The following is a 115,343-nucleotide window of genomic DNA, read 5'->3' on the forward strand; positions in this document are numbered from 1 at the left end:
TTGGCTTTTCTACAGTGTTATCGGCTGACTCACATAGAATAACTATGCCACGCAGCCTCTGCCTTGTATAAAACCCAATCAAACTGCTGCAAAAACGAACTTGAAAGGTCAACAGGCCCTAGTGATTACTTTTTATCAATAAATAAATGGCTAATTTCTTTTAAATCAGTTTTGCCATTTGCAATTTCATCTGGTGTTAAACCTGAAAGCTCATGTGGGAAAACTAACCACTCGTCTGAATCATGAATATAGTAATCAGGTTCAATCGGTGTTTTGTTATTTTTTGGCTTATAGTAAGGGCAAGCCACGCGAATATCTTGTGGCAAGTTTAAGCGCATTAATTCTTTTAATTTTTCTTTTAGTGCAAAAATACTGCGACCTGAATCAAATACATCATCAACAATTAATAAGCTGTCAGACGCGTTAGCGTTTTCGATGATGTAATGTAAGCCGTGTACTTTAATATCTTTTGATTGCTTACCAATACCGTAATAAGACGATGTACGTACCGCAATATGATCTGTGTCTACACCTTTAAAATCATAGTATTCTTGTACTGCAATACCGATTGGTGCACCACCACGCCAAATGCCCACAATATAGTCAGGGCGAAAACCATCATCAAAAACCTGTGCTGCGAGTTTAAATGAGTCTTGCAAAAGCTGCTCGGCGGTAATAAAAACCTTATCTGACATGATGTGCTCCTGAGATTATTGGGGTATAAAAAAGGTGTGCATAATAGCTTATATTTAACGAAATAGCTTGCTTTATATCAAAATAGCATGTCTTAAGCCTTTTAAAATACGTAACAAACTGTTAGGTTAAATATTGGGCTTTCGAAAAAGAGCTTTTGAAAATATACATAAAAAAAACGTATGGAAATACTTTTGGTAAATTTAACCAAAAGTCATACTTTAGGGGTGAAGCAAATAAACAGAGGTACCCAATATGTGGTGGATATTTGCTTTCATACTGCTTGGTCTTTACGTTGCATTAACCCTCGTTAGGTTTAATGATAAAACACCAAGTGACAAAGATTTAAAGCGTCTAAACTTTAACAAACGTTAATAAAAAGCCTGCAACTGCAGGCTTTTTTTATTGTATCACCAAAGCTGGTTATGCTTTTTCAAGTAATGTGCGAGCAACGGTACGCATACCCCAAGTAGTAGCACCTGCAGCCCACTGGCTACCCGCAGAGTTTTGGAAACTTGCAGCAAGGTCGATATGCACCCAGCCTTTACCGTCATTTGGCACAAAACGAGATAGGAAACCAGCGGCATTTGATGCACCGCCAAAACCACCGCCTTTCTGCGCACGGCTGTTTGCCGTATCTGCGTATGGTGATGGACAGTTAAACTGGTGGAACTTTTCAAGTGGTAATGCCCATGCAGCTTCAAACTCGTCGCTAGCAAAGTTTTCAACTTCACGTACTAGCTCTTTATCTAAACCAAATAACGCATTGTATTCTTGACCTACCGCCATCAGCGCTGCACCAGTCAAGGTTGCCGCATCAATAATTAGTGGCGCGCCTGTTTCGCCAGCTGCCATTAAGCCGTCAGCAAGTACTAAGCGACCTTCCGCGTCAGTATTTACGATTTCTACTGTAGTACCATTTTTGTACGTAAGAATATCACCTAACTTGTATGCATTACCTGAGATTAGGTTCTCTGCACAGCATAGGAACAACTTAACGCGCACATCTAAACCACGGCTAATTGCCAGAGCAAGACCAGAAGTAACCGTGGCCGCGCCACCCATATCACACTTCATGGTTAACATGCCTTCACTTGGCTTAATTGAGTAACCACCTGAATCGAATGTAATGCCTTTACCTACAAGCGCTGCTGCTACTGGTGCATTTTCATCACCTGTTGGATTGTAATCGAGTGTTAATAACACTGGCGGGCGCTCACTACCACGGCCAACAGAGTGAATACCAATCCACTGTTGCTCTAATAATGCATCGCCTTTAATAATGTCGTAGCTTACGTGCTCTGGTGCCATTGAACCGATAAATTCAGCCGCTTTTTCAGCAAGGCTTTCTGGATAAACATCTTCTGCAGTGCCGTTAATCATCTGACGTTGCCAAATTGCAGCACGCTTTAACGCCGCTAATTCATCAAGTGATGATTGGCTGTTTTCTGCAAATGTAACTGCATCAAGATTTTTAGCTGTCACAAAGCCTTGATAAAGCGCCCACTGACTTTCTGTGCACCAAGTGTCACCTTCTAAAACGATTGCTTTAATGCCTTGATTAGCAAGTGCACGACCTGCCTTTTGTACGTTTTTAAGGGTTTCTTCTTGCTGTAAATGAACGGTCGCACCGTCATTAGAAAAAGAGAGTAAGGCTTTTTCACCCCAATGCGCCGCTGCGGCATCTTGAGATAGCTGAACTTTGAACAGATCTGACATATTTTTTTCTCTCGTGTGTTCACATAATTGCGTGACCCCAGTGTACACTAGTCACATACATAGCCCAATAATTTGCGATTAAAGCCATGCAATTTCAATCAAAGCTGCAACAAGCCAAGCTTATAAAACGATACAAACGTTTTTTAGTCGATATCGAAACCAGCCAAGGTGAAATAACCATTCACTGCGCTAACACCGGGCGTATGACTGGCTGCGCCGATTTTGGCTTTACTGCGTATTATTCAACATCTAGTAATACCAAGCGTAAATACCCTCATTCGCTTGAACTGACACAAAATCTAGCGGGAGATTTAATCTGCGTTAATACCAGCATAGCCAACCATGTAGTTGCCGAGGCGATAACTCAGCAACAAATACCTGAATTATTAAATTACGATACCCTAAAACAAGAAGTAAAATATGGCGATGAAAACAGTCGCATTGATATTTTATTGAGTGATGCCGAAAAGCCAGCGTGTTATATCGAAGTAAAATCGGTCACCTTGTTAGAAGAAAACGGTAAAGGTTACTTTCCCGATGCGGTCACGGCCCGAGGCAGCAAACATTTGCGCGAATTAGTGACAATGAAGCAACAAGGCCATCGTGCGGTATTATTCTTTTTAATTCAACACACTGGCATTAAGTCTGTGGCACCCGCTGCTCATATTGACGCCAATTATGCAATAGAAATTAAAAAAGCATTGGCAGCAGGGGTTGAAATTTTATGTTATCGCACCAACATAAGCTCGGAACAAATTGTAATAGATAAAACCATTCCCTTTGTCGCACCGCAGTGAATAGTTAACGAGTTCAAACGTTTTACCGCATAAATTATTGTTAATTAGGCTTGTCTAAATTTTTTAATTGGTAAAAATTAATTGCACTTAATTTTTTATTCTGCTATTTATAGCCGCCGACTTTTATTGGGACTCTATTCATAGAAGAATTAGGAGACAGTTATGCCATCACAAAATAATTTGAGTTTACTGGCTCAAGCAGGCCTAGCGCCGTATACAGAAAAACCTGGCGAAGAATACATGAGTGACGCACAACTTGCGCACTTTAAAACAATTCTTGAGACATGGCGTAACAACTTACGTGAAGAAGTAGATCGCACAAAAAACCATATGCAGGATGAAGCAGCAAACTTCCCTGATCCAGTTGACCGTGCAGCACAAGAAGAAGAGTTTGCATTAGAATTACGTACGCGTGACCGCGAACGTAAACTAATTAAAAAGATTGAGAAAACATTACAACTAATCGAAGATGAAGATTTTGGCTATTGTGTTACTTGTGGCATCGAAATCGGTATTCGTCGTTTAGAGGCTCGCCCAACAGCTGATCAATGTATTGATTGTAAAACACTTTCTGAAATCAAAGAAAAACAATCAGGCCGTTAATTTGGCTTAAATGTTGGCAAACACATCAGATTTTGGGGCATACCGTGGCCGGTTTGCCCCCTCTCCTTCTGGGCCATTGCACTTTGGCTCGCTCGTAGCCGCGCTCGGCAGTTATCTTGACGCCAAAGCACATAAAGGTAGTTGGCTTGTTCGTATTGAAGACATCGATACGCCACGCGTTGTTTCGGGTAGCGACACTCTTATACTTAAAACGCTTGAAAACTACGGCCTATATTGGGACGAATCAATTCGCTATCAAAGCGCTTGTTTAGCGCATTATCAAACAGTGCTTGAACAGCTGATCAGCAAAGACTTAGTCTATGCTTGCCAATGCACACGTAAACAAATTAAGCAACATGGCGGGTTGTATAACGGCCATTGTCGTGACTTGCAGCTTACATTTGATAGCCAAGCGCTGAGACTAAAACAAACCATACCAACCTATCAATTTAGTGATCTTTTTAAAGGCGAAATCAACGTTGAATCTGTGTTTTCAGAAGAAGACTACATTATTAAACGCCGTGATGGCTTATTTGCCTATCAACTAGTAGTAGTGTTAGACGACATAGCACAAAAAATTTCTCATATTGTGCGCGGTGCTGATTTACTATTCCCTACCGTACGACAAATCAGTTTATTTAAGCAACTAGACTCACCTGTGCCACAATTTGGTCACCTTCCATTAGCTGTAGCAGAGCCTGGTTTTAAGTTATCAAAACAAAACTATGCAGCGGCGATTGATATGGATAAACCACAGCAAACACTTATTGCTGCGCTTAAATTTCTCGGCATCAACGCCAATAAAACTCTGTTAGATGCCAGTGTCGATGAAATTATTCTATGGGCAATAATGGCATGGCAACGAAAAAACGTACCTGCCAATGATGAAATTCAGCTTATTACCAACGAAACCAGCTTTACCTTCAAGCCGCTTTAAATTAGCGCAATCTTTACACTAAATTATGGCTAAATATCAGCCCACACAAGCGTGCTAGCCATGGCATTAACTGGGTGATTAGTATATTATTACGCGGTTAATTTTCCCTGTATGAATTCTGGAGCCGTCCCATTATTTCTAAGCTTGTAAAAATCTGTCGAGGTATTTTATCTGGATCAGAACAAGGTCAACAGCCGCAAAGCGTTGCGAGTTTTTCTAAACCGCTTGTCGTTACCCGAGAAAATCATGTGGTATCGCGTAAACAACTTAGCCCAAATGCCTTAAAAGTACTGTATCGTCTTAAAGATGCTGGCTACGACGCCTATTTAGTTGGCGGCTGTATTCGCGATATTTTACTTGGCCTAGAACCGAAAGACTTTGATGTAGTTACCAACGCTACACCCGAGCAGATTAAAAAGCAGTTTCGCAATTGTCGTTTAATCGGTCGCCGTTTTCGTTTAGCACACATTATGTTTGGCCGAGAGATCATTGAAGTGGCAACCATGCGAGGCCATCACAGCGATGAAGAACAGAGCGAAAAAAATAAAAGCCAAGCAAGCGAGCAAGGACAATTACTACGTGACAACGTTTACGGCACTATCGACGAAGATGCAGAGCGCCGTGACTTTTCAATAAATGCGCTGTACTACTCGATTAACGATTTCAGTATTCATGATTTTGCCGGTGGTATGGAAGCGATTAAAAATCGCCGTATCGAACTGATTGGCGATCCTGAAACGCGCTACCGTGAAGATCCGGTACGTATGCTGCGAGCGGTACGCTTTGCAACAAAACTGGATATGACCATTGCGCCAGCGACAGAAAAACCGATGTTTCAGTTGGCGTCTTTGCTTGGTAATATTCCAGCAGCCCGTTTATTTGAAGAGATGTTAAAGCTATTCTTAAACGGCAAAGCAGAAGCAAACTTCCACTTACTGCGTCAGTACGGATTATTTACTTATCTATTTCCTGCACTTGATAAATTACTGAACAAGCACCCAGACGGCACTGAGTATCAGCTTGTTACACAAGTATTGAAAAATACCGACAAACGTATTAATGCAGGCAAAAAAGTAACCCCTGCCTATTTAATCGCAGCATTTTTATGGTACCCATTACAAAGTTTAGCCAACCGTATTACAGCACAGGGCGAAACACCATTTAATGCATTTAATATGGCGATGAATCAAATTTTATCTGAAAGTGCAAAGTCGCTTGCAGTGCCAAAACGTTTCACCATTGGCGCCCGTGAGATTTGGCAATTACAACACCGCTTTGATAAACGTGGCGGACAACGCGCATTCCGTTTAACGCAGCAACCGCGTTTTCGTGCCGCAAAAGATTTCTTCTGTTTACGCGCGCAATTTGAGCCTGAACTGGCAGAGCTTGCAAAGTGGTGGGATAACTACACAGAGCAAGATGCTGGCAGCCAAAAACGTATGGTTAGCGATTTAAATAAAGGCGCTAAAAGTGGTGGCAATTACCGTCGCCGCAGACCACGCAAAGCAAAAAGTAATAACGCAAAACGCCATGACTAATCACGTAAATTCTTTGGTTTACTTAGGCTTAGGGGCAAATTTAAATGCCCCATTAGAGCAATTACGAAATGCCACACAGGCATTAGCCGCACACCCCAGTATTACCCTTGTTGCAAGCTCTTCACTTTATGGCAGTAAGCCTATGGGACCGCAAGATCAACCTGACTATGTCAATTCAGTTGTTGCCATTGATACAGCGTTATCGCCGCTTGAGCTCCTTGATATTACACAACAAATCGAGCTCGATTTTGGTCGCGTACGCAAAGCCGATCGCTGGGGACCACGCACGCTCGACATCGACATTATTTTATTCAAAAACCAACAACTTGATAATGAACGCCTAACTGTGCCACATTACGGCATGAAAGTGCGTGAGTTTGTTCTTTATCCAATGCATGAAATTGCACCAGACCTTGCGCTACCTTGTGGTACAAACCTAGCAGATTTAATAAAAACAATAGATAAAAATGGCTTGAGCATTATTGCAGCAAGTTAATAACGGCAAGTAATCGAGGGATTTATGGCTAAAATTACCGTTTCAAAACTTAAAAAAATGAAACAAGAAGGCGAGAAAATTGCCGCTTTAACCGCATATGATGCAAGCTTCTCAGGCCTCTTCGAAGAGCAAGGTGTTCACGTTTTATTAGTGGGCGATTCAATGGGTATGGTGCTGCAAGGTGGCAACGACACCTTGGCGGTAACTAATCAAGATATTGCCTACCACACGCGCTGTGTGCGCGCAGGCGCTAAAGATACCTTTGTCATCGCTGATTTACCTTTTATGACCTATTCGAACCCAGCTGATGCGTGTAACAACGCGGCTGATCTTATGCGTGCTGGGGCAAACATGGTTAAACTCGAAGGCGGTGAATGGCTTTACCCAGCAATTGAGTTGTTAACACAACAAGGCATTCCTGTATGCGGCCATTTAGGATTAACACCGCAATCAGTACATGTATTTGGTGGTTTTAAGATTCAAGGTCGCACTAACGAAGCCGCAGAAAAAATGATTAACGACGCCAAAGCGCTTGAAGCCGCAGGCGCCCAATTGTTAGTACTGGAATGTATTCCTTCAGAACTGGCTAAAGCCATTACCGACGCTATTTCAATTCCAACGATTGGTATTGGCGCAGGCAAAGAAACCGATGGTCAAATTCTAGTTATGCATGACCTTGTTGGTATTTCTGCAGGCTATATTCCTAAGTTTTCAAAGAACTTTTTACTGGAAACTGGCAACATGCCAGCAGCAGTTAAAAAGTACATCGATGATGTGCAAAGTGGTCAGTTCCCTGGCCCTGAGCATGAATTCAATTAATTTAAGTGTTAAGTAGTTACTTTTATGCAATCGGTTTCTAACGTTTCTCAATTACGCAGTAAAATCAAAAGCTGGAAACAGCAAGGCCTAACAGTGGCATTTGTGCCAACAATGGGCAACCTACATGCTGGTCATTTTTCACTGGTTGATAAAGCTAAACAAATCGCCGATAAAGTGGTTGTTAGTATTTTTGTTAACCCAATGCAATTTGGCAAAAATGAAGATCTCGACAAGTACCCGCGTACTTTACAAAACGATCAAAATGGCCTGATTGAGCACGGTGCTGATTTACTGTTTACACCAACCGTTGAAACCATCTACCCCAAAGGGCTAGACGCACAAAGTTATATTGATGTGCCAGGAGTCTCTGAAGGCCACTGTGGTGCCAGCCGCCCTGGTCACTTTCGTGGCGTAGCGACAATTGTTAATAAACTCTTTAACCTTGTTCAACCTGATATTGCCTGTTTTGGCGAAAAAGATTTTCAACAACTTGCGGTTATTAGAACCATGGTTGAAGACTTATCGATGCCGATTGAAATTATCGGCGTTGCGACCAAGCGTGAAGACTCTGGTCTCGCCATGAGCTCGCGTAATGGCTATTTATCGGATGATGAAAAGCAACAAGCAAGTGCGCTGTATCAGATTATGCGTGACGCTGAAACGGCGCTTAAAGCAAACGAGTTAAGTTTAGATGAGATTACAGAGCAAGCTAAGTTAGCGATTGATAAGCATGGCTTTACACTTGATTACTTTAATATTTGTAATGCGAAAACCTTACAATTAGCCACTAAGGAAGATACTAATTTAGTTATTCTTGTCGCTGCATTTTTGTCAAATGTGCGTTTAATTGATAACTTACAAGTAACGACAGCCTAGAACCAAGCAGTTCTATACTCAATTCAAAAATAATAAGGATTAAGGATAATGAAACAGTTAATCACTATCGCGCTAGTAGGTTTGTTGGCTGCATGTAGCTCTCAAAACTTAACACAAGAGCAAAAAGAAGGGCTTAATCGCTGTGCACAGCAAAACTTTCAGTGCGAGTCTTCTTGTAGTAATTCAAGCTTAAACGAAAGCATGACTAACGGCGTATGCATGCGTAAATGCGTTGACGAACACAATGCTTGTAAAGCACAAGTTGGCCCTGAATTTATTAACTAAAATATATAATTTAAAATACAAAAAAGCCGCTAATTAGCGGCTTTTTTTATGACTTAATCGATTAACTTATAGAAGGCCTAGCTTCTTAAGCTCTCTGTTAGCCATGTTTGAATCAAGTGGTACATAACCGTCTTTTTCAACAATCTTTTGACCATCTTTAGAAAGTACCATCTTAAGGAACTCAGCTTCAATTGGTGAAAGCGGCTTGTTAGGGTGCTTGTTCACGTAAACGTATAGGAAACGAGATAGCGGGTATTTACCTGTTGCTACGTTTTCTAACGTTGCATCAACGTAGTTAGTACCTTTCTTCGCTAGTGGAACAGTACGAACACCTGATGTTTTATAACCAATGCCTGAGTAACCAATCGCATTTAATGAAGATGAGATTGACTGTACTACTGATGCAGAACCTGGTTGCTCATTTACGTTGTTTTTAAAGTCACCTTTACACAGTGCTTTTTTCTTGAAGTAACCATAAGTACCAGACACTGAGTTACGGCCGTATAATTGGATGTCTTTACCAGCCCAAGAACCTTCTAAGCCTACATCGCTCCAACGTGTCGCTTCTTTATCTGCACCACACTTACGTGTTGATGAGAATACAGAATCCACTTCTTTAATTGTTAAGCCTTTAACTGGGTTATCTTTGTGGACAAATACAGCAAGTGCATCGATAGCAACACGTACTTCAGTTGGCTTATAACCGAATTTCTTTTCAAACGCTTCGATTTCTTTCGACTTCATCTTACGGCTCATTGGACCGAAGTTTGATGTACCTTCAGTTAGTGCCGGTGGCGCAGTTGATGAACCAGCAGCTTGAATTTGAATATTTACGTTAGGGTACTGACGCTTATATTCTTCTGCCCAAAAGGTCATCATGTTTGCTAATGTGTCTGAGCCTGTAGACGAGAAATTACCAGAAATACCTGTAGTTTTTTCATAATCTGTTAATTTGTTATCTACTGCAATCGCGTTACCAGCAAGCATTGCTGTAACAGTTAGGCCCATAGTAGCCACTAAGTTTTTAAGTTTCATTGGGTAACTCCAATTGATTATCCCGTTTTGATGATGCGACTATTTTTAGCCTTTTCCATGACATTAAAATGACTAAAATATGACAAATTTATTAACACACTGATTTATTCAGATTCAACTTCTAACACTTTGTTTTTTATACGATCGTTAGAAAAAGAAAAACTAAATATTGAACCTTCTCCCAATTTTGATGAAATATTTAAGTGAGAATCATGACGACTTAATACATGTTTAGTGATCGCCAAACCTAAACCCGAGCCACCAGTATCGCGAGAGCGTGCCTGATCAACACGGTAGAAGCGTTCAGTTAATCGATGAATATGCTCACCAGCAATGCCATCGCCGTTGTCTTCTACACGGAACTCTGCGCCCTTATCGGTTTTGTGCCAACTAATGTTTATTTCACCATGAGCTGGGGTATAGCGAACGGCATTAAATACTAAATTTGAAAAGGCGCTGCGCAACTCTTGCTCTTTGCCAATTAAATTTAATGACTCGTCCATATCCAGCACAATTGTGTGTTGTTTCTCTTGGTTTAATTGTTCGGCCTCGCGGTAAATCGCGGTGAGCATATCTGCTACATCTACTTCTTCCTCGAAGTCTGGCTTATCAGAATTTTCGATTCGTGCCAGCGCAAGTAACTGTTCTACTAAGCTTGCCATGCGCTTACATTGATCCAGCATAGTTTGTTGCGCTTTCCCCCACATTGAAGGTGGCGGCGCCATATCTGGATCAAACATTTCGAGATAGCCCGACATTACTGTTAACGGCGTGCGCAACTCATGCGACACATTAGCAATAAAGTCTCGGCGCATTTCTTCGAGTTGTTTGATTAACGTCACATCGCGCACCACCATCATTAACTGTGATGCGGCATAAGGCGTTACCCTCACTTCTAATACACTGTGTGGATCAATCGGTGACTGCAGCTCTAATGGCTCAAGGTATTCTTTTGCGCGCATGTATTTAATAAAATCTGGACGACGAATTAGGTTATCAAGTCGCTGACCATGATCGAGCGGCCACTGTAATCCTAATAAAGCGATCGATTCTTTGTTACACCAAACGATCGCCAGATCATCTTGCAATACTAATACGCCATCGGGAACGGCTTCTGCACCTTCACGAAAACGACGAATAACATCAGCAAGCTCGTTACGTTTTCTTCGATTGCGCTGTTGCAGGCGATAAATGCCTTCAAATACCTGCTCCCAAACACCTTCACCTTCTGGTGGGTAATATTTGCGTTGTTCTGTAAGCCAATCGCTTAATCTAAATAGCTGACGATAATTCCACACTAATAGTGAAAATGTACCTAGCCATAAAAGTAAAAAAGGAGCCCCTAACAGGACTCCTATTAACGTAAGCGGAATAAAGTAAACAAAAAGGCGTTTAACTAATTCCCGCTTACTCACAATTCGCAGCATAGACTTCTCTTAGAAATTAAATTTTGCTCGAAAAACGATAACCTGCACCACGTACGGTTTGTACTAATTTATCATGACCCATAGGTGCAATTGCTTTACGTAGACGACGAATATGTACATCAACCGTGCGATCTTCTACGTAAACATTTGTACCCCAAACATTATCAAGCAGTTGTTCACGGCTGTAAACACGTTCTGGGTGCGTCATAAAGAAATGAAGTAATTTAAATTCAGTTGGTCCCATATCTAATTCGTTACCCGCAGACGTTACACGATGCGAAATAGGATCTAGGCGTAACCCATGTACTTCAATTGCTTCTTCGAGCGATGTAGGTGATACACGACGGAATACCGCTTTAATGCGTGCCATTAACTCTTTTGGTGAAAACGGTTTAGTGACGTAGTCATCAGCACCCACTTCTAGGCCTTTGATCTTGTCTTCTTCTTCACCACGAGCTGTTAGCATAATAATTGGGATATGGCGGGTGTAATCACTATTTTTAATTTTTTTAGCGATTTGAACACCACTTGTGCCAGGCAGCATCCAGTCCAGTAGAATCATATCTGGATAAGGCTCAACTAGCGCATCCATTGCAGAATCATAATCTTGGGCTTCAATAGCCTGAAATCCATTTTGTTCAAGTACGAATACCAACATTTCACGAATTGGTGCTTCGTCATCAACCACTAGTATCTTACGCGACATGAATTAAATCTCTAAGTTATCAACTGACTTCATTATCAAAGTAAAGTGTGACACTTTTATGAATATAAACATAAAAAGATCATAAATAAACTGTTGTCTATTTGTAGTGTTACTTTAACCTAACTTACACAATCATATAAAACAATTTAAATTCAATAAGATAACGTTAAAACAAGGCTTTAAAATTAAACTAAAAAGCCCCTAAAAGGGGCTTATAAAATTAACTAAATTGTCACGTTTTTATATCATTTAAAAATCATAACGTAAGGTAACGGCCAAATGTCCTTCATCATCGCTATTATCCAAATCACGCTGGGTGTACCAAATATAAGCCTTTGCCTGCTTACCTAATTTTCGCTCAACACCTACTGAACTGGCCGAGCCACTGTCTTTTAATTTACCAAAGCCTGTTTCATCATCTTGGTACTGTACTAAAATTTTATAATTTTCAATTTTATAAGAAGCACTTACAACGAAAGTATCACCATCATCGCCCGATGACACTTTTTCACTATTTTGGTACATACCGTTAATTGTAAAATCACCGAGTTTACCTTGTGCTGATACGCGATCTATATTGTAGCCGGCAACATCTTCATCATGCGCATATGCAACATAAAACGGAGTTTTCTTAAGTGCTTTATCACCATAACCGATAGCAGCCGACACCCCTGCCCCATCACTTTGTTTGCTGTTTTCTTCCGCTATATAGGTTAGTTCAAACTGTAATTGACCAAACTTGGGTGATTGATAATTTACCATATCGCCCAAGCGATTTTCGCCGGTGGCAAGGTGTTTTATATCACCAACGAAGTCATTCATCATATCAAGCTTGTTTTGCGACTTTTTCAGCGCCGTGTCTTTTCGACCGATCAGGATCTGACCAAAGGTTTTACTTTTTAGACCTAAGTATTGATCCCGTGATTTAATATTATCATCACTGCCATTTGCGCCATCTTGCTCTGAAATATTAACTTCCCACTCAAGCTTAGTTAATACGCTAAGATCATCTGAAATACCATGCTTTGCTTTAATGCCAAAACGTGACGCATATGAGTCAACTTCGGTCTCGCTCTGTTGATTATCGATATCAACGTAGCGCAAGCCTAGGTGGGCACGTCCGTATACTTGGGCATCTGTTTCAGCAAATGCATCTAACGGAAGAAGCACTAAACCTATACCACTTGCCAGCAAGAGTTTTTTAATCATGGTAATTTCCTCAAAGCAGAGTTTAACTAAAGCATTACGCTATAATTATTATACACTTAAGATCAAACAGATTTTCTTATTTACTAATTACTTTAGTACATTTAACGGGTATGGCAATTATCGCAGATCAATATTTTACCAATAGGATCATCTTTATACTAAGATCTACCACGATATGACTATTTGAGATCAAAAACTTACTAAGATCACCTAAGAAATAGATCGAATTTCAATAAGTTAGCTGTAGTTTTTAATCTGATCAGCCCTAAATAAGCACTTTAGTTGGTAGGATCGTGATCCCAGCCAAACAAATTACGATCGTGTTAGTAAGAATTTGATCCCACAATCCTAAATGATCATAATCCCAGACATACTATTAATCTCATTTATTTTCGCCGAAATAAGCCAGCTCACAAACCGGTTATAAATAAAGTAAATGTTAGAAGACTGGCCTGTTAAAGCACTATTTTGATAGGTTGATTGAAGGTTATGGATTTAAATTATTGACGCTCAACACCTGGGCGTTCGACACAAAAAAAGCGTTTATATGAGCTATATAAACGCTTTGCTTGTTAAAGGAAGTTGTATAACTTGATGTTATTTAACTTGTTGGTTTAACTCACCAGCAAGGTATTTTTCATGCATCGCATCAAGTGAAATTGGTTTGATTTTAGCTGCTTGACCAGCTGTACCAAACGCTTCGTAACGTGCAACACAAATTTCAGTCATTGCTTTTGTCGCTTCCGCTAAGAACTTACGCGGGTCGAAGTTTGCAGGGTTATGTGCAAGGTGACGACGAATTGCACCGGTTGATGCTAAACGTAAGTCAGTATCGATATTTACTTTACGAACACCGTGCTTAATACCTTCAACGATCTGCTCAACTGGCACACCGTAAGTTTCAGGGATCTCACCGCCGAATTCATTGATCACAGCAAGCCACTCTTGTGGTACTGATGACGAACCATGCATTACTAAGTGAGTATTTGGAATACGCGCGTGAATTTCTTTGATACGGTTAATTGCAAGAATGTCACCCGTTGGTGGACGTGTAAACTTATAAGCACCGTGTGAAGTACCACATGCAATCGCAAGTGCATCAACACCTGTTTGCTTAACAAAGTCAGCTGCTTCTTCAGGATCAGTTAATAGTTGGTCTTCAGTTAGCTTACCTTCTGCACCAATACCGTCTTCTTCACCTGCTTCACCCGTTTCTAATGAACCAAGTACACCTAGCTCACCCTCAACTGAAACACCACACGCGTGTGCCATTTCAACGGTGCGACGTGTTACATCAACGTTGTACTCGTAGCTTGAAGGGGTTTTACCATCTTCAAGTAGTGAGCCGTCCATCATTACTGATGAAAAGCCTAATTGGATTGAGCGTTGGCAAACTGCTGGTGATGTACCGTGATCTTGGTGCATAACTACTGGAATGTGAGGCCATTCTTCAATTGCCGCTAAAATCATATGGCGGATAAACGGCGCGCCGGCGTATGCACGCGCACCTGCTGAACCTTGAACGATAACAGGACTATTAGTCTTGTCTGCTGCTTCCATAATTGCACGCATTTGCTCTTGGTTATTCACATTAAACGCTGGAACACCATAACCATTTTCTGCCGCATGGTCTAATAGCTGACGCATACTGATTAAAGCCATTTTGCTTTCTCCAATTTTTGATGGCACCTAACGCCATCGAGTTTGAACGGATAGATTTGTTTATTGCCAAGTAATCACTGATTTTGAGAGAGATATGATTACTTGGCTTTTTATTCAGTTACTTAGATTTAATTCAATTAACCTAAGTATAGCGTGCACAAATTATTTCGCGCGCGCTTCTAACATTGCTACAGCTGGTAACTGCTTGCCTTCTAAGAATTCTAAGAAAGCGCCACCACCTGTTGAAATGTATGAAATTTTGTCTGCTACTTCATATTTATCAATTGCTGCAAGGGTGTCACCGCCACCAGCAATTGAGAATGCATTTGACTCTGCAATCGCATGTGCAAGTGCTTTGGTACCTTCACCAAATTGGTCAAATTCAAATACACCTACCGGGCCGTTCCATACAACCGTACCGGCATTTTTGATAATCTCAGCAAGTGCCTTCGCTGAATCTGGGCCGATATCAAAAATCATGTCGTCTGAATCAACATCTGCAACTGACTTTAATGTTGCTACAGCTGTTTCTGAGAACTCTTTACCCACTACTACATCAGTTGGTACTGGAATATCGCCACCCGCTGCTTTTGCTGCGTTAGTTAACTTGTTTGCTTCATCAATTAAATCAGCTTCATAAAGTGATTTACCAACGTTATTACCCGCAGCTGCGATAAAGGTATTTGCAATACCACCACCACATACTAACTGATCAACAACACTTGAAAGCGACTCAAGTACAGTCAGTTTAGTTGAAACTTTTGAACCACCAACAATCGCTACAAGTGGGCGCGCTGGGTTATCAAGTGCTTTACCAAGTGCATCTAGCTCTGCCGCAAGTAATGGACCTGCACAGGCAACATCTGCGAATAAACCAACACCGTGAGTAGACGCTTGTGCGCGGTGCGCAGTGCCAAATGCATCCATTACATACACATCACACAGTGCAGCTAATTTTTTAGCTAAAGCTTCGTCGTCTTTTTTCTCGCCTTTGTTGAAACGTACGTTTTCAAATACAACTACTTCGTTGTCTGCAACCTCAACACCATTAAGGTAGTCTTTTTCTAGGCGAACAGTTTGCTCTAATACGTCATTTAAATAGTTAACAACCGGTAGCATTGAGAATGCTTCATCGTATTCGCCTTCTGTAGGGCGACCTAAATGCGACATAACCATTACTTTTGCGCCTTTTTCTAAGGCTAATTTAATGGTTGGTAACGACGCACGAATACGCGCATCACTGGTTACTTTACCGTCTTTTACTGGAACGTTTAGGTCTTCACGAATAAGCACGCGCTTACCTTGTAAATCTAAATCAGCCATTTTAATGACAGACATTTGAGCTCTCCTTTAACATAAAAAAACCGCAAATTTGTTGGCAAACTCACGGTTATCTAAATCTAACTTTTTAGTGCCATCGCCTCTGCGGTATCTAGCATACGGTTGGCAAAACCCCATTCGTTATCGCACCAAGCTAAGATTTTTACTAAGCGCTTGTGGCTTACACGAGTTTGCGTACCGTCGATAATCGATGAATGACTATCGTGATTAAAATCAACCGATACCAGTGGTTCTTCGGTATAACTGATAATACCGGCTAAGTGTTGATGCTCTGCATCTGAAAGTACTTTATTTACCGATTCGATTGTTACATCGGTATTAAGCGTGACGCTTAAGTCCATTGCAGTAACATTGATGGTAGGTACGCGCACGGCAATGGCTTCAAAGCGGCTTTTAAACTTAGGCAGAATGCGCTCGATACCACGTGCTAATTTAGTATCAACCGGAATAATAGATTGGCTTGCAGCACGGGTACGACGAAGATCACTGTGATAAGCATCGATAACCTGCTGATCATGCATTGACGCGTGAATCGGGTAATTGCACCTGACTCAATACCAAATGCATCATCAAGTACTTTAATCACTGGCACAATACAGTTAGTAGTGCATGAACCGTTAGAGACGATAGTGTGCTCAGCTTTTAATTCATTGTCATTAATACCAAAAACAATGGTGGCATCCATATCGGCATCGGCAGGTTGCGAGAACAACACCTTTTTAGCGCCCGCATTTAAATGCAATTCAGCATGTTCACGAGAGTGATAGACACCTGTACATTCAAGCACCACGTCGACATCTAATAAACCCCAAGGCAATTCGCTTGGATTTTCTTCGGCGAATAACTGAATTAAATCACCATTTACGGTGATGGCATCTTGCTGTAATTGCACAGGAAATTTAAAACGACCATGAGAAGTGTCGTATTTTAATAAATGCGCGATGCCTTTAGCGTCTGCTAATTCATTGATCGCGACAATTTGAATGTCGTGAGTACGACCAGCTTCATATAAAGCTCTTACGATATTTCGTCCGATTCGACCAAAACCATTAATTGCAATTTTGATTGCCATTAAGTTGTTTTTCCTAACAGTGCCGAGCACTTTCACAGTTGGTGAGAGGGTTGATGGCGGGTATTCTAAAGCAAAGAATTTGAATACGATAGTGAAAAAATTTTATTCTTTGATTAGTAAAGATAATGACACCGGTTACTTACTAGGTAAATCAAGGGATCCAGTAATTTCGCAAGTTTCATGAAGATTTTTAGAAAAGTGTGATTTTAATTTGTCTGTTAAAAATGACACCGGTTTCCCTAAATTTATTACGACAATTAATCGCTCAACACGCGCTATAAAAAACACAAAAAAAACTAATTTACGCTTTTAAAATGATCCTAAAAATAAGCTGTAGATTTAGTCTTTCAAGACTAACTCTTTTTCTTCTTGGCGTAATGTTAATACTTCAAAACCGTCTTTGGTGACTAAAATAGTGTGCTCCCATTGTGCTGATAGCTTTTTATCGCGGGTAACTACTGTCCAACCATCTCGTTTGGTTTTAGTTTTCGCGGTACCTTGGTTTATCATTGGCTCAATAGTAAATGTCATACCTTCTTGGAGCGTTACACCAGTATCCTTTTTGCCAAAATGCAATACTTCAGGCGCTTCATGCATTTGCCTACCAATACCATGGCCGCAAAACTCTCGCACTACAGAGTATCCGTGTTGCTCAGCATGATGTTGAATAACCGCGCCAATATCACCTAATTTAGCACCTGGTTTCACTTGTTTAATAGCCAGCCAAAGTGCTTCATAAGTCGTTTCAACTAAACGTTTCGCAAGCGGCGATACTTCACCGATACAATACATTTTACTGCTATCTGCGATAAAACCATTTTTCTCTAAAGTAATATCGATGTTGATAATATCGCCATTTTTTAGTTTTTGCGTGCTACTTGGCACACCGTGACAAACCACTTCATTAATTGACGGGTTAAGCACAAATGCAAAACCGTACTGACCTTTACTCGCAGGGCGCGCATTTAACGTATTGGTAATATAGTCTTCAACAAAATTATTAATTTCTAGCGTTGACTGGTCGACTGCGATAAACGTATCGAGTGCAGAAAATACGTCTGCCAGTAATTGGCCGGAAGTACGCATAAAATCAATTTCCGTTTGATTCTTAATAATGATTTCACTCATTGCATTCACCTTGCTGATCACATTGACGCAGTAACTCTTGCTCCATTATTTCAGCAAAGGTTAAATTAGGATTACGCTCTGCAAGGCGCCCTACTTTTATCCAAAATTCGGCTTGAGAGTTGATTGAACGCACCATCACGGTGCTAGCATGACGAATTTCATCATGTAATTGGTCAGAAATTTTAACGATACCCATAGCGACACACTGTTTGATTATATGTTTTATATATATTACGTATACATAATATATAAAATCAATAAAAAAATGGCGCCAAAGGCGCCATTGTGGGCTGGGTAACAAATAAAAAGTTTATCTTGGCAGATTTTTGCTTAACTTTTTGTTTTTATTCATTACATCACTGTAATAACCGTGAAGCGCTTCACTTAATTGGCCTTCTTGGCGTTTAATTCGTTCAGCTTGGGTAATGTTTTGCTGCTTTAACGTTACGTTTTCAGCACGTAATTGATTGATTACATCACCTTGCTGCTGCGCCTTAGTTTTAAGTTCATCAACGCTATGAATTGATTCTTTTAACAGGGCATTTAGCTCTTCATTACGCTCATTAAGTTCACGGCAGTGATGTTTCATTACCGATTTACTCATATTCGCTTCTTCAACTTGTTGCTGGAGATCTTGAAGCTTAGCGGTCACTTCTACGCTTGGTTTTTTCTTTGCGTCTGTTAACTGTTCCATCAGTGTTTCAAGCATAGCGTTTGAGTTTTCCCACTCACGCTCAATTAACTGCACATGCTTAATAATCATGGCATGATCATTTTGCAATTGCTCAAACTGCTGCTGTTTTTCTAAAAGCAGTTTCTTCTGTTCAATTAATTGTTCAGTAAGCGCTTTTTCATGTGCGCGCTGTGCAAAGGAGGTAATATTAGCTTGTACGGGATCTGAACCGCAAACAAGTTCAGGAGCATTTCGTTCAGAGGTAACCATTTCCCTTTCCTCGTTATTATACCTATCAAAAGTTGGTTAAATTTTAGCAAGACAAAGGCAGGGGGGAATTTGATCTAAATCAGTTTTTTTAATTAAGAATCGTTATCAAAGGTAAAACTATTGCGCTAGATCAAAAAAGCGATGCATTTGCATCGCTTTTGATTATTATAGCTTTTTTTGCAATTATGCGAGTTGATTCGCTTTTGCTACGATATTCTCTACCGTAAAGCCAAAGTGTTCAAATAGTTCATTTGCAGGCGCAGATTCACCAAATGTTGTCATACCTACAACCGCGCCATTTAAACCAACGTATTTGTACCAGTAATCTTCAATGCCCGCTTCTACCGCGATACGTTTAGTTACTGCACTTGGTAGTACTGATTCTTTATAAGCCGCATCTTGTGCGTCAAATAAATCAGTTGACGGCATAGAAACAACACGTACTTTTTTACCTTGAGCGCGAAGTTCAGCTGCTGCTTGCATAGAAAGCTCAACTTCAGAACCTGTTGCAATAAGAATAATCTCAGGCTCACCATCACAGCTTAATACGTAACCACCTTTACGTACATTCGCTAATTGCTCAGCTGTACGCGCTTGTTGTTGTAAGCCCTGACGAGTAAATACAAGTGATGTTGGGCCATCTTTACGCTCAATAGCATCTTGCCATGCAATTGCAGACTCAACTTGGTCACATGGGCGCCAGTTAACTAAGTTAGGCGTTAAACGCATGCTTGCTAGCTGTTCAACTGGTTGGTGCGTAGGACCATCTTCGCCTAAACCGATTGAATCGTGCGTATACACAAAGATTGAAGGCTGCTTCATAAGCGCCGCCATACGAACTGCGTTACGCGCGTATTCCATAAACATTAAGAACGTCGCACCGTAAGGAATAAAGCCTTTATGCAGCGCAATACCATTCATAATTGCCGACATACCAAATTCACGTACACCGTAGAAGATGTAGTTACCTGATGCGTCATTTGCTGTTAAGCCTTTTGAACCTTCCCAAAGTGTCAGGTTTGAACCTGCAAGGTCAGCAGACCCCCCCATAAACTCAGGTAACATAGGGCCAAACGCATTAAGAGTATTTTGTGATGCTTTACGTGTCGCTGGGTTTTCAGGGTTTGCCTGCAGGCTTTCAATATAGGCTTGTGACTTCTCAGCCCAATCTGCTGGTAATTCACCTTTTTGACGACGTTCAAACTCTGCCGCTAGTTCAGGGAAAGCTGCTTTATACGCATCAAATTTTTCAGCCCAAGACGCTTCTTTTGCGGTACCCGCCTCAACTGCATTCCAATCAGCATAAATATCAGCTGGAATATCGAATGCACCGTGCTCCCAGTTTAAAAATTCACGTGCAGCTGCAATTTCAGCATCACCTAATGGTGCACCGTGACAATCGTGGCTACCTGATTTATTCGGTGAACCATAACCAATCACTGTTTTACAACAAATTAATGTTGGCTTGCCCGTTTCAGCACGTGCTTCATCGATTGCTGCGCGAATAGCTTCGCTATCGTGGCCATCTACGTTACGTACAACATGCCAACCGTAAGATTCAAAACGTGCTGCTGTATCGTCAGTGAACCAACCTTCTACTTCACCGTCGATTGAAATACCGTTGTCATCCCAAAACGCAACTAGCTTACCTAGGCCTAATGTACCTGCTAGCGAACACGCTTCGTGTGAAATACCTTCCATAAGGCAACCATCGCCTAGGAAACAGTAAGTAAAGTGATCAACAATATCGTGACCTTCACGGTTAAACTGGTGCGCAAGTGCTTTTTCAGCAACTGCCATACCAACCGCGTTAGTGATACCTTGACCTAATGGGCCTGTCGTTGTTTCAACACCCGGTGCATAACCGTATTCAGGGTGACCCGGTGTTTTAGAGTGCATTTGACGGAAGTTTTTAATTTCCTCAATTGGAAGATCATAGCCAGATAAATGCAGTAAAGAATAAATTAGCATTGAGCCGTGACCGTTTGACAGAATAAATCGGTCGCGATCAGCCCAATCAGGGTTTGCTGGATTATGGTTTAAATAGTCGCGCCATAGCACTTCAGCAATGTCTGCCATACCCATAGGGGCACCTGGGTGGCCAGACTTGGCCTGTTGCACAGCGTCCATAGATAGAACGCGAATAGCATTTGCTAGTTCTTTACGTGACGGCATGGATTTTCCTACCTCATTATTTGTTTGCTGTCATAATTTGGGTACATTGCCTATTGGTATTGTGTATGCAAAAATCCAATACCAATAGGTCAATGTACCCACGCAGCTCTATTCTTACCTATAAGCACACGCGGAGCAATGGAAAACCGACTATAATCTAGCTTCTTTATGCACAAAACAGCCTAGTAACGGTGAAGAAATTTCACTTTTAATTTTTTTTAGACGTCTAGGCGTAAAGTTATTGTTTGCAGCGTCGTTATTCGGTAGAATACGCGACCATTTAATTGAACCTGCGCAAATCCTTGTGGCAACGCGCATTTTTTGTGAGTGAGTAGAAATACCATGGCAAGAACTTTATTTACTTCTGAGTCAGTATCTGAGGGTCATCCGGATAAAATCGCTGACCAAATTTCTGATGCGGTTTTAGACGCAATTATCACACAAGATAAGCATGCGCGTGTTGCCTGTGAAACAATGGTTAAAACAGGTGTTGCAATTATCTCTGGTGAAATTTCAACAGATGCGTGGGTAGACCTTGAGTCAATCACACGTAAAGTAATCACAGATATCGGTTACACATCATCTGACGTAGGTTTTGACGGTGACACATGTGGCATCATGAACCTTATTGGTCAACAATCACCTGAAATCGCACAAGGTGTTGACCGTACTAAGCCTGAAGAGCAAGGCGCTGGTGACCAAGGTTTAATGTTCGGTTACGCAACTAACGAAACACCAACGTTAATGCCAGCACCACTTTATTACTCGCACCTACTTGTAGAACGTCAAGCACAAGCACGTAAATCAGGTATTCTTCCTTGGTTACGTCCTGATGCAAAATCTCAGGTAACCTTCGTATATGAAGACGGTAAGCCTGTTGCAATTGATGCAGTTGTACTATCTACTCAGCACAACCCAGACATCGAGCAAGACGCACTAGTAGATGCTGTAATGGAAAACATTATTAAGCACACGCTACCTGCTGAGCTTTTAACTGAAGATACTAAATACTTCATTAACCCAACTGGCCGTTTCGTAATCGGTGGTCCTGTTGGTGACTGTGGTCTTACAGGTCGTAAAATCATTGTAGATACTTACGGTGGTATGGCACGTCACGGTGGTGGTGCGTTCTCTGGTAAAGATCCATCAAAAGTTGACCGCTCTGCGGCATACGCGGGTCGCTATGTTGCTAAGAACATTGTTGCAGCTGGCCTTGCTGATAAGTGTGAAATCCAAGTTTCTTACGCTATTGGTGTTGCTGAGCCAACGTCAATCACAGTTGATACATTCGGCACAGGCAAAATCTCTGAAGAGAAGTTAGTAGAGCTAGTACGTGAGCACTTCGACTTACGTCCTTACGGTATTACTAAGATGCTTGACCTACTTCACCCAATGTATCAAATGACTGCAGCATACGGTCACTTCGGTCGTGAACCGTTCGAAATGACGGTAGGCGAAGATACATTCACAGCATTTAGCTGGGAAAAAACAGACAAAGCAGACGCACTTCGCGCCGCTGCTGGTTTATAATAACCGTCTGATTGAGAAAAAGCGCCATTGGCGCTTTTTTTATGCCTGTAATTCAGTTACTTGGTAAGATAATCGCTCTAGCAAGAAAAAATAAAAATGGTGAAGTCATGTACCTTTCAATTAAGCATTACCCTGAAATAGCAAACAATACTAACCAACAAAGAATCGTACGCCTTGCTAAACCTTACCTTACAACTCCGGCAATCGTTTATGTTACGCATGTTTTAGTGTTGGTTTCCCTTGTGGTAATAAACCTGCCAAGTGTGCAACAACTATCGCCTTTGCTTTTAAAGGCCGGTTTATTTATTACTTATTTGATAGCAATGCATTTTGCGGGCATAAATACATGGCAGCGTAAGCAGTTTTTAACACACCTTGATGAAATCCAAACAAAATCAGAACAATCCGATATCGCCCTCGCCCAGTCATCTTTATTTAATTATTGGAAAGACGTTCAAGTAACTAAAACCTTTATCGTTACCGCCCCTACTTTCGCACGCATGAAAACCTTCGAATTTGGTTATTTGAGCCTCAGCGAAAATGGAGAAAAAGCGATGATCCGCGTATTAGAAGACGAAAACTTGGCATCAAGCCAACTTAAAATTGCCATTTTTAACGACCAAGTCATCCCTGCGGTCATCGAGGAAAATACACACGTTATCCTCACACTTGCAGAACATTCGATAAATGGCACAATTAGTAAAATTAACCATGTAGCAAAACGAAAAGTCACTACAAATCAATTAGCGATTAATTTTACCGAAAAACTATTGGTGGTCGAGTTTGAACACACGCCAAATGAGCTATCATTGGTATCCCATGTGACCAACCCACAAACCGAACTTACCTATACATTGAAACTGATAGCCATCGACTCACAAGATTATGTTGTTTTTAAAGTGCTGGAAGACCACCCGTCGCGTCCGCTAATGAGTGCAGATGTTATTATCTTTAATAGCGATAAAAAACAAACAGCCAATGTACTTGGTTTTTCAGAGCTCGCAACACATCACGTCGGACATTACCCGCTAGCCGGTGGTATGATTAGCTAAGCACCTCAGCAACGAAAAACGCTATTAGATAAAACATAGGATTTAATATGAACAAAGGACATGTAATTGCATTTGTGCTCGGCGCTCTTAGCGTCGCACTTATTTCGACATTAATGCCTTCAGATAGTCAATTAATTAGTAAAGAACAACCATCTAATAGCTCTGACCACAGATTATCTGAGCCGCTAGAATCAAGCTTTAATAACATCAAAGAACCCTTAACGGAAACCCTATCCACACAGCACAAATCAATACAACACTCACTGACAGCGCTGACTAAATCTGAGCTGGTTGCTGAAGTTGAAAGGTTAGAAAATGAATTAACACATGCTACACAAAAACATGAACAGCTGATTAAAGAGGTGAGCGAACATGCAGAAACCATGTTGCGCGACAAGGTCGCGGAGCTCGAGCAACAAATGCAGCAGCAACTTGAATTACTGCTCAGTGATGGCGTAGACACCCTTAATTTAGCAACTAAATTTGAGCAACAAACCCGTGACGATCATTGGGCCGAAACGACAGAAGCGGTGTTTCAAGATTTTTTTACCACACATGATTTTATTGAATTTGTGCAACTAAAAACGATTGATTGCCGAGAAAGTATTTGCCAAATTAACTATCAGTATGCCGATGATTTCGAATCAATACACCTGTTCCAACATAAATTATCAGAGTTTGTTACCAAACATAAATTCGCTACTAGCCAATCACAAGAGGCTAATGGTTCAGTCAATATGCATATCGCGAAATAACCTAGGGTCTGTTGACCTTTCAAGTTCGTTTTTGCAGCAGTTTGATTGGGGTTTATACAAGGCAGAGGATGCGTGGCATAGTTATTCTATGTGAGTCAGCCGATAACACAGTAGAAAACCCAATCAAGCGTTGCCGAACGGTTCTATTGAACGTACTTTTCTCATTGTTGCCTATATGGATGTAGGTAAGGGGCGTGAGCAGGACGCGGAAGCTTTGCTCGATATTCGCTTAGATTGCTAGGCCACACATCGAGCGCCGCGATAAAAGCACGCTCAAAGAGAACAAAAATAGAACAGTAAAGGTGGGCAGACCCTAGTCAAATGGCACTACAAGGGTAAAGCTTCAAGCGCGCTTTCATCTTTTTAAAGGTGCTAAATACGTTAGATTTTGCGACAGAATTACCTAACCAATGTGGAATTTTTCCTGCAGGATCTGCAATCGCTTGATACTCAACAGAAATCGTATCTGCGTCTCGCTGAGTAATTACCCAACTGGCAGCTACATGCTTAATGCGAATGAAGCCATCACGCTTTGCATATTCGTTGTTAGCCGCTTGAATGCCAATTTGCATTTGTGTATTTGACGTTCTAAAAATACGTGAGTAAGTCACCATATCACGATTTTTAATCGGCCATGGCGCATTAAATTGAGTGTAAACGATATGCTCGTTTTGTGATGGTGATTTTAGCACTTCGACACTGTCCACATTGCTTAACCACTTATCAGCATTGTCTGTATCAAGTAAAAGTGCTTCAAACGCTGCTAAGCATCCGCTAGTCTCTGTGTAGGCTTTTAACTTTAAAAGTCCATCAGGCAGTTTTTGCTGATAAACTTCAATTCCTTGTTTAATTTTTACTTGCTGCCACTGTAATGCACTCAGCGGAGTACAAAAAAGTAGCAGCAACAGCATAGTGCGCATATTATTGCCAGTAAGGCTCCAATTTTTGACTTGCCAAACGGCTATGTTCCATTGCTGCGAGCAAACCATCATTTTTTTGTTTTAACCAACCCAAAATACTGGTGAATTGTTCGGGTTCTTGTTGCGTTTCACATAACTGTTTTAAATAGTCGTATGTCGCCAATTCATCCATACCATGAATAATATCAAGCCAAGGGCCTCTAAATTCATCACGTAGCGGTCCTTCAAAAAGCTGCCCTAAACAACAACCGCTGAGTAAATTACGATGTAATTTTTGACGTTTTGCAATATAGCTTTCAGCGCTCACCACATCATGTGGCAATAAATGCTGCATTTCTTGCCAATCGTTTTCAAAAAGACGTGCCGCAATATCTTTTACAGGCGTACCAGCAGCAACAATTTGTTCTTGCCCCCAGTCATCACGCCAACGCTTTTCAATTAAAAAGCGCGTTAAATCTAGAATAAGTTGGTTGTAGCGCGGGCTATGGAAAATTGCCTTTAACGCCTTGCGCGACGGTTGCTCAGCTTTTAAGTTATCAATCACTTGTTCAAGCTCTGGCGCAGCCGAAATGCGTTTATAAAACGCATGTTTCTTTGACGTAAACGTTCGTAATTGAATCGCAGTTTCAACCCAAGAAAAGGTTTCTAATAGCCATTTAAGCTCTTTACGCAACGATTTAGTAACTTGTTTGTCGGCAACTTGTTCAAACAACCAAAAGCTATGACGAATAAGGCTAACCCCATCAACAATGCGTTTTAGTGTCTTTAATTTTGGCGAATCGATATAGCATTGCTCGTGTTTTTGCACAAACTCAATGCCATATTGAAGGCACTTCTCAAGCGCTTCTTCTTGTGTCGCGTTTTCATCTAACTGTACATAGCCTAAGAATGTATCAGCCATTAACGGCGCATCGTCCGCTAAACGGTAGCCACGTGCGGCTTTACTGTATAGACCTAAACGTACTTCACTACAGTTAATTAACTTATTTGCTAATTCAAATAACTCTTTGCGATCACCACTTACCAATTCCATTTCCACTTCACAAATCGGCACACTCTGGCCTGAAGCAGAAATATCACCTTTATCCAACACCAATTCAATTTCAGTACCTGAGTCGGTTTCTAATAACCAAGTACGACGAATAAAGTTAGTGTTAAAAATAGAGAAAAGGTTTTCACTAATAGTGCCTGGCTCCATGCCAGCAGGCCAAATTGAGGTATCAAATAACTCAATGTTTGGGCGCGAATTATTAATTGGCACATTGTATTCTGGACGTTGATGAAAGCCACCAACCACCTTGCCTGCCAACTTAATTGTTTGCTCACATTCGCCGTCAACACAACGCGTGCGTAAGCCGATATCTAGCGCTCTTAATTCTCTGCTTGGAGTATCAAAGTATGCGTTTTGTAAGTTGCGAGAAGCTTTATTACTGACTTTTTTTGAAAACTGGGTAATCAGTGCTGGCAGTTGAGAAATAACTTGTTCTGAAACTAAAAATTTCAGCTCAATTTCAGTATCCATTAGCTGGAGGGTTGACCTATTTTATTAGCAAAGCCTAAGTAAAACCAAATATCGGGCTAAATGCAACCTTTTGTGCATCGACTTACAAACAACGACTAAATTATGAAGTATTGTGTGAATGCGCTGCGCGACTTGCTATTGCGCGGTGAAATCCATACTATGAAGCCTCAAATACCAATTCACTTAAATAGCTAGTCATTTTAGCGGGCTAAATATCATGCTAACTGCGTTGGAATTTATCGATGTAAAAATAACTACATCAGACAAATCCCGCCTTGATAGTATCTCATTTATCCAGCGCTATAATTAGTTACATGTTTAAACGACTTGGTAAATTTATCGGACAACAACAATAAAACAGGATCCTCTCAATGTTTAAACCGATTGCTGCATTTCTTTTATTAGCGAGTTTAAGCACAGCTATCCACGCAGAAACGCAAACTAACGGCGAATCAGCGACTGAAGTACTGGAAGTACAAACAACTGAAAGCGCATCTTCTTCAACTGCTTATATTACCGACAACCTATTTGTTTATATGCACTCAGGTCCAGGCAAAAATTATCGCATTCTTGGTTCTGTGCAAGCAGGTACCGAATTACAGTTGCTCGATGAAAATAAAGAAACGGGCTATAGCCAAGTAAAAGATAGCCGCGGTCGTACAGGTTGGATTGATAAACGTAATATCAGTAAGCGCCCAGGTTTAGCACAACAAAACCTTAAGCTAAAAAATCAATTAGCTGATTTACAAGCAGAGCTAAATTCAAGCCAACGTGATATGCCGGTACTGCGTCAAACTGCCAATGATTTAGAAGTTAAAAACCGTGAACTTAATGCTGAAATTGAAAAGCTAAATGCCCAAATTTCAAGCTCACGTAATCAAAAGCAACAAGCCAGTGAAAAACAGCAAAAGCAGCTATTGATTTATGGCGGTGGTATTGCATTTATCGGTATTTTACTGGGGATTATCATCACAATCGTGTTATCGCGACGCAAACGTTACGACGGTTGGGCATAATATCTACGCAATACAAAAAAAGCGCTTAACTAGCGCTTTTTTTGTATCTGGTATCCCGTACTCAATAAGCGTGTGAATAAATGTTATACCTATTGCATAAATTTGTGAGTCATTTTCTACGAGAACAAAACCACTCAGCAATAAAACAGGTAATTTTTATAATTCCAGGATTACTCTTCAACCTGCACGGTTAACCCTACATCTTGCTTAACATGCTCAATTACCATGTAAGTACGGTTGGTGCCAACCCCTGGCGTATCTACAATTTTACCGAGGACTTCACGGTATTCAATCATATCGCCTACGCGTATTTTTAGTAGGTAATCGTAGCCACCCGCAACCATATCACACGACACCACTTGGCCAATGCGCATAATATGCTGTTTGAAAATATCAAATGCGGCTTCGGTTGATTCTTTTAATGTTACCTCAACGTGGGCAACCACATTTTGTTTCAGCTTAGTAGCATTTAAACGTGCACCATAACCTTCAATATAGCCATCGTCTTCAAGCTTTTTAACCCTTTCAAGGCACGGGCTTGGGCTTAAATTAACTTGTTTCGCTAAATTTACGTTAGAAATTCGGCCATTTCTTTGTAAAACATCTAAAATTGCTAAATCGATTCGATCGAGCACTCGTGTTTTGATAGAGGTGGTCATACAGAATATTATTTGGCATCTTTTGAACAATTCCCTGTAAATTACCGGATATAGCCAAAATACGCCAGCACATTCTGCTGAAAAGAAATTACACTACGCCCCTATTTTATAAATTTAACCTATTTTATTTTGAGGGTTTCTTTATGCTTTACAATGGTGATTTAACTACCAAATGTCCGATCCGCCAGCAGATCCGTGACTTTTACCGTATTGATGAAGACCAAGTTATTGACCATATTCTGCCACTTGCAGAAGTTGGTGTTAGCGCACGTAGCCGTGCATGGGAACGTGCACGCCAAATGGTATTAAATATTCGTAACGATCAAGAAGGTCAAGGTGGTGTTGACGCACTACTTAACGAATACTCACTGTCTTCTGAAGAAGGCGTGGTATTAATGTGCCTTGCTGAAGCATTGCTACGCGTACCAGATAAAGAAACTCAAGATAGTCTTATTCGCGATAAGCTAGCAAGCGGCGACTGGAGCTCTCACTTAGGTAACAGCGATTCTCTGTTTGTAAATGCATCAAGCTGGGGTCTGTTATTAACAGGTAAAATGGTTAACTATGCAGACAAAAACAAAGAAGACCAGTTTGGCTTATTAAAGCGCACTATGGGTCGTATTGGTGAACCTGCTATTCGTAAATCAGTACAATATGCCATGAAGATCATGGGCAAGCAGTTTGTTATGGGTACTACCATTGAAGAAGCTGTAGAGCGTGCGAAAGATAAAGAAGCAAAAGGCTACGCATACTCTTACGATATGCTAGGTGAAGGCGCCCGCACTATGGCGGATGCTGAACGTTATTTTAATAGCTATATGATGGCAATTCACGCTATCGGTAAAGCAGCCAATGGTCGCGGCCCTATAAAAAGCCCTGGTATTTCTGTAAAACTTTCAGCTATTCACCCTCGTTATGAGTTCACACACCGTGAGCGCGTAATGGAAGAACTTGTGCCTAAGCTGAAAGAACTTGCGCTTACAGCAAAACAGTATGACATTAACTTTACGGTTGATGCCGAAGAAGCTGACCGTTTAGATATCTCTTTAGATATTATTGAAGCGGTATTTTCTGACGATGCTCTTGGCAATTGGGCTGGTTTTGGTTTAGCGGTTCAGGCTTACCAAAAGCGTGCTATTTTTGTAATCGACTGGTTAGAAGCACTTTGTCGCCGTGTAAATCGTAAAATGATGGTTCGCCTTGTAAAAGGTGCTTACTGGGATACTGAAGTAAAGCTAACACAAGCAGATGGTCTTGAAGATTACCCAGTATTCACACGTAAAGCGACAACTGACGTGTCTTACAAAGCGTGTGCAATTAAGCTAATGAAAGCACGAGATGTGATTTTCCCGCAGTTTGCAACACACAATGCATACTCAGCAGCCACTATTTTAGAACTTGCTGATGGCAACTATTCAAACTTTGAATTCCAGCGCTTGCACGGTATGGGTGAATCATTATTCGACCAAGTTGTAACGCAAGATCGTGTTCAATGTCGTGTATACGCACCAGTAGGTCAACACGAAGACTTACTTGCATACTTAGTACGTCGTCTACTTGAAAACGGCGCTAACTCATCATTTGTAAATGCCATTGTTGATGAATCTCAGCCAGTAGAATCACTGCTTGAAGATCCCGTTGAAAAAATTCAACGTGTTCGCAATAAGCGCAACCCACAAATCGTTTTACCAAAAGACTTATTTGGTGAAGAGCGTCAAAACTCTAAAGGTTTAGATTTAACCAACATTAACCATATTACGCCATTCAAAGCGAATATTGACAAATGGGTTGCTGAAAACCTAATGACTCATGCCGATGTGCCTGAAGGTCACGAGGCGGTAATTAACCCAGCAAACCACGCTGAGGTGCTTGGTTCTATTCGTCACCAAGACGAAGCTGAAATGAAAGCCCTTGTTGATACAGCTGAATCAGCTTTCCAATCTTGGTCTCAAACGCCAGTTGCTGAGCGCGCTGAAATCTTACGTCGCACTGGTGACATTTTAGAGCGTCATCGCGATGAACTGATTGCATTGTGTATTAAAGAAGCTGGTAAAGTAGCGCAAGATGGTGTTGATGAAGTACGTGAAGCAGTTGATTTTTGTCGTTACTACGCAGCGCGCGCTGAAGAGCTTGCAGCTGATAGCCGCTTTTCACCACGTGGTGTAATTTTATGTATCAGCCCTTGGAACTTCCCACTTGCGATTTTCTTAGGCCAAGTAGCAGCGGCAATCGCAACAGGTAACTCAGTCATTGCAAAACCAGCAGAGCAAACATCACTTGTTGCACTTCGTGCAATTGAGTTAATGCGTGACGTTGGCTTACCTAAAGACGTAGTACAGCCTGTTATTGCTCGCGGTAGCAAAGTAGGTCAGGTAATTATTCCTGACGAGCGCGTACAAGCAGTTATGTTTACAGGTTCAACTGAAACAGGTACACGCATTGCGCAAACCCTAGCAGAACGCGGTGGCGACCAAGTACCTCTGATTGCCGAAACGGGTGGTCAAAACTGTATGATCGTTGATTCTACCGCACTACCAGAGCAAGTCGTTGACGATGTTATTTCTTCTGGCTTCCAATCAGCAGGTCAGCGCTGTTCTGCACTGCGCGTATTATTCGTACAAGACGAAATCGCAGACAAAGTAATCAAGATGATTAAAGGCGCGATGAAAGAGCTACACGTTGGCGACCCAGCTTATCTATCAACAGATGTTGGCCCGGTTATCGACCAAAAAGCACTTGATGCGCTAAATGAACACGTTGAATACTTAAAAGATAAAGCGACACTGCATTTTGAATGCCCTATTCCGGCTGAAGATGAAAACGGTCACTTCTTCTTTGCACCACGTTTATACGAGATCAGTGATTTATCGGTATTAACGAAAGAAGTATTTGGTCCATGTGTACACGTAATTCGTTTCAAAGGTACTGAAATTGATAACGTAATCAACCAAGTAAACAGCACTGGTTTTGGCTTAACTATGGGTATTCACACCCGTATCGAAGAACGTGCTGAATACTTAGCTAAACAATCACGTGCAGGTAACATTTACGTAAACCGCAATATGATTGGTGCCGTTGTTGGTGTGCAACCATTTGGTGGTCGCGGCCTATCAGGTACTGGCCCTAAAGCAGGTGGCCCAACTTATCTAACACGTTTAGTAAAAGAAAATGCTGCACCTGAAAACGTTCAAGCTACCAACATCAACCTTGATGGCGAAGCAATTGTTGATGACAACCATGCCGTTGAACGCGTTAATCAAATGATGGTTAACTCAATTCGCGATGAAAAAACTTGGCGCGCAACCAGCTTAAACGACCGCATTTCAGTATGTCGTCAGATGCTAGCTAAAATCGCACAAGTTGAAATCATGGATAAGCTTGCAGATGATTTAACACAAACAATTGCCGATGCACGTAGTCAGCTTGACCGTATTGAAAAGCGTTTAGCCAAAGGTACTGTGCTGCCAGGCCCAACTGGTGAATCAAACACAATTTACCTAGAGCCGCGCGGCTGTGTTGTTTGCTACGCAGATAAAGATACTTCATTTAACTTCTGGGTATTGTCTATCGTAACGGCGATTGCAGCGGGTAATACTGTAATTACCGTGGTGTCTGACCTATTCCACGAAGAAGCGTTAGCTTTCCGTGCTAAGTTATTAGCATGCGGTGTTGCTGAGGGCGTTTTACAAGTGGCTAAACTGTCTGAGTTTAATGCAACACTTGCTCACCCGCACGTTGCAGGCGCTGTAATCGGCAGTGGTTGTGAACGTAAAGCACATGTAAACGAAAAACTGGCTGCACGCTCTGGTGCTATTTTACCAGTAATCAGTGCACAGTATTACGACACACTAATCAATCGCTTAGTTACTGAAAAAACCATCAGTATTGATACCACAGCATCAGGTGGTAACACATCACTCATGACGCTAACTGACGAAGATTAATCTAAAGCTCGGGAAACCGGCTTGTTAAGCAAAATAAAAGGGCTAAGTGTAAACTTCAGCCCTTTTCTTTTATCTTCCGCTTAATTTTCAGCATAATGTTTGCTAATTTTAAAGATAATCAAAATTCAAAGATGTACTGCCAATGTTAAAAACCATTTTAATATCTGATCTTAAACCCGGCATGTATGTGCAAGGGGTTGTAAAGCAACAAGGTAGTGTAAAAGTTAAGTCAGAAGGCTGGGTAAGGACACAAGCCGCCATCAATAAATTAGCAAAGTCAGGTATTTTAGAAGTATCTGTCGACCCTGATAAATTTATTGATTTAAACGCAGAAAAAAATAACGATTCCAGCGAGAACGCAATCGAAACGCCTAAGTTTGATCCAACCAAAGCAACCGCGAGTTTCTCAAGCGAAGCAAACAAAGCTAAAAAACTTTATACCGAAGCGAAACAACTGCAATCAAAAGCATTTGACGATATTCGCGCCGGTCGCAAAATTGATGTTGCGCCATTTAAGCAGGTTGCTAGCGGCTTTATTGATTCGGTTTTTCGCAACCAAGATGCCCTCGCCTGTATGACCCGTATTCGTGAGAAAGATGCTTATTTGCTAGAGCACTCAATTAATGTATCGGTATTAATGAGTATTTTTGCCAAGCACATGGGGTTTGAGCGTGAGATTATTCATGAACTCGCTACCGGTGCGTTGTTACATGACATCGGCAAAATCAAAGTTCCAGACGCGATTTTAAATAAACCAGGCAAACTCACCGATGCTGAATTTGACGAAATTAAACGTCACGCGCTATACAGCAAAGAGATTTTAGAAGAGTCGGAACTCAGTGATATCGCCATTCAAGTTGCCGGATTTCACCATGAGCGCTTAGATGGCAAAGGCTACCCATTTGGCCTTAAAGACGACGAAATAAACCAGTATGTACGTATGATCTCAATTGTCGATGTATATGACGCTTTAACCGCTAAGCGCGTTTACAAAGATGATATGAACCCAATTCAAGCATTCAAAATTTTACGAGCGGGTTGTCCAAGCGCGTTCGACAGCGACTTAGTTGCACGTTTTATTCAATGCATTGGCATTCACCCTGTAGGCACATTAGTAAAACTAAAAAGCCAGAAACTGGGCATTGTGTCACAAAGCAACTTTGAACAGCCGTTAAAACCAACTGTTAAAGTATTCTACAGTGCGAAACATCAACATTACACTGAAGTACAAGACCTCAATTTAGCCAGCAACCGCATTGACGACGAGCTTGAGTCATCTATCAAACCAGAAGACTTTGGCATTGATTTAATTAAATTCTTCCGCAATGCTTTTTTTGATTAAGATACATGAGCATCACACCAGACGGTAAAATAAAATTGCCCATTACTAAATTAGAAGTGGGCGATTTTGTTGAAGAAGTAACTAAACAATTAGGCGCTGTTAAAGTAGTGCAAACAGGCTTAGTAAGAAATTACTTTGCACTGCAAGCGCTGAAGAAAAAAGGCGTAATAGAAGTACTTGTCGACCCTAGTCGTTCAAAAAAAAGCCCCCAACAACAAACAACAACGTTTACTAAAAAAGTCAAAATTGAGAGTCAATTAGAAGCGGCACTTGATTGGCAAGACCGAGCGCATGCAATCATTGACGATACATTAGCGCGCGCAAAATCCCACACCCCAATTGATATTTCGGGGTTACAAAGTTTAGCGCAGCAAGTATTAACACTGACGCGACAACATAAAGAAGCCGTTGCATTAGTGGTACGCTGTAAAATGTCTAACACTTTGCTCAACAGTCACTTACTGCGGGTGGCGGTAAGCTTGGCACAATTTTGCATTCATCAAAACTATCAAGCGTTAGCAAGTGAGCACATGGTGCTTGCAGGACTGCTTTCACGCGTTGGCTACCAAATGCTGCCTGACAATTTACGCCTTCCTGACGACAAACTCGTACCAATGTTGAGAGTTAAAAAGCAGCAACATATTTCACAATTACAAAAACTAATGCGCGTCAGTGGTCAGCCCGATGAACATGTTTCACGCTTAATTTCAGAGCAAAATGAGCTACTCGATGGCAGCGGTTATCCGAACCAATTAGATTTTGATAAACTCAATTCAGCGCAGCGCATTTTTAGCATCGCCATTATGTACGACAGTTTAGTTTATGGCTTTGACCATACTAAAGCCATTGGCAGCGCTGCTGCATATCGTGAATTAATGGAACATTCACCGAACCACTACGACCCAGATTTACTGCAAACTTTTATTCAAGCTATTGGGGTTTATCCTGCGGGAACATTAGTTAAGCTATGCTCAGGTCGCATTGCGCTCGTTGTTGAAAATCAACAGCAACTAACAAAACCTCGGGTGAAAGTATTTTACAACGCCGAGTTTAATCACCACTTGGCAGTGCGCATAATTGATTTAGCGGAATCTGATGACAGCATTGAAGGCACGGCAAGTGCCCAGCGTTATGATTTAGATATAGCTGATTTAATTTCAGAAGACGGGATTTAATGGCCATTTTAAAACTGCCAATCTTCCATCGCAGCTAAACTAAACTCCACACCGTCGAACTGCATTAAGGTTTGTTCTGCGGCAATATCAATAATGTAAACGCCATTAATATTATCACCTACTTTGAGTTCTCGGTCGTTAATCTTAATCCAACTGCGACTAGGTTCTGAAGCAAATACATGCGCTTGATAACGCATTTCAGGAATACGCGCTCTAAATGCCTCAGGCAATAATTGAATAGGTGACACTTGTGCCGAAGCAGATGAACCTGAAATCACTTGCTGTTCTAATGGTTCATTTTGCGCCTGCTCAAATGCTTCGCTAAACGCATCAATTAAGGCGTTGGTTTGCTCTCTCTGTTCTTTTGCTTGTTGATAGCCAACCACTTTATATTCGGATAAATCGGCTTCACCTTGCGCATTTTCATCTGCTTTAGGTTGTGATTTTTCACTTGGTGTCGGTTCTACAACAGGTTGCGCATTTGCAGCCACCGGCTGAGTGTAAACTGGCACAGGAACCAGTTGGTATTGAATTTGTTGCTGGGTACCTGACGTTGCTGGCACTTGCGGCTGAATCGGCATTATAGCTTGGTTATTTGGCGTTGCCTTGTTTTGTACAACCTCCGCTTCAATCGCAGGTTTCGTTTGCTGAGTCTGCAATCCTTTACCAATAAAGAACCCCAATGTAAGGGTCAATAAAAAGCCTAAAAATAACGCCAAATTACGGTAAAAACGTAATTTTTTACTTAACAGGTATTCCTGTTGATAATCACCTTGCATTGGCGCAGCACCTCGGCTCGAAGTTTCATTTTGCTTTAACGCATCAAGAATATAAGACATACATACTTCTTTTAAAAAATAAACGACAAACCAATGCCCGTTAATACTGCGACTATAGCAAAGCAGGCATACATCCACACCTGATAATTTGCACCTGATGAGGCCGTTATTGACGCTTCAAGCGGCAATATTTCAGTTGCCGCTGTTGCTATCATAGTTTTATTAACCTGTTTACGACTATTGGCAAACGCCCCCATTAGCGCTCGTTCGCACAATAAATTGATAAGCCGCGGGATCCCCCCAGTTAATTGATGAATACGTTTAATTGCTGAGTTTTCAAATAACATGGTATCGCAGCCAGCGATATGCAAACGATGTTTGATATACGCAAATACTTCAGACTCATTAAGAGGCATTAAATGGTAGCGAGCGGTAATACGCTGAGCTAATTGCCGTAACTCGTTACGTTTTAACAATGCTTGCAGCTCTGGCTGACCAACTAGAATAATTTGCAGTAATTTGCGCTGATTAGTTTCTAAATTAGTAAGTAAGCGCAACTGTTCAAGCACTGCACCACTTAAATGCTGGGCTTCATCAATGACGAGCATCGTGCGTTTGTCTTGGCTATGGTTTTTTAACAGTCGATTTTTGATTTTATCGGTCAAATTTTTAAGCGTCGCCTCTGACTTTTTATAACGAATACGCAACTCATCACAAATGCTCGCAAGTAACTCCAACTCAGACAACGATGGGTTTAACACAAACGCCACTTGAGTTTCATCACCTATGCTTTCGAGCATGCAGCGTGTTACCGTTGTTTTACCAGTTCCGACCTCGCCCGTAAGCAGCACAAAACCGCCGGCATCACCTAAACCATAAGTTAAATGAGCCAACGCTTCTTTATGACGTTCACTTAAAAAGAGGTAGTCAGGATTCGGTGCGATGGAAAATGGCTGATCCGTTAAGCCAAAATAATCTAAATACACTTACTTCAATACGCTTAATAAAAACTCAGCCTATCATACCAATTCACCAACGAATTCCAAATTATGATAGGATTTCAATCATTATCGTTATTTATTATGTGTAAACCTAACACAATGAAAATATACCTAGTTGGCGGCGCAGTAAGAGACAAGCTATTAAATCGCCCAATTAAAGAGTCAGATTATGTGGTAGTTGGTAGTACGCCAGATGAATTATTAGCGCTTGGCTACCAGCAAGTTGGCAGTGACTTTCCTGTATTTTTACACCCAGAAACAAAAGACGAATACGCGCTAGCAAGAACCGAACGAAAATCAGGGCAAGGTTACACTGGTTTTATTTGCGACTTTACGCCAAATGTCACTCTGGAAGAAGACTTAATTCGCCGTGACCTAACCGTAAACGCTATGGCTGAAGATGAAAACGGCAATATTATTGACCCTTTTAATGGACAAGCCGATTTAGAGCAAAAGCGTCTTCGCCATGTAAGCGACGCATTTTGTGAAGATCCACTGCGCATTTTGCGTGTTGCACGCTTTGCTGCTCGCTATCATTATTTGGGCTTTACTATCGCGCCTGAAACAGTATTACTAATGCAAGAAATGGTTGCCCAGGGTGAAATTAACACACTAACTAAAGAGCGAATTTGGCTGGAAATTGAAAAATCCCTTGCCGATGGTGCTATCAATGTATTTACCGATGTGCTTGCAGAAATAAACGCGCTACCGATTATTTTACCGCCACTGGCAAACCATTGGTTACCTGAATACAGCCAAGAGATCGCAACTCTTTTAACGAGAGTAGCTGGCAAAAACCAACTCATTATCGCTTTTTGTTTATGGCTAAAAGAGATTCAGCCAACTGAGGTAAAAACACTTTCCGAGCATTTGCGTTTACCCAATGCCTATGTTGATGCACTGAGTCTATTTACCACCTTTGCGCCTATCTTTAAGCACAATCAAGCATCTGTAGAACAGGTACTGACACTCTTTAATCAAGCTGATGTTTGGCGACGCCCTGAGCGGTTAAACTTATTTATTGAAACCTTTGCATTGCTAGGAGAAGAACACTCAGCCTTAGCTCGAAAACTACAAAGTGCGGCAACAAAAGCCACCGCTATCGATGTACAAGCTATTATTAAAAAAGGCTTTAAAGGCGCTGAAATCAAACAACAGCTGGCGCGTGCAAGAGAACAAGCTATCGCTGGGATATTCGAATAAAGCTTATATTAAGCGGAACGTCTAATGAATAGGTCAAGCTATCTAAAAAATACAAAAAAGGCTAAGAATCATTCTTAGCCTTTTACATTTTTTATCTTAAAAGTTTAACTCAAGCACTGATATAACCAAACCCAATGAGTGCAAACAAAGCAAACCCTAAAATTAGTCGGTAAATAACAAATGGCAACATGCCCATTCGCTCAATAAACTTTAAGAATAGGAAAATACAGGTATACGCTGAAACGAACGACAGCACAGTACCTAGTATCAAAGCATGCCAATCAACCGCTGTGTTATCTAAAATCAGCTTGATGATCATCACTAGCCCTAAACCACCAATAACAGGAATAGACATTAAAAACGAAAAACGCGCTGCGCTTTTTTTATCAAGCCCTAGCAACAAACCGGCGGTAATCGTAATACCCGAGCGTGAAGTACCAGGAATTAACGCAACCGCCTGCGCAATACCAATCAGCAAGGCAGCTTTCCATTTAATATCGAAAATGTTCTTGTTCTCTTTTGCTTTAATATCGGCATACCAAAGCGCTAAACCAAAAACGATGGTCGTCGTTGCAATTACCGCAGCACCACGCGTGTTAGCTTCTATAAAATCTTTTGCAAGACCTGCAACTAAACCGGCAGGAATGGTTGCCAGAATTATATACCAGCCAAGTTTACTTTCTACTGTGAGGCCCTTTCCGGCACAAGACTTAAACCATGCAGAAAGTATTTGAACTACATCTTTACGGAAATAAATAAGTACTGCGAATAATGTTCCAACGTGTACCGCGATATCAAACGCCTGACCTTGATCTTGCCAGCCAAGTAATTGACTCGGTAGAATAAGGTGGCCTGAACTTGAAATAGGCAAAAACTCTGTAAATCCTTGAATCAGTGCCAGCACAACAATTTCAATCAGTCCCATTTATTTTAAATCTCCACTTTCCACAATTTTTGCTTATTTTTATTATAATTTTGCCACAGCTCACCAATACTCAGGTTGACCGTAGGGTGGATAAAGTCACTGGCTATTTCAGCAAGAGGCCAAAGTACAAACGCATTTTTGGTAATTTCATCACGCGGCAATTGCGCTGGCGTGTCACAGATCACCTCATCAAAAAATAACAAATCCAGATCAAGTGTGCGTGGGCTAAACTTTTTATCGGCAGGGGTGCGACCATGGTCGCGCTCAATTTGTTTAAGGCGAGCACATACTTCTTCAAGCGGTAAATTGGTTGTAGCAGCGGCCACAAGGTTATAAAAGTTATTCCCTTCAAAACCAACCGACTCACTTTCAAAAACACTTGAGTAAATAACATTATCAAAATGTTCAGGTAAAATAGCTAAAGCAGCTTTAATATAATGCTCTTTATTGATATTAGAGCCAATACTGATAAAAATCTGTGCCATTAGCTTTGCTTTTTACGTGTGATTTCAATACCCACAGTTTGCGCTTCAATTACAGCTTGGGGCTTCGAGATTCGCAATGTCACTTGCGATACAGCAAACTCATTTAAGATGATAGTAGTTAGTTGCTCGGCTAACGTCTCTAATAATTCAACTTGCGTCGATTCACAGTGAGCAATAATACGTGCTGACACTTTGGCATAATCAACCACATCATCAACATTGTCAGACTTCGCAGCTTGGGCAAAATTTGTCAGCATTTCAACATCAAAAAACAAAGGTTGTTTCGCTTGTTTTTCAAAATCAAACACGCCAATAATGGTATTAACCTGTAATTGACTAATAAAAACCTTATCTTGCACCCGTATTCACCCCGATTATACTGTGGTCGGATACCAATTAGAGAAAAAAATAGGTACTCTTATGGGTAAATCCGCTAAAAAGAATCAGCGGCAGATAATAGCCTATATTTGCTAAAGAAAAAATAAGGAACGCTGTGTTAGCAAGCTTAATGATTGTCTTTGCCTATCTGTTTGGCTCAATTTCTTCAGCAGTGCTCATTTGTAAGCTGTTTCGCTTACCTGATCCCAGAACAACGGGTTCTAATAACCCAGGCGCAACCAATGTTTATCGTATTGGCGGCAAACTGCCTGCAATCTTAGTACTGATATTTGATGTGCTGAAAGGCACAATCCCAGTATATGGTGCTTACTTTCTTAAGATAGAGCCTCTTTATTTAGGTTTTATTGCAATTGCTGCATGTCTTGGCCACATCTACCCAATTTTTTTTGGTTTTAAAGGCGGTAAAGCGGTGGCAACCGCGTTTGGTAGCTTGCTGCCCATAGGTTTTACTTTGGCTGGCTTATTAATTTTAACCTGGCTTGGTTTAATTTGGTTGACTGGCTACTCTTCTTTGGCCGCCATCATTACCGTAAGTTTAGCGCCTTTATTTACGTGGTTTATAAAACCGCTTTATGTTTTGCCTGTAACCATGCTGGCAGCGCTGATTGTATTTCGCCATCGTGCTAACGTTATACGCTTGCTTAAAGGCACTGAGCCAAAAGTAAAATCAAAAAAAGCCGAGTAATCTCGGCTTTTTATTTGAAAAACGTTAACTGCAGCAGCGGTTAATTCGAAAAATTAAATTGATTCCAACTCATCAAGCGGCCAGCGAGGCTTTGCGCGCATATCAAGTGGCGCATACTGCTTTGCTTTCAAGCGTTGCATGCCCGCGTAAGCAATCATTGCACCATTATCTGTACAAAACTCAGTGCGCGGGTAATAAACACGGCCTTGCATACCTGTCATCACTTTCTCTAGTGTTTCACGTAAATAAACGTTAGCACTCACGCCGCCGGCAATCACTAAACGCTTAATGCCGTATTCTTTCAGAGCACGTTTACATTTAATTACTAAGGTATCAATGACTGCCGTTTGAAAAGCATGGGCGATATTGGCCTTCACTTGCTCAGAAATATTGCCATCTTCGTCTTTTTCTTTATTAATGGTATTTGCAGCGAAGGTTTTTAACCCGCTAAAACTCATATCAAGGCCTGGTCTATCGGTCATTGGACGGGGAAAACGATATACTTCTGGTTCACCTTTTTCTGCAAGCTTGGCAAGCAATGGGCCGCCAGGATAATCCAATCCTAATAATTTAGCCGTTTTATCAAACGCTTCACCTGCAGCATCATCAATTGACTCACCAAGAATCGTGTATTGACCGATACCGTCAACTTTTACAATCATGCTGTGGCCACCCGATACAAGTAGCGCAATAAATGGAAATTCTGGTACATCTTCATCAAGCATCGGCGCCAATAAGTGGCCTTCCATATGATGCACTGCTACAGCGGGCACATTCCACCCATAAGCAAGCGAGCGGCCAATTGATGAACCAACTAATAACGCACCTACCAAACCAGGTCCTGCAGTATACGCAACGCCATCTAAATCTTCGGGTCCACAACCAGCTTGTTTAAATGCAGCCTCAATTAAAGGAATAGTCTTACGTACGTGATCACGCGATGCCAGTTCTGGTACAACACCACCATAATCCGCATGCACTTTCACTTGAGAATACAACTGATGAGCCAGCAAGCCTTGTTCATCGTCATAAATCGCGATTCCCGTCTCATCACAAGACGATTCAATACCCAAAATACGCAAGTTTCTCTCCTAAAATAACAATAAAATACCCAATCAAAGCACGCTCAATTAAGTTAAGGCGGCGATTTTACAAGCTTTAAGATTTTTTGTCAGCTTTTTACCATCTTTGGTATAATTATTCTTTACATTGCGTGGTGCTTCAGATTACAATGCCGCACCATTTTTGAACTAGTCGGTTAAATCTTAACCGAGGTGAGTGGCACTAGCTAAAGTTTTAGCTAATAAAACTCATTTAAGTAGAAACATATTACTAAGTAGGTGATTTTTTAATGCCAGTTATTAAAGTTAGAGAAAACGAGCCGTTTGACGTTGCTCTTCGCCGTTTTAAGCGTTCATGTGAAAAAGCAGGTATCCTTTCAGAAGTTCGTCGTCGCGAGCACTATGAAAAGCCAACAGCTGAGCGTAAGCGCAAAAAAGCAGCTGCGGTAAAGCGTCACATGAAGAAGCTTTCTCGCGAAAACGCTCGTCGCGTAAAACTTTACTAATCTAGATTAGGTCTTGTAAATGAGCCTTTTAGCACAACTTAAAGATGCACAAAAAGATGCAATGCGCGCTAAAGACAAAATTCGTCTTGGTGCAATTCGCATGGTTTTAGCAGCTATTAAGCAAAAAGAAATCGACGAGCAAGTTACGCTAGGTGACGCTGAAATCACGTCTATTCTAGTAAAACTTGTAAAGCAGCGTAAAGATTCTGAATCTCAGTATCGCGACGCTGGCCGCGAGGACTTAGCTGAAGTTGAAGCTAATGAAATTAAAGTACTTGAAGCGTTTTTACCAAAACCGCTTACTGATGAAGAAATTCTTACTTTAATTGATGAATGTATCGCGTCAAGCGGTGCTTCTGGCATGCAAGATATGGGTAAAGTAATGGGCTTGCTTAAAGCTAAAGCTGAAGGTCGCGCAGATATGGGCAAACTTTCAGGTTTAATTAAGCAAAAGCTTAGCGCTTAACTCAGAGTTTTAAAGGCTGACTTTCTCAAGTCAATAACTGCTGGCCTTAACAGCTTTAGAAACCGAGCTTTTGCTCGGTTTCTTCATTTCTGAAAGATGATAACGTCTAGCGTCATTTTTCATTTTTGGGTATGCTAGCCCCCTACTCTCAATCAACATACGCGAATAACGATATACCATGGCCGGAAAAATTCCTCGTAGCTTTATTGATGACCTATTAGCCAGAACCGACATTGTCGATCTTATTGATGGCAAAGTAGGCCTTAAAAAAGCAGGTAAGGATTATCAGACATGTTGTCCGTTTCATAATGAAAAATCGCCGTCGTTTACGGTATCCCAAGATAAGCAGTTTTATCACTGCTTTGGTTGTGGCGCCCACGGCAATGCCATTTCATTTATGATGGAATATGAAAAGCTCGAGTTTGTTGATGCCATAGAAGAGCTCGCGGGTTTACTCAATTTAGATGTGCCTCGTGAGAATGCCACAAATCAAGGGCCACAAGTCAGTACTGAGCAAAAACGCTCTGATTACGAATTAATGATGCATGTTGCAAAGTTTTACCAACACCAATTAAAGCATCATGACAACTCCACTCAAGTAATCGAATATCTCAAAGGACGTGGGCTCAGTGGCGAAACTGCTAAACAATTTATGATTGGTTACGCCCCCAGTGAATGGGATAGCGTGTGTAAAACATTCGCGAAGAACCAAGATAGCAAAAAACAATTACTCGAACTAAAACTTGCCAGTGAAAAGTCAGCAGGACGCCAATTTGATTTCTTCCGCGACCGCTTGATGTTTCCAATTCGCGATAAACGCGGACGCGTTATCGCCTTTGGTGGACGCATCATGAATAGCGACGACAATGGCCCGAAATATTTAAACTCACCAGAAACCCGAATTTTTCATAAAGGCTTTGAACTTTACGGCTTGTATGAAGCCAAGCACGCTAACAAAAAGCTCGAACAAATACTGGTAGTTGAAGGGTATATGGACGTGGTTGCGCTTGCTGAAAAAGGCATTAACTACGCAGTTGCAGCACTTGGTACTGCAACCACACCTGAACATATTCATACCCTATTTAGAACGACTGACCGCATTATTTGTTGTTACGATGGTGACCGTGCAGGACGCGATGCTGCGTGGCGAGCACTGGAAAATGCGCTGCCCTATTTAAATCATGGTAAATCACTCGAGTTTGTATTTTTACCTGACGGTGAAGACCCAGACTCATTAGTACAAAAAGAAGGTCGTGAAGCCTTTGAATTACGTTACGACGATGCCACTGATTTCTCGGTATACTTGTTTGATAGACTTGCACAGGAAATTAATCTGACGACAGACGCAGGCAAATCAAAGCTATTACAGCAGGCGCTGCCACTGATTGAAAAGGTCCCAAGCGACTACTATCAGGATAATTTACTCGATAAATTAGCGCGCTTAATTGGCCGCACCCGTGCCCAGCTGCAAAAAAAGATCAATACACCAAAGCAACAACAAGGTCTTGCTAAGAAGTTTAAAATAACACCAATGCGACGCGCAATTGGTTTGCTATTACAGCATCCAGAACTTGCCAGTGAAGTGCCATTCCAGCCAGAATTAGCGCAGATGGATGTACCGGGTATCAAGCTCTTTATTCAATTGCAAAAACTCGCCTTAGATAAAACCAATACCACAGCGCAACTGCTTGAGCAATTTAGAGAAAGTCCTGAATATGCGCCATTAGCGAAACTCGCCGCGTGGCAGCATCAAGTAAATCAAGATTCGTTAACCAGTGAATTTCAAAGTACTTTTAATTTTATTGAAGATCAGTGTTTAAATTTGCGCCTAGAGTCCCTATTAATAAAAGAGAAAACGCAAGGTTTGAGTAAAGCTGAAAAGCAAGAATATTCAATGCTCACACTTGCATTAAAAGGCAGATAACAGCTAGCCAAATTCAACCTTTCGTGTTATACTGCCCTATTCACTGCGTCTTGTATCAAGTTGTTTAAGACGCCCGTTGTATCAACTTATCAGAGTGGAAGAGAATACCTCTATGGAGCAAACTCCTCAGTCACAGCTAAAACTCCTCATTCAAAAAGGTAAAGAGCAAGGTTACCTTACATTTGCCGAAGTTAACGACCACCTTCCACAAGACATCATAGATTCGGAACAAGTTGAAGACATCATCGGCATGATCAACGACATGGGTATCCAGGTAGTAGAAAATGCACCTGATGCCGATGAACTTATGATGCAAGAAACAACTACCGATGAAGATGCTGCAGAAGCGGCAGCGGCAGCGCTTGCTACGGTAGAAAAAGAAATCGGTCGTACGACAGATCCGGTACGCATGTACATGCGTGAAATGGGTACTGTAGAGCTTCTAACACGTGAAGGCGAAATCGACATCGCTAAGCGTATCGAAGACGGTATCAACCAAGTGCAGGTTTCTGTTGCAGAGTACCCTGAAGCAATTAATTACTTACTTGAGCAATGGGATAACTACCTTGCTGAAGACGTACGCTTAAGCGATATTATCAGCGGTTTCTACGATCCTGACGCAGACGAAACAATGATCTCTGCAACGCACATTGGTTCAGAACTTTCCGAAGAAGAATTGGATGATGAAGATTCAGATCTTGAAAGTGATGATGACGATGATGAGGAAGAAGCAGATACAGGCCCATGCCCTGAAGAAGCTGCAGAAAACTTTGAAAAGCTACGTAACCTTTATAATCAAGCACGTGGTATTTTTGAAGAGAAAGGTCGCTCTCACCCAGATGCAGTAGCTATTATCGCTGAAATCGGTGAGCATTTCCGTACCTTTAAACTAATGCCTAAGCAATTTGACCGTATGGTTAAAAACATGCGCGACATGATGGACCGTATTCGCGTTCAAGAACGCATCATCATGAAACAAGTTGTTCAAATTGCTAAAATGCCAAAGAAAACTTTCGTTAAAAACTTCGCAAATAACGAAACGGATTCGGCATGGTTAGACCGTGAAATCGTATCTGGTGAACTATACTCAAACAAACTTGCAGAAGTGAAGTTTGAAGTTGAGCGTTGTATTAACAAACTACGCCAAATGGAAGAAAGCACAGGCCTAAACCTAGAGCGTATCAAAGACATCAACCGTCGCATGTCAATCGGTGAAGCAAAAGCACGCCGCGCGAAGAAAGAAATGGTTGAAGCGAACTTACGTCTTGTAATTTCAATTGCGAAAAAATACACCAACCGTGGCTTACAATTCCTTGATCTAATCCAGGAAGGTAACATTGGTCTAATGAAAGCGGTTGATAAGTTTGAATACCGTCGTGGTTATAAGTTCTCAACTTATGCAACATGGTGGATCCGTCAGGCAATTACACGTTCAATTGCTGACCAAGCACGTACTATCCGTATTCCAGTACATATGATTGAAACGATTAACAAACTAAATCGTATTTCACGTCAAATGTTACAGGAAATGGGTCGCGAACCATCGCCAGAAGAGCTTGCTGAACGCATGGTAATGCCGGAAGACAAGATCCGTAAAGTACTAAAAATTGCAAAAGAGCCAATCTCAATGGAAACACCAATCGGTGATGATGAAGATTCGCACTTAGGTGATTTTATTGAGGATAGCACCATTGAATCACCGGTTGATTCAGCAACAATGGAAAGCCTCAAAAATGCAACACATGATGTACTAGCTGGCTTAACAGCGCGTGAAGCAAAAGTACTGCGTATGCGTTTCGGTATCGATATGAATACTGACCATACATTAGAAGAAGTAGGTAAGCAGTTTGACGTAACCCGTGAGCGTATTCGTCAAATCGAAGCGAAAGCACTTCGCAAGCTTCGCCACCCTTCTCGTTCAGACTTACTGAAAAGCTTCTTAGACTTTAAAGGCTAAGTAAACAGTTAAACTAAAAGGCCGCTCATTGCGGCCTTTTTTCTTACAGGATAAAAATTATGGCGTGGGTACAAATCCGTATTAATAGCACTAAAGAAAATGCCGAAATCATCAGCGATGAGCTAATGGAACTAGGCTGTCCTTCGGTGACCTTTGTCGACGCAAAAGACACTCCTATTTATGAGCCAAAACTTGGCGAAGTTACGCTTTGGGCTGACACAACAGTAATTGGTTTATTCGATGCCAGTGTTGATATGCAAGCAATTACCGAACACCTTGCACAAATGCCAATATTACAAGAAAACTTTGTTTGTAAAGTAGAGCAACTTGAAGACAAAGACTGGGAACGTGAATGGATGGATAATTTCCACCCAATTCAATTTGGCGAACGCCTTTGGATCTGTCCAAGCTGGCGCGATATTCCTGACCCAAGTGCAGTGAATGTATTACTTGACCCAGGCCTTGCTTTTGGTACTGGCACACATAACACTACAGCACTATGTTTACGCTGGCTAGACAGTTTAGATTTAAGCGGTAAAACTGTGGTCGATTTTGGCTGCGGCTCTGGCATTTTAGGTATTGCCGCACTTAAATTGGGTGCAAAACGTGTAATTGGTATCGATATTGACCCACAAGCATTAGAAGCGAGCCGCGATAACGCCGAGCGTAATGGCGTGGCCGACCAACTAGAAGTCTACCTTCCTGAAGATCAACCTGAATTTGAAGCCGATATTTTAGTTGCCAATATTCTTGCGCAACCTTTACGTGAATTACATCAAGTTATTTTAGGCTTACTTAAATCTGGTGGCGAGTTTGCATTGTCGGGTATTCTTGAAGAACAAGTGACGTCTGTTGAAGATATTTATCGTCAATATGCCGAGCTTGAAACAAGCCAACAAGATGGCGAGTGGATGCGTGTAGCAGGTAAAAAGCGCTAAGTAGTATCACGCTGCGCCCCTTTAAAATCCTTAGCTCAACACAATTTGAGTTAAGGATTTGTTACTTTTGCTAACAAAAATCTTCCTTTTTTTTCGCTCGATAGCCAGTTACAAAAAGTCAATATCAAAAGTTTAAAAAAAAACCACTTTTGTATAAATAATAGGCTTTGATTTTTGCAAAAAAAACCGTAAACTTAGCGCCCCTTGATTGGTGACCCAGATTTATTGTGCAGATAGGCCCTTATCAGTTAGAAAATAACCTAATGGTTGCTCCTATGGCAGGAGTAACAGATAGACCGTTTAGACAGCTTTGTCGTCGACTCGGAGCTGGCCTTGCTGTATCTGAAATGTTGTCATCCAATCCTAAGGTTTGGAAAACCGAAAAATCAATGTCTCGCATGGATCATTCCGGTGAGTCTGGTATTCGCAGTGTGCAAATTGCCGGCGCTGACCCACAACTGATGGCGGAAGCTGCTCAGTTTAATGTCAAAAACGGCGCACAAATTGTGGATATCAATATGGGTTGTCCAGCAAAAAAAGTGAATAAAAAGCTCGCAGGCTCTGCCCTTTTGCAGTACCCCGAACTGGTCACAGATATCGTTAAAGCTGTAGTTAATGCAGTAGATGTACCTGTTACCTTAAAAATCCGAACAGGATGGGATACTGACAATCGAAATGGTGTAGAGATTGCGCGCATCGCTGAACAAAATGGTATTCAGTCATTGGCGGTTCATGGCCGCACACGCTCTTGTATGTACAAGGGTGAAGCTGAATATCAAACAATTAAGGACATTAAAAGTTCAGTCTCCATTCCGGTGGTTGCTAATGGTGATATTACATCACCACAAAAAGCGAAACAGGTTTTGGAATATACGGGCGCAGATGCTTTGATGATAGGCCGTGCAGCACAAGGTCGCCCTTGGATTTTTAGGGAGATAAACCATTATCTCACCACTGGAGAATTACTACCGGAGCCAGCAATGGACGAGGTACAAAGTATTCTTATGGAACACTTAGTAAATCTTCACGCATTTTATGGTGATGTAATGGGTGTGCGAATTGCGCGTAAGCATGTCTCATGGTATTTGCAGGCTCATGACCGTGAAGGTCAATTTAGGCGAGTATTTAATGCTATCGACTCTCAGAAAGAGCAAATCGATACGTTAGAAAAGTACTTTGAAACACTAGCAGATAATTAACAAAGAGTAAGAAAGACGATGTTCGAACAAAACGTGACTTCTCCATTTATTACTAACGCACATGTTCAGTCTCAAGAGAAACCACAACCATTACGCGACGCTTGTAAAAAAGCAGTGCACAACTACTTAAAGCAACTTAATGGTCAAGATGTACAAGATGTTTACGAGCTAGTTCTTTCAGAACTTGAAGCGCCGTTACTTGAAGAAGTAATGACATATACTCGCGGTAACCAAACTCGCGCAGCAATCTTACTAGGTATCAACCGTGGTACTCTTCGTAAGAAGCTTAAAAAGTACGGTATGAACTAATTAGCACCTAACGGTGCAATAAAAAGCACCCTTGGGAATCCTCGGGTGCTTTTTTGTTTTTCTAACCCCGAAAAACACACTAAATTAAATTCACGTTCAAATTTAATTTAGGTAAAGACCAGCGCTACAGGTCTTGTTTATAAAAGCGACAAATGGTCGTCGAGTTATAAGCAAAAGTAAGTTAAAATATTCGTTTAAATTAAGTGTTTTCTCGCACTATCAATAAATTTTGAGGTAATCAAAACTACCATGGATACATTACGTCCAATTCGTCGCGCTTTATTAAGCGTTTCAGACAAAACCGGTATTGTAGAATTTGCTCGCGCGCTTTCTGAGAAAGGCGTTGAACTTCTTTCAACTGGCGGTACATGTAAGCTACTTGCAGACAACGGCATCGCAGTAACAGAAGTTTCAGACCACACAGGGCACCCTGAGATCATGGATGGTCGTGTTAAAACATTACACCCAAAAATTCACGGCGGCATTTTAGCGCGTCGCGGTACTGACGAAGGTGTAATGGAAGCAAATAATATTTCTGCAATCGACATGGTAGTTGTTAACCTTTACCCATTCGCACAAACCGTTGCAAAAGAAGGCTGTTCACTTGAAGACGCTATCGAAAACATCGATATCGGCGGCCCAACAATGGTACGCGCTGCGGCTAAAAACAATAAAGACGTAACTATTATTGTAAATGCTGGCGATTACGACCGCGTTATCGCTGAAATGAATGCAAACAACGGTGCAACAACGTATGAAACACGTTTTGACCTAGCGATTGCTGCATTTGAGCATACTGCACAATACGATGGCATGATCGCGAACTATTTCGGTACGCAAGTACCAGATTACAGCGAAAATGCTGCGGAAACTGAAGAGTCTAAGTTCCCACGCACTATCAACTTCCAATTCACTAAAAAGCAAGATATGCGTTACGGTGAAAACTCGCACCAAGATGCTGCATTCTATGTTGAAAACGACATTGAAGAAGCATCAGTTGCAACGGCAAAACAGTTACAAGGCAAAGCGCTTTCGTACAATAACATTGCAGACACAGATGCAGCACTTGAATGTGTTAAAGAGTTTGACGCGCCAGCATGTGTAATCGTTAAGCACGCTAACCCGTGTGGTGTGTCAATTGGCGACAACCTACTTGACGCATACGACCGCGCTTTCAAAACTGATCCAACGTCAGCGTTTGGTGGCATCATTGCATTTAACCGTGAACTTGATGCTGATACAGCAGAAGCAATCGTGTCACGCCAGTTTGTTGAAGTTATCATTGCACCAAGCGTATCAGATGCTGCGGCACAAATTGTGTCAGCAAAACAAAACGTACGTTTACTTGAGTGCGGCCAGTGGTCAAACAAAACAACGGGCGTTGATATCAAACGTGTTAACGGTGGTATCTTAGTACAAGACCGTGACCAAGGCATGGTTGATATGGGCGACCTACGCGTAGTATCTAAAAAACAGCCTACTGAGCAAGAACTAAAAGACTTAATGTTCTGCTGGAAAGTGGCTAAGTTTGTTAAATCAAATGCGATTGTATATGCAAAAGACGGCATGACAATTGGTGTAGGCGCAGGCCAAATGAGCCGCGTTTACTCAGCAAAAATTGCGGGCATTAAAGCTGCCGATGAAAACCTAGAAGTAGCAGGTTCTGTAATGGCATCTGACGCTTTCTTCCCATTCCGTGACGGTATCGACGCGGCTGCTGAAGCGGGTATTACTGCGGTAATTCAGCCAGGTGGTTCAATGCGCGATGAAGAAGTTATCGCTGCTGCAGATGAGCACGGCATGGCAATGGTATTTACTGGCATGCGTCATTTCCGCCATTAATATTTACTTGCAAACTTATTAGTGCAAGCACTTTGCTCGCTTGCACTAAGCTGTTAATTTTACTTAATGTTGCTTAATAAAAATAAAAACTAGGAAGAAAATGAAATTCACAGTAAAAGCCTTAGTAACTGCCCTGTCGCTTACTTTAGCTGGATGTGCATCGACCGATATCGATACATTGCTTACCAAAACTGCGACTGCTGAAAATCGTTCAAACGATAATAAAGCGCGCGATCAATACCGTCACCCAAAAGAAACATTGGAATTTTTTGGCCTACAGCCAGAGATGACCGTTGTTGAAGTATGGCCTGGCGGCGGTTGGTATACTGAAATACTGGCGCCAGTATTACAGCAAAATGGTCAGTATTTCGCAGCTCATTTTCCTTCCGATTCAGAAGTAAAATACTATCAACGCTCGCTTAATCAATTCCAAGATAAATTAGCAAGCGATGATGTATATGAAAACGTTACACTTTCTGAATTTTATCCTGGCACCCACCATAACATTGCGCCTGCAGAAAGCGCGGATATGGTACTGACCTTTCGCAATTTACATAACTGGTATATGCAAAAAGACATTGAAGGCATTAACGAAGCCTTTAAAGCATTTTACAGCGCATTAAAACCAGGCGGCATTCTTGGCGTTGTTGATCATCGCCTACCAGAAAACCGCGATAGCGCAAAAGCCAAGCGTTCTGGTTATGTAAAACAAAGCTGGGTTATTGAATATGCCGAAAAAGCAGGGTTTGTTTTAGAAGCCGTAAGTGAAGTTAACGCCAATCCATTAGACACAGCCGATCACGAAAAAGGTGTTTGGACCTTACCACCACGCTTAGCCTTGGGCGAAAAAGATATCGCCAAGTACCAAGCAATTGGTGAAAGTGATCGTATGACATTAAAGTTTAGAAAACCTCAATAGGTAGGATAGTCCAATGAACGTATTAGTAATTGGTAGTGGTGGTCGCGAACACGCTCTTGCGTTTAAAGCGGCGCAGTCAGCGAAAGTAAACACGGTATTTGTAGCTCCAGGTAACGCAGGTACAGCGCTTGAGCCTAAGCTTGAGAACATCGCAATTGGCGTAGAAGACATTGATGCACTTGTGGCATTTGCTAAAGAGAACAATGTTGAACTGACCATTGTTGGTCCAGAAGCACCGCTTGTAATTGGTGTGGTTGATAAGTTCCGCGAAGAAGGTCTTGCGATCTTCGGCCCAACAGCCGCAGCTGCACAGCTTGAAGGCTCTAAGTCTTTCACTAAAGATTTCTTAGCACGCCATAAAATCCCAACAGCGGATTATCAAACGTTTGAACAAATCGAGCCAGCACTTGCATACCTAAAAGAAAAAGGCGCGCCAATTGTTGTTAAAGCCGACGGCTTAGCAGCTGGTAAAGGTGTAATCGTTGCCATGACTGAGCAAGAAGCTGAAGACGCAATTCGCGATATGCTTGCAGGCAATGCGTTTGGCGATGCAGGTAGCCGCGTAGTAATTGAAGAATTCTTAGAAGGTGAAGAAGCATCATTTATCGTAATGGTAGATGGCGAAAACGTACTTCCGTTTGCTACCTCTCAAGATCACAAACGCGCTTATAACGAAGACAAAGGCCCAAATACTGGCGGCATGGGTGCATATTCACCAGCACCAGTTGTTACCGCTGAAATCCACCAGCGTATTATGGATGAAGTAATTTACCCTACAGTGAAAGGTATGAGTGATGAAGGCCACCCTTACACAGGTTTCTTATACGCAGGTTTAATGATTACTGCGGATGGCACGCCTAAAGTAATTGAATATAACTGTCGTTTTGGCGATCCTGAAACACAGCCTATTATGCTTCGTTTACAATCAGACCTAGTTGAATTGATTGAAGCGGCTAACCGTGTTGAACTTGATAAAACTGACATTCAGTTTGATTCTCGCGCAGCTGTAGGTGTCGTACTTGCGGCAGCAGGTTACCCAGGTTCTTACCCGAAAGGTGACGCTATCTCAGGGTTACGTGTTGATTATGCAGAAGGCACAAAAGTATTCCACGCAGGCACTAAGCAAGATGGCGACAATGTCGTTACTGCAGGTGGTCGCGTATTATGTGCAACAGCACTTGGCAACACAGTAACAGAAGCGCAGCAAAACGCTTATAAACTGGTTGATGAAATTAACTGGCAAGGTGTTGAGTTCCGTACCGATATCGCTTACCGCGCTATTGCTCGCGAAAATAACAGCTAATAGCCGCTATTAACCAGTTCAAAAAATCAACCTACACTGCGTAGGTTGATTTTTTTTGTCTTAAAAGCACACAACAGTCACGCTAAATTGGTATTATTCGCTACCTATTTAATTAAAATTCATCTAACCTTTAAAAAGCCTTAAATATCAAGGAAGCCCATGAATCAGTTAAAGCCTATTTTTTTGTTTATAGCATGTCTGCTATTTATGGCTTTATCCTTAGTAATAGGCTCATTGCTTTTTAATATTGGCGACCCAACAACCAACTCAATTGAGCGTACCCATGCGATTTATTTAAACTCATCGTATTGGATTGATGAGCAGAGCAACGCCACGCTTGATGATGCCTTAAAACAAAAATTTCAAAATTCAGAAATTGCCGATATTCCGTGGCAATTTGGCACGCAGAGTTACTGGGTAAAAGTAGCAGTAACCAATCGTACCGATGCAACAGAGATCCTCACTGCACATTTTGACAACCCAATGCTTGACCAACTTGAGGTTTGGCAACTTGATGAAAATAATCGGGTCATAAATCATAAGCAACTAGGTGATACAGTTGCCAATTTAAATATTCACCAGCAAGCATTCCCACACCTTGAATTTTCCCTTGCAGCGAAAGGCAATACCAGCGTTTTGGCGCGTATTAAAACCAGCGGAATTAGCAAAACCCCCATTTACATCTATCAAGTAGATAATTTTCAAAGCGTACGAAAGTTTAGCTATTTGATCTGGGGGCTATTTATCGGCGTAGCAGTAATGATTGCGCTGTATAACCTAATTTTGTTCATCAGTATTCGCGACAGCGTTTATCTCGCGTATATTGGCTATATCATTTCTACCTTAATGATGATGGGCTCAGTGTTGGGGTTTGGCTATTATATTTGGCCGACCTCTATGCAATACCTATTGCAAAAATACGTGGTAACCAGCAACTTTAGTGTGGCTATCTGCGCGTTGATTTTCGGTTCGTTATTTTTACGCTATGCCACCATTAAAACAAAACTCAATACATTGATCCGTGGCACCTTAGTTATTTTATGTCTTGGCGCACTAGCCAGCTTAGTATTACCTGAATACCAAGCCGCACCGGTATTTTTTGTATGTATGGTACCGCTTTATATCACTATCGTACTTATCGTATTTAACCGCTTACTTACCGACTTTGTGTGGGCGAAATACTATTTCTTTTCTTGGTTACCACTCATTATTAGCGGTGCAATGCAGCCTCTCGTTTTAGTAGGCGTGCTCGAACACACCTTCTTAACTCGTCATGCATTCTTAATTGGCGTACTGCTTGAAGTACTGTTAATGGCAATGGCGTTAGCTGATAAGTTTTCACATCAACAGCGTGAAAGTTACTTTAAAGCCACTCACGATTCGAGCTCGCAGCTGCCAAATGAAACCCTATACAAATACAAAATCACACAGTTGATTGAACAGCAACACAACTTTATTACCTGCTTTATTGAGCTGAAAAACTTTGGCCAGTTTATTCCTTATATGGCCCCTAAAGCGAAGAAGGATTTAGTTAATCAGGTGTGTTCTTCGCTGCAACCTATTTTAAAAAATCATTCCAGTGTTTTAACCATTGAAGAGCAAGGCCTAAACACCGTAAAGCTCGCTTATTTACGTGATGGTGTATTTGCGCTACTGCTCAACCATGGCACTAACCGTGAAGCGTTAAATAAACACTTACAGAATATTCAAGCGCATATCCCGTCATCGCTTATGATTGATGGTATTTTGCTTAATTTATCCAGCCATATTGCCACGTGTTCGAGTATTTATAGCAACCAACGCAGCGGTTTATTGCTACGTAAAACATGGCAAACGCTGTTTCAGGCAAAGCAGCAAGGCGTTGCACTATTACACTATAAAAAAGAAAGCGGCACGGATATTGGGCAACAATTCAATCTTGCCTCAGAGTTACACAACGCCATCGAACAAAAACAGCTAACACTAAGTTTCACTCCGGTCTATCACGTAAAAAATAAAAAACTGGTGTCAATCAGTTGCCAGTTTGCTTGGCCGCATGAAGAATTTGGCGAAATTAGCCAACAAGAAATTATAAAACTCGCAATTGATACCGGTTTAAATGTACACCTAAATCGCTGGTTATTTTCAGAGCTGTTTGATGCGATATCAACATTAAAAGACAGCCATTTAAACTGTCAGTTGTCGCTTACTCTGTCACTTAGTCAACTAAACCATAGCGGCTTTGTAGGTTGGTTATCTGAAAAGGTAACGCATATTGATACTGAAAATATCATGATCTACACCCAACAACCGATCAACAGTGAAATGAGCCAGTTAAAAGAGACACTGCAAAAACTCACTGATTTAGGCTTCAAATTTGGTTTAGACAATTTCCACGGCGACCTTGACCGCTTGTTCGAAGCGCCAGACTCAGGCTTTAGTGACGTCAGAATTGGCCACTTATTTACCAAAGGTAATATGCAAGGCCATAAACTTACCTTATTACTTAGCGCAATGGTTGAAGTTGCCAAAGGGCTAGATTTAACCGTAACCGCCATCGATGTTGATAACCAAGAATTTGCCGATATTGTCAATCAGTGTCAATGTGACTTTATGCAAGGTGAGTTGCTTGCACCAACCATGAACTTTAGAGTTTTAAACTCATTTCTGCTGACGCAACAATCTCGCATTGGTAATCTCAGCGAGCTTTGATACGATAGCCTTTTTTGCTTGATTAGGGGCTATAAATGCAAGCAACACCAATAACCGGTACTTTGCGTAAAATGCAAAGCAGTCTTACTTCGCCAATCAGTTACCAACTACCGGTGGGCGATCAAACCGTTGACTTAAACGCCTTAATTGGCAAATCCATCACCCTGACTTACAGCGGTAATATCTTTTGCAGTAACTGCGGCAAAAAAACCAAAAAGAGTTATTCACAAGGCCATTGCTTTGTTTGTATGCGCAAGCTCGCTAGTTGCGATATGTGTATTATGAAGCCAGAAACCTGCCACTTCGACCAAGGCACCTGTCGCGAGCCAGAGTGGGGCGAAGAAAACTGTATGATCCCGCACTATGTGTATCTTGCAAATACGACTGCGATTAAAGTAGGTATTACGCGCCATACGCAAATCCCAACGCGTTGGATTGACCAAGGTGCAACTCAAGCTTTGCCTATTTTTAAAGTGGCAACACGTCATCAATCAGGTTTATTAGAAGTTGCTTTAGCTGAGTTTATCGCCGATAAAACCAATTGGCGCAATATGCTCAAAGGGAATGGCGAAGTAATCGACTTAAAGAGCCAAGGCGCAGCGCTTATCGAGCAAATTAGGCCAAAGCTAACAGAATTAAGCGAACTCTTTGGCGCAACGGCCATCACTGAACTCGACGAAGAGGTAGTTGAACTGGATTTCCCTATATCAGAGTTCCCAAGCAAAATTAGCTCGTTTAATTTTGACAAGAACCCTGAAGTAACAGGCGTATTAAAAGGCATTAAAGGCCAATACCTAATCTTCGATACTGGCGTGATTAATATTCGAAAGTTTACCTCGTACGAAGTTACTGTGAGTTATTAGAACTCAAATCCATTTGCTGTTTTGCTGGGCGATGCGCCTCGCAAAACAGCTCAAATTGCTTTGCCGTAAGCGGTTTACTAAAGAAATACCCCTGAATTGCATGACAATCTAGTTCTTGTAAAAAAGCCAGCTGATGGGCTTGTTCTACGCCTTCTGCGACAAGGTTTAATTCTAAACTATGCGCCATTGCCACAATCGCTTTCACTATTTGGCTATTGCCGTATTCGTCTGGTACTTTGGCAATAAAGCTAGCATCTATTTTTAACGTATCAATCGGTAAACGGGCTAAATAACTCAGCGCCGAGTAACCTGTACCAAAGTCATCCAGCGATAAACTCACACCAAGTTTTTTAAGTGCTTTAAGCACTTTTTTCGCGTCTTCTAACGAGCGAATAAAGCTACTTTCGGTTATTTCAATTTCAAGAAAACGCCCATCCACCTGCCAGATACTCAGTGCATTTTTCACTGTTTGTGCCAAATCACCTTGCGTAAAGTGAAGCGCCGATACGTTGACGGAAATACGTTTATCAAAAAGGCCATTTTTTTGCCAAATTTGAATTTGTTTACACGCAGCATTAATTACCCAAATATCAATATCCACAATTAAACCTAGCTCTTCCGCTAAAGGGATAAAGTTTGCAGGCGAAATAAAACCTAACTCGTTATCATGCCAACGCAATAAGGCTTCTGCGCCTACTACGTGATGAGTAAAACTGTCTATTTTAGGTTGGTAATAGAGACTGAATTCATTATTGATTAGGGCATGCTTTAGTTTGCTTTCAATTGCCATGCGCTCTAATGAGCGCGCATTCATCGCAGGTTTATACAGTTGAAATGAGTTGCGACCAATTTCTTTTGAGCGATACATGGCAATATCAGCATGCTTTAATAGCGTTTCTGCGTCTTCACCATCGTCGGGATACACCGCCCCACCAATAGAGGTAGTGATCACAATTTCCGTATTACCCACTTGAATTGGCGCTTTTAATGCTTCAATTAAATTGGCAGCACAGCGATGGATGTTTTTTACCTCATCAATTTCAGTAAGTAATAAAGTGAACTCATCACCACCTAAGCGCGCCAGCGTATCGCCTTCATGCATGCAACTTTGTAAACGTTTTGCCACTTGTTTAAGTAATAAGTCACCAGCGCTGTGGCCTAATGTGTCATTAACTTGCTTAAAATGATCGAGGTCGAGAAACATCACCGCTATTTTTGTGTCATCGCGATGTGCCGTTGCCAACGCCATTTCTAAGCGGTCATTAAACAAGCGGCGGTTGGGTAAGTGAGTTAACTCATCAAAATAAGCAAGCGTTTTAATACGTTTTTCATTGCGCTTTCGCTCGGTAATATCACTAAAAATTGCCGCGTATAGCGCCTCTTCTTCATCGCTTTCGCGAATACAGATAATTGTTAGCCATTCTAAATAGGTTTCACCATTGCGCTTGCGATTGTATATCTCTCCTTGCCACACCCCTTTTTGCCTTAACTGCGCCCACATTTTATCGTAAAAGCTCTTATCATGACGGCCTGAGCTCAGCATTGACGGTTTTTGGCCAAGTACTTCCTGCTCGCTGTAACCTGTAAGCTGGGTGAAGGCTGGATTGACTTGCAAAATGGTGTTGCGCGAGTCCGTAATCATAATGCCATCAGGCGATGCATTGATGATTTGCTCGGCTAAGTACAAGTTCTTTTGTGACTTTTGCAACGCTCTGTCGCGTTGATGTAATACCGTTTCTAGCTCCTGCATATACGCAGATTCAATCTCGCTGAGAATATTACGAAGCGCTAATACGCCCAGTATTTTGCCATTATCATCTTCGACAATTAGATGCCGAATTTGCTTTAGCTTGAGAATTTGATAAGCCTTATAAAGGCTTGTTTGATAATGTACCGTTAAAAGAGGCCAGCTCGCATAATGCCACGCTTGCTGGTCAACTTGTTGACGGCTAAGCATAGTAAGCAAATCGCGCTCAGTAATAATGCCGGTTTGACCTACCGCAGGATTATCCAGTAAAACAAAATTAGAATGGCGCTGACGCATAATTTCGCTAATCTGGGCAATTGGTAAATCACTTTTCGCAATAGGTACTTCTGATACGTAGCTGCTTTCTATGGTTTTAAAGTGAAGATAATGCTCAAGACCCTGACTGCGCACAACATCACTTAAACTAATAACACCTACAGGTTCACTGCCCCCACCTTTCATCACTAATAAATGACGAAAACCATAACTATGGAACAGAACAGTTACTTCAGATAACTGAGTTAAATGATCAACCGTTTTAACTGGCGATGTCATATGCGCTTTAACTGGCTGATGAAAAATGCTTGGGTCCGAAAAATCAACTTTAGCGCAATCCCCTTCGGTCCACACCCCAATGATCTTGCCATCGTGTTTAACAAAAATAGAGCTTACATTATCGTTTCGCATGCGGCATGCACAATCGGCGAGACTTTGCTCGGGGTCGCATACCAGGAGCTCAGTTGACATAACATCTTCAACACGGAGCTTTTTGCTTGATTGAGGCATAGTAGAAACCAATTAAACTTTGTCAGGTAATGGGATTCTACGTGGAATCACTGAGATTAATTTTGATACAGAACAAGTAACACCAATTTTATAAATTATACAGCGATTGCGTAGTAAAAAGGTGTACCTAACTAGGGTCTATAAGTTGAGAAATTAGAGTTCAGCCAATGCCTTAACATGCGTAGCAACAGAACGCCCAAGTGCTGAATTGTTGTAGCCACCTTCTAGCATCGAAATAATCCCTTTGCAGTTTACTTGCTTACATAAGGATACCACTTGTTCGGTAAACCAAGCGTAATCACTTTCAACAAGCTGTAAGCCGCCCATATCATCTTCGTAATGGGCATCAAACCCTGCGCTGATAAAAATAAGCTCAGGCTCAAACTGCTTTAACTTTGGAAACCACGTATGTAAAAGTGCACGCTCAAAATCGTCCCCCGCCATTCCGGCAGTCATGGGGGTATTAATCACATGCTCATTACTGTCAATTGCGGTATTAGGGTAGAATGGGTGCTGGAAAATAGAACAAAACAACACATCCATATCGTCGATAAAAATATCTTGTGTGCCATTGCCGTGGTGTACATCAATATCAAGTATCGCAATGCGCTTGATGCCCTGTTGCTGAGCATAACGTACCGCAACCGCAACATTATTAAAGATGCAAAAGCCAGACGAAGTTGTTTTGGTCGCATGATGGCCTGGCGGTCTTACTGCACAAAATGCTGCATCTAACTCACCTGCTAAAATCTTATCAACGGCTAACAAACCAGAGCCCGCTGCTCGTTTTGCCGCAAGCAAACTGTCGGGACAGAGCCAAGTATCACCATCAAGATCAACCAACCCCTGCTCTGGAATTTTATCTTCTACAGATTTAATCAGGCTTTCGCTGTGTGCCATCAATAATTGTTGGCGCTCAACCAGTGGTGCATCTAAGTGCGTTAAAGCGATATCTATACCAGCAGCTAGAATACGATCATTGATTGCATCAAGCCGTGAAGCACACTCTGGGTGGTCTTCAATCATCTTATGCTTTCGACAGTCTGTATGTGAAATTATCGCGGTGCGCATGCTGGTCTCCAAACCTTATGTCGCGGCTCAGTGTAGCAAAGTCAGGTTATCCCGACTTTGCTACTTTGGTCGGTTAAGACTTGTCGCTTTTGACTGGCGTAAGGTGCAGATTATGAAAATCAAAACTGAAGTCAGTTACGCTTGGTGCTACAGCGTGCATTTTTGCGCTACGCACTTGATTTGTTGGGCTCATTTCAAACTCAATAAATGCATCAGCTTCAAGTAGTTTTTCCTGCCAACGTACAATAAAGGTATTACCGTTAAAGTGTTCTAGCGTACCTTTTAAACGTGCTGAATGGGTAAAGTCGATTGTCAGCTTGCCATTTTGCTCTGCAATCACAATATCGCCATACCAATTATCGCTGTACCTTTTGGCATACACTGACAATGGTAAGGCTTTTTGAATCTGCTTTGGCTGTTCTACTTCCGCTTTTTCATACGCTTTCTTTTTACGTTCAAAATGTTTTTTAGCAAGATCTTCAACCCAGTCTTTATTTGGTAAATCAAGCGCATCTTCTAGTACTTCGTGAGTAATTGCACTTAAGGCACTAAACGCTTGTTGGTTCGACAACACAACGATACCTAATTGCTTCTCTGGCACTAACGTCACTTGTGACACCATACCTAAAATACCGCCGCCATGACCGACTTTTTTATAGCCTTGATAGTCTTCAATTGACCAACCTAAACCGTAACCACGAAATTGTTGACGATAGTCATTAAACGCATTTTTTGATGCCATGCTCGTAATATGCGGATGCCACATTTGTGCTTGCTGTTTTTCAGTAAACAGCACCTTACCAGATGGCATTTTACCACCAGCAAGTTGGGTTTTTAGCCAGTTCGCCATTTCATCTACGTTTGATGCAATCGCCCCTGCACCACGAAAATCTTCAAGGTAATTCACAAAGAATGGGTGTAGTTTTCCGTCCATCGGAATATGGCCGGTTGCCCAATTTTTATTAGATTTTGGAATTCGTGAAAAGCCCGCTTTTGAAAGCGGCATACCAAGCGGGGCTAGCATTTCTTGCTCTATAAATTCTTGCCACGATTTTCCCGATACACGTGCAACAACTTCACCCGCAGTTACAAACATTAAGTTGTTATAGGTGTACTTACTGCGAAAGCTTGAAACTGGCTTTAAATAGCGAATGCCATGAATTACGTCTTCCACGGGCTTGTCGGTATCAGGCCAAATGGTTAAATCACCCGCACCTAAACCTAGTCCGGCTCGATGACTTAACAAATCGCGAATAGTCACTTCACGTGTTGCATATGGGTCGTACATACGAAACTCAGGTAGGTGATCAATTACTTTGTCGTCCCAGTTTAATTTGCCTTGGTCAACAAGCATTGCAAGGGCTGCGGCTGTAAATGCTTTGGTGTTTGACGCTATACCAAATAAAGTATGCTTATCTACCTTTTCACCTGTGGTTAAGTGCCTAACACCAAACCCTTTAGAAAAAACAACTTCACCATTTTCAACTACGGCAACTGCCATACCCGGTACTTCAAAGCGTTTCATCGATTGCTCAATGGTTTGTTCAAGCTGCTTACTATCAATTGCCGCGTACACCTGACTCGACGCGATTACGCTAAGAGCTAGGGTTAATTTACTCACTAATTTTTTCATAATGTTCTTATTTATATATTGAAAATTCACGTTCTGCGCGCGCGGAATCGGTATCTGTTTGTGTTGCTTGCGCGCGAATATTGTCGATGTATTGCTGCGGTAGTTTTGCCTCTAAGGCTCCGGTTAATACATGTTTTAAATACCAGTCATACGGTAAGTGTTGCTGGCACAGCGTATTGGCAACATAGCAATATGCATTAAATTGCTTACCACATTCATTGGTTACAACGATTTGCTGGTTGTCGTAACGCGGCCCTTCTATTTCATCAAGAATCGCTTTTTCATCACTGTTAATTTGATACAGCACACCATATAACACATCATCGTGATTATCGGTTTTCAGCGCATTACATTTACCCGAGCCGTCAAACCCTTGCTTATCAAATGTTAAGGTAAATCCTGTTACAGTAGATACACCAATACGGGTAGCATTAGGCAGCCTTGCTAATAGCCGGTTAAGCGACATATTGGAACCATACGCTAGGTTGTAATAAATCATACCCACACCACTCTAATTGCCAAACCAATTAACACCACGCCGATACCGCGGTCAAACCAATGTCCGGCACGTAAGAAAAACGCACGCACCTTTGAGCGACTCAAAACAATGGATAAAAAGCTAAACCACACTAAAGTTGCAACAGCCATATATAATCCATAGCCCACTTGCACTGTAATCGGTGTTTCCACACTGATAACCAAGGTAAATAAACTTAAGAAAAATAAGGTTGCTTTCGGATTAAGTGCATTAACTAAAAAGCCACGACTAAACGCTTTAACCATGGATTCGGCCTGTGTATTGGTTTGCACCTGCTGCGCTTGCTGATCCGCAGGCTTCGCTCGCAACGCCATGACACCAATATATGCCAAGTACGCCGCCGCCAAATATTTAAGTGCTGCAAACACGGTAGGTGATTGCGAAATCACAATCGCCACACCGAGCACACAATAACTTACATGCACTAAAATCCCTGTTGCGATGCCCGCACTTGTTACAAGCGCATTGTTTCGCCCCTTTTGAATGCTCTGCTTGAGCACGAGCGTAAAATCAGGGCCTGGACTTGCGACTGCAAAAAAGTGACTAATTGCAATTAATAAAAATTCGTCGAGATAGTTCACTTAACCTCCGTTAATGCGATCAGCATTGGATTTGCCGATTGCTTTATGGTGTTCTCTAATTGTTTATTTGCACGCTTTAACATGGTACGAAGATGTGGCTTCAAGTGCGATGAAATATGCGATAACGGTAATTTTTTGGCCTTTAACAACAAAGCCAAAATGTAAATTAGCTCAGATTCATTCAAGGTCGCACTGCGATTGGCATACGGGTTGTAACACGAACCACAGCCACCACGAAATTGATACGCCGTATTTGCCATCATCACGCCAAAGCCCATAAAGCACGACAACAAATCAACCGCTTGTGGCACAAATTCCTGACCACCTGGTGGCAAGCTTCGATTTTGCAACACATTGATATGCGCTAACGATTGTGAAAAAGACGCGATTAAGTCTTGCGGCTGATTTATTTGATTGGGATTGAAAGATATATTTAATGAACCACTCGCAGCGATCAACTCTGCGCTTTCACCGCGTTTAACATTGGCAAATTCTAAACGTGGAAAACTCTGTTCTGATATTTGATGAGGCGCCACCAGCTGAATTGGCCAAGTCTGCATACCGGCATACTGTTTTACCTGAGTAAAAACATAGCTGGCCATTTGCTCAATACTACTGACCTGCTCGGGGAAAAACTCTGCATTTGGTAAAACAAAACGCATATCGTTTAACAGCACATCACCATCAAATTCTTGATATACCCATAAAAATGTATCCAAGATCCATGCTTCGCTGTGCTGATCCACCACTGGTTGGGTTTTAATAATATTGAGTAGTGTATTTTTGAATCCAGAAATCATAGCGTACAACGTTTAAAAACCTAGTTATTCATATTAATCCAGCCTCACCGCGAAAATAAACCTTTTACGACAAACAGGCTGAAATTTTATTCAAAAGCGTATACTCTTCATTACGTTGAGTATTTTTAGGAATAGGAAATCAGATGCGCGCTAAGCTTTCACTCGCAACTATTTTGCTCGCTTTGAGTTTTTCGAGCACCGCCGACATTGCCATAGCAGGTTATTATGGCCAATCGTTAAGCCAAGAATTAGAAACAGAAAACGGCACAAAGATAGACATTAAAGACGATGCTAACTTTGGCTTTAGCCTTGATAAACATGATGGTATTTCTAAATACGGTTTATATTACTCGCGCATGTCGAGCAGTCAGCGAAATGCAGCTAACTATGAGCTAGACCTAAATTATTTATTATTTCAAAGCGCAGTTGTTTTACCTGTTAATAAACAGCTTTCAAGCTACCTTGGTGCGCAATTGGGTGTTAATCATATTTCATCTAACTTTTCCGATTCAGATAGTTTTTTTGCCACCGGTTTATACGGTGGCTTAGAGTATAAAATTACCGACAACATCATTGCATTAGGAGAAGCCCGTTGGTTAGCCACTGTTTTAAAAAATGATTCAACCACCGTATGCCAAATCGACCCAAACGGCACACAATGTGATTGGTATTTTGATGGTGAGGTACTAAACCAATTCCAGTTTAATTTAGGCGTGATGTACCGCTTCTAAAAATAGACAAAAAAGGGGCTTAGGCCCCTTTTCTTTTAATCATAGTCTTTGCGCATTCGTTTGATATCGACTTGCGGCGATTCATAACCTGTAAACAACAACCACTGTTTCGTTGGCACAAAACTCATGCCGCGCGAGCGCGAGAACGCACGCTCAGGCACACGCAATACGTCTTTGTCTTGATTACTAGCAAAGTCATAAAAACTTAAACGATAATCATGGCCACGCACTTTAAAGTAATAAATCCCTTGTTCAGTAACATGCCAACCTGTGCTATTTGCCAACTTTAAATTCTTAATCAATGGCTGTTCGTCAATTAATTCGCCGTTAATTGATACCTGCCATAACCCTTTACCTTCTTTGTAAACAATCAATTGATTTTCTTTTACTTCTATTGCATGCGCCCCGCGAGTAATTCGTGTCGCAATACCAGACTCAATTTCAATGCGATAGATGTCTCCAACCGATGCCGAATACAGCGCGCTACCATCTTGCGACCAACGGGCTTTACCATAATAATTAAGCTCTGTTTTGATTTGCTTTAGCTGACTGGTTAGCGCATCAAGTACATACAACCGGCTTTCTTGACCATTGTTTGCGGTAAATGCGATTTTCTTACCGTCGGGTGACCAAATAGGGTTGCGAGCATGAAATTTTAACTGAGTTAGCTGCTTGCGCTGGGTACCATCAAGACTTGATGTCCACACTTCATCAAACCCCGACTCATTAGAAATAAACGCTAACTTGTCTGCAGCTTGAGAGTAATCGGGATAACGAAAATCGAACTCAGATTGAATTAGCGGAAATGGAGACGCAGCAACATCACTATCAAGCTCCAAACGCATAATTGAGGTGTCTATTTTCCAATCGTGATAATAAAGGTTACCTGCTCTATCAAATGCCGGATAGCTAAACCCTTCAACATTTAAATTGGTTTTGTGGTTGCTAGTTAAGTCCAACTCAAACCCATGGCGGTTGCCATGCATTATGGCTGAAAATACAATTTTTTCAGCATCCGGTTGCCATGCTAAACCGCGAATATCAGGGAGCCCGGTTACTACTCGCTGCTCTGTTTTAGTCTGTATATCGTAGATAAAAATATCTTCGTTACCATTTGCCAAATTACGTGAGATAGCTAATCGCGTGCTATCGGGACTAAAATCAATTGCTTCGCTTTCCCCCGGTTCACAATTGTTACAACGAATACGTCTTGCGGGCTCATTTAAATCAAGTTGTTTAATGTACACGCCACGCGTGGTGTTTTCAGGGTCAACACCCACATAAGCGAGCAATTTGCCATCTGGCGATACCGCCACATCATTTGATGAATTTGAACATTCGCCATGTTTTTCAATAGCAAAATCACTCATATTGACGCTTAGTACTTCGCAGCGTGAGCTTAGTCTTCGGTAATAATAGAGTTTTGAATCATCATGGGCCCATACAGAGCGAGACTCACTGCCGGGAGTATGTGTTATTTTTGTGTGTTTAAGATCTGGCTGTTGTAAGTCTTTACGATAAAGGTCTATTTTTCGGTCCATTTGTCGCCAAGAATAAACCAAGTAGCGGCCATCATTTGATACGCTAGGAAATAGCTCTCGCCCGGGATACTGAGTTATCAACTCAGGTTGTTGATACACTTTTTGTTGTGGTTCAGGCCAAAGTAGCCACGCAAAAACGACACTCAGTACAAAACCAATAAATAAGCCTAGCTGCTTAATATTGCGAGAAGATATTTGCAGAAAAACAGTATCTTGCTGCTCCGCAAATACTGGCGCTACCAGCAGTCGATAACCTGACTTTCGCACTGTTTCAATAAACTCTTGTTCGCTATCGAGCTCTTTTAAAGCTTTTCGCAGGTGCCAAATCGCATTGGTAAGCGCTTTTTCACCAACGTAATTATTGCCATCCCAAACATGATCAATAATTTGCTGACGCGTTAATAGCTCAGGCTGTTGCTCTGCCAAATAACAAAGTAACTCTATAAACTTTGGTTGCAATGAAATGATTCGTTCATCACGCACTAAAGTGTGTTCTAACGGGTTAACTTCTACCCGACCTAAAAAATATGGCGCAGCGCTATTCATTATCGATTTAATCTTCGTTTTTATGCATTCAAGCTTACCTAAAAATACTGTTTAGTTGCAAAATTATTGCGTCTAACTGCATATTTTATGTCTGTTTCCAAATCAATTACACACCACAAAAATAAACCTAACCATCTGTTATAAATAGAAAATATTCAAATAGATATTAAATAGACATTAAAAAGTGGAAGAATAGAGAGCCTGAGTATTGAGCTCAGATAACCGCTGTTTTAAAACCATGATAAGCCTCCTTGGCCCACTCAAATCATTTATGTAGCGCAAATGTTTTGAGCTGACTAGTAACAGCAGCATCACAGTTAACAGCAACGATGTGCTGTTACTAGCCAAATTACACAATAACTAAAATGATTGCTCTGGCAAACAGGGCGAACAAATCCTCAAGGGGAAATCAACGTGGGAATTAATACTAAAAAATGCTCAATTGCAGCAGCAATTGCATTTGCTATTTCTGGCAATGCATGGGCTGATGCAGAGGTCGAGCGTCAAGCTGTTGCACAATCAAATAACGTGCCACAACAAACCAGCGAAAAAGACGCACCAGAAAAAATTACCGTTACTGGTTCACGTATTAAACGTGATAGTTTTTCAGTTGCAACACCATTGGTAACAATGGATAAAGCAGCAATTGAAGACACAGGTCTTGGTAGCTTAGCTGAAATTCTTGTTGAGAATATGCCAGCGATTAACGCCACATTAAGTAATACTACGACTCAATCAAGCGTAACAGGAACAGGTTTATCAACCATTGACTTACGTGATCTTGGTACCGACCGTACACTAACCTTGATCGATGGACGCCGAGTAGTTTCAAACAGTTATAATGGTAATTACGTTAGTTTGAGCACCATTCCAAGTAGTATGGTTGAGCGAGTTGAGGTAATTACTGGTGGTGCTTCAGCAACATATGGTTCGGATGCTATTGCGGGTGTTGTTAACATCATTACCGAAAAAGACAAAGTTGGTACCTCATTCTCTGTAAAATCAGGTCAATCTACTGATGGTGGCGCAGAAGAATTATCATTCGATTTTGATCATGGCAGCACATTTGCCAATGAAAAAGGCTATGTATTCTTTAGTTCATCTTACGACCGTGATTTTGGTTTATCGTTCTATGACCGTAAACGTGCACAAGTAGAAGATTCATATCTATACGACTTCGATGAAATGTGTAATACCATGTTAACTGCTGACGGTCGTGAGTGTATGCGCGATATTACACAAGCTGATTGGGTAAGCAAAAGTGATGGTACATTAGGTGGTGTTTTCTTAGAAAACAGCCGTAACGACAAACAATTTTGGTACGACGGTCAAACATTACGTGATGACTGGAAAGGCAATGAAGAAATCTATGGTTTAAATACACAGCAATACGTTCAACTAAAAGTACCACAAGATAACTTATCGGCGGCAGTTAAAGTAGATTTTGAAATTACAGATGAAACAAAAGCCTATGCGCAAGTTCATTACAGCCGCAGCGAAACGTTCAATCTAAAATCACCAGAAGATGACTACGAAGGCGCAGCCGTTTCAGTACTAGATCCTGAAACAGGCGACCCAGCGGGCTTTGTAAGCCCTGGTTATATTCCAATTGATAACCCTTATGTGCCGCAAGAAATTCTTGATAGCAACCCGTATCGCGACCGTATTTATTGGGACCGCCGCTTTGCTGAAGTTGGCCCGGTATCAACCGATAATACCCGTGAAACTATTCGTACTTGGGCTGGTTTACAAGGCTATGCGTTTAATGGCGAATGGGAATGGGATATTTCAGTAGGTTACGGTAAATTTCACCAAAACCAAGTACGCTTAAATGAACTTGATATCTTCAAAGTAAAAGAAGCGTTAAATGCAGAGCAACTTGCTGACGGCACAATTCAATGTAAAAACCCAGACGCACGCGCTGATGGATGTGTTGCACTGAATCTATTTGGTGAAGGTTCAATTACCCCAGAAATGGCAGACTACATTCGCGTAAACCCAACGCTTGATAACTACAACGAGCAAATGAATGCCATGGGTTATATTACGGGTGATTTGTTTGAGTTACCTGCCGGCGCCGTTTCTGCAGTATTTGGGGCAGAATATAGAAAAGACACCCAAGAAATGAAAACTGACGCAGCAATGAAGCGCGGCGGTATTACTTGGAACGTTGTACCAGCCTTTAAAGGTAGTGTTGATGTGCGAGAAGCATTTGCAGAATTCTCTGTACCGCTTTTACGTGACCAATTTGCAGCTAAAAACCTATCTGCAGATGTATCAGCTCGTTTTGCTGATTACAGCTGGTCAAACACAGGGTTAGTACAAAGTTATAAAGTTGGCTTAATCTATGAGCCGTTCGATGGTTATATGTTGCGCGCAAATTGGGCAACAGCTCAACGCGCTCCTTCAATTACAGAGTTGCTTTCACCTGAACGTGGTGACTATGACTCGTTTGACGATATCTGTGAGGGATTAACAGCAACATCAACTGCACCAGGTCACGATGCATGTCGTCAAGAACCTACTATTGCAGCACAGTTAGCTGAAAACCCTGATTTTGAATTTGAAGATGAAAATAGTGGTTATTCACCAAACGTGGGTAACGACCAATTAAAAGAAGAAAGTGCGACAACGATTACTTATGGTTTAACACTGAGCCCTGAATTTTTAGGTGGCGTTCGCTTGGCAGCTGATTACTACGACATTACCGTTGAAGACGTAATTTCAGTATTAAGTAATGAGCGTATTTTAGAGCTTTGCTACGACTCAAGCATTCCTTGGGGCGGCGACAACACCTATTGTAACGATGTAAGTCGAGACTCTGAAGGCCAAATTCAGAAAATTGTACAACGTGAATATAACCTCAATGAGTTAACTTCTCGCGGTGTTGATTTCTCAGCAGCTTATAAGTTTGATTTGAATGATTTTGGCTCACTATCATTTAAAGCAGATTACACCCAAGTTATTGAAAATGCTTTAACTAATGAAACGTCAGCAGGTATTGTAACTGACCATTATGCTGGCTTCGGTTCACCAGACAAAAAAGGCTCAGCATCACTAACTTGGCGCTATAATGACTTACGTGTTCGTTGGAGTACGAAGTACCTTGGCGAATTCAAAATGAGTCAGTCTCTCGAAGAGGATTACCAAGAAGCGTTACTAGAAAATACCGAGGCGTGCTCAAATCAAGCTGACTCATGTATTGCTAACCCAGAAGCACTTGCTTTCCAAGATTATGGTTCGTATCTTCGTCACGATCTATCAGTATCATATAAGCTGGATTTAGGTGGTTCGGAAGTACGTGTATACGGTGGTGTGAACAACCTAGCAAATAATTATGGTCGCTTCACGCCAAGTGGACGTGGTAACTACTATAGCCAATACGGCGGTGGTCGCGGTCGCTTCGTTTACTTAGGTGCACAATACAGCTTCTAATTTAACATTTCCCAATGTTTGTTGCTTAAAAGCCAGTAAAGCTAAGCTTTACTGGCTTTTTTTATATCTCTGCGTATACTCCCGCTATTATTTTTGGTTCCGTAATAAGCACTGCCATGACGATTAAATTCCCTTGCCGCCTTGATAAATTTTTAAGCCATTTTGCCGAAGTGCCGCGCTCAAAAGCAAAAATCGGTATTAAAAGAAAACACGCAACAATTAATGGCGAAGTGATTATCAAAGCTGATACACAAGTAACTCGCGATGACGCTGTGACTTGGTATGGTGAAGAGATCACCGCTGTGGGTGAGCGCTATTACATGCTGAATAAACCGGAAGACTTTATTTGCGCCAATAGCGATGAAATGCATCAAACCGTCTTTGATCTACTTGATGAACCTATGATGGATAAACTCCATGTTGCAGGGCGACTTGATATCGATACGACAGGGCTTGTGTTAATTACATCAGACGGCGATTGGAGCCACAAAATCACTTCACCGCGCCATCAAAAATACAAAGTGTATTTAATTGAAACAGAACAGCCAATTACAGATGAAATGTGCGAACAACTAACTGATGGCGTGATGTTACATGGTGAAAAAAGTGCAACAAAGCCAGCGATCGTAGAAAAAATCGCTGATTATTCTATGCGCCTTTCAATTTATGAAGGTAAATATCACCAAGTTAAACGCATGCTAGCTGCTGTTGATAACCGCGTAGTGGCGCTTCATCGTGAAAAAATAGGCACTGTGGCGCTTGATCCAAACTTAGCACCTGGTGAATATCGCCCACTAACTCAGCACGAAATTGAAACAATTTCCAGTTAGTAACACTACTTTGGGAACATGAAATTTAACCATCGATTAACGCTTGATTAAACATTAACGAGCAGTTAGTGTTTAATCAAACGGTATCTAAGAATTGATTAAATACAAATTAAACTTCAACAAAATTAATCAATTCCTCTCTCACTTTGCATACCACAACAGGATGGCGCTAACAGCAGCTTAGCGACAGCGCTATGATGTACCACTTATAAAGGTAGATGTGAGGAAACGCCTATGAATTCACTAACCTTAAAGAATAAAATAGTCATTTTTACGGTTGTTTTATTTCTCTCGCTAATTTCACTTGCAGGGCTAGGTTTAAAAGCCTTACGACAAGCCAGTGAAATGGACAATATCGCACGTATTAACCAGCTGATGAAAAGCACAGTTAATATCGTCAACCAATTTGAACTCGCCAGCAAAAATGGCACGCTCAATGAAGAACAAGCAAAACAACTCGCCACTCAAATGCTCAGAGAAAACAAATACCACGACTCTGAATACGTTTATGTGGTAGACAAACAACTCAATTTCGTAGCCACGCCTCACGACCCTCAACTACATGGAACAAGTTTTAACGACTTTAAAGATGCCAGCGGTGGTAGTATTGGCGCTATGGTAGAACGTTTAGTCGGCAATAAAACCGGACAAATCATTACATATCATTGGGATTCTGAGCGCGAAGGCGAAGTGGTCGATTTAACGTCTGTAGTACAAAAAACAAAAGATTGGGGCTGGTACATAGGTACCGGCATTAGCTACAAAGAAGTAGACGAGCGATACTGGCAAACGGCAAGTTGGCTACTTACACTGTCAATTTTCATAGCTGTTGTGCTATCAGTCGTACTTGCCAAATTTGGCCTAGATTTAAATAAATCTTTGGGTGGTGAAATTAACCATGTTCAATCCGCCGTAATGAGCGCCTCTCGCGGTAACTTAAAAACTACCCATGCATTTCAAAGCGCAGATGAAAACAGTGTCGCCGGCGCAATTAACTATATGCAACTCGGTTTGCAAGATGTGGTTGGTGGTATCAAAAATGTATCTGATGCGCTGCAAGATGAAGTACGCGCTTCTGAAACACGTTCGCAAGAACTCGATCAGCTCACTAATTCACTGAGTAAAGAAACCCATGTAGTTGCCTCTGCAATTACCGAACTAACTGCATCAGCCGCAACGGTCGCCGACCACGCTGAGCAAGCTGCGTATTCAGTAAAAGAAGCTGAAGAACAAGGTAAAAGCGCGAATATTCTTACTAAAGAAGCAGCCAAAACAATTGAGCTGCTCGAAAAGCAAATTGAAAATGCAGGCGATAATATTCAAACCTTAGATGACGAAGTAAATAATATCGAAAGCGTGTTAAGTGTTATCCAAGGCATTGCTGAGCAAACCAACTTACTTGCCCTTAATGCCGCAATTGAGGCAGCCCGTGCAGGCGACCAAGGACGCGGTTTTGCGGTTGTTGCTGACGAAGTACGTCAGCTAGCCCAGCGCACCCAAGCCAGCACTGAAGAAATTCAACAAATGATTGCTAAACTACAATCGGCAACCAAAGATGCCAAATCATCGGTAACGCAAAGTATTAGCACCAGTGAGGAAACCGTTACCAAATCACAAAAAGCCGCCGAAGAACTTACGCGTATTGCTGAGTCGCTCTCGGCGATTACGGAAATGAGCCATCAGATCTCTGTTGCAGCAAAAGAGCAGCTGCAAGCTGGTGAAGATACAGCGCAGCGAGTAGTGCATATTTCTGATACCGCTGAAAATACTGCGCGCGTTTCACTCGATGCGCATAAAGCCACAGATCAAATTAAATCATTTACTAAAAATCTGGAAAAAGAAATCGCCAAATTTGAAGTATGATGTTAATTCAAAGCCGAAAGCACTAATTGCTTTCGGCTTGTAATGAGGTAATCAGATTATACAAACCCGTTAAACAGTTCACTTGATAGGTAGCACCTACCGTATCTAATTCTTTTTCACCCGCATGATTAATCCAGCAAGTATCAAGGCCCGCATTTTTACCACCTAAAATATCTGAACTCAACGTATCACCTACCATCAACACGTTTGATTTATCTGGATTGCCAAACAGCTGCACCGCATGGTCGAAAATCGCAATATTCGGTTTTGCCACACCCACTTGCTCAGAGATAATGACATGCTCAAAAAAGTGCGTTAAATCAGTGCGAGCTAGGCGCACCTGCTGCAGTGCGGTAAAGCCGTTAGTGATAATCGCAAGCTTTGCTTTACCATGCAGTAACTCAAGTAATTTACGCGCACCCGGCAAACACTGACAAATATCAGCCATGGCTTCAATAAACTGTTGATTAAGTAATTCAGGTGCCACGTCTAACGTTTCACCCCAACGTGTGAAACGCTTTATTTGTAATTCTTTAGCGGTAATTGTGCCATTTTGATAATCCACCCAAAGCGGCTTATTAACGGCTTGAAAATCATCAAAATCAGACTCTTCAAATACGATATCGTAGTTTGAAAATAGCTGTTTTAAACCTGCAAATGCATCAAAATGAAACAAGGTTTCATCGGCATCAAAAACGATCCATTGGTACTTCATTAATTATCCAATTTACAATTTAAACAGTTGTTGATTAACAAATGGTGCAAGCGCAGTAGTAATCGCCATGGTGTAAACGCTCTCTCGGGTGACTGAGTTATTCGTTAACAACGCCATTGCCCCGCCCTTTTGTTTAATATTCTCAGTGTCAAATAACCTATCCATTACATGTCCCAGCTCTTCACCTTCGCAAAGCGCACGATAAACCACGTTTGGCATAGGTAAATTGCTACTGCGGCCAACTTGAACATGCTGTTTGTTATCAATCACAATGTAAGCAAAGGTCGCAGGACCATAACTAAAGTTATCTACACCGCCCTCTATCGCAACATACCAATCCGCCTGAAAATGCGCTTTTGTGTAAGCAACTCGGTTTTTTGCACCAAGTAAGGTTTCTTCTGCGGTCATTGGTTGGTCTGCCACCTCGGATGGTGCAAATACACCTTCACAGGTAAATTCAATGTTTGGAAACATGGCAGAAAATGCATTGCTTACTGCATTTATTTTTACGGGATTAGTCGACCCAACAATAATTTTTTGGCTTTCTTTACTCATTTCTTACAATTCTTTGTCAATTAAAAGTCGCCTATCGCTTTCTAAATGCGCTGCGAGTTTTTATAATATCGCCATTGTGCTGACTGCCTACTGAATTAGCAAGTCGGTGGTTTAGCGAAACTTATGTTTTAGGAAAGATTATGAGCCAAGCTCGTGGTAATTTGTTTATTTTGTCAGCACCTTCTGGTGCAGGTAAATCAAGCCTTATCAACGCACTGTTAGAACGCCATAGCGATATGAAAGTATCGGTATCCCACACCACACGCTCACCTCGTCCGGGTGAAGAAAACGGCGTGCACTATCATTTTGTAACGCAAGATGAATTTAAACAAGTCATTGCTGATGATGGCTTTTTTGAATGGGCACAAGTGTTTGATAACTACTATGGTACGTCAAAACAAAGCATTGAAACGCAATTAGCGAATGGCATTGATGTATTTTTAGATATTGATTGGCAAGGCGCGCGCCAAGTAAGAGAGCTTGTTTCAGATGTACGCACTATTTTTATTTTGCCACCATCAAAGCAAGAACTTGAAGCGCGTTTAAATAGCCGAGGTCAAGACAGCGCCGAAGTCATCGCGAGCCGTATGGCAAAAGCACAATCAGAAACCTCTCATTACAATGAATACGATTATCTCATTGTGAATGATGATTTTGATACCGCACTTTACCAGTTGGAAACCATTGTCTTTGCCTCGCGCTTGGCACAAACCAACCAAACGCATAAGCACCAGCAACTGCTGAATGACTTATTAGCGGATTAAATTAATCCAAGTATTGGCTATTTTCTTCGCATCAAGTAAACTACGCTTTTGCGAATAATAAATTTTTGGAGTGCCTGATGGCTCGAGTAACTGTTGAAGATGCAGTAGATAAGATTGGTAACCGTTTTGACCTTATTTTAGTTGCGGCTCGCCGTGCGCGCCAAATCGCAACTGGTGGCAAAGATCCTATGGTTGATGCTGAAAACGACAAGCCAACTGTAATCGCACTACGTGAAATTGAAAAAGGTTTCATCACCAATGATTCTTTAGATTCACTAGAGCGTGAAGATCAGCAAAACCAAGAAGCGGCTGAGCTAGCTGCGGTTGCTGCTATCGTTGGTGGTGGTCACCAATAAGCAATAATTATTGCTCCCTACTCTCGCTTTCCTTAGCTGAGTAGCTTTTCCAGCGACTGTTCGACTTTTTAATAAGAAACAGTCGTTGGCAATCCCTTCCAATTCATCGTATATTGTTATCAATTCCCCTCTATAGCTAGTATTGGAGCATCAATGTATCTTTTTGAAGGTCTTAAAAAGAACATCTCAGAATATTTAACGCCAGAGCAAGTTGAACTTGTGCAAAAGGCCTATGTGGTTGCGCGTGACGCACACGAAGGTCAAACACGTTCAAGTGGTGAACCCTATATCACCCACCCTGTTGAGGTGACACAAATACTTGCCAATATGCGCTTAGATCACGAAACCTTAATGGCTGCATTAATGCATGACGTGATTGAAGATACCGATTTCAGCCAACAAGACCTTGCTGAAATTTTTGGCGATACCGTTGCCGAACTGGTTGAGGGTGTGTCAAAGCTCGATAAACTCAGCTTTAAAGATCAAAAAGAATTCCAAGCGGAAAACTATCGCAAAATGATTATGGCAATGACGCAAGATATTCGCGTTATTCTTATCAAGCTTGCAGACCGCACACACAATATGCGAACACTTGGCGCACTGCGTCCTGAAAAACGTCGTCGCATTGCCCGTGAAACACTTGAGATTTTTGCCCCAATCGCCAACCGTCTTGGTATTCATGACATTAAAAATGAGTTGGAAGATTTGGGTTTTCAAGCGCTTTACCCAATGCGTCACCGCGCGCTAAAAAACGAAGTCACTAAAGCACGGGGAAACCGTAAAGAGATAATTCAAAACATTCAAAACGAAATTATCTCGCGCATTGAAGAATCGGGCATTGAAGTTGAAGTATCAGGCCGCGAAAAACACCTTTATAGCATTTACCGAAAAATGCTAAATAAAGAACTGATGTTTAACGAAGTAATGGATATTTACGCGTTTCGCATTGTCGCCAATTCAATGGACACCTGCTACCGCGTACTTGGGGTTGTGCACAACCTATACAAACCAATCGAAACGCGTTTTAAAGACTACATCGCCGTACCAAAAACCAATGGCTATCAGTCTTTGCATACCTCGCTTGTAGGTCCGCATGGTATTCCCGTTGAAATTCAAATTCGCACCCATGAAATGGATCAAATGGCTGACAAAGGGGTTGCCGCACACTGGCTTTACAAAAAAGCAGGTGATAGTGCGGGTAATACGGCGCAGCAACGCGCTCGCCAGTGGATGCAAAGCTTACTTGAATTACAACAAAGCGCAGGCTCATCATTCGAATTTGTTGAAAACGTTAAAACAGAACTTTTCCCTGAAGAGATTTATGTATTCACGCCAGATGGTCGCATAATTGAATTACCAATGGGCGCCACAGCGGTCGATTTTGCCTACGCAGTTCACACCGACGTTGGTAACACCTGTGTTGGTGTGCGGGTGAACAGAAAGCCTTATCCACTAAGCGCAGCGCTTGACACTGGCCAAACGGTTGAAGTTATTACTAGCTCAGGTGCTCACCCTAACGCGACTTGGCTTAATTTTATTGTTACCGCAAAAGCGCGTATGGGCGTGCAAAAATACCTTAAGAAGCAAGAGCACGAAGAAGCACTGCAATTAGGCCGTCGCCTTTTAGATTCAGCACTTGGCGAGCACCATTTAAGCGATGTAAGTGAAGAAGCGCTGGCACGCACAGTGGAAGAACATAATGTTGATTCACTTGATAAATTATTAATAGAAATTGGTTCAGGTAACATTTTAAGCCTACTTGTCGCAAAGCGTTTGCTACAAGAGCAAGGCGAAGATGTTGGCGAACTAAACCACAACAAAAAAGCGGCCATTATTGGTACTGAAGGGATGTTAATTAACTACTCTAAGTGCTGCCGCCCTGTTCCTGGTGATGAGATTGTTGCGCATATTAGCCAAGGTAAAGGCCTTACGGTTCATCGCCAAGAATGTAAGAACATTCGCGGTTGGCAGCAAGAACGCTCGAAATATTTTGTTGTGAAATGGGAAGACAACCCAGAAAAAGAATATATTGCAGCACTACGTGTTGAAATTATAAACCACCAAGGCGCACTCGCTAAATTAACGAATTTAGTATCAACGACCGCGGCAAACATTGTTGAAATTAGTACCGAAGAAAAAGAGAGTAACTTATACCTAATCGATCTAGGTATCACAGTGAAAGACCGCATCCATGTCGCTAACATAATGCGCCGAATTCGAGTAATGCCAGATGTACAAAAAGTATATCGCCGAAAATAATTAAGAAGATAAATTATGACAAAATCAATTATTAGCACTGATTCAGCACCTGCAGCAATTGGCACGTATAGCCAAGCAGTAAAAGTAGGTACTACGGTTTACCTTTCAGGCCAAATTCCACTGGTTCCTGAAACAATGGAAATGGTATCAGACGATTTCACTGAACAAACACACCAAGTATTTAAAAACCTAGTATCTGTATGTCAGGCTGCTGGCGGCGAAATTCAAAACATGGTTAAAGTAAATATTTTCCTAACCGACCTATCTAACTTCGCAACCGTAAATGAAGTGATGAGCCAGTATTTTAACGAACCGTATCCAGCGCGCGCTGCGATTGGCGTTGCTGAACTGCCAAAAGGTTCACAAATCGAAATTGATGGCATTTTAGAGTTACCATCAACTAATTAATTTAATCCATTAATAAAATAATGAAAAAATTAAATATAAAGGGCTGTTATGCCCTTTTTTTTATGCTAAAAAAACATGTATAGTTTGTTAATCATAATGGCCTAGGAGCTTAAGTGTTTACTCTTAATAACGAAAATCAAGTTGTACTGACAGTTTCTGAGCAAACGCCCATGCCGCCGAGTGCTGACTTTGTCTTTCAAGCACTCGCTAACTCTGAATTCGCCGATTGTTATGTTTTAACAAAAGAAGTGAAAGAGGCTTTTCGCGATCCCGACTTTGACGAACTGATTGTTGCGGAAAAACACGATGCAACGCTGACTGTATCGGTCAGTGAAGACAAAATGGCTGCAACCGCCGTGTTAACCACGGCCTACGGCGGTGAATTGATGAGCATGGAACAGGCCGTTGAAATCATTAAACAAGCCAATATCACCCGCGGTTACAAACAAGTTTGGTTAGAATCGTTACTAGGTAAGCAATTTGAGGCAATGCCCGGCAAAGAGCTTTCGGGCGTAATTGCCAAAGGGCAAATTCCTGTTGCCGGTAAAAACGGTTCGCTTGAAAAGAATGTACAAACTCTTGCCGACCGCGTGCGTCAACCAAAGCGCCGCGAAGATGGCTCTGTAGATATGCGTGATTTTGGCGCACTCGCCAGTGTAAAACCCGGTGATACCCTAATGACGCACCACTTTGCTACATTAGGCAAAGACGGATTTAACGTGCTTGGTGAAACACTAAAAGCCAAACCGGGCGATGAAGTAAAGTTAATTGCAGGTGACGGCACTGAACTAAGTGGCACCGACGATAAGTACCTAGTTGCTACTATTGCCGGCGTTCCTGTTGATGACAAATACGGTATGCGCGTTGACGATGTATTTACCATTCCTAATGTCGATGTAAAATCAGGCCATATTGATTTTGACGGTTCAGTGATCATTACCGAGAACATTGAACCAGGTATGAAAGTAACCGCAAAAGGCGACATTACCGTATTTGGTAGCGTTGAATCTGCGGAGCTAAACGCCACAGGCAGCATAGAAATTAAAGAAGGCTGTTTAGGCCACCATAAAGAGAACGATGAGCTTTCAAATAAAATTAGCTGTGAAGGCAACTTAACCATCAGCTACGCACAATATACGTACTTATCTGGCAATCAGGTTAAAATTAAAAGTCAGGCAAGCCACTGCCACATTAAAGCGAAAAACGAGCTAATGATCGGCAACCCTGAAAAAGGGGATGGTAAACTCATTGGCGGTAAAGTGCTTGATGCTAAAACCATGATCTGTGGTGAAGTGGGCACCGACAAAGGAGCACATACAGAAATTCACTTAGGTCATGCAGCTGTATTATTGAAAAACCGCACCGACGAAATTTTTGAACAAGTGCGCTTATGTAATCAGCAGCTAGAAGCGCTCGAGTCAGAGTTTGATAAAGCACTGTCTATCGAAGACGCCGATAAACAACAAAACTTGTTAATTGAAATCTCTGATAAGCAAAACCTTAACGAACAGTTAATTGAGTTACTGCCAAATAAAGCCGCCAAGCTAGAACGTGCTATTCATATGCTCCGTGATTACTGCTATCTCGAAGTACAAAAAGCACTACACTCGAACGTAGAGCTGCGTATTTTTAACAAAGTACTCAAAACGGCGCGCACTTACCCACCCCTTACTGCACGTATTGATAAAAACAAAATCGAATTAGAGTTTAAAACAACCTAACCAAAATTATGACCCAATACAAAATGGATAATCTCGACAAATCGATTCTGCACGCGTTGATGGATAACGCGCGCGTGCCTTATGCTGAGCTAGCAAAAAAGTTTGAAGTCAGTGCCGGCACAATTCACGTACGTGTTGAGAAAATGAAACAAGCCAATATTATTACCGGCACAAAAGTTTCTATTAACGAAAAAAATCTAGGTTACGACGTATGTTGTTTTATTGGTATTAACTTAAAAAATGCCAAAGATTATCCCGACACCATCAAGCGCTTAGAAGCGTTAGAAGAAGTGGTAGAAGCCTATTACACCACAGGTAATTACAGTATTTTCATTAAGGTTGTGACACGTTCAATTGATCACCTGCAAGACGTGCTAATCAATAAAATACAAGCTATTGACGTAATCCAATCAACCGAGACCTTAATCTCCTTACAAAACCCAATTAACCGAGATGTAACGCCATAACATTTCACTGCGATGCAGAATAATTGCGAGAGACACACCAGCTAGGTATAATCGCCGCGAATTTTCCGGAGAATAACCATGGCCGACAACCGTTACAAACGCGTAAAATCTGTACTCGACAAACGTCAAATTGATTTAACTGTGTGCTTAGACGAAGTGCACAAACATCATAACTTATCAGCAATTGTTAGAACCGCTGACGCCGTTGGTTGTCACCATGTTCATGCAGTTTGGCCAAGAGAACAGCGCCGTTTAACTAATAATACATCGGGTGGTAGTAAAAACTGGGTAGAAACCCATATGCACGATGATATTGATGATGCGGTAAAAGCACTTCGTGAACAAATTCCAGGCGTGCAAATTTTAGCGACAAACCTATCAGATAGCGCCGTTGATTTTCGTGAAATCGACTACACTAAGCCAACTGCCGTTATTGTTGGCCAAGAACGCGATGGTATTTCCGACAAAGCACTGGCTCATGCGGACCAGCATATTATCATTCCAATGGAAGGCATGGTGCAGTCATTAAATGTATCCGTTGCTGCAGCGCTAATTCTTTATGAAGCACAGCGCCAGCGCGAAAATGCAGACATGTATCAGCCTAATGACCACTTAGATAAAAACACCAAGCACACATTACTATTTGAAGGCTGTCACCCTATTATCGCGCAACAATGCCGACAAAAAGGCCTAGCTTACCCAGAACTTGATGATGAGGGTGAAATTGTGGCTGACGAAGCGTTTTGGAATACCCTACGTTTTGTTAAAAAAGCTTAAGCCAAACACTGGTTATTTTTACAGCTATCTATTGCAACTTTAAACTTAACCTGTTAAAAACCAAGGACGGTAAAAACGAAAGGACAGCTATGGCAATTGATCTTGCCTCATATCCCATCACTGAACTGAAAGGTGCTGGGCCTAAAATTGCAGAGCGTTTAGCAAAGCTGCATATTTTTACCGTACAAGACTTACTCTTTCATTTACCGCTGCGCTATGAAGATCGCACTCGCATTTACCCTATTTGCGAGCTGCAAGCGCACTATCATGTCAGCATTGAAGCGACTATTGAAAATACCAATATCAGCTTTGGTAAACGCCGCATGCTTAATTGCCAAGTTAACGATGGCACTGGCAGACTAACCTTACGCTTTTTCACTTTTACCGCTGCACAAAAAAATAATTTAACTGCGGGCAGTAAAATACGCTGTTTTGGTGAAATTCGCCGTGGTAGGAACGGCTATGAAATGGCTCATCCTGAGTATAAAATCATCGATGAGCATGCGACAAGCCAAGTTGAAGAATCACTTACGCCCGTTTACCCAACAACGGAAGGCTTAAAGCAGCTGTCGTTACGCAAACTAAGTAGCCAAGCCGTAGCTTTACTAGAGCGCTACGATATTCAAGAACTCTTGCCAGCTCAGTATCAACCACAAGGGTACAGTTTAAAAAAAGCCTTACTAACGCTTCACAAACCAAGTCCTGAGGAAAGTACGCTATTGCTTGAACAAGGGCTTCACCCTGCTCAGCAACGACTCGCATTTGAAGAAATACTGGCACAAAATTTAAGCCTTTTAAAACTGCGTGCCAAAGGGCAAGTGCATCAGGCGGTAACCTTGCCACCAACAAATTCTCTTGAGCCACAGCTACTTGCCCAGCTACCTTTCACACCAACTAATGCGCAACAGCGTGTAGTGGCAGAAATTAAACACGATCTGACTCAGCCCTACCCTATGATGCGATTAGTACAAGGCGATGTTGGTTCGGGAAAAACGCTAGTCGCGGCAATGTCAGCACTTACGGCAATTAGCCAAGGTTATCAAGTTGCCTTAATGGCACCTACCGAGATTTTAGCCGAACAGCACGCTAACGCTTTTCGAGCTTGGTTTGAGCCGTTAGGGGTTAAAATTGCGTGGTTAGCAGGTAAAACTAAAGGCAAAGAACGCACTGTAGCACTTGAGCAAATAGCCTCCGGCGAAGCACAAATGATTGTCGGCACCCATGCGTTATTCCAAGAACAATGAGCTTTAATAATCTCGCGTTGATTATTATTGATGAACAACACCGCTTTGGCGTACACCAACGTTTAGAATTACGTGAAAAAGGCCGTAATGGCAATTGCTATCCACACCAGTTAGTTATGACCGCAACACCTATTCCACGCACCTTAGCAATGACCGCCTATGCCGATTTAGAAACATCGATTATTGACGAGTTACCACCGGGCAGAACACCTATTACAACGGTGGCTATTCCTGATACCCGCCGCCAAGACATTATTAACCGTGTACAGCAGTCTGTACTGCAAGACAAGCGTCAGGTTTATTGGGTGTGTACGCTAATTGAAGAATCTGAGGCATTGCAATGTCAAGCTGCGGAGAATAGCGCAAAAGAATTAGCTAAAGCGCTACCTGACGTTGCTATCGAATTGGTACACGGCCGCATGAAACCAAGTGAAAAGCAGTTCATCATGTCGGAGTTTAAAGCGGGCAAAATAGACGTACTGGTTGCTACAACCGTAATAGAAGTTGGGGTAGATGTACCTAACGCTAGCTTAATTATTATTGAAAACCCAGAACGTTTAGGGCTTGCCCAATTACACCAGTTACGCGGCCGTGTTGGCCGTGGCTCAGTTGCATCGCATTGCGTACTGCTATATCACCCTCCACTATCTAACACAGGTCAGAAACGCTTAGGAGTGCTGCGCGATAGCAATGACGGCTTTGTCATTGCAGAACGAGATTTAGAGATCCGTGGACCCGGCGAAGTGCTTGGTACAAAGCAGACGGGACTTGCGGAATTTAGAATTGCTGATCTTGTGCGAGACAAAGCACTAGTAGAACAAGTTAGGCCCGTCGCTAAACGCTTTTTAACTGAACATAGCGACCTTGCTGAGCAAATTATTGCCCGTTGGCTGCCCGATAAAGAGCAGTTCGCACAAGCATAATCGTTAAGTTACATGGCGTTTTTATTTTTTGGCGCGAGCTAAGGCGCTCGGCGGCATTTTTTCAGCGAGCAATGCGAGCTTTTTCGCGACTTCTTGATGACGCTTTTTATCGTAAATTAAAGCGCCATTAAGCCAGCGGTATGCATCTTCAAAATCGCGAGGGCTACCGAGCCCCGCGTTAAACAAATCAACAAGCCTAATTTGCGCATTTAAATTACCAAGCGATGCGGCCTCGCGTAGATAAATAATGGCTTTATTGATATCGCGCTGCACTAATTGACCAACATGGTAATAGCGACCAAGCTGCTCTAGCGCCGCCGCTAAACCCTGATCTGCCGCTTCGCGCATGTAATACACGCCAAGATCAACATCGCGTTCTACACATACTGCATACGCCAACATATCGCCATATAAAAACTGGTATGCGGGGATTTTCATTTTACTTGCACGCGCTTCGATATCCTGCACAAGTTGGCAATCATCGAGCTTTACTCGTGTTAAATGTTCATTTTTATTTATGAGTTTAATGAGTTCATCTTGGCTGTAGATTTGCACTGCTTGAAGTTCAGGGTTTTCGGCAAGCACATTTGCAGAGCTAAAAAGTAGCCCTGTTGCAGCAAAGGTTTGACACAATGTTCGCATAAATAAACGCATAATAATTCTCAGATATTCGAGGCTAATTAAGTCAATTCACTTAACTAGTTAATCATTCAGTGAGCTAACCACCGCACTCAACTTATAGCTAGCGCGATAAACGTGTTCAAATATTTAATACCAATTCACTTAAATAGCTGATCATCCTAGCGGGCTAAATATCATGCTAACTGCGTTAGAATTTATCAATGTAGAACAACTACATAAGAAAAATTCCGCCTTGTTACCATTTCATTTATCCAACGCTATCCCTGATCACATACTTAACAGAATTGGTATAACAGAACTGGAGCTCATACCAATTTAAAATAATTGATACAAAATATATACCAACCTTTGAATTTTAGGCATAAAAAAAGCTGCAAACTGCAGCTTTTTTCTAGAAACTAAATTTACTCACCAAATGGGTTACGTACAATCATTGTTTCTACACGATCTGGGCCAGTCGAAATGATATCGATTGGTACACCAGTGATTTCTTCTAAACGCTTGATGTAGTTACGTGCAGCTTGCGGTAAGCCTTCGTAAGTTGTTACACCGAACGTATTTTCGCTCCAACCTGGCATCTCTTCGTATACTGGTGTAACTTTCTCGTAACCTTCAGCAGCAAGTGGTGTTACGTTTGTAACTGTGCCATCTTCAAGCTGGTAACCAGTACAGATTTTGATTGTTTCTAAACCGTCTAATACGTCTAGTTTAGTTAAACAGAAGCCTGTAATAGAGTTAATTTGTACCGCACGACGCATTGCAACAGCATCGAACCAACCTGTACGACGTAAACGACCAGTTGTTGCGCCAAACTCGTGACCTTTGTCACCTAAGTGTTTGCCAACAGGGTCTTGCTTATCTAAACCGTCATAAAGTTCCGTTGGGAAAGGACCTGAACCAACACGTGTTGTGTATGCTTTCACGATACCTAATACGTAATCTAGGTTTAATGGACCAAAACCAGCACCCGTAGCAACACCGCCAGCCGTTGTATTTGAAGACGTAACGTATGGGTATGTACCGTGGTCGATATCAAGTAGCGTACCTTGCGCACCTTCAAATAAGATGTGCTCGCCATTAGTGCGTGCTTGGTCAAGTAACTCAGTAACGTCAACAACCATAGACTTAAGAATGTCAGCAACAGCCATTGCTGCATCTAATGTTTCTTGGTAATCAACTGGATCAACTTTGTAGTAATTAACTAGTGTAAAGTTATGATACTCAAGTACTTCTTTTAGTTTTTCAGCGAATAACTCTGGGTTAAATAAATCGCCAACACGTAAGCCACGACGCGCCACTTTATCTTCGTAAGCTGGACCAATACCACGACCTGTAGTACCGATAGCTTTAGCGCCACGTGCTTCTTCACGAGCCATGTCTAATGCTACGTGGTACGGTAGGATTAGTGGACATGCTTCAGAAATTAATAAACGCTCTCTAACCGGAACACCACGCTCTTCAAGCATGCCGATTTCGCGCATAAGTGCATCTGGTGCTAATACTACACCGTTACCGATTACACATTTAACATTGTCACGTAGAACACCTGATGGGATAAGGTGAAGAACTGTTTTCTCACCGTTAATAACGAGTGTGTGACCTGCGTTGTGACCACCTTGATAACGTACAACTAAAGACGCTTTATCTGTTAGTAGGTCAACAACCTTACCTTTACCTTCGTCACCCCATTGGGTGCCTAATACAACGACGTTTTTACCCATTGTAACTTCACTTAAAGAAAATTAGGCGCAGATTCTATCAAAAAATGGGGGCAAAGATCACCCCGTTTAGCAGCTTTTTTCATCATTTTATCTAAATAACTTCAATTAAATTGGTATATACAAGCTCATTAAGCACTGTTGTTTTTAGATAATTTACTAATAAATTTAATTTTTATTTTATCTCTTGGTTGTTTTTTATTTTATGGTTTTAGCCACATAAAAAGCAGCCAACCAATCAAGATTAAAGCAACGCCTATCATCCGCAATTGCGGATCAGATAATTGCGCTATTTCGCGTAAATACTCGCGCCATTTCGCTGGAAATAAAGCAGGCCCAAGCCCTTCAAAAATTAACAACAAAGCAAACGCCAGTAGCAATACATCAAAGCTCATTATTTTCTCCATAAAAAAGCCCTGCAAAGTGCAGGGCTTTCAATATTAAATTGCAACTGGGTAAATTACTTACCGGTTTGCTTCATATACTTAAAGAAGTCACTATCAGGGCTAAGCACCATAACGTCTTCTTTATTTTTAAAGGTTGCTTTGTAAGCATCTAGGCTGCGTAAGAAGCTATAGAATTCAGCGTCTTTGTTGTACGCATCAGCATAAATTTTTGCTGCTAACGCATCACCTTCACCACGTACACTTCGTGCATTACGCTCTGCATCAGCAAGCATAACCGTTACACGACGGTCTACGTCAGCGCGAATTTCTTCAGCCTTCTCCATACCTTCCGAACGGTGTTCTTTCGCTACAGCAGAACGCTCAGCGCGCATACGTTGGAAAATTGAGTTACTTACTTCTGTCGGTAAATTAATTTTCTTCACACGTACGTCAAGCACTTCAATACCTAACTCAGCAGCACTTTCAGAAGCTTGCGATAATGCCTCTTCCATTAGTGCGCTACGCTCACCTGACACAATCTCGCGAATTGTGCGCGAACCAAAGTTAGTTCTTAAACCATTGTTCACCTTTTGCTTAAGTAGTGTTTCAGCATATTGCTTATCACCACGTGCACGCAGGTAAAACTTACTGAAGTCTTTGACACGCCATTTAACATACGAATCAACAATTAAGTCTTTCTTTTCGCTTGTTACAAAACGATCTGGTGAACCGTCCAGTGTTTGAATACGCGAATCTAGCTTACGTACTTGAGAGATAAACGGCATTTTAAATTGCAGACCTGGCTCATACACAACCGGGTTATCTTCGCTATCTTTCTTAACTTTACTAAACTCTAATACAATTGCCTTTTGACCTTCTGGCACCACAAACAGACCAGAAAAACTAAGCATCGCTAGAATAACAACAATAACTAAACCAAAGTTTTTCATTGATTGTATCTCCCAGAGTTATAACGGTCGCTAGAGTAGCGGTCATTCGCTGAATTTAGCTGACTGTTTTTCGTTGTACCTAGTTGCTGTCTCAAATTATCAACGTCATTGCGTTGACGAGCAGGCGTTGTATTTTCTTTCGATTGCTGAATAATTTTATCAAGCGGTAAATACATCATATTATTACCACCTTCTACATCAACAATTACCTTTGACGTATTACCTAATACCTCTTCCATCGCATCGATATAAAGACGCTGACGCGTTACTTCTTTAGCAGCTTGGTATTCTGGTAATAGACGTTCAAAACGGGCGATTTCACCTTGCGCTTCAAGCGTTACACGCTCTTTATACGCTTCTGCTTCTTGCGTCATACGTGTTACACGACCACGCGCAGTTGGTTCAATCTCACGTTGATATGCTTCAGCTTCACGAATAAAACGCTCTTCATCTTCTTGTGCAGCAATTGCATCATCAAACGCATCTTTAACTTCTGCCGGTGGACGCGCATCTTTAAAGTTAACGTCTGTCAGTACGATACCTAAGTTATATGGCGTGATAATTTTCTCAAGTTCCTGCCAAGTGTCTTGACGCACCTGCTCACGGCCTTTCGTTAACACATCATCCATTTTTGCATGACCAACAACATAACGTAGTGCACTATCAAGCGCTTGCTGTAAGCTGTGATCTGCATCCGTTACGCTGAAGCGGTATAAATATGCATCGGTAACACGGTACTGAACCACGAACTCAACACTTACCACGTTCTCATCTTCTGTAAGCATAAAGCCTGATGCAGAAAGTGAACGCACTGCTTCAATATCTACAGGGATGACACGATCAACAAACGTCATTTTCCAACGAAGACCTGGCATAGCAACTTCATGGAACTGACCAAAGCGTAATACAACACCACGCTCTGCTTCTTTCACCGTGTAAAAACCACTAATAGCCCAAACAGTAATAGCGATAATTAAAACAAATACCAGTGCAGGGCCACTTAAACCGCCGTTGCTTGATCCTTTTTTGCCGCCAAATAAGCCACCAAAGCGGTCGCCGTATTTGCGGAACACTTCATCTAAATCAGGTGGACCCTGATCTCGACCGCCCTTGTTATTCCATGGGTCTTTGTCGTTGCCATTGTTACCCGGCTCGTTCCAGGCCATAGCGTCACTCCAATATTAATAATTAAAATTAAACTTTGGTAAATTTACCAAAACCTTAGGGGATTTTCTAATTTTTACGGTAAACAAATATTTTTGAAAAGTTAAACCACTAATTCTTGTATTTGCTCACCGAACTCTTTTTTCAAGCGCTGCCAGTCTGACATAGGTAACCTGACATCTAATAGCCAATTACCCAGCTCATCAAAGTTTTCAGCTTGCACCGCATTTAATCGATAAAGCGCACCTTGTAAGCGACCTAATTGCGGCGGAATGCGCATATTTTCATGGAACATTTGTTCCGCTAAGCATTCGCCAATCGCTTCAAGCAATAGTTCACAACCTACCCCAGTTTGTGCCGATAACCAAACGCGAATAGGTCTACCTTCATCATTGCGATCAATACGTGGAGACACCTCTTCCACTAAATCGATTTTGTTGTAAACCAATAACTGCGGAACTTCATCAGCATCGATTTCTCTCAGTACATCTTGTACTTGTTCGATATTTTCTTGGCGCCTTGCATCTGCAACATCAATCACGTGAAGTTGTAAATCCGCTTCACGGGTCTCAGCTAACGTTGATTTAAACGCTGCGACTAAGTCATGGGGTAAATGCCTAATAAAACCAACAGTATCGGCAAGAATTGTTGGCCCCAAATCTGGCACCTCAATTTTACGAAGTGTTGGGTCAAGCGTCGCAAACAACTGATCCGCCGCATATACATCACTGTCGGTGATGCGATTAAACAAGGTTGATTTACCCGCATTGGTATAGCCAACTAATGATACGGTTGGAATTTCATTTCGGTTTCGTGCGCGGCGTCCTTGTTCACGTTGTTTAGCTACTTTTTCTAAGCGCTTTAAAATATTTTTAATTTTGCCACGAATTAAACGGCGATCGGTTTCAAGCTGGGTTTCTCCCGGACCTCGTAAACCTATGCCCCCTTTTTGCCTTTCAAGGTGAGTCCAACCTCGAATCAATCGGGTAGAAATATGGCGTAATTGCGCAAGTTCTACTTGTAGCTTACCTTCATGAGTACGCGCTCTTTGCGCAAAGATATCAAGAATCAAACTCGTTCTATCAAGCACGCGACATTTACATATCGCCTCTAAGTTACGTTCTTGTGAGGGGGACAATTCGTGATTAAAGATGATTACATCTGCATCATGGATTTTGACAATCTCAGCAATTTCCTCAGCTTTACCGCTTCCGACGAAGTATTTGGCATGCGGTGATTGACGACTGCCTTGCACAATCGTCAATGCATTTACACCAGCTGAAGAAACGAGCATTTCCAATTCTTGCAAATCTTCACGATCACCTTCATTTGGAAATTCGATATGAACTAAGACTGCCTGTTCACCGGCTTCATAACGGTCAAACAAGCATTAAACTCCTATTAATTAGTAGTTACCGCTCTCGTCTTCTGCACCGCCCTGAGTTGCTTGGAAATTAACAGCTCGTGCAGGTACAACAGTTGAAATAGCGTGTTTGTAAACCATTTGGTTTACAGTGTTTTCTAGTAAAATTACAAATTGGTCAAATGACTGAATTTTGCCTTGTAGCTTGATGCCGTTAACTAAATAAATTGCTACAGGAATACGTTCACGGCGTAACGCGTTCAAAAATGGGTCTTGTAATGATTGGCCTTTTGCCATTGTTATTTTCCTTAGTTCTAGGTGTTCTTATAAAATTCGATAACTCTAACGAATTCAATTATTTTTACTGCACCACTTTACTAGCTTAGCGAACTTAACACGCGTTGCAAGTTTTCTTCATCGCCTGATTCTAGCCAAGTAATATTTTGCCAGCCACGTAACCAAGTCAACTGACGTTTAGCAAGCTGACGCGTAGCAGCTATGCCCTTAAAAACCATTTCATCATAATCATCCTCGCCTGCGAGATAATCCCACATTTGACGATAACCTACACAGCGAATAGACGGTAGGTCTGGATGTAAGTCCTTTCTTGTATATAAGGCCAGAACTTCTTTTTCAAACCCCATATCGAGCATTATTTTAAATCTTTTTTCAATACGTTGGTGTAACACAGCGCGATCGCTCGGTGCAATCGCAAACTGTAAAACATCAAAAGGTAACGGTTCTGACTTAACCTTTTGTAGCTCACTCATTGGTTTACCCATTAAACGGTATACCTCTAAAGCGCGATTAATACGCTGTGAGTCATTTTCATTAATTTTTGCAGCTGCAACTGGATCGACGTGTGCCAGTTCTTGATGCAATGCGGGCCAGCCTTTAACCTGCGCTTCTTGCTCAAGTTCAGCACGAATTGCTTGGTCTGCATTTGGTAATGGTGACAAGCCTTCAAGTAACGCTTTGAAATACATCATGGTGCCACCCACCAAGAGCGGAATTTTGCCTTGGCTATGCAACTGGGCAATATTATCTAGCGCATCACGACGAAAGTCAGCTGCAGAATAACTATCAGCAGGATCGATTAAATCGATAAGTCGATGCGGTGCTAATGCCAACTCTTCAGCATTCGGCTTCGCAGAACCAATATCCATGCCTTTGTATACCAACGCAGAGTCGACGCTTATTACTTCGGTATTTAAATGCTGACAAAGTTGAATAGCTAAGTCGGTTTTACCGGAAGCAGTCGGTCCCATTAAGCAAATAATTGGCAATTGTTGCAACGTTTTTCCTTGCTAAACTAAAAATTAATCGGTTAGTCAAAAAGACTGTTTTCTATGTCAATTTTAACAGTTTTCGTTTTAAAACTGGCAATTAATTCAGGCTTTTTTACCACTAACTCGACTAATTGCTTAGTAATTGTGTAGCCCAGAGGCTGAACTAAGGCAATATTTTTCAGCCAAGTCAGCCAAAACGTCAGATCGGTTTTTTCATTTTGTCGCAATGCATGCTCAAACAAGTTATCTAAGATTTGATTAACATCCACTGAATATAAAACCTCAGGTAATTTTTTTACTAACAAAAACTGAGAGTTGACAGCAATATCAAAACCAAGAATTCCTAACCATGAAAGGTTGTCTTGCACTTTATCAAGCAAGTCTGACGATAAATTGATACGAACAGGTAACAGCAGACTTTTACTTTCAAGTTGCCCTTGTTGTTCAACATGCATTTGCCAGAGGGTAAGGATTGCAGGCGTAAGATCGACCAACTGCGGTTCACCATTTACACTGCGCAGTGCTTTTCCTTGGCGTAGCGGCAATAACTCAATGCATTCTGCGCTATTAGTTGATTGCGGTATATCATTAAGCGTGTGATGAACTGCGGATTCAATGACCTGATCGGCGACTCCCTGATAGAAGGCATTTACCGAATGCTGTTTTACGCTATCAGGTACTTGATGATGCTGCATTAGCGGCTTTTTGTAACCCGAACTACCACTAGACGCAGAAAAAGAGGCACTTTGTTCACGCACTTGCGGCGTAGTCACCGCGCTGGGTTCATGCCCAGTATCAAATTGATGCATTTGCTGTAGTAGATAATCACCAGTCTCATTGCTTGGCGCTAGAGCAAGCGGCTGTTCAAAACTAATCGCTTGCCTCACTGCTTGTACAATAAAGTCATGTACTAAACGCCCTTGATGAAAGCGGACTTCGTGTTTCGCTGGGTGTACATTCACATCGACTTGGCGCGGCTCAATTTCAAGGTAAATAACAAAACCCGGAATATCATAGCCTGAAGCATATTCTTCAAATGTTTGACGAATAGCGTGAAAAATTAACTTATCACGCATCATTCGACCATTAACATAAGTGTACTGCGGCTCTGTTTTATCACCAACGGGTAACACCCAGCCATACAGGCGTAAGCGCTCATCACCAGAATCGACATAGACAGCCTGCTGTTCAAAGACTTTTCCCGCAACTTGGGCAACGCGCTTGACGTAATTTTCTTGCTGCATTTGCGCACGATATTGACGCACAGTTTTACCGTTGTGCTTAAGCGTAATTGCCACATCAAAACGCGACAATGCAATGCGCTTCAGCAATTCATCAATATGGTGAAATTCGGTTTTTTCCGTACGTAAAAATTTGCGTCGAGCAGGTGTATTAAAAAACAGGTCTACAACTTCTATTGTTGTGCCATTAGGATGCGAGGCAGGCGTAATTTGTACCGCCATATCTCGCCCTTCGGCATAAGCTTGCCACGCTTCGCTTTGTGCCTCAGTTTTAGAGGTCAATGTTAAACGCGATACTGAGCTAATTGACGCCAAGGCTTCGCCACGAAAGCCTAGTGATGCGATTTGCTCTAAGTCATCAAGTGATTTTATTTTGCTGGTTGCATGGCGTGACAACGCTAAAGTGAGTTGGTCTTTGTCAATACCAAAGCCATTATCGCGAATACGTATTAGTTTGTGACCACCGCGTTCAATATCAATTTGAATGCGCGTTGCACCCGCATCTAAACTGTTTTCCACCAGCTCTTTAACCACTGATGCGGGGCGTTCTACTACTTCACCAGCAGCTATTTGGTTGGCAAGACGCTCGGGTAATATTTGTATAGACATAATTACAAGTTCTAAAATCGAGGCACTATTAGCTACGTGGAATAGCTAAATTTTGCCCGATGTATAACGTATTCGACGATAACTTATTAGCCTTTTTCAAAGAGCTAACCGTTACCCCATAACGACTCGCAAGCACACTAAGAGATTCGCCTGAACGTACCTTATGAAAACGCGGTTGATCTTTTTTCAGCTTGGCAAAATATGAATCTTCAGGAGGATTATTCCTAAAATACGCCTTTACCGATTTAAAAATTGCCGTCGCGAGCTTTTCTTGGTGGTCTCTGGTTTTTAGCAAACGCTCTTCTGTTGGGTTAGATATAAAGCCTGTCTCAACCAAAATAGAGGGAATATCAGGTGATTTTAATACAGCCAAACTCGCAGCCTGCGGCACTTTTTTATGCATGCGTGTGACTTTTCGCATTTCACTAATTACATCTTCAGCCACTTCAAAGCCAGTTTTCATTGAGTGATCCATCGACATATCGAGCAATGCTTGTGCCAAATAACGCTCTTGCTGAGTATCTTTTAACACATCTGCCGCACCACCTAATAGCTCAGAGTGTTGCTCTCGATTTTCTATCCATTTACCAATTTCTGAATTAGCACGTCTTAGCGAAAGCACCCAAACAGAGCCTCCGCGAGGTTGTGGCGACGTAAATGCATCAGCATGAATGGATATAAAGAAATCCGCTTTTTTGGTTCGAGCACGCTGAGTACGCGTATTGTATTTTACGTAGTAATCACCGGTACGCGGCATAATTGCCGACATACCTTTTTCAGCATTGATCTTAGCTGCCAAACGTTTTGCTATTTGTAATGTAATCGTTTTTTCATAGGTACCGGATGGACCAATAGAGCCTGGGTCCTCACCACCGTGCCCTGCATCAATTGCAACAACAATGTCTCTATCACTGCTAATATCGCGGCTTTTTACAACTGTTTGTGCTTTCGGTTTTTCTTTACTGTATAAATCGAATACAAGTCGGTCGCTATACGGGCCTGTTGGTGCGAGTGAAAAGATAACCGGTTTAACCGGTGCTAACAGTTCAAATACTAGGCGCGTATCAGATTTTCGCTTTGGTGTGCTGTAGCGAATTTTTTTAATTAATTGATGTTTTTTATCAATTTTTGGAAATGTTGCTGCGCGCCCTGGTGTTGATTTTATATCAACCACCAAGCGCAATGGGTTTTTCAAAAAGAAGTAGCTGTATTCAGGCTTCTCTTTCATATCGAGTACCACACGGGTGCTCTCGGGAGACGGCCAAACACGCACACTGTCAATTTTGTTTGCAGCGTATAAGTTAACACTCACAAACATCATGACAATTGTAATTACTCGAAATAGAGATTTAATATTGTACCAATCGCTAGTCATTCTTCAGCTTATTTATTATTGTTTTGCCACTTTGACTGTTCGCCATTATGGTTATTCTACGCGCATTATCGACATATTCCATTGTAATCTCTAGATCTGCCTGTGCAAGCATTCCAGCGCCTTTTTCTGGCCATTCAATTAAACACACTGAATTATTTTCAAAGTAGTCTCGAATGCCCATAAACTCCAATTCTTCGGGATCTGCAAGGCGATATAAATCGAAGTGATAAACATTTTGTGAAGCTAATTCGTAGGGTTCAACCAAGGTATAGGTTGGACTTTTTACTTTACCGGTATGACCAAAACCTTGCACAACGCCGCGTGTAAGCGTCGTTTTGCCCGCACCTAAGTCGCCATGTAAAAAGATAACAGCACCTTCATGTATGCATGAAGACAATTTACTGCCCATGGCAACTGTTTCAGTTTCATCGGCCAAAAAGCAATTAAAAACCCCATCTTGCTGATCCATTTACTTCTCCACTAATCAACCAGTTTTCTAATTAAAGGGTACAGATCTGAGACTAACATGCCACGCTTACCCTGTTGCTCTGCAATTTCCGCTGCGCGGCCGTGAATATTAACAGCCAATTGAACAGCTTCAAAATTCGGCATGCCCTGCGCAATTAAGCCAGCGATTATACCAGATAAACAATCGCCCATCCCAGCACTTGCCATACTAACGCTGCCCGACGTATTAATTACCGTATGATGACTATTAGCAACTAAGCTGCCCGCCCCTTTTAACAAGGCTATTGCGTTATATTGCTTTGCTAATTTAGAGACTGAATCAAAACGATTAAGTTCAATTTCAGAACTTGAGATACCCAGTAACCTTGAAGCCTCTCCGCTGTGCGGGGTAATAATCATGTGCGCTAGGTCAATCGGCTTTTGAGCTAACAAGTTAAGCCCATCCGCATCAATAATAATTGGTTTATTGACCTTCTCGATTGCCTGCCATACGGTCTTACTCCAATTTGACAAGCCGAGGCCTGGACCAATCACACACACATCAGCTTTTTCAATTAGTGGTTGCAACTCTGTTGCGTGTTCGACGGCGTGTACCATAAGTTCATAACGCCCTTGGACCACAATGGCGCGATTTTCTGGATGCGTCGCTACACTGACAAGCCCAGCACCTGCGCGCAGGCAGGACTCAGCCGCAATGCGAATAGCCCCCGGCATAGGTTTATCGCCACCAATTAATAAAACATGGCCAAGTTGTTGTTTATAACTATTGATATGACGAACCGGCAGTGATGCTTTTAACGCGTCATAATTTACTAACTGAGAGAGTGGTTCAACATGTTCAATAAAAGCATCGGCTAATCCGAGTCCTGCAAAATATAAATTGCCTACATGCTGCTTAGCATTACCGCTTAATAACCCTTGCTTAAGAGCAATAAAGCTCACTGTATAATTAGCATTGATACAGGCTTTTGCCACTTCGCCTGTTGTCGCATTCAGACCTGAAGGTAAATCTACCGCAATAATAGGTTTATTCTGTTGGTTAATGTGATTGATAACATCTGAATATTCACTACTTAACTCACCGCAAAAACCGATACCCAACAGTGCATCAATATATACGTCGGCACTGGTATCTAAGCTATCAACTACTTCGCCGCCTTGCTTTATGTAATCTAAGTAAGCGCGCTTAGCGTCACCGGCTAACTGATTTACATCCTTAACACTGAATACCGTAACATCAAGCTCATGCTGCAAGGCATAATTAGCCACCCAGTAACCATCACCTCCATTGTTACCGCCACCAGCAATCACTTGAACTTTATCGCAATTACCATATTTCAACATCAGTAACTGAAAAACCGATGCGGCAGCCTGTTGCATCAGCGCGTACATCTCAACATTTTGCTGCGATGCAACTATCGCTTCATTGTCTTTTACTTGTTGGGCGCTATATGCAAACTGTGGTAAATTAGTGTTTAATTCTGGCGTCATTTATTTCACCTACTGGTATGTCTACTCTTAACTATCCGAATTTGGTAGAAAAAATCAAGCTTTGGGCAAAAGAGCTTGGTTTTGACCAAGTGAGTATCACCGATATTGACCTATCTCAGCACGAAGCACAATTACAACGATGGCTAGATGCAGGCTACCATGGCGAAATGGAGTATATGGCTGCACACGGCATGAAGCGTGCACGCCCTGCCGAACTCGTGCCAGGCACACAACGAGTTATTTCTGTGCGCATGAATTACCTACCACCAGATGCGAGTTTTGCTAAAGATTTAAAAAACAAACAAACCGCATATATAAGTCGTTATGCCCTAGGCCGCGATTATCATAAATTAATGCGTAATCGCTTAAAGCAACTCGGTAAAAAGTTAGAGCAAGAACTAGAACAGCATCAAATTACCTTAGGGTTTAGACCCTTTGTTGATTCAGCCCCCGTATTAGAGCGCCAACTAGCTGAAAAAGCAGGACTCGGCTGGACCGGAAAACACACGCTAATACTGAATCAAGAAGCGGGATCTTGGTTTTTCTTAGGTGAATTATTTGTGGATTTACCGCTACCGGTAAACGAAGAGTCGGTAGAGAACAAATGCGGAAGCTGCGTGGCATGCATTACCTCGTGCCCTACTGGCGCAATTGTTGAACCTTATGTAGTTGATGCAAGACGCTGTATTTCATACCTAACAATTGAAAAACAAGGCGCTATTCCCGAGGAATTTCGTTCACTATTAGGCAACCGTATTTACGGTTGCGATGATTGCCAGTTAGTGTGTCCGTGGAACCGCTACGGACAGCTTACAGCCGAAGATGACTTCCATATTCGTAAGCAGTTAAAAAGTCAGGACTTACTTACGCTTTTTGCATGGGACGAAGCAACCTTTCTAAAAAATACCGAAGGCAGCGCTATTCGCCGTATTGGTATTGAGCGTTGGCGACGTAATATCGCAGTAGCGCTAGGAAATGCAGATGCAAACAGCGATATTATAAACGCATTAGAGAGCGCACAAAGCGATGCTTCTGAAATGCTGCTTGAGCACATTCATTGGGCACTCGCACAACAACACAATAAAACAGCGCAAAGAGACAACAAAACAAAACGATTAATTCGTATTATTGAGAAAGGCTTACCAAGAGATGCTTAACCCTTGGTAAATAACCTAAGATGTAAATCGCAAATATGCCTCTAACAGCTGTTTTTCTTAAACTTAAGTAATTGAAGTTGAAATACAGAGCGTTTACTTCAGCATAACACTTAGATCATTTTCAAGCTCAGTAAAGGCGCGTGTTATATCTTGCAATAAGTCTTCGCGAGCAACCGACTTTTGAATTGTGTCATCCACTTTTTTATAAATATATTGCTCCTGATCTTCATCTAAGCCCATCAGTGGAATCCGATCTTCAAACTCTTCCTGTAACTCCCTAAAAATTGCCTCATTCATTTCATGACTGAGATTGAGTACACCCACTAAGTCTTCAAATTTATCACGAACCATTGAGAATGCTTGTCGCAACTTAAGCTTTTGGTTGCCTAGTTGCTTACGGGTCAAAATGGCATCAAGCTGGTGCTCTGTTACGCCCACCACAAAACAAATATTATCGCGAATACGTCCTAGTTTTTCAGGGTCATCACTTGGTAAGTTCATAATGAGTAGGCTAACCCTTGGGTAATTTACTAAGATTCTCGGCATAAACTCATATAAACGCCCTTTATTTTGCAACAGCTCAAATAGCTCGACCACCATAGGTGAGCAAATCCCCTCCGAACTGTATTGAGAGCGATTATTTTTGGTACGAAACTCAATGCTCGTTTTAAGGCCAAAACCACGCATGCAATTAATGAGCGCTTGCGCGAGCTCTTCTTTTTCATCAATTTTGCCGATTTGCTCTACATACTGCACTATGCTGCCCATTTCACTGCTATTGGCCATTGCATTAAACGCAGTGTCCGTAGCATCTTGCAGCTGTTGTTCTAGCATACGTTTGTTTTCGACTACCTTAAACAAGGTGTCTAATTTGCCTTGTAACTCTTGCTGGCCAAACGGTTTAACTATGTAGTCTTCGGCGCCAACGTTATAGCCTTCGATGCGCTCTTCAACAGAGCCTCTGGCAGAGACAAACATCACGGTAATGTCTGAGGTTTCAGGGTCTTCTTTTAAGCGTCGACACACCTCATAACCATCCATATCTGGCATACTAACATCTAGCAAAATCACGCTTGGGTTAATTCTTCGAACCGCCTCTAGGCATTCAGGCCCGCTTGCAACACAATGCAGATCGTAATGATCCTCCAGTATTTCCTCGATTATTTCCAAATTAAACGGTTCGTCATCAACAGCAAGTACTGTGTTTGAATTCATGACTTACTCCTTGTTTTCCATTAATTTATACTGAACTAAATTTAGCTTAGTCAAAAGTATTAGAAACTGGCAAACTAACAAATACACTCGCACCTTTTTCAAGGTTATTTTCGGCCCAAATACGGCCGTGGTGCAAATCGATAAACTCTTTACAAATCGCCAGACCAAGTCCTGTGCCACCGGCACCACGGTTGGTTTTACTGCTTTGTTCAAACTTGTTAAATATTGTTTCTAACTCTTCATCTGGAATACCTAGTCCACTGTCGCGTACAGCTAATTGCACCATGTCATTGTGATGGTCTATTACGACTTCAATCTCACTGTGTTCATCGCTAAATTTAATGGCATTGCCTAGTAAGTTTCGGATCACTTGCGCGATTTGATCACAATCACAATCGACAAAAAACGGGTCTTTTTCTGGTACAAAATGCACATTAATTGTTTTTGCCAATAATGCACCCGACATATCGTCGATGCTGGTTCGCACTAATTGATTCAAATTGTGCTTACTAGGATTAAACGGAAACTTACCCGCATCTAATTTAGATAGGTCGAGTAAATTGTTTAATAAAGATAGGAGTCGCTGCCCCGAACTTTCGATACGAGAAAGATATTTTTGCAGTTTATCTTTAGGGATTGGCTCACTATTGAGTTTATCCAAGCCAAATTGAGAAAAACTTAAAATCGAATGCATTGGTGTACGTAATTCATGAGACATATTTGCCAAAAATTCCGACTTACTTTTGTTAGCGAACTCCGCTTGGTTTTTCGCAGCCTCGAGTTCTTGGGTACGAATATTTACTTTTTCTTCAAGTAATTGCTTTGCTTCTTCTAGCAGCTGCTGTTTGCGCTTAAGATGTGCAATATTTTTTAAAATAACCGCAGTAGATGGCTCACCATGCACGTCAATCTCACTAAAAGAGCCTGAAAACGGCACTATGTCGTCTTTTGCTGTTGTAACCACAAACTCAAAATTAAACTGAGGTTGAAAGCTGGCAATATTGTTTTTTATTTCATTTGAAATAGCACCGTCTAGCAATTCAAAAAATGATAAGTCATGTACTTCATCTTGCTCTCTGGCAAATAAACTTAAAAATGCATCATTGGCTTCTAAAATTGTGCCGTCGTTGCTAAAGATAGCAATCGCATCAGGCGTATTTTTATAGATAACGCGCAGTAAGCTGTCTTTTTCGATAAGCGCATCAACGGTATCTTGTAGCCTAGATACCAACTCTTGGTTACTTTGTTCAAGCTGTTCACTATGCCAAAGCTTATAGATTGCTTGTAACAGCACACTTTCATCAAGCGGTTTTTCAAGTACATCATCCACTCCTAACCGCACCGCTTCAATGAGCGCACTTTGGTGTGGTTTTGAGGTAACAAGAATGCAGCGACAGCCTGAGTTGACCGATTTAATTTGGCGAAATATATCAATACCGGTGATTTCGCCCATATTAAAATCACTTACCAGTAAATCAATTTGGTGCAGTGCCGCACGTCCTATCGCAGAAAACTCAGTATCCGCGGTAATAACATCAAAGTGCGCCCCTTTTAAGCTCGATTCTAAACGCTTTAAGCGGGTCGCATTGTCATCCACCAATAATATTTTAGGTAGCTTGATATCAAGGCTCGCAGCGCCTATCGACAGCCCTTCTTCAAGTAGACCTATCACTTCCTTATTATTATAAAATGGATGAATGACTAGAGCGCGAGGCAGCGCATTAACCAGTTTTGTAAAGCTGTCACTGAGTTTACTGCCCTCGACATTCGGGGCCAGTAAAAATACATGCACATCACCATATAAATGCTGGGTTTGCAGTACTAATTTCTCGGGAACGCCTGAGGCAAAAACAATTGCCTCATAAAATGTGGGTTCGCTACTTGGTTCAAAGTCGCTGTAATGGTGTAGGTCTACTTGGCACGTCAATAACTCCAGTAAAACTTTTAAGCGCATTGCCAAAACACTTGAGTTATCTAGAATTAAAATCCTTTTTTGCATGTTGTTTTTGCTGTTTTCGCTGTTGACATAAATTAAGCGTAGTTCGCTTTTGCGATAAACTCATACTCGACCAAGATAAAATCTCTTCTAAGGTACGAAAACAGCCCAAACATACGTCATCTTCATTTAAGCAACAATTTTCAACACACGGACTTTTAACTGTTTGTTGCGACATAAAATTTAGTTTATTTTCATATTTTTACTTACTTATAGTTTAGAACATTGCGATATACTCGCAGTAAATAACGCGAATAATTGCGGAGAAATCATGAAAAAAGCACTGTTACTAGCGACGACTTTCGCCACTACTTTAACAGCCTGTGATCTGGCGGAAGATCCTAAGAAGGCATTGGAACGTCAATATTTTGCAGAGCACCAAGAGTTACAAGAAGTAATTGAAGCGATCCGTGCTCAAGGCATTGAAGCCGTTAAACAAGGCTCTGAGGCTGGCTCAGTTGCCGCATGTGTTGCTGGTAAGCTAGATGCAGACCCAATGGGCGCATTAGTTGAGGTAGAAGGTGCATTGCAGGATTCAATGGATTTATCTCAATTCATTGAAACCCTGTCAAACCTATCTGAACAAGAACTTTCCCTCGAAAGCCTGCCAGATCTTATCCGCCAAGGTGGCGATGTATTAACTTACGTAAAGCATATGTTATCGCAGTACGATGTTGCTGAAATTCAACAGCAAGCTTCTGAGTTAGTTGCTAATGGCAAAACAAAAACACAAGATTTAGGGCAGCACCTACGTTCGCTTGTAGAGCAATGTGAATAAGGATTGTTGTATCTTGCGTTAATATCACTAAATATTAGTGACGCTAATTCAAGTAAAATAAAAAAATGGTCAGCAATTGCTGACCATTTTTTTATTGATTAGTTATTATCTGGGTCGTCTTCAGGTTTTGTTTTAAACACCTTTTCCGGAGGTGGCTTAGGCGCCCAATCAGGATCGAGCTGTAAGTTAGAAAATGGTGACGATTTTTCGCTGTCATTTTTATCAGCTTCGCTTGCTTGATCAGTCTTGTTAAATTCATCGTCAATTTCATCATTCACTTGTTCTTTTAACGCACGCCAGCTTGATTTAGGTTGTTCATCTTGCGATTCACTTTCTACTGAAGGCGGCAAAATTTCATCGTCAGATTGTTCATCCATTTGCGCCTTAATTGCACGCCAACCGCCTTGATTTAGATCGCTACTATCATTCTCTGTACTTTCAACGCTATCACTGATAGTCGACTGATTATCAACTAGGTCTTGCTCTAGTGAATTGATATCAAAATCATTAAGATCTTGTTGTAAGCGTGTGTCAGGCTGTTCAAGAAGATCGTTATCAGCTGATAAATTACCTTGTTCTTGATCTAATTTGGTTTCAACTTGATCTAACATATCCGCATCATCGCGCGCTGGTAATTTTGGCTCTTCATCAAGAGCATCATCTTTTTGCTCTAACCCCGACAAAAACCCCTTACCCGCAGCAAGGCTTTGCGCCAACTCTTCTTCAAGCGAATATTCGCCATCTGCTTGCTCGTCGTTTTCCGCTGATTTGTCGTAGTGATTTAAATAATCAAACATACCGTCATCAACTGCACGTTTTGCCGCGCGGCGTTTAAATTCAGAGTGAGGAACCATGTTTTCAGGCGCATCGTCATCAGCTGACTTAAAATAATCGGGGTCAGTATATGCGGTAGCAGGTTCACTGCTACCTGGTGGCGATAAGCTATCATCATCCGGAGAGTGCACTTCAGGTTGACCTAATTCATCCTGTAATTCGTTAGATTGTGTGAGCGTTGCACTGTCATCCATTGGTTCATTATCGAACGTATTTCTCGTTGAGTCGCCATTATCCAAACCTGATGCACTGGCATGCTGTGTAGCGGCTTCGTTAAATGGCATATCGAATGATTCATCAGATGAAAGTGATTGCGTTGTTTTTTCGATTTCTGCATTGGTATCAGGCGTTAAGTCATTAGATAAATCGCTCTGATCTGACTCTAAAATACTTTCGTCCGATGTTGACGGCACGCTTGGCAGCTCAGCTTCATTATTTAATGACTCTTTGCTCTGAGCGCTTAGTGTCGGAGGTTGCATTTCATCATCACTAGTTTTCGGAGTTGCACTGCTAATATCGTCTAACTTTTCAGTAAACTGTTTTGCTTTATTGAGAATTGCATCAAGCTCTGCAATATGATCAACCGCCGGCTTATCAGCATCTTCTACACGATGAACATCTTGATTATCAGGCGCAATCTCAGAGACTGAGTTTTCATATGAGCCTGGTTCTGGGTAAACCGTTTCTTGCTGCTTTTCTTGCATTTCTTGTTCGGCAACTTCCGCTGGCGATGGCGCTGTAGTATCAAATTTAGGCTCATTGTGTCGATTCATATTCTCTTCACGTTGACGCTCTTCAGCACGTTTTTTCTCTTCTCGCTTCGCTTCGTTGTGGCTATCAATCAACGCCATCCATTCATCAACTTGCTGGTCGCTAAATCTCAGCTCTTTAAAGCCTAGAATGTATGGATTCACTTGTTTTTTATGCATCACTACAATTGGAAATTGTGATTTAAATACCGCCATATCGTTAAACGCGACAATCGGCTCTATTTCATCATTTAATCCTAAAATCTGTGCAACGGCGTGGCAGCATTGATTCACTACTTGTAATGGGCTTTCAAAACCAATAAGTTCTTCCCCAACTTGCTCTTTCCATTCTGGTAAGGTTGCGCTACCTATAATTGCGCCGCGCTGCTTTTGCGGCAGTACAACGAAAATGCCGTATTGCGATGCAATAACACTGTCTAATACTACTTCTTGACCATTTGCGAGTGTTACTTCAACACGTTGACGACGGAAGTATAAATCTGGGTCGAGTGCGCCTTTTGGTAACTTGTTCTTTTTCTTTTCAGCAACTTTTGAACCCATTGCAGCAATGTCTTTTGACATTTCTTGGGCTTTTTCTTTGGCTTTCTCTTTAATTTCGTCCATGCGTGAACGTACAAATTTCACATAAACAAATATGGCAACCAATACGACAAGCAATAAAATAATCGGCAGCATCATCGCTTCTAATAAGCTCGATTCTTCTACTGGAATATCATTTTGCCAGGTGACAGGAGCTCTTTTAACTGGCGCAGCAGGTTGAGCTTTAGGCGTTTCTTTTACTTCGGTTTGCGCTTTTGAGTCAAGTTCAACGGCCTGCTGTTCGTTGCTATTGGTTGCATCTTCATTATTAGTTAGCTCACCACTAGCATCTTCTTTGGTTTCAACAGTTTGTTGTTCTTGCTGCTTAGCTTCAATAGCTTCAAATCGCTCTTGTGCTAAACGCTTTTCTTCTTCACTTAAACTCGTTTGTTGCGTTTTTGCGCTTTCTGTTGCTTTATCTTCAACTACTTCAGGTTGATTACACAGGCGTTCATAGTCACGCTGAGCTCGGCGATAAGTTGGGTGGGTTTTGCTATGCTGATAATTGCTCATTTGTTGTTTCAGCAATATACAAGCAGCTGAATTGGCATTACTTTCTGACGAAAAAAATGCACAAAATAACACAATAGAAAGTAATAAAACTCTAACTTTACCCATCGACTATGTAACCAAACTTTAACCAAATTAACGACTTGTTATAAGCTTACGCATTTCACGCATTATTGCCAATATATCCGTTCGCAAATTTATCTAATTAAAGCAATATTTTTGATTTAAGTTCAGATATATAACCCATGAATAGTTCAAATTAAACAATAAAGGCTTTTTAGAACGCTTGGTTATATAAAAATAAAGGAGGGTTTACCAATTAACAACTATCGTTGACTTAACTAAAAACAAAATCAAAGGTAGCCAATGATTTTTCACAATTACGCTACTCAAGACCGAATTTTTTATTGTACTGTTCAAGTGCGGCTTGTACGCGATTAACAATTTCTTTGTCGGTTTTTTTACTAAAGGCGATGCAGGCTGAGCGGTCACTCACATTAGCTACTTCGAGACTACGCACAACATCAGTATATTGCCGTTTAATTCCCTTTAACGATTCAGACATTTCCCATTCAGATTGCACCAAAAAATCCACTCGCCCTGCAAGAAACTTTCTTAATTCGGCACTAGGATCGGCTGACACATCTAAATGCTGCCCTTCAATAAAACCTTTTTCGAGTAAGGTTTCATGGCTACGCGCATTGCGCCCAACTGAAATCACATAATTTTTCGCATCCTCAAGTGACGTAACATTAATATCATCACGCGTCGCAAGGTGAAACAAATACACTTTCACCGGTGCCATAAGCGGACACACCCATTGGTATTTATGCTCTCGTTCTGGCGTTCTAAAAATTGAATATAAAAGTGTATTTGTATCGTGTTCTGCCATACTCATGGCACGCGTCCAAGGGTAGCTTTGAATATCATATTTGTATCCCAAGCTATCGAGTATTGCTTTTACTTTTGTTGTTGAGCGACCGACGATAACGCCGTTATCGTCGGTATAATTAAATGGTCGCCACTCCTCAGTCACAACCGACAATGCAACCTCATCAGAGGCTTTCAGTTCATAACAAAATAGTAAAAGTAATACTGCCACAATTGAACGCACTGGCGAGTAGCTCCTTGCTTTATGTTGCCGCTTGATTAACTTGCGACTCTTTTAAAATAGACATTTTCGGCGGTTGTAGCGCAATAACAGAATCACCCTCTTCCGGTTTTTGTTCACCGCCAATTTGCACTGGTTCGATAAATTTTTGCTGACGCCAAATAAACAGCGGTATCGCATCTTTATTTACTTCCAAATAATCTTCCCAAGTAAATGCGTCTGCAATGCGTGTTGCACTGACTTTACCGCCTTTCGCTATCATGCCGGAAAGACGTGCAAACGTAGCATCTTGTGCAAATAAATTTTGGCGTGACAAGAAAGTCGCACTGTCTTTATTTGCTTTCGCGTGCACATCAGACGATTTCAATGAGAATACTTTATCCTCACCGATTAAATGCGCGAAATGTTGAATACCCAATGCGTTGTAAAGACGGTTTGGCGATAAGCCTAGCACTTTACTAATGTCAGTTAGCGGCAGATAACGTTCGGCATGCTCTGATTGCGGGTTACCGTAATAACAAGGAAAGCCATCCATGCGCGCCATTTTGCAGTTTTCCCATGCAGGATCTGAAAGGTAAACACTCACACCGATATCTTTAAGGCCCTTTGCTACTTCACGTGCCACATGGTTTGCACCAATAATCAGTACTGTTGCTGGTTCAGGCTGGCGCAGCTTTAACAACTTGGTAAGTGGTACAGCGGTTAAACTTTGCAAAACAACCGTCACAATAATAACGGTAAAGATAAGCGGCACTAACTTCTCTGAAGTAGGCACACCGGCTTTAACCATACTAAGTGCAAATACCGAACCTACCGCGGCAGCAACAATGCCACGGGGAGCGATCCAGCTAAGTAATGCACGGGCGCGATAATTGAGGTCTGACCCAAATGTTGACAACAAAATCGATAGCGGACGTGCCGCAAACAACACAAATGCCATAAAAATAAGTACATTGGCACCAAGTTGTTTAATATCGTCTACATGTAATCGCGCTGCGAGTAAAATAAACAAGCTTGAAATTAAGATCATTGATAAATCTTCTTTAAATTCAAGCACGGCATCAATTTCTAAGTCATCTTGGTTCGCCAGCCAAATACCAAAAACGGTTACGGCAAGTAATCCCGATTCGTGGCTAAGATAATTTGAAACACTGAAGGTTGCTAATACCAACGCTAAAATACCAAATTTATGCAATTCATACGGCAGCCACTGACGGCGAATTAATAAACTCGTAAACCAACCCGCAAAGAGACCCAGCGATAACCCCACCACTAATGTCATAAATAATGCGCCAAGTGTGTGGTTAAAAATACTTTCTTGGCCTGTCAACATTACCGCTTCGAATACTAGTACGGCGAATAAAGCACCAATAGGATCAATTACGATGCCTTCCCAACGTAATACTTTATCAATGTCTTTATGCGGCCTCATGGCATTTAATAACGGTGCGATAACCGTTGGGCCGGTTACAACTAGCACTGCACCAAGTACGGCAGCTACGCGCCAATCGAGGTCTAACACAAAATAAGCGGCGCAGCCGATCACCACAAACGATGCCAACATACCGATGGAGCACAGGTTGCGCACGACTTTTTCGAGCCCTTTTAATTCTCTAAAATGGAGGGTAAGTGCACCTTCAAATAAAATAACGGCAACGGCTAAGGAAATTATCGGAAACAGTAAGTCACCAAATAACGCATCTGGATCAATTACATTAAAACCAGGCCCTAATAAAAGACCGGTAACAAGTAGGAATAAAATAGCTGGTACTTTAAAAATCCATGCTAACCACTGCGCTGCTACTGAAAACAAAGCAACCAGTGCAATATATACCGCTGACATTGAGAATTCACAAATTTATAAATTGAATATTACAATAGTATATCTTGGATAATTAATTCTATAGCTTTTTCACAATAAAATTTTATTTCAAATCAAGTGTATTAACGTTTGCTTCCCACACCAACACTTGCATTCTAAAACACTCTCACGCTACAGTAATCGCAACGATTTAAGCCGTATTTTCAGCCAAATATTTCATGTTAAGCGCCAGCGAAAAAGAAAAAATTGAACTAGAGCATCAAGCAGCCAAGCTCTTTTTACGCCTGTATGAAAAACAATTTAACTTACCCATGCGCCATATTTGGCATAACCAACCGAGCAAACCTGATGTAAGCTGTTACCAAGGCGAAGATAAGCTCGATATTGAAATTGCCCACCTCTATGGCAGCGAGAAAGAAGCAATGGCAATTCTGCACCGAGAACTCAGCAGCGAAACCAAAGAAAACCTAAAAGCGCTTCTACTCGAGCCAATAGAAACTCGTTTAACCAAAGCTCTGCAGCGTATTTTAGCTAACAAAGCATTAAAACATTACGATTCAAAGCGCGTGTGGCTGGTGATCCGCAACGCAAATCCATTTTGGCGCAATGACGATATTCAAGCCCTGCAACATCATTTTGCTATGCCAACCCCACACCCATTCGAACAAGTTTGGATTATTGGCGATATGCAAGGGCACTCTGGTTTAACCCAAATTTATCCCTAGGAATTGTTGATCGTTACAATTTTATTTTTGCTCTCTTTGAGCGTTTTTGTTACTGCGTTCAATATGCGGCTAAGCAATTTAGGCGAATATCACGCAAAACTGCGCATCCTTCTCACACCCCTAATTGACATTCACCTAGCAAACAATGAGAAAAGTGTACGCAAGAGCACCTTGGGAAAACACTTAATTGACCAATGTAAATTAATTTGTTGTAATCATTTCAATCCCAAATTGAATACAATATACTAATGAAAAAATTAGCGCTGTTATCCAGCTTTTTATTTACAACTTATGCCTGTGCAGCTACGCCCAGTGTGAACGACGTTTTGGTCAATGTGAAAAATTGCAGTAAAACCATCGTACTGCGTCATCAAGCGCTTAGCAAAGAACAAGAAAACGCTGCATGTAAAATGCTGTCTGCACAAGAAGCACGTTTTCATAGTGTTTTTAATACTCAAGATAAGCCTGTAGCGAATGATAATAATCACCGCTTGCGAGCCAATATTTATCAAGATCGCGATGCCTATGTGCAGTATGTAACTGAACACTTTGATGTTCCAAGCGATAATGGCGGCATGTATTTGGAAGGTTTACCGCATTTACCCAATAACTCAGCTGAATTCGTCGCTTACCAAAAGAAAGGTCAAATTTGGAATTTAAGCCATGAGTATGTGCATTACCTAGATGGCCGCTTTAATATGTATGGTGACTTTTGCGCTAACCTACACGACTCTCATTCGGGTCCAGAGTATTGCCCAAAACCAGCACCGTTATTACCTCATTTAGTATGGTGGAGTGAAGGTATTGCTGAGTACATCGCAAAAGGTAAAGATAACGAACGCGCAGTAAAAGCAGCAAAAAAACAAATCATTCATCTAAGTGAACTATTTAACACCAGTTATGAGCAAAACGGTGGTTCTGAACGCGTTTATGTTTGGGGTTATTTAGCATCGCGCTATATGATGGAAAAACAGCGCGACAAAGTTGAACAAATGCTGGCACTAACGCGCAAAGGTCAATATACCCGCTACCAAGCGCTGGTGAAACAATGGGGTAAATCAATGGATAATGATTTTAGCCAATGGCTAGCAGAGCTTAAGTAGTAACTTCTCTAAGTTATCCCTAGGGTCTGTTGACCTTTCAAGTTCGTTTTTGCAGCAGTTTAATTGGGTTTTATACAAGGCAGAGGCTGCGTGGCATAGTTATTCTATGTGAGTCAGCCGATAACACAGTAGAAAGCCCAATCAAGCGCTGCCGAATGGTTCTTTTGAGCGCACTTTTCTCATTGTTGCTCGATATTCGCTTAGATTGCTAGGCCACATATCGAGCGCCGCGATAAAAGCACGCTCAAGCAGAACAAAATAGAACAGCAAAGATAAACAGACCCTAGCAAAGGCTTTAATGTTAAATATTAAAGCCTTTTTTAAACTTAATTTTCGCCTACTCGCTTACCTAAAATCGTTAAGCTGTATTCTTTATTATCCATTTTTGCCACATTTGGTAGCTCACCCCAAACGGCAAAATCATTTTTAATAAAAAGTCGCATGCTGGGTGTATTGTGGCTAAAAATAAATGCCAACAAACTTTTGATTTGAAGCTTAGGTGCAAGAGACTCTGCAAACTGCAATAACGTTTGCCCAATCTGCTTACCGCGCTGATTGCTGTCAACATAAATGGCAATTTCAACAGTACCATTATATGCAGGGCGACCGTAAAACGACTTAAAGCTTAACCAAGCAACCACCTGTTCATTATCTTCAACAACATAAATTGGCCGAGTGTCAGTATGGCTATCAAACCATGCTTGTTTACTTGCCACTGATTGTGGTTCGGTATCCGCGGTTACCATTCGACTGTCTATCGTTTGGTTATAAATGTCGACTATTGCGGGTAAATCGATTTGTTTTGCTATACGCGTTTTCATTTTAAGTTCTAAGTAAAATTGTCACTGCCAAGCCATAGTATCACTCGCCAAGACCTGATATAAATAACTAAATTTCATATTAAGCGAGAGCTACTTATGCAACTTTATGGTTCGCTAACCTCCCCTTATGTACGCCGCCTTCGCGCACTGGCTATCGAAAAAGATATCGAATTCGACTTTTTAAACCTGAATATTTTTGCCGAGAAAGACCGAGAAACCTTAGTTAAACTCAACCCAACGCGAAAAATTCCTATGTTGGTTGACGGTGAACAGGTGATTTTTGATTCAAACGTTATTTACCGTTACTTAGCCCAAAAATTAGATTTCCCCCCGTTAAGCTGGAACCAAGAAAATACACTGACTCTAATTAACTCTGCGAACGATTCATTGGTTGAGCTTTTAATTTGTCAGCGCTCAGAATTCGACACCAATGACGACAAACTGTTTTTCAATTTACAACGTGAGCGCGTTAACGGCGTTTTATCAGTATTAAATGATACCGCAGAACAAGATACATTTAGCGATTATAACTACGTCGCTTTATCACTGTTTTGCTTACTGGATTGGATTATCTTCAGAAATTTAACCGATTTGACTCGCTATAGTGCGCTTCAAGTATTCCATTCAGAACACAAAAATCGTGCTTCGAGTATCGAAACAGCACCAAGAGATTAGACACCATGAGCGAACATTTAGAACGCATTGATGACTTTGTAAACCAGTTAAAACAGTCACAACAAGCATTTGTACTATCAAGTGAAAGTGGTTTACTTATCGCGCAATCAGAATTTAATGATGAGCGCGATGCACTGTTAATTTGGTCATCATCAGAAATGGCGCAACAACAGTGCAAAGGCGAGTGGCAACACTTTAACGTTATCGAAATCAATTTTGATGATGTTTTAGATTTGTTACCGCACCTTAAAGAAGATGAGTTACTTATTGGTTTAGACTTAAGTGACGAACAAATCGCAATTGAGCTAGAAGCCGATTCATTGCTTGAAGCACTTTCAAATGATTAAAATTATCCCTCTTGGTGAACAGTATTATCAGCAAGCAATTGCACTTGCTAACTTAGTTCACGGCGACAACTACCTTGATTTAGCAAACTTAATTGAAATGCAAAACAAGGCTACCAAAAATGGTATCAATGCCAATTTTATTGCATTAGAAGATGATAACGTCGTGGGCCTACGCTTAAGTTATGCCGCCAATCAATGGCCACTTGATGAATGGTGTAGCCCGTCTTTATGGCCTTGCCAACAAGATAAAATGGCGTACTTTAAATGTATTGCCGTTGATCCTAATCAACAGGGTAAAGGCATTGGCCCTAAGCTATTAAATGCATCAATCGAAGCACTTAAGCAACAAGGTGCCAAAGCGGGTATTGGCCACTTATGGCAACAAAGCCCAGGCAATGGTGCGGTAAAATATTTTACTAATGCCGGCGGCAAATTGATTAAAGAGCATAAAAATCGCTGGTATAACTACAGCATTGAAGAGAATTATCACTGCACTATTTGCGGCGTACCTTGCTACTGCAGTGCGGCAGAAATGGTGATTGAATTTTCATGAGCCAGTTATACGATCCGTTACAACATCCCCACTGCCAAGGGCAAGTATTTGCCCCTAGTTATTGGGCCAGCACTATTGATTTGCCAACGGCTAAATCAAGCGTCACCAGTCAACAGCAGTTTGATGTTGCAATAATTGGCGGCGGTTATTCAGGACTATTAACTGCATATCATTTAGCAACTGAACATCACTTAGATGTATGCGTACTTGAAGCCAATCAAGTAGGTTTTGGTGCCAGTGCACGAAATGCAGGTTTTGTGCTTAAAGGCTCAGGTCGCCTAAGCTACCCTCAAATGACCGAGAAATGGGGAGTCGATGTTAGCAAAGGGATTTATGCCGAATTCAGTGATGCTGTAAATCGCGTCGAGCAACTTATTGCAAAACATGATATTGCATGTGATAAACAAGAAAACGGTTATTTAAAAATTGCACACAATCAAAATGCACTGCAAACCTTAAATGCCCAAGCTGAATATATTCAAACACACTTGCAAAATTCAAGCACACCGCCTTGCCAATGGCTGAGCCAAGACGAGCTCAGTGCGCACTACATGAAAAATCAACAAGCCTATGGTGCACTGCGCTACAGCGATAGCTTTGGTGTGAATCCATTAAAGTTATTACTTGGCTATCGTACTGCTATGCTTGAGAGCGGTGTCACCCTGTTTGAAAACGCGTTAGTTGAAAATATAACGGAAACAGCAAGTGGCTTTCAGTTGTACGTTAATAGCTGCCAACTAAGCTGCAATAAATTAGTTATCGCGGGCAATGCATACAATAGCAAACTAACACATAAGGCTATTAACAACCGATATCTGCCTATTTTAAGCAGTATATTTGTCTCTAAGCCACTTACAGCACAACAATTAGCAGAATCAGGCCTGCAAACCAACCAAGTGTGTATGGACACGCGAACACTAAAATACTATTACCGATTATTGCCAGACAAACGGCTTTTATTCGGTGGTCGCGGCGCTGTTTATGCCAAACATCAAAATAAATCGGTGTATTTAGCCAACTTAAAAAAGGGCCTAAGCGATTGTTTTCCAAGCCTTGGTAATATCGAGCATGATTATTACTGGAATGGTTTTATTGCTGCTGCTCTCGATGATATGCCGCACATTAATTTTGACGGTAAGCTTGGCTTTATACTGGGTTATTGTGGTGCAGGCGTGTCGTTTAGTGCACAGGCAGGCTATCGCATGGCACAAATGGTAGCAGGTAAAACAGTACCAAACTTACCTCTTTACAACACTCCTCTACCCTACTTACCTTTTCCGCATTTTAGACGGTTAGGGCAGTTTGCTTATTATCAATATGCACAAGTGAAAGACCGCTTTTATTAAATGGTGCGCTTATGCGCATTATTTAACGATTTCACTCAGTAACAACCTAAACCCTAGTTATTCCACCAATATTTGCTAAAATAGTCGCTAACTCATTCATTTATTGGATATTCAGTGAAAACCCATTTAGGCCGCCGCCCGTTTACTAATATGGAAATTCATACCTTATTCAAAGGGTATATTTATGGCGACCACAAAATGCCGCGAGAACAAGCTAAGCATTGGCATTTTTGGCTGCCATTAATAAGCTATTACACCGGCACATTTAGTGACGAAATTGGTCAACTCACACTGGATAATGTAACGAAGCATGATGGTCATTACTTTTTTGACTTTCATACCAATAACAAAATAAAACCACGCCGTATTCCTGTACACCCCATGCTTATTGAGCATGGTTTTTTAGACTACCTTCACTTTTTAAAGCAACAAGGGCAACAACGCTTAATGTTCGACTTGCCTGCTAAGTCTGGCCGTTACAGTGAAAAAGTGCGCATATGGTTCTCAGGTGAAGGTGAACGTGCGGGTTACTTGCAAAAATGCCACATCCCAAATATTGATTTAGACGGCAGAAAAGCAGCCATTAGCTCGTTTCGATTAAACTTTGAAGCACAAATTCGCATTTCATCCATTCAAGCTGGTAGCAAAGATGCATTTAATTATTTAATGGGGTTTAAGGACTACGCACACTCTGAATTCGAAAACAGCAAATTATTGTGGCAGATTATCCGTGGTGTGAGAGCGCTGCCAGGCAGTATTTCATGGCAACGCTTTTGTGATAGACACTAGGCACGATTTTTAACCCCAAAACTAACTTCTATCACAGACAAAAGCCAATAACTCAGTCTCTTTTTGATATTTTAATCGTGTAATTTTATGTTCGCAGTGTGCACTTAAATCAAGCCATTTGCTTGGCTTTTTAGCACTGTTTAATGACCAACGATAAATTACATTGCCTTCCCCATAAATCAACGCATCATCACCTTGCCAAGCGTAATAATCAACACCTTCGGGCAGCTGTAATACAGGTTTAAATGAATGCTCTTCGCTATTAAATAACGTAATCCACTGCTGATTATTTTTATATTGGCTAAACGAGTACACATTTAGCGTTTGATTAAACGCTAAAGTACGACCTATATTGCCAGCAACAGGTTTACCAGTTTGTTTTTGTGTATTACCAAAATAAAGGGAATGTGGCTCTCCAAGCACAAAAGTAATTAAATCGTAATTTTTTCCCCAAGCGTGATAGCCAATTTTGCCTACTTCCTTGCGTAATAATTTGGCAGGCTTTGGCTTATTTAAACCGTATTGCCACAATTCTTGGCTACCATCATGTCCTTCTAAAATAACTGAAAAGCTGTCTTCATTTGGCACTTTTGTTGGCGAATATTCACTAACTTTGGTGTTGGTTAAATTCGTTGTTTGCTTGGTTTTGAAATCGTAAAGCATTACGTCTGTTTGCCACGATTCACCCGTCTGTAGCCCTGTGGTATAAAGCAACCCACCATCAATAAAGTTAGGTTGATTATCGTACCCAAAGCGGTTAGAGATATTTTGAGCGCTAACGAGTTTATTATTGTTGAGTTTAACTAAAAACACATCGGTATTTGGTAAACTCGATGCTGTATTACTAGCAAAAACAGTGCTACATACAGATGCCAAAAAAGCAAAGATCACGGTTTTTTTCATTATTATTTTCAAACTATTATGCGTGTTTTTTCCATTAATATCACAGCTATTATAATAAAGACAAACTTGACCAATCACTGCCGCCCAGATATAAACACATAAACAACTAAAAATAGTGTGCTCTATGTCAGCCAAACACCCCATTATTGCAATCACAGGTTCATCCGGTGCAGGAACGACCACATCAACCAATGCAATTAAACACATCTTCCGCAGTTTAAATATTAATGCGGCATTTGTTGAGGGGGATAGCTTTCACCGCTATACACGCCCTGAAATGGATAAGCGTATTCGCGAAGCGCATCAAGAAGGCAAGCATATTAGCTATTTTGGCACAGAGGCCAACGATCTTGCGTCATTAGAACAGTTATTTACTGACTACGGCAATACTGGTTCGGGTAAAAGCCGCCGCTATTTGCATACCTTTGACGAAGCTGTTCCTTACAACCAGCTACCCGGCACATTTACACCGTGGCAAGACCTTGAAAATGACACTGATATTTTATTCTATGAAGGATTACATGGTGGCGCAGTAGACAACGATGTTGATGTTGCACGCCATGTTGATTTGCTAATCGGTATGGTTCCTATCATTAACCTTGAATGGATCCAAAAACTTATTCGCGATACACAAGACCGAGGCCATTCACATGAAGCTGTAATGGGCTCTATCGTTCGTTCTATGGATGATTATATTAACCATATTACACCACAGTTTTCTCGCACCCATATTAACTTTCAGCGTGTGCCAACGGTTGATACATCAAACCCATTTAGCGCAAAAGATATCCCGTCACTTGATGAAAGCTTTGTGGTTATTCGTTTTCGCGGCATTGATGATGTAGATTTTCCGTACTATTTGCAAATGATCAATGGTGCGTTTATGTCACGTATGAATACCATGGTGGTACCTGGCGGAAAAATGGGCTTAGCAATGGAGCTGATCCTGCGACCGCTTATTGAAGATATCATTAATAAAAAACGTGCTTTGCAAGATTTAAGGCAAAACTCTTTGCCAATTTAAAGCTAAATTTGAGATTTCAGATTTCAGATTTCAGATTTCAGATTTCAGATTTCAGATTTCTAAATATAGCTTAAATTATTTTCCAACTCTGAAATCTTTTTATCTAATTTCTACACAAACTAAAATAAAGTTAGAATTTTGGGTTCTAAAATCTATAGCCTGGCGGCTCATTTATCAGGATTTACTTGAAGAATAGTTGGAGCGAGTAACGAGGTTCGAACTCGTGACCTCGACCTTGGCAAGGTCGCGCTCTACCAGCTGAGCTATACTCGCGTCACGATATGCATTTTAGTATTTTTGGAGGAGGAACACTATCCAAAATTTTGGAGCGAGTAACGAGGTTCGAACTCGTGACCTCGACCTTGGCAAGGTCGCGCTCTACCAGCTGAGCTATACTCGCATTCCATGTAAACCGTTTTTTAACTTGGTTATAGCGCGACTTGTCGCACCTATTACCTCGAGCAGCT

Annotated in this window: 100 protein-coding genes, 2 tRNA genes and 2 pseudogenes; 51 read left to right on the forward strand and 53 right to left on the reverse strand. The window is 41.5% G+C overall.

Features of this window, described 5'->3' with window-relative positions; translation table 11 throughout:
- Nucleotides 1-125: 125 nt before the first annotated feature.
- Nucleotides 126-695 (reverse strand): phosphoribosyltransferase, encoded by a 570-nt coding sequence (locus C2M30_RS05410; RefSeq protein WP_054981114.1) that lies wholly within the window; start codon nucleotides 693-695, stop codon nucleotides 126-128.
- A gap of 421 nt (nucleotides 696-1,116) precedes the next feature.
- Nucleotides 1,117-2,412, reverse strand: a complete 1,296-nt coding sequence (gene pepB / locus C2M30_RS05415) for an aminopeptidase PepB (protein ID WP_105170932.1) — start codon at nucleotides 2,410-2,412, stop codon at nucleotides 1,117-1,119.
- A gap of 86 nt (nucleotides 2,413-2,498) precedes the next feature.
- Here pepB and sfsA point away from each other — a divergent pair, with 86 nt between their 5' ends.
- The 8 genes from sfsA to C2M30_RS05455 all read left to right on the forward strand — a co-directional run bounded on the left by sfsA (nucleotide 2,499) and on the right by C2M30_RS05455 (nucleotide 8,763).
- Nucleotides 2,499-3,209, forward strand: a complete 711-nt coding sequence (gene sfsA, locus C2M30_RS05420; RefSeq protein ID WP_105170933.1) for a DNA/RNA nuclease SfsA — start codon at nucleotides 2,499-2,501, stop codon at nucleotides 3,207-3,209.
- Nucleotides 3,210-3,371: 162 nt separating this feature from the next.
- On the forward strand, nucleotides 3,372-3,812 hold the full coding sequence (gene dksA, locus C2M30_RS05425; RefSeq protein ID WP_010560988.1) for an RNA polymerase-binding protein DksA: 441 nt from the start codon (nucleotides 3,372-3,374) through the stop codon (nucleotides 3,810-3,812).
- A gap of 10 nt (nucleotides 3,813-3,822) precedes the next feature.
- Nucleotides 3,823-4,749: a tRNA glutamyl-Q(34) synthetase GluQRS gene (gene gluQRS, locus C2M30_RS05430; RefSeq protein ID WP_105170934.1), complete on the forward strand. Its 927-nt coding sequence runs from the start codon at nucleotides 3,823-3,825 to the stop codon at nucleotides 4,747-4,749.
- A 164-nt stretch (nucleotides 4,750-4,913) separates the two neighbouring features.
- Complete coding sequence (gene pcnB, locus C2M30_RS05435) at nucleotides 4,914-6,287, forward strand: polynucleotide adenylyltransferase PcnB (RefSeq protein WP_105170935.1); 1,374 nt, start codon at nucleotides 4,914-4,916, stop codon at nucleotides 6,285-6,287.
- Complete coding sequence (gene folK, locus C2M30_RS05440) at nucleotides 6,280-6,783, forward strand: 2-amino-4-hydroxy-6-hydroxymethyldihydropteridine diphosphokinase (protein ID WP_105170936.1); 504 nt, start codon at nucleotides 6,280-6,282, stop codon at nucleotides 6,781-6,783. Before pcnB ends, folK (C2M30_RS05440) begins: the two co-directional genes overlap by 8 nt.
- 24 nt (nucleotides 6,784-6,807) lie before the next feature.
- Nucleotides 6,808-7,602, forward strand: coding sequence for a 3-methyl-2-oxobutanoate hydroxymethyltransferase (gene panB, locus C2M30_RS05445; protein ID WP_105170937.1), 795 nt, complete (start codon nucleotides 6,808-6,810; stop codon nucleotides 7,600-7,602).
- A 24-nt stretch (nucleotides 7,603-7,626) separates the two neighbouring features.
- The gene (gene panC, locus C2M30_RS05450; protein ID WP_105170938.1) at nucleotides 7,627-8,478 is read left to right on the forward strand and encodes a pantoate--beta-alanine ligase; all 852 of its coding nucleotides are present in this window, start codon (nucleotides 7,627-7,629) and stop codon (nucleotides 8,476-8,478) included.
- Nucleotides 8,479-8,526: 48 nt separating this feature from the next.
- Nucleotides 8,527-8,763 carry a hypothetical protein gene (locus tag C2M30_RS05455; protein ID WP_010560994.1) on the forward strand — a complete coding sequence of 79 codons (237 nt, stop codon included), beginning with the start codon at nucleotides 8,527-8,529 and terminating at the stop codon, nucleotides 8,761-8,763.
- Between the two features lie 66 nt (nucleotides 8,764-8,829).
- Here the strand turns inward: C2M30_RS05455 and C2M30_RS05460 are convergent, their stop codons facing one another.
- The 11 genes and pseudogenes from C2M30_RS05460 to tkt all read right to left on the reverse strand — a co-directional run bounded on the left by C2M30_RS05460 (nucleotide 8,830) and on the right by tkt (nucleotide 21,461).
- Complete coding sequence (locus tag C2M30_RS05460) at nucleotides 8,830-9,798, reverse strand: PstS family phosphate ABC transporter substrate-binding protein (RefSeq protein WP_100912683.1); 969 nt, start codon at nucleotides 9,796-9,798, stop codon at nucleotides 8,830-8,832.
- A 104-nt stretch (nucleotides 9,799-9,902) separates the two neighbouring features.
- Entirely contained in the window at nucleotides 9,903-11,225 is a 1,323-nt protein-coding gene (phoR, locus tag C2M30_RS05465) for a phosphate regulon sensor histidine kinase PhoR (protein WP_105170939.1), read from the reverse strand.
- A gap of 16 nt (nucleotides 11,226-11,241) precedes the next feature.
- Nucleotides 11,242-11,931 (reverse strand): phosphate regulon transcriptional regulator PhoB, encoded by a 690-nt coding sequence (gene phoB, locus C2M30_RS05470; RefSeq protein WP_010560997.1) that lies wholly within the window; start codon nucleotides 11,929-11,931, stop codon nucleotides 11,242-11,244.
- A 249-nt stretch (nucleotides 11,932-12,180) separates the two neighbouring features.
- Nucleotides 12,181-13,140, reverse strand: coding sequence for a porin (locus tag C2M30_RS05475; protein ID WP_105170940.1), 960 nt, complete (start codon nucleotides 13,138-13,140; stop codon nucleotides 12,181-12,183).
- 597 nt (nucleotides 13,141-13,737) lie between these two features.
- Nucleotides 13,738-14,802 (reverse strand): class II fructose-bisphosphate aldolase, encoded by a 1,065-nt coding sequence (gene fba / locus C2M30_RS05480; RefSeq protein WP_010560999.1) that lies wholly within the window; start codon nucleotides 14,800-14,802, stop codon nucleotides 13,738-13,740.
- A gap of 162 nt (nucleotides 14,803-14,964) precedes the next feature.
- On the reverse strand, nucleotides 14,965-16,140 hold the full coding sequence (locus tag C2M30_RS05485; protein WP_105170941.1) for a phosphoglycerate kinase: 1,176 nt from the start codon (nucleotides 16,138-16,140) through the stop codon (nucleotides 14,965-14,967).
- A gap of 62 nt (nucleotides 16,141-16,202) precedes the next feature.
- A pseudogene (gene epd / locus C2M30_RS05490) lies at nucleotides 16,203-17,215 on the reverse strand (erythrose-4-phosphate dehydrogenase).
- A gap of 339 nt (nucleotides 17,216-17,554) precedes the next feature.
- Nucleotides 17,555-18,343, reverse strand: a complete 789-nt coding sequence (gene map / locus C2M30_RS05495) for a type I methionyl aminopeptidase (RefSeq protein ID WP_105170942.1) — start codon at nucleotides 18,341-18,343, stop codon at nucleotides 17,555-17,557.
- On the reverse strand, nucleotides 18,336-18,539 hold the full coding sequence (locus C2M30_RS05500) for a ParD-like family protein (RefSeq protein ID WP_010561003.1): 204 nt from the start codon (nucleotides 18,537-18,539) through the stop codon (nucleotides 18,336-18,338). Before C2M30_RS05500 ends, map begins: the two co-directional genes overlap by 8 nt.
- 114 nt (nucleotides 18,540-18,653) lie before the next feature.
- Nucleotides 18,654-19,286, reverse strand: coding sequence for a hypothetical protein (locus C2M30_RS05505; RefSeq protein WP_010561004.1), 633 nt, complete (start codon nucleotides 19,284-19,286; stop codon nucleotides 18,654-18,656).
- 183 nt (nucleotides 19,287-19,469) lie between these two features.
- Nucleotides 19,470-21,461 (reverse strand): transketolase, encoded by a 1,992-nt coding sequence (tkt, locus tag C2M30_RS05510; protein WP_105170943.1) that lies wholly within the window; start codon nucleotides 21,459-21,461, stop codon nucleotides 19,470-19,472.
- 342 nt (nucleotides 21,462-21,803) lie between these two features.
- Here tkt and metK point away from each other — a divergent pair, with 342 nt between their 5' ends.
- From metK to C2M30_RS05525, 3 genes are read left to right on the forward strand one after another with little or no spacing between them, the layout of a single operon-like run.
- A complete protein-coding gene (gene metK, locus C2M30_RS05515; RefSeq protein WP_038639862.1) occupies nucleotides 21,804-22,991 on the forward strand; it encodes a methionine adenosyltransferase in 1,188 nt (395 codons plus the stop codon).
- A gap of 41 nt (nucleotides 22,992-23,032) precedes the next feature.
- Nucleotides 23,033-24,043 (forward strand): hypothetical protein, encoded by a 1,011-nt coding sequence (locus tag C2M30_RS05520; RefSeq protein WP_105170944.1) that lies wholly within the window; start codon nucleotides 23,033-23,035, stop codon nucleotides 24,041-24,043.
- A 47-nt stretch (nucleotides 24,044-24,090) separates the two neighbouring features.
- Nucleotides 24,091-24,798, forward strand: coding sequence for a hypothetical protein (locus C2M30_RS05525; RefSeq protein ID WP_105170945.1), 708 nt, complete (start codon nucleotides 24,091-24,093; stop codon nucleotides 24,796-24,798).
- A 317-nt stretch (nucleotides 24,799-25,115) separates the two neighbouring features.
- Here the strand turns inward: C2M30_RS05525 and C2M30_RS05530 are convergent, their stop codons facing one another.
- Nucleotides 25,116-25,718, reverse strand: a complete 603-nt coding sequence (locus tag C2M30_RS05530; protein ID WP_158683328.1) for an START domain-containing protein — start codon at nucleotides 25,716-25,718, stop codon at nucleotides 25,116-25,118.
- A 1-nt stretch (nucleotide 25,719) separates the two neighbouring features.
- Nucleotides 25,720-27,240 (reverse strand): CYTH and CHAD domain-containing protein, encoded by a 1,521-nt coding sequence (locus tag C2M30_RS05535; protein ID WP_105170947.1) that lies wholly within the window; start codon nucleotides 27,238-27,240, stop codon nucleotides 25,720-25,722.
- Between the two features lie 371 nt (nucleotides 27,241-27,611).
- Here C2M30_RS05535 and C2M30_RS05540 point away from each other — a divergent pair, with 371 nt between their 5' ends.
- Entirely contained in the window at nucleotides 27,612-28,256 is a 645-nt protein-coding gene (locus C2M30_RS05540) for a TIGR04211 family SH3 domain-containing protein (RefSeq protein WP_100912672.1), read from the forward strand.
- 170 nt (nucleotides 28,257-28,426) lie between these two features.
- Here the strand turns inward: C2M30_RS05540 and C2M30_RS05545 are convergent, their stop codons facing one another.
- Nucleotides 28,427-28,915: a winged helix-turn-helix transcriptional regulator gene (locus C2M30_RS05545; RefSeq protein ID WP_105170948.1), complete on the reverse strand. Its 489-nt coding sequence runs from the start codon at nucleotides 28,913-28,915 to the stop codon at nucleotides 28,427-28,429.
- Nucleotides 28,916-29,058: 143 nt separating this feature from the next.
- On the opposite strand from C2M30_RS05545, the gene putA reads away from it, so the two are divergent.
- The 3 genes from putA to C2M30_RS05560 all read left to right on the forward strand — a co-directional run bounded on the left by putA (nucleotide 29,059) and on the right by C2M30_RS05560 (nucleotide 35,376).
- On the forward strand, nucleotides 29,059-32,859 hold the full coding sequence (gene putA / locus C2M30_RS05550) for a bifunctional proline dehydrogenase/L-glutamate gamma-semialdehyde dehydrogenase PutA (RefSeq protein ID WP_105170949.1): 3,801 nt from the start codon (nucleotides 29,059-29,061) through the stop codon (nucleotides 32,857-32,859).
- A gap of 142 nt (nucleotides 32,860-33,001) precedes the next feature.
- Nucleotides 33,002-34,201 (forward strand): HD-GYP domain-containing protein, encoded by a 1,200-nt coding sequence (locus tag C2M30_RS05555; RefSeq protein WP_105170950.1) that lies wholly within the window; start codon nucleotides 33,002-33,004, stop codon nucleotides 34,199-34,201.
- A 5-nt stretch (nucleotides 34,202-34,206) separates the two neighbouring features.
- Complete coding sequence (locus C2M30_RS05560; protein WP_105170951.1) at nucleotides 34,207-35,376, forward strand: HD-GYP domain-containing protein; 1,170 nt, start codon at nucleotides 34,207-34,209, stop codon at nucleotides 35,374-35,376.
- Between the two features lie 8 nt (nucleotides 35,377-35,384).
- Here the strand turns inward: C2M30_RS05560 and C2M30_RS05565 are convergent, their stop codons facing one another.
- Nucleotides 35,385-36,215 carry a general secretion pathway protein GspB gene (locus C2M30_RS05565; protein ID WP_105170952.1) on the reverse strand — a complete coding sequence of 277 codons (831 nt, stop codon included), beginning with the start codon at nucleotides 36,213-36,215 and terminating at the stop codon, nucleotides 35,385-35,387.
- 11 nt (nucleotides 36,216-36,226) lie between these two features.
- Nucleotides 36,227-37,141: an ExeA family protein gene (locus tag C2M30_RS05570; protein ID WP_105170953.1), complete on the reverse strand. Its 915-nt coding sequence runs from the start codon at nucleotides 37,139-37,141 to the stop codon at nucleotides 36,227-36,229.
- 114 nt (nucleotides 37,142-37,255) lie between these two features.
- On the opposite strand from C2M30_RS05570, the gene C2M30_RS05575 reads away from it, so the two are divergent.
- Entirely contained in the window at nucleotides 37,256-38,359 is a 1,104-nt protein-coding gene (locus C2M30_RS05575; RefSeq protein ID WP_158683329.1) for a tRNA nucleotidyltransferase, read from the forward strand.
- A 109-nt stretch (nucleotides 38,360-38,468) separates the two neighbouring features.
- Here the strand turns inward: C2M30_RS05575 and C2M30_RS05580 are convergent, their stop codons facing one another.
- The 3 genes from C2M30_RS05580 to folB are packed head-to-tail and all read right to left on the reverse strand — an operon-like array spanning nucleotide 38,469 to nucleotide 40,128.
- Nucleotides 38,469-39,284, reverse strand: a complete 816-nt coding sequence (locus C2M30_RS05580; RefSeq protein ID WP_105170955.1) for an undecaprenyl-diphosphate phosphatase — start codon at nucleotides 39,282-39,284, stop codon at nucleotides 38,469-38,471.
- Between the two features lie 5 nt (nucleotides 39,285-39,289).
- Nucleotides 39,290-39,769 (reverse strand): 2-amino-4-hydroxy-6-hydroxymethyldihydropteridine diphosphokinase, encoded by a 480-nt coding sequence (folK, locus tag C2M30_RS05585; RefSeq protein ID WP_105170956.1) that lies wholly within the window; start codon nucleotides 39,767-39,769, stop codon nucleotides 39,290-39,292.
- On the reverse strand, nucleotides 39,769-40,128 hold the full coding sequence (folB, locus tag C2M30_RS05590; RefSeq protein WP_105170957.1) for a dihydroneopterin aldolase: 360 nt from the start codon (nucleotides 40,126-40,128) through the stop codon (nucleotides 39,769-39,771). Before folB ends, folK (C2M30_RS05585) begins: the two co-directional genes overlap by 1 nt.
- 134 nt (nucleotides 40,129-40,262) lie before the next feature.
- On the opposite strand from folB, the gene plsY reads away from it, so the two are divergent.
- The gene (gene plsY / locus C2M30_RS05595) at nucleotides 40,263-40,853 is read left to right on the forward strand and encodes a glycerol-3-phosphate 1-O-acyltransferase PlsY (protein WP_100912660.1); all 591 of its coding nucleotides are present in this window, start codon (nucleotides 40,263-40,265) and stop codon (nucleotides 40,851-40,853) included.
- Nucleotides 40,854-40,906: 53 nt separating this feature from the next.
- Here the strand turns inward: plsY and tsaD are convergent, their stop codons facing one another.
- Entirely contained in the window at nucleotides 40,907-41,935 is a 1,029-nt protein-coding gene (tsaD, locus tag C2M30_RS05600; RefSeq protein WP_105170958.1) for a tRNA (adenosine(37)-N6)-threonylcarbamoyltransferase complex transferase subunit TsaD, read from the reverse strand.
- A gap of 269 nt (nucleotides 41,936-42,204) precedes the next feature.
- On the opposite strand from tsaD, the gene rpsU reads away from it, so the two are divergent.
- From rpsU to C2M30_RS05660, 12 genes are all read left to right on the forward strand, one after another.
- Entirely contained in the window at nucleotides 42,205-42,420 is a 216-nt protein-coding gene (gene rpsU / locus C2M30_RS05605) for a 30S ribosomal protein S21 (protein WP_010362466.1), read from the forward strand.
- A gap of 19 nt (nucleotides 42,421-42,439) precedes the next feature.
- Nucleotides 42,440-42,886: a GatB/YqeY domain-containing protein gene (locus tag C2M30_RS05610; protein ID WP_054979112.1), complete on the forward strand. Its 447-nt coding sequence runs from the start codon at nucleotides 42,440-42,442 to the stop codon at nucleotides 42,884-42,886.
- Nucleotides 42,887-43,064: 178 nt separating this feature from the next.
- Complete coding sequence (dnaG, locus tag C2M30_RS05615) at nucleotides 43,065-44,810, forward strand: DNA primase (RefSeq protein ID WP_105170959.1); 1,746 nt, start codon at nucleotides 43,065-43,067, stop codon at nucleotides 44,808-44,810.
- A gap of 112 nt (nucleotides 44,811-44,922) precedes the next feature.
- Nucleotides 44,923-46,767 carry an RNA polymerase sigma factor RpoD gene (gene rpoD, locus C2M30_RS05620; RefSeq protein WP_105170960.1) on the forward strand — a complete coding sequence of 615 codons (1,845 nt, stop codon included), beginning with the start codon at nucleotides 44,923-44,925 and terminating at the stop codon, nucleotides 46,765-46,767.
- Nucleotides 46,768-46,826: 59 nt separating this feature from the next.
- Complete coding sequence (gene prmA, locus C2M30_RS05625) at nucleotides 46,827-47,705, forward strand: 50S ribosomal protein L11 methyltransferase (RefSeq protein ID WP_100912656.1); 879 nt, start codon at nucleotides 46,827-46,829, stop codon at nucleotides 47,703-47,705.
- 227 nt (nucleotides 47,706-47,932) lie between these two features.
- Nucleotides 47,933-48,904 (forward strand): tRNA dihydrouridine synthase DusB, encoded by a 972-nt coding sequence (gene dusB / locus C2M30_RS05630; protein ID WP_105170961.1) that lies wholly within the window; start codon nucleotides 47,933-47,935, stop codon nucleotides 48,902-48,904.
- 18 nt (nucleotides 48,905-48,922) lie between these two features.
- Entirely contained in the window at nucleotides 48,923-49,213 is a 291-nt protein-coding gene (gene fis / locus C2M30_RS05635) for a DNA-binding transcriptional regulator Fis (RefSeq protein ID WP_010561030.1), read from the forward strand.
- Between the two features lie 249 nt (nucleotides 49,214-49,462).
- On the forward strand, nucleotides 49,463-51,055 hold the full coding sequence (purH, locus tag C2M30_RS05640) for a bifunctional phosphoribosylaminoimidazolecarboxamide formyltransferase/IMP cyclohydrolase (RefSeq protein WP_010561031.1): 1,593 nt from the start codon (nucleotides 49,463-49,465) through the stop codon (nucleotides 51,053-51,055).
- Nucleotides 51,056-51,155: 100 nt separating this feature from the next.
- Nucleotides 51,156-51,974: a class I SAM-dependent methyltransferase gene (locus C2M30_RS05645; RefSeq protein WP_054979108.1), complete on the forward strand. Its 819-nt coding sequence runs from the start codon at nucleotides 51,156-51,158 to the stop codon at nucleotides 51,972-51,974.
- A 13-nt stretch (nucleotides 51,975-51,987) separates the two neighbouring features.
- Complete coding sequence (gene purD, locus C2M30_RS05650) at nucleotides 51,988-53,277, forward strand: phosphoribosylamine--glycine ligase (RefSeq protein ID WP_100912654.1); 1,290 nt, start codon at nucleotides 51,988-51,990, stop codon at nucleotides 53,275-53,277.
- A gap of 207 nt (nucleotides 53,278-53,484) precedes the next feature.
- Nucleotides 53,485-55,968: an EAL domain-containing protein gene (locus C2M30_RS05655; RefSeq protein ID WP_158683330.1), complete on the forward strand. Its 2,484-nt coding sequence runs from the start codon at nucleotides 53,485-53,487 to the stop codon at nucleotides 55,966-55,968.
- A 50-nt stretch (nucleotides 55,969-56,018) separates the two neighbouring features.
- Nucleotides 56,019-56,831: a DUF2797 domain-containing protein gene (locus C2M30_RS05660; protein WP_040642051.1), complete on the forward strand. Its 813-nt coding sequence runs from the start codon at nucleotides 56,019-56,021 to the stop codon at nucleotides 56,829-56,831.
- Here the strand turns inward: C2M30_RS05660 and C2M30_RS05665 are convergent.
- The 6 genes from C2M30_RS05665 to C2M30_RS05690 all read right to left on the reverse strand — a co-directional run bounded on the left by C2M30_RS05665 (nucleotide 56,815) and on the right by C2M30_RS05690 (nucleotide 63,987).
- Nucleotides 56,815-59,364, reverse strand: a complete 2,550-nt coding sequence (locus C2M30_RS05665) for an EAL domain-containing protein (RefSeq protein WP_105170963.1) — start codon at nucleotides 59,362-59,364, stop codon at nucleotides 56,815-56,817. The two genes, C2M30_RS05660 and C2M30_RS05665, sit on opposite strands and share 17 nt — an antisense overlap.
- 153 nt (nucleotides 59,365-59,517) lie before the next feature.
- Nucleotides 59,518-60,435, reverse strand: coding sequence for a histone deacetylase family protein (locus C2M30_RS05670; RefSeq protein WP_105170964.1), 918 nt, complete (start codon nucleotides 60,433-60,435; stop codon nucleotides 59,518-59,520).
- 73 nt (nucleotides 60,436-60,508) lie between these two features.
- Entirely contained in the window at nucleotides 60,509-62,068 is a 1,560-nt protein-coding gene (locus tag C2M30_RS05675; RefSeq protein WP_234004687.1) for a serine hydrolase, read from the reverse strand.
- Between the two features lie 7 nt (nucleotides 62,069-62,075).
- Entirely contained in the window at nucleotides 62,076-62,567 is a 492-nt protein-coding gene (locus C2M30_RS05680) for a gamma-glutamylcyclotransferase family protein (protein ID WP_010561039.1), read from the reverse strand.
- Complete coding sequence (locus C2M30_RS05685; protein ID WP_105170965.1) at nucleotides 62,564-63,187, reverse strand: LysE family transporter; 624 nt, start codon at nucleotides 63,185-63,187, stop codon at nucleotides 62,564-62,566. Before C2M30_RS05685 ends, C2M30_RS05680 begins: the two co-directional genes overlap by 4 nt.
- A complete protein-coding gene (locus tag C2M30_RS05690; protein WP_105170966.1) occupies nucleotides 63,184-63,987 on the reverse strand; it encodes a hypothetical protein in 804 nt (267 codons plus the stop codon). Before C2M30_RS05690 ends, C2M30_RS05685 begins: the two co-directional genes overlap by 4 nt.
- Nucleotides 63,988-64,130: 143 nt before the next feature.
- Here C2M30_RS05690 and C2M30_RS05695 point away from each other — a divergent pair, with 143 nt between their 5' ends.
- Entirely contained in the window at nucleotides 64,131-64,718 is a 588-nt protein-coding gene (locus C2M30_RS05695) for an outer membrane beta-barrel protein (RefSeq protein ID WP_105170967.1), read from the forward strand.
- A 35-nt stretch (nucleotides 64,719-64,753) separates the two neighbouring features.
- On the opposite strand, the gene C2M30_RS05700 is transcribed toward C2M30_RS05695, so the two are convergent.
- Entirely contained in the window at nucleotides 64,754-66,805 is a 2,052-nt protein-coding gene (locus C2M30_RS05700; protein ID WP_105170968.1) for a winged helix-turn-helix domain-containing protein, read from the reverse strand.
- A 414-nt stretch (nucleotides 66,806-67,219) separates the two neighbouring features.
- Here C2M30_RS05700 and C2M30_RS05705 point away from each other — a divergent pair, with 414 nt between their 5' ends.
- From C2M30_RS05705 to C2M30_RS05715, 3 genes are all read left to right on the forward strand, one after another.
- The gene (locus tag C2M30_RS05705) at nucleotides 67,220-70,240 is read left to right on the forward strand and encodes a TonB-dependent receptor domain-containing protein (protein ID WP_234004688.1); all 3,021 of its coding nucleotides are present in this window, start codon (nucleotides 67,220-67,222) and stop codon (nucleotides 70,238-70,240) included.
- A 122-nt stretch (nucleotides 70,241-70,362) separates the two neighbouring features.
- Nucleotides 70,363-71,070 carry a 16S rRNA pseudouridine(516) synthase RsuA gene (gene rsuA, locus C2M30_RS05710; RefSeq protein ID WP_100914486.1) on the forward strand — a complete coding sequence of 236 codons (708 nt, stop codon included), beginning with the start codon at nucleotides 70,363-70,365 and terminating at the stop codon, nucleotides 71,068-71,070.
- A gap of 234 nt (nucleotides 71,071-71,304) precedes the next feature.
- The gene (locus tag C2M30_RS05715; protein ID WP_105170969.1) at nucleotides 71,305-72,933 is read left to right on the forward strand and encodes a methyl-accepting chemotaxis protein; all 1,629 of its coding nucleotides are present in this window, start codon (nucleotides 71,305-71,307) and stop codon (nucleotides 72,931-72,933) included.
- A 22-nt stretch (nucleotides 72,934-72,955) separates the two neighbouring features.
- Here the strand turns inward: C2M30_RS05715 and yjjG are convergent, their stop codons facing one another.
- Together yjjG and yjjX are read right to left on the reverse strand one after the other, a co-directional pair.
- A complete protein-coding gene (gene yjjG, locus C2M30_RS05720; protein ID WP_105170970.1) occupies nucleotides 72,956-73,648 on the reverse strand; it encodes a pyrimidine 5'-nucleotidase in 693 nt (230 codons plus the stop codon).
- Nucleotides 73,649-73,660: 12 nt separating this feature from the next.
- Complete coding sequence (gene yjjX / locus C2M30_RS05725; RefSeq protein ID WP_105170971.1) at nucleotides 73,661-74,203, reverse strand: inosine/xanthosine triphosphatase; 543 nt, start codon at nucleotides 74,201-74,203, stop codon at nucleotides 73,661-73,663.
- A gap of 140 nt (nucleotides 74,204-74,343) precedes the next feature.
- Here yjjX and gmk point away from each other — a divergent pair, with 140 nt between their 5' ends.
- From gmk to recG, 8 genes and pseudogenes are all read left to right on the forward strand, one after another.
- The gene (gene gmk / locus C2M30_RS05730) at nucleotides 74,344-74,967 is read left to right on the forward strand and encodes a guanylate kinase (RefSeq protein WP_010561049.1); all 624 of its coding nucleotides are present in this window, start codon (nucleotides 74,344-74,346) and stop codon (nucleotides 74,965-74,967) included.
- A gap of 77 nt (nucleotides 74,968-75,044) precedes the next feature.
- A complete protein-coding gene (rpoZ, locus tag C2M30_RS05735) occupies nucleotides 75,045-75,323 on the forward strand; it encodes a DNA-directed RNA polymerase subunit omega (RefSeq protein ID WP_010561050.1) in 279 nt (92 codons plus the stop codon).
- A 153-nt stretch (nucleotides 75,324-75,476) separates the two neighbouring features.
- Nucleotides 75,477-77,582, forward strand: a complete 2,106-nt coding sequence (spoT, locus tag C2M30_RS05740; RefSeq protein WP_100912641.1) for a bifunctional GTP diphosphokinase/guanosine-3',5'-bis pyrophosphate 3'-pyrophosphohydrolase — start codon at nucleotides 75,477-75,479, stop codon at nucleotides 77,580-77,582.
- 15 nt (nucleotides 77,583-77,597) lie between these two features.
- Nucleotides 77,598-77,990, forward strand: coding sequence for a RidA family protein (locus C2M30_RS05745; protein WP_105170972.1), 393 nt, complete (start codon nucleotides 77,598-77,600; stop codon nucleotides 77,988-77,990).
- Between the two features lie 113 nt (nucleotides 77,991-78,103).
- Entirely contained in the window at nucleotides 78,104-79,711 is a 1,608-nt protein-coding gene (locus C2M30_RS05750; RefSeq protein ID WP_105170973.1) for a DUF342 domain-containing protein, read from the forward strand.
- A gap of 8 nt (nucleotides 79,712-79,719) precedes the next feature.
- Nucleotides 79,720-80,178: a transcriptional regulator AsnC gene (asnC, locus tag C2M30_RS05755; RefSeq protein ID WP_010561054.1), complete on the forward strand. Its 459-nt coding sequence runs from the start codon at nucleotides 79,720-79,722 to the stop codon at nucleotides 80,176-80,178.
- Nucleotides 80,179-80,256: 78 nt separating this feature from the next.
- Nucleotides 80,257-80,955 (forward strand): tRNA (guanosine(18)-2'-O)-methyltransferase TrmH, encoded by a 699-nt coding sequence (gene trmH / locus C2M30_RS05760; RefSeq protein ID WP_100912639.1) that lies wholly within the window; start codon nucleotides 80,257-80,259, stop codon nucleotides 80,953-80,955.
- An 89-nt stretch (nucleotides 80,956-81,044) separates the two neighbouring features.
- Nucleotides 81,045-83,122, forward strand: a pseudogene (gene recG, locus C2M30_RS05765) (ATP-dependent DNA helicase RecG).
- A gap of 21 nt (nucleotides 83,123-83,143) precedes the next feature.
- Here the strand turns inward: recG and C2M30_RS05770 are convergent.
- From C2M30_RS05770 to C2M30_RS05825, 12 genes are all read right to left on the reverse strand, one after another.
- Nucleotides 83,144-83,776 (reverse strand): tetratricopeptide repeat protein, encoded by a 633-nt coding sequence (locus C2M30_RS05770; protein WP_100912637.1) that lies wholly within the window; start codon nucleotides 83,774-83,776, stop codon nucleotides 83,144-83,146.
- A gap of 392 nt (nucleotides 83,777-84,168) precedes the next feature.
- Nucleotides 84,169-85,485 (reverse strand): adenylosuccinate synthase, encoded by a 1,317-nt coding sequence (locus C2M30_RS05775; protein ID WP_010561058.1) that lies wholly within the window; start codon nucleotides 85,483-85,485, stop codon nucleotides 84,169-84,171.
- A 200-nt stretch (nucleotides 85,486-85,685) separates the two neighbouring features.
- Nucleotides 85,686-85,877 carry a DUF2065 domain-containing protein gene (locus C2M30_RS05780; protein WP_105170974.1) on the reverse strand — a complete coding sequence of 64 codons (192 nt, stop codon included), beginning with the start codon at nucleotides 85,875-85,877 and terminating at the stop codon, nucleotides 85,686-85,688.
- A gap of 65 nt (nucleotides 85,878-85,942) precedes the next feature.
- Complete coding sequence (hflC, locus tag C2M30_RS05785) at nucleotides 85,943-86,818, reverse strand: protease modulator HflC (RefSeq protein ID WP_100912635.1); 876 nt, start codon at nucleotides 86,816-86,818, stop codon at nucleotides 85,943-85,945.
- Complete coding sequence (gene hflK, locus C2M30_RS05790) at nucleotides 86,815-87,984, reverse strand: FtsH protease activity modulator HflK (RefSeq protein WP_105170975.1); 1,170 nt, start codon at nucleotides 87,982-87,984, stop codon at nucleotides 86,815-86,817. Before hflK ends, hflC begins: the two co-directional genes overlap by 4 nt.
- A 101-nt stretch (nucleotides 87,985-88,085) precedes the next feature.
- Complete coding sequence (hflX, locus tag C2M30_RS05795; protein WP_100912634.1) at nucleotides 88,086-89,369, reverse strand: ribosome rescue GTPase HflX; 1,284 nt, start codon at nucleotides 89,367-89,369, stop codon at nucleotides 88,086-88,088.
- An 18-nt stretch (nucleotides 89,370-89,387) separates the two neighbouring features.
- A complete protein-coding gene (gene hfq / locus C2M30_RS05800; RefSeq protein ID WP_010561063.1) occupies nucleotides 89,388-89,642 on the reverse strand; it encodes an RNA chaperone Hfq in 255 nt (84 codons plus the stop codon).
- An 80-nt stretch (nucleotides 89,643-89,722) separates the two neighbouring features.
- On the reverse strand, nucleotides 89,723-90,640 hold the full coding sequence (gene miaA / locus C2M30_RS05805; RefSeq protein ID WP_105170976.1) for a tRNA (adenosine(37)-N6)-dimethylallyltransferase MiaA: 918 nt from the start codon (nucleotides 90,638-90,640) through the stop codon (nucleotides 89,723-89,725).
- A gap of 32 nt (nucleotides 90,641-90,672) precedes the next feature.
- Complete coding sequence (mutL, locus tag C2M30_RS05810; protein WP_105170977.1) at nucleotides 90,673-92,484, reverse strand: DNA mismatch repair endonuclease MutL; 1,812 nt, start codon at nucleotides 92,482-92,484, stop codon at nucleotides 90,673-90,675.
- A gap of 28 nt (nucleotides 92,485-92,512) precedes the next feature.
- Entirely contained in the window at nucleotides 92,513-93,805 is a 1,293-nt protein-coding gene (locus C2M30_RS05815; RefSeq protein WP_198521131.1) for an N-acetylmuramoyl-L-alanine amidase, read from the reverse strand.
- 46 nt (nucleotides 93,806-93,851) lie between these two features.
- Nucleotides 93,852-94,328, reverse strand: a complete 477-nt coding sequence (gene tsaE / locus C2M30_RS05820) for a tRNA (adenosine(37)-N6)-threonylcarbamoyltransferase complex ATPase subunit type 1 TsaE (RefSeq protein WP_054979081.1) — start codon at nucleotides 94,326-94,328, stop codon at nucleotides 93,852-93,854.
- Between the two features lie 11 nt (nucleotides 94,329-94,339).
- Nucleotides 94,340-95,818, reverse strand: a complete 1,479-nt coding sequence (locus C2M30_RS05825) for an NAD(P)H-hydrate dehydratase (RefSeq protein WP_105170978.1) — start codon at nucleotides 95,816-95,818, stop codon at nucleotides 94,340-94,342.
- 17 nt (nucleotides 95,819-95,835) lie between these two features.
- On the opposite strand from C2M30_RS05825, the gene queG reads away from it, so the two are divergent.
- Nucleotides 95,836-96,975 carry a tRNA epoxyqueuosine(34) reductase QueG gene (gene queG, locus C2M30_RS05830; protein ID WP_105170979.1) on the forward strand — a complete coding sequence of 380 codons (1,140 nt, stop codon included), beginning with the start codon at nucleotides 95,836-95,838 and terminating at the stop codon, nucleotides 96,973-96,975.
- Between the two features lie 93 nt (nucleotides 96,976-97,068).
- Here queG and C2M30_RS05835 read toward each other — a convergent pair whose 3' ends face one another.
- From C2M30_RS05835 to C2M30_RS05845, 3 genes are read right to left on the reverse strand one after another with little or no spacing between them, the layout of a single operon-like run.
- Nucleotides 97,069-98,190, reverse strand: a complete 1,122-nt coding sequence (locus C2M30_RS05835; RefSeq protein WP_105170980.1) for a response regulator — start codon at nucleotides 98,188-98,190, stop codon at nucleotides 97,069-97,071.
- A gap of 46 nt (nucleotides 98,191-98,236) precedes the next feature.
- Entirely contained in the window at nucleotides 98,237-100,189 is a 1,953-nt protein-coding gene (locus C2M30_RS05840) for a hybrid sensor histidine kinase/response regulator (RefSeq protein ID WP_105170981.1), read from the reverse strand.
- Nucleotides 100,161-100,364: a DUF1289 domain-containing protein gene (locus tag C2M30_RS05845; RefSeq protein ID WP_054979076.1), complete on the reverse strand. Its 204-nt coding sequence runs from the start codon at nucleotides 100,362-100,364 to the stop codon at nucleotides 100,161-100,163. The genes C2M30_RS05840 and C2M30_RS05845 overlap by 29 nt, the downstream gene beginning before the upstream one ends.
- Before the next feature lie 93 nt (nucleotides 100,365-100,457).
- On the opposite strand from C2M30_RS05845, the gene C2M30_RS05850 reads away from it, so the two are divergent.
- On the forward strand, nucleotides 100,458-100,964 hold the full coding sequence (locus tag C2M30_RS05850) for a hypothetical protein (RefSeq protein WP_010561073.1): 507 nt from the start codon (nucleotides 100,458-100,460) through the stop codon (nucleotides 100,962-100,964).
- Nucleotides 100,965-101,062: 98 nt separating this feature from the next.
- On the opposite strand, the gene C2M30_RS05855 is transcribed toward C2M30_RS05850, so the two are convergent.
- From C2M30_RS05855 to C2M30_RS05865, 3 genes are all read right to left on the reverse strand, one after another.
- Nucleotides 101,063-103,660 carry a hypothetical protein gene (locus C2M30_RS05855; protein WP_158683331.1) on the reverse strand — a complete coding sequence of 866 codons (2,598 nt, stop codon included), beginning with the start codon at nucleotides 103,658-103,660 and terminating at the stop codon, nucleotides 101,063-101,065.
- 382 nt (nucleotides 103,661-104,042) lie between these two features.
- The gene (locus tag C2M30_RS05860) at nucleotides 104,043-104,771 is read right to left on the reverse strand and encodes a substrate-binding periplasmic protein (RefSeq protein WP_105170983.1); all 729 of its coding nucleotides are present in this window, start codon (nucleotides 104,769-104,771) and stop codon (nucleotides 104,043-104,045) included.
- Between the two features lie 19 nt (nucleotides 104,772-104,790).
- Nucleotides 104,791-106,611 carry a cation:proton antiporter gene (locus tag C2M30_RS05865; RefSeq protein WP_054979072.1) on the reverse strand — a complete coding sequence of 607 codons (1,821 nt, stop codon included), beginning with the start codon at nucleotides 106,609-106,611 and terminating at the stop codon, nucleotides 104,791-104,793.
- Nucleotides 106,612-106,808: 197 nt separating this feature from the next.
- On the opposite strand from C2M30_RS05865, the gene C2M30_RS05870 reads away from it, so the two are divergent.
- Both C2M30_RS05870 and C2M30_RS05875 read left to right on the forward strand, forming a co-directional pair.
- On the forward strand, nucleotides 106,809-107,315 hold the full coding sequence (locus C2M30_RS05870; protein ID WP_105170984.1) for a hypothetical protein: 507 nt from the start codon (nucleotides 106,809-106,811) through the stop codon (nucleotides 107,313-107,315).
- A 248-nt stretch (nucleotides 107,316-107,563) separates the two neighbouring features.
- Nucleotides 107,564-108,418 (forward strand): collagenase, encoded by an 855-nt coding sequence (locus tag C2M30_RS05875; RefSeq protein WP_105170985.1) that lies wholly within the window; start codon nucleotides 107,564-107,566, stop codon nucleotides 108,416-108,418.
- 326 nt (nucleotides 108,419-108,744) lie between these two features.
- Here the strand turns inward: C2M30_RS05875 and C2M30_RS05885 are convergent, their stop codons facing one another.
- A complete protein-coding gene (locus C2M30_RS05885) occupies nucleotides 108,745-109,239 on the reverse strand; it encodes a GNAT family N-acetyltransferase (RefSeq protein ID WP_105170986.1) in 495 nt (164 codons plus the stop codon).
- 96 nt (nucleotides 109,240-109,335) lie between these two features.
- Here C2M30_RS05885 and C2M30_RS05890 point away from each other — a divergent pair, with 96 nt between their 5' ends.
- The 5 genes from C2M30_RS05890 (at nucleotide 109,336) to C2M30_RS05910 (ending at nucleotide 112,949) form a co-directional block, all read left to right on the forward strand.
- Nucleotides 109,336-109,914, forward strand: coding sequence for a glutathione S-transferase family protein (locus tag C2M30_RS05890; protein ID WP_105170987.1), 579 nt, complete (start codon nucleotides 109,336-109,338; stop codon nucleotides 109,912-109,914).
- 5 nt (nucleotides 109,915-109,919) lie between these two features.
- Nucleotides 109,920-110,261, forward strand: coding sequence for a DUF2750 domain-containing protein (locus C2M30_RS05895; RefSeq protein ID WP_105170988.1), 342 nt, complete (start codon nucleotides 109,920-109,922; stop codon nucleotides 110,259-110,261).
- On the forward strand, nucleotides 110,254-110,814 hold the full coding sequence (locus C2M30_RS05900) for a GNAT family N-acetyltransferase (protein WP_199775874.1): 561 nt from the start codon (nucleotides 110,254-110,256) through the stop codon (nucleotides 110,812-110,814). The genes C2M30_RS05895 and C2M30_RS05900 overlap by 8 nt, the downstream gene beginning before the upstream one ends.
- Nucleotides 110,811-112,160, forward strand: coding sequence for an NAD(P)/FAD-dependent oxidoreductase (locus tag C2M30_RS05905; protein ID WP_105170989.1), 1,350 nt, complete (start codon nucleotides 110,811-110,813; stop codon nucleotides 112,158-112,160). The genes C2M30_RS05900 and C2M30_RS05905 overlap by 4 nt, the downstream gene beginning before the upstream one ends.
- 114 nt (nucleotides 112,161-112,274) lie before the next feature.
- Nucleotides 112,275-112,949 (forward strand): hypothetical protein, encoded by a 675-nt coding sequence (locus C2M30_RS05910; protein WP_105170990.1) that lies wholly within the window; start codon nucleotides 112,275-112,277, stop codon nucleotides 112,947-112,949.
- A gap of 21 nt (nucleotides 112,950-112,970) precedes the next feature.
- Here C2M30_RS05910 and C2M30_RS05915 read toward each other — a convergent pair whose 3' ends face one another.
- On the reverse strand, nucleotides 112,971-113,852 hold the full coding sequence (locus C2M30_RS05915; protein ID WP_105170991.1) for a hypothetical protein: 882 nt from the start codon (nucleotides 113,850-113,852) through the stop codon (nucleotides 112,971-112,973).
- 124 nt (nucleotides 113,853-113,976) lie between these two features.
- Here C2M30_RS05915 and C2M30_RS05920 point away from each other — a divergent pair, with 124 nt between their 5' ends.
- On the forward strand, nucleotides 113,977-114,876 hold the full coding sequence (locus C2M30_RS05920) for a phosphoribulokinase (RefSeq protein WP_100912614.1): 900 nt from the start codon (nucleotides 113,977-113,979) through the stop codon (nucleotides 114,874-114,876).
- Between the two features lie 197 nt (nucleotides 114,877-115,073).
- On the opposite strand, the gene C2M30_RS05925 is transcribed toward C2M30_RS05920, so the two are convergent.
- Nucleotides 115,074-115,149 (reverse strand) — tRNA-Gly (locus C2M30_RS05925).
- Nucleotides 115,150-115,200: 51 nt separating this feature from the next.
- Nucleotides 115,201-115,276, reverse strand: a tRNA-Gly gene (locus tag C2M30_RS05930).
- Between the last annotated feature and the right edge of the window lie 67 nt (nucleotides 115,277-115,343).

This window comes from Pseudoalteromonas sp. T1lg24, assembly GCF_002964745.1.
Lineage (GTDB): Bacteria > Pseudomonadota > Gammaproteobacteria > Enterobacterales > Alteromonadaceae > Pseudoalteromonas > Pseudoalteromonas spongiae.

Coding starts and splice junctions, on each gene's coding strand:
- C2M30_RS05410 (WP_054981114.1), bottom strand. CDS start 695: ATGTCAGATAAGGTTTTTATTACCGCCGAGCAGCTTTTGCAAGACTCA.
- pepB (WP_105170932.1), bottom strand. CDS start 2,412: ATGTCAGATCTGTTCAAAGTTCAGCTATCTCAAGATGCCGCAGCGGCG.
- sfsA (WP_105170933.1), top strand. CDS start 2,499: ATGCAATTTCAATCAAAGCTGCAACAAGCCAAGCTTATAAAACGATAC.
- dksA (WP_010560988.1), top strand. CDS start 3,372: ATGCCATCACAAAATAATTTGAGTTTACTGGCTCAAGCAGGCCTAGCG.
- gluQRS (WP_105170934.1), top strand. CDS start 3,823: ATGTTGGCAAACACATCAGATTTTGGGGCATACCGTGGCCGGTTTGCC.
- folK (WP_105170936.1), top strand. CDS start 6,280: ATGACTAATCACGTAAATTCTTTGGTTTACTTAGGCTTAGGGGCAAAT.
- panB (WP_105170937.1), top strand. CDS start 6,808: ATGGCTAAAATTACCGTTTCAAAACTTAAAAAAATGAAACAAGAAGGC.
- panC (WP_105170938.1), top strand. CDS start 7,627: ATGCAATCGGTTTCTAACGTTTCTCAATTACGCAGTAAAATCAAAAGC.
- C2M30_RS05455 (WP_010560994.1), top strand. CDS start 8,527: ATGAAACAGTTAATCACTATCGCGCTAGTAGGTTTGTTGGCTGCATGT.
- C2M30_RS05460 (WP_100912683.1), bottom strand. CDS start 9,798: ATGAAACTTAAAAACTTAGTGGCTACTATGGGCCTAACTGTTACAGCA.
- phoR (WP_105170939.1), bottom strand. CDS start 11,225: ATGCTGCGAATTGTGAGTAAGCGGGAATTAGTTAAACGCCTTTTTGTT.
- phoB (WP_010560997.1), bottom strand. CDS start 11,931: ATGTCGCGTAAGATACTAGTGGTTGATGACGAAGCACCAATTCGTGAA.
- C2M30_RS05475 (WP_105170940.1), bottom strand. CDS start 13,140: ATGATTAAAAAACTCTTGCTGGCAAGTGGTATAGGTTTAGTGCTTCTT.
- fba (WP_010560999.1), bottom strand. CDS start 14,802: ATGGCTTTAATCAGTATGCGTCAGCTATTAGACCATGCGGCAGAAAAT.
- C2M30_RS05485 (WP_105170941.1), bottom strand. CDS start 16,140: ATGTCTGTCATTAAAATGGCTGATTTAGATTTACAAGGTAAGCGCGTG.
- map (WP_105170942.1), bottom strand. CDS start 18,343: ATGAGTGAAATCATTATTAAGAATCAAACGGAAATTGATTTTATGCGT.
- C2M30_RS05500 (WP_010561003.1), bottom strand. CDS start 18,539: ATGGGTATCGTTAAAATTTCTGACCAATTACATGATGAAATTCGTCAT.
- C2M30_RS05505 (WP_010561004.1), bottom strand. CDS start 19,286: ATGGTTACCTCTGAACGAAATGCTCCTGAACTTGTTTGCGGTTCAGAT.
- tkt (WP_105170943.1), bottom strand. CDS start 21,461: ATGCCGTCACGTAAAGAACTAGCAAATGCTATTCGCGTTCTATCTATG.
- metK (WP_038639862.1), top strand. CDS start 21,804: ATGGCAAGAACTTTATTTACTTCTGAGTCAGTATCTGAGGGTCATCCG.
- C2M30_RS05520 (WP_105170944.1), top strand. CDS start 23,033: ATGCCTGTAATTCAGTTACTTGGTAAGATAATCGCTCTAGCAAGAAAA.
- C2M30_RS05525 (WP_105170945.1), top strand. CDS start 24,091: ATGAACAAAGGACATGTAATTGCATTTGTGCTCGGCGCTCTTAGCGTC.
- C2M30_RS05530 (WP_158683328.1), bottom strand. CDS start 25,718: ATGCGCACTATGCTGTTGCTGCTACTTTTTTGTACTCCGCTGAGTGCA.
- C2M30_RS05535 (WP_105170947.1), bottom strand. CDS start 27,240: ATGGATACTGAAATTGAGCTGAAATTTTTAGTTTCAGAACAAGTTATT.
- C2M30_RS05540 (WP_100912672.1), top strand. CDS start 27,612: ATGTTTAAACCGATTGCTGCATTTCTTTTATTAGCGAGTTTAAGCACA.
- C2M30_RS05545 (WP_105170948.1), bottom strand. CDS start 28,915: ATGACCACCTCTATCAAAACACGAGTGCTCGATCGAATCGATTTAGCA.
- putA (WP_105170949.1), top strand. CDS start 29,059: ATGCTTTACAATGGTGATTTAACTACCAAATGTCCGATCCGCCAGCAG.
- C2M30_RS05555 (WP_105170950.1), top strand. CDS start 33,002: ATGTTAAAAACCATTTTAATATCTGATCTTAAACCCGGCATGTATGTG.
- C2M30_RS05560 (WP_105170951.1), top strand. CDS start 34,207: ATGAGCATCACACCAGACGGTAAAATAAAATTGCCCATTACTAAATTA.
- C2M30_RS05565 (WP_105170952.1), bottom strand. CDS start 36,215: ATGTCTTATATTCTTGATGCGTTAAAGCAAAATGAAACTTCGAGCCGA.
- C2M30_RS05575 (WP_158683329.1), top strand. CDS start 37,256: ATGAAAATATACCTAGTTGGCGGCGCAGTAAGAGACAAGCTATTAAAT.
- C2M30_RS05580 (WP_105170955.1), bottom strand. CDS start 39,284: ATGGGACTGATTGAAATTGTTGTGCTGGCACTGATTCAAGGATTTACA.
- folK (WP_105170956.1), bottom strand. CDS start 39,769: ATGGCACAGATTTTTATCAGTATTGGCTCTAATATCAATAAAGAGCAT.
- rpsU (WP_010362466.1), top strand. CDS start 42,205: ATGCCAGTTATTAAAGTTAGAGAAAACGAGCCGTTTGACGTTGCTCTT.
- C2M30_RS05610 (WP_054979112.1), top strand. CDS start 42,440: ATGAGCCTTTTAGCACAACTTAAAGATGCACAAAAAGATGCAATGCGC.
- dnaG (WP_105170959.1), top strand. CDS start 43,065: ATGGCCGGAAAAATTCCTCGTAGCTTTATTGATGACCTATTAGCCAGA.
- rpoD (WP_105170960.1), top strand. CDS start 44,923: ATGGAGCAAACTCCTCAGTCACAGCTAAAACTCCTCATTCAAAAAGGT.
- prmA (WP_100912656.1), top strand. CDS start 46,827: ATGGCGTGGGTACAAATCCGTATTAATAGCACTAAAGAAAATGCCGAA.
- fis (WP_010561030.1), top strand. CDS start 48,923: ATGTTCGAACAAAACGTGACTTCTCCATTTATTACTAACGCACATGTT.
- purH (WP_010561031.1), top strand. CDS start 49,463: ATGGATACATTACGTCCAATTCGTCGCGCTTTATTAAGCGTTTCAGAC.
- C2M30_RS05645 (WP_054979108.1), top strand. CDS start 51,156: ATGAAATTCACAGTAAAAGCCTTAGTAACTGCCCTGTCGCTTACTTTA.
- purD (WP_100912654.1), top strand. CDS start 51,988: ATGAACGTATTAGTAATTGGTAGTGGTGGTCGCGAACACGCTCTTGCG.
- C2M30_RS05655 (WP_158683330.1), top strand. CDS start 53,485: ATGGCTTTATCCTTAGTAATAGGCTCATTGCTTTTTAATATTGGCGAC.
- C2M30_RS05665 (WP_105170963.1), bottom strand. CDS start 59,364: ATGCCTCAATCAAGCAAAAAGCTCCGTGTTGAAGATGTTATGTCAACT.
- C2M30_RS05670 (WP_105170964.1), bottom strand. CDS start 60,435: ATGCGCACCGCGATAATTTCACATACAGACTGTCGAAAGCATAAGATG.
- C2M30_RS05675 (WP_234004687.1), bottom strand. CDS start 62,068: ATGAAAAAATTAGTGAGTAAATTAACCCTAGCTCTTAGCGTAATCGCG.
- C2M30_RS05680 (WP_010561039.1), bottom strand. CDS start 62,567: ATGATTTATTACAACCTAGCGTATGGTTCCAATATGTCGCTTAACCGG.
- C2M30_RS05690 (WP_105170966.1), bottom strand. CDS start 63,987: ATGATTTCTGGATTCAAAAATACACTACTCAATATTATTAAAACCCAA.
- C2M30_RS05695 (WP_105170967.1), top strand. CDS start 64,131: ATGCGCGCTAAGCTTTCACTCGCAACTATTTTGCTCGCTTTGAGTTTT.
- C2M30_RS05700 (WP_105170968.1), bottom strand. CDS start 66,805: ATGAATAGCGCTGCGCCATATTTTTTAGGTCGGGTAGAAGTTAACCCG.
- C2M30_RS05715 (WP_105170969.1), top strand. CDS start 71,305: ATGAATTCACTAACCTTAAAGAATAAAATAGTCATTTTTACGGTTGTT.
- yjjG (WP_105170970.1), bottom strand. CDS start 73,648: ATGAAGTACCAATGGATCGTTTTTGATGCCGATGAAACCTTGTTTCAT.
- yjjX (WP_105170971.1), bottom strand. CDS start 74,203: ATGAGTAAAGAAAGCCAAAAAATTATTGTTGGGTCGACTAATCCCGTA.
- gmk (WP_010561049.1), top strand. CDS start 74,344: ATGAGCCAAGCTCGTGGTAATTTGTTTATTTTGTCAGCACCTTCTGGT.
- rpoZ (WP_010561050.1), top strand. CDS start 75,045: ATGGCTCGAGTAACTGTTGAAGATGCAGTAGATAAGATTGGTAACCGT.
- spoT (WP_100912641.1), top strand. CDS start 75,477: ATGTATCTTTTTGAAGGTCTTAAAAAGAACATCTCAGAATATTTAACG.
- C2M30_RS05745 (WP_105170972.1), top strand. CDS start 77,598: ATGACAAAATCAATTATTAGCACTGATTCAGCACCTGCAGCAATTGGC.
- asnC (WP_010561054.1), top strand. CDS start 79,720: ATGACCCAATACAAAATGGATAATCTCGACAAATCGATTCTGCACGCG.
- trmH (WP_100912639.1), top strand. CDS start 80,257: ATGGCCGACAACCGTTACAAACGCGTAAAATCTGTACTCGACAAACGT.
- C2M30_RS05770 (WP_100912637.1), bottom strand. CDS start 83,776: ATGCGTTTATTTATGCGAACATTGTGTCAAACCTTTGCTGCAACAGGG.
- C2M30_RS05775 (WP_010561058.1), bottom strand. CDS start 85,485: ATGGGTAAAAACGTCGTTGTATTAGGCACCCAATGGGGTGACGAAGGT.
- C2M30_RS05780 (WP_105170974.1), bottom strand. CDS start 85,877: ATGAGCTTTGATGTATTGCTACTGGCGTTTGCTTTGTTGTTAATTTTT.
- hflC (WP_100912635.1), bottom strand. CDS start 86,818: ATGAAAAACTTTGGTTTAGTTATTGTTGTTATTCTAGCGATGCTTAGT.
- hflK (WP_105170975.1), bottom strand. CDS start 87,984: ATGGCCTGGAACGAGCCGGGTAACAATGGCAACGACAAAGACCCATGG.
- hfq (WP_010561063.1), bottom strand. CDS start 89,642: ATGGCAAAAGGCCAATCATTACAAGACCCATTTTTGAACGCGTTACGC.
- mutL (WP_105170977.1), bottom strand. CDS start 92,484: ATGTCTATACAAATATTACCCGAGCGTCTTGCCAACCAAATAGCTGCT.
- C2M30_RS05815 (WP_198521131.1), bottom strand. CDS start 93,805: ATGATGTTTGTGAGTGTTAACTTATACGCTGCAAACAAAATTGACAGT.
- tsaE (WP_054979081.1), bottom strand. CDS start 94,328: ATGGATCAGCAAGATGGGGTTTTTAATTGCTTTTTGGCCGATGAAACT.
- C2M30_RS05825 (WP_105170978.1), bottom strand. CDS start 95,818: ATGACGCCAGAATTAAACACTAATTTACCACAGTTTGCATATAGCGCC.
- queG (WP_105170979.1), top strand. CDS start 95,836: ATGTCTACTCTTAACTATCCGAATTTGGTAGAAAAAATCAAGCTTTGG.
- C2M30_RS05835 (WP_105170980.1), bottom strand. CDS start 98,190: ATGAATTCAAACACAGTACTTGCTGTTGATGACGAACCGTTTAATTTG.
- C2M30_RS05840 (WP_105170981.1), bottom strand. CDS start 100,189: ATGCAAAAAAGGATTTTAATTCTAGATAACTCAAGTGTTTTGGCAATG.
- C2M30_RS05845 (WP_054979076.1), bottom strand. CDS start 100,364: ATGTCGCAACAAACAGTTAAAAGTCCGTGTGTTGAAAATTGTTGCTTA.
- C2M30_RS05850 (WP_010561073.1), top strand. CDS start 100,458: ATGAAAAAAGCACTGTTACTAGCGACGACTTTCGCCACTACTTTAACA.
- C2M30_RS05855 (WP_158683331.1), bottom strand. CDS start 103,660: ATGAGCAATTATCAGCATAGCAAAACCCACCCAACTTATCGCCGAGCT.
- C2M30_RS05865 (WP_054979072.1), bottom strand. CDS start 106,611: ATGTCAGCGGTATATATTGCACTGGTTGCTTTGTTTTCAGTAGCAGCG.
- C2M30_RS05870 (WP_105170984.1), top strand. CDS start 106,809: ATGTTAAGCGCCAGCGAAAAAGAAAAAATTGAACTAGAGCATCAAGCA.
- C2M30_RS05875 (WP_105170985.1), top strand. CDS start 107,564: ATGAAAAAATTAGCGCTGTTATCCAGCTTTTTATTTACAACTTATGCC.
- C2M30_RS05885 (WP_105170986.1), bottom strand. CDS start 109,239: ATGAAAACGCGTATAGCAAAACAAATCGATTTACCCGCAATAGTCGAC.
- C2M30_RS05890 (WP_105170987.1), top strand. CDS start 109,336: ATGCAACTTTATGGTTCGCTAACCTCCCCTTATGTACGCCGCCTTCGC.
- C2M30_RS05895 (WP_105170988.1), top strand. CDS start 109,920: ATGAGCGAACATTTAGAACGCATTGATGACTTTGTAAACCAGTTAAAA.
- C2M30_RS05900 (WP_199775874.1), top strand. CDS start 110,254: ATGATTAAAATTATCCCTCTTGGTGAACAGTATTATCAGCAAGCAATT.
- C2M30_RS05905 (WP_105170989.1), top strand. CDS start 110,811: ATGAGCCAGTTATACGATCCGTTACAACATCCCCACTGCCAAGGGCAA.
- C2M30_RS05915 (WP_105170991.1), bottom strand. CDS start 113,852: ATGAAAAAAACCGTGATCTTTGCTTTTTTGGCATCTGTATGTAGCACT.
- C2M30_RS05920 (WP_100912614.1), top strand. CDS start 113,977: ATGTCAGCCAAACACCCCATTATTGCAATCACAGGTTCATCCGGTGCA.